At 64.3% G+C, this 115,343-nt stretch carries 86 protein-coding genes, 2 tRNA genes, 3 rRNA genes and 1 pseudogene (2 of these 92 only partly in view); 53 read left to right on the forward strand and 39 right to left on the reverse strand.

The window, feature by feature from the left end; all coding sequences use genetic code 11:
* Nucleotides 1–761, reverse strand: partial view of an efflux transporter outer membrane subunit gene (locus ACZ5BO_RS24550; RefSeq protein WP_464696791.1) — the 5' portion only. It extends 718 nt beyond the left edge of the window; 761 of the gene's 1,479 nt are visible here — the first part of the coding sequence; it begins with the start codon at nucleotides 759–761; its stop codon lies off the left edge, out of view.
* A gap of 238 nt (nucleotides 762–999) precedes the next feature.
* Here ACZ5BO_RS24550 and ACZ5BO_RS24555 point away from each other — a divergent pair, with 238 nt between their 5' ends.
* The 3 genes from ACZ5BO_RS24555 to ACZ5BO_RS24565 all read left to right on the forward strand — a co-directional run bounded on the left by ACZ5BO_RS24555 (nucleotide 1,000) and on the right by ACZ5BO_RS24565 (nucleotide 3,635).
* Complete coding sequence (locus tag ACZ5BO_RS24555; protein ID WP_464696792.1) at nucleotides 1,000–1,578, forward strand: DUF4337 domain-containing protein; 579 nt, start codon at nucleotides 1,000–1,002, stop codon at nucleotides 1,576–1,578.
* Nucleotides 1,579–1,781: 203 nt separating this feature from the next.
* Entirely contained in the window at nucleotides 1,782–3,272 is a 1,491-nt protein-coding gene (locus ACZ5BO_RS24560; protein WP_464696794.1) for an aldehyde dehydrogenase family protein, read from the forward strand.
* Nucleotides 3,273–3,311: 39 nt separating this feature from the next.
* Nucleotides 3,312–3,635, forward strand: a complete 324-nt coding sequence (locus tag ACZ5BO_RS24565) for a hypothetical protein (protein WP_464696795.1) — start codon at nucleotides 3,312–3,314, stop codon at nucleotides 3,633–3,635.
* Between the two features lie 178 nt (nucleotides 3,636–3,813).
* On the opposite strand, the gene qhpG is transcribed toward ACZ5BO_RS24565, so the two are convergent.
* The 7 genes from qhpG to ACZ5BO_RS24600 form a co-directional block, all read right to left on the reverse strand.
* Entirely contained in the window at nucleotides 3,814–5,157 is a 1,344-nt protein-coding gene (gene qhpG / locus ACZ5BO_RS24570) for a flavin-dependent monooxygenase QhpG (RefSeq protein WP_464696796.1), read from the reverse strand.
* Nucleotides 5,154–5,825, reverse strand: a complete 672-nt coding sequence (gene qhpE / locus ACZ5BO_RS24575; protein ID WP_464696797.1) for a subtilisin-like serine protease QhpE — start codon at nucleotides 5,823–5,825, stop codon at nucleotides 5,154–5,156. Before qhpE ends, qhpG begins: the two co-directional genes overlap by 4 nt.
* Nucleotides 5,815–7,533, reverse strand: a complete 1,719-nt coding sequence (locus ACZ5BO_RS24580; RefSeq protein ID WP_464696798.1) for an ABC transporter ATP-binding protein — start codon at nucleotides 7,531–7,533, stop codon at nucleotides 5,815–5,817. The genes qhpE and ACZ5BO_RS24580 overlap by 11 nt, the downstream gene beginning before the upstream one ends.
* Complete coding sequence (locus ACZ5BO_RS24585) at nucleotides 7,533–9,437, reverse strand: sigma-54-dependent Fis family transcriptional regulator (protein WP_464696799.1); 1,905 nt, start codon at nucleotides 9,435–9,437, stop codon at nucleotides 7,533–7,535. Before ACZ5BO_RS24585 ends, ACZ5BO_RS24580 begins: the two co-directional genes overlap by 1 nt.
* Nucleotides 9,438–10,017: 580 nt before the next feature.
* On the reverse strand, nucleotides 10,018–11,043 hold the full coding sequence (locus ACZ5BO_RS24590; protein ID WP_464696800.1) for a histone deacetylase family protein: 1,026 nt from the start codon (nucleotides 11,041–11,043) through the stop codon (nucleotides 10,018–10,020).
* Nucleotides 11,044–11,053: 10 nt separating this feature from the next.
* The gene (locus ACZ5BO_RS24595; RefSeq protein WP_464696802.1) at nucleotides 11,054–12,283 is read right to left on the reverse strand and encodes a Zn-dependent hydrolase; all 1,230 of its coding nucleotides are present in this window, start codon (nucleotides 12,281–12,283) and stop codon (nucleotides 11,054–11,056) included.
* A gap of 18 nt (nucleotides 12,284–12,301) precedes the next feature.
* A complete protein-coding gene (locus tag ACZ5BO_RS24600) occupies nucleotides 12,302–13,615 on the reverse strand; it encodes an MFS transporter (protein ID WP_464696803.1) in 1,314 nt (437 codons plus the stop codon).
* 178 nt (nucleotides 13,616–13,793) lie between these two features.
* Here ACZ5BO_RS24600 and ACZ5BO_RS24605 point away from each other — a divergent pair, with 178 nt between their 5' ends.
* The gene (locus ACZ5BO_RS24605; protein WP_464696804.1) at nucleotides 13,794–14,729 is read left to right on the forward strand and encodes a LysR family transcriptional regulator; all 936 of its coding nucleotides are present in this window, start codon (nucleotides 13,794–13,796) and stop codon (nucleotides 14,727–14,729) included.
* Here the strand turns inward: ACZ5BO_RS24605 and ACZ5BO_RS24610 are convergent.
* The 3 genes and pseudogenes from ACZ5BO_RS24610 to ACZ5BO_RS24620 form a co-directional block, all read right to left on the reverse strand.
* Nucleotides 14,723–15,653, reverse strand: a pseudogene (locus ACZ5BO_RS24610) (2-hydroxyacid dehydrogenase). The gene ACZ5BO_RS24605 and the pseudogene ACZ5BO_RS24610 sit on opposite strands and share 7 nt — an antisense overlap.
* A complete protein-coding gene (locus ACZ5BO_RS24615; protein ID WP_025126277.1) occupies nucleotides 15,650–16,405 on the reverse strand; it encodes a class II aldolase/adducin family protein in 756 nt (251 codons plus the stop codon). Before ACZ5BO_RS24615 ends, ACZ5BO_RS24610 begins: the two are co-directional and overlap by 4 nt.
* Nucleotides 16,402–17,703 (reverse strand): MFS transporter, encoded by a 1,302-nt coding sequence (locus ACZ5BO_RS24620; protein ID WP_464696805.1) that lies wholly within the window; start codon nucleotides 17,701–17,703, stop codon nucleotides 16,402–16,404. The genes ACZ5BO_RS24615 and ACZ5BO_RS24620 overlap by 4 nt, the downstream gene beginning before the upstream one ends.
* A gap of 156 nt (nucleotides 17,704–17,859) precedes the next feature.
* On the opposite strand from ACZ5BO_RS24620, the gene ACZ5BO_RS24625 reads away from it, so the two are divergent.
* Nucleotides 17,860–18,846 carry a LysR family transcriptional regulator gene (locus tag ACZ5BO_RS24625; RefSeq protein WP_464696806.1) on the forward strand — a complete coding sequence of 329 codons (987 nt, stop codon included), beginning with the start codon at nucleotides 17,860–17,862 and terminating at the stop codon, nucleotides 18,844–18,846.
* Between the two features lies 1 nt (nucleotide 18,847).
* Here ACZ5BO_RS24625 and mrdA read toward each other — a convergent pair whose 3' ends face one another.
* The 6 genes from mrdA to ACZ5BO_RS24655 form a co-directional block, all read right to left on the reverse strand.
* The gene (gene mrdA, locus ACZ5BO_RS24630) at nucleotides 18,848–20,740 is read right to left on the reverse strand and encodes a penicillin-binding protein 2 (RefSeq protein ID WP_025126275.1); all 1,893 of its coding nucleotides are present in this window, start codon (nucleotides 20,738–20,740) and stop codon (nucleotides 18,848–18,850) included.
* 748 nt (nucleotides 20,741–21,488) lie between these two features.
* Nucleotides 21,489–21,604 (reverse strand): 5S ribosomal RNA (rrf, locus tag ACZ5BO_RS24635).
* 135 nt (nucleotides 21,605–21,739) lie between these two features.
* Nucleotides 21,740–24,631 (reverse strand): 23S ribosomal RNA (locus tag ACZ5BO_RS24640).
* A gap of 233 nt (nucleotides 24,632–24,864) precedes the next feature.
* Nucleotides 24,865–24,940 (reverse strand) — tRNA-Ala (locus ACZ5BO_RS24645).
* Between the two features lie 10 nt (nucleotides 24,941–24,950).
* Nucleotides 24,951–25,027 (reverse strand) — tRNA-Ile (locus ACZ5BO_RS24650).
* 123 nt (nucleotides 25,028–25,150) lie between these two features.
* Nucleotides 25,151–26,689: ribosomal RNA gene (locus ACZ5BO_RS24655) — 16S ribosomal RNA — on the reverse strand.
* Together the 16S, 23S and 5S rRNA genes with 2 tRNA genes alongside form the textbook arrangement of a ribosomal RNA operon.
* 711 nt (nucleotides 26,690–27,400) lie before the next feature.
* Between ACZ5BO_RS24655 and rhtA the strand changes: the two genes are divergently transcribed.
* On the forward strand, nucleotides 27,401–28,288 hold the full coding sequence (rhtA, locus tag ACZ5BO_RS24660) for a threonine/homoserine exporter RhtA (RefSeq protein WP_464696807.1): 888 nt from the start codon (nucleotides 27,401–27,403) through the stop codon (nucleotides 28,286–28,288).
* Nucleotides 28,289–28,446: 158 nt separating this feature from the next.
* Nucleotides 28,447–28,728, forward strand: a complete 282-nt coding sequence (locus ACZ5BO_RS24665; protein ID WP_025127301.1) for a hypothetical protein — start codon at nucleotides 28,447–28,449, stop codon at nucleotides 28,726–28,728.
* A gap of 9 nt (nucleotides 28,729–28,737) precedes the next feature.
* Here the strand turns inward: ACZ5BO_RS24665 and ACZ5BO_RS24670 are convergent, their stop codons facing one another.
* Nucleotides 28,738–29,307, reverse strand: a complete 570-nt coding sequence (locus ACZ5BO_RS24670; RefSeq protein ID WP_025127300.1) for a TetR/AcrR family transcriptional regulator — start codon at nucleotides 29,305–29,307, stop codon at nucleotides 28,738–28,740.
* A gap of 93 nt (nucleotides 29,308–29,400) precedes the next feature.
* Here ACZ5BO_RS24670 and ACZ5BO_RS24675 point away from each other — a divergent pair, with 93 nt between their 5' ends.
* Together ACZ5BO_RS24675 and ACZ5BO_RS24680 are read left to right on the forward strand one after the other, a co-directional pair.
* Nucleotides 29,401–30,141, forward strand: coding sequence for an SDR family oxidoreductase (locus ACZ5BO_RS24675; protein ID WP_464696808.1), 741 nt, complete (start codon nucleotides 29,401–29,403; stop codon nucleotides 30,139–30,141).
* Nucleotides 30,142–30,175: 34 nt separating this feature from the next.
* Entirely contained in the window at nucleotides 30,176–30,772 is a 597-nt protein-coding gene (locus ACZ5BO_RS24680; protein WP_464696809.1) for a 2-hydroxychromene-2-carboxylate isomerase, read from the forward strand.
* A gap of 78 nt (nucleotides 30,773–30,850) precedes the next feature.
* On the opposite strand, the gene ACZ5BO_RS24685 is transcribed toward ACZ5BO_RS24680, so the two are convergent.
* From ACZ5BO_RS24685 to ACZ5BO_RS24700, 4 genes are all read right to left on the reverse strand, one after another.
* Nucleotides 30,851–32,659 (reverse strand): aminopeptidase P family protein, encoded by a 1,809-nt coding sequence (locus ACZ5BO_RS24685; RefSeq protein WP_464696810.1) that lies wholly within the window; start codon nucleotides 32,657–32,659, stop codon nucleotides 30,851–30,853.
* Between the two features lie 55 nt (nucleotides 32,660–32,714).
* Complete coding sequence (locus ACZ5BO_RS24690) at nucleotides 32,715–33,884, reverse strand: aminotransferase class V-fold PLP-dependent enzyme (protein ID WP_464696811.1); 1,170 nt, start codon at nucleotides 33,882–33,884, stop codon at nucleotides 32,715–32,717.
* A 209-nt stretch (nucleotides 33,885–34,093) separates the two neighbouring features.
* Nucleotides 34,094–34,708, reverse strand: a complete 615-nt coding sequence (locus tag ACZ5BO_RS24695; protein ID WP_464696812.1) for a LysE family translocator — start codon at nucleotides 34,706–34,708, stop codon at nucleotides 34,094–34,096.
* 103 nt (nucleotides 34,709–34,811) lie between these two features.
* Nucleotides 34,812–35,072 (reverse strand): hypothetical protein, encoded by a 261-nt coding sequence (locus ACZ5BO_RS24700; protein WP_025127295.1) that lies wholly within the window; start codon nucleotides 35,070–35,072, stop codon nucleotides 34,812–34,814.
* A 395-nt stretch (nucleotides 35,073–35,467) separates the two neighbouring features.
* On the opposite strand from ACZ5BO_RS24700, the gene msuE reads away from it, so the two are divergent.
* The 4 genes from msuE (at nucleotide 35,468) to ACZ5BO_RS24720 (ending at nucleotide 39,574) form a co-directional block, all read left to right on the forward strand.
* Entirely contained in the window at nucleotides 35,468–36,031 is a 564-nt protein-coding gene (msuE, locus tag ACZ5BO_RS24705) for an FMN reductase (protein ID WP_025127294.1), read from the forward strand.
* 9 nt (nucleotides 36,032–36,040) lie between these two features.
* Nucleotides 36,041–37,186, forward strand: a complete 1,146-nt coding sequence (ssuD, locus tag ACZ5BO_RS24710) for an FMNH2-dependent alkanesulfonate monooxygenase (RefSeq protein WP_025127293.1) — start codon at nucleotides 36,041–36,043, stop codon at nucleotides 37,184–37,186.
* A gap of 80 nt (nucleotides 37,187–37,266) precedes the next feature.
* Nucleotides 37,267–38,454, forward strand: coding sequence for an acyl-CoA dehydrogenase family protein (locus tag ACZ5BO_RS24715; protein WP_025127292.1), 1,188 nt, complete (start codon nucleotides 37,267–37,269; stop codon nucleotides 38,452–38,454).
* A 22-nt stretch (nucleotides 38,455–38,476) separates the two neighbouring features.
* Nucleotides 38,477–39,574 carry a sigma-54 interaction domain-containing protein gene (locus tag ACZ5BO_RS24720; RefSeq protein WP_464696813.1) on the forward strand — a complete coding sequence of 366 codons (1,098 nt, stop codon included), beginning with the start codon at nucleotides 38,477–38,479 and terminating at the stop codon, nucleotides 39,572–39,574.
* On the opposite strand, the gene ACZ5BO_RS24725 is transcribed toward ACZ5BO_RS24720, so the two are convergent.
* Nucleotides 39,571–39,936, reverse strand: a complete 366-nt coding sequence (locus ACZ5BO_RS24725; RefSeq protein WP_025127290.1) for an antibiotic biosynthesis monooxygenase — start codon at nucleotides 39,934–39,936, stop codon at nucleotides 39,571–39,573. The genes ACZ5BO_RS24720 and ACZ5BO_RS24725 overlap by 4 nt on opposite strands.
* A 109-nt stretch (nucleotides 39,937–40,045) precedes the next feature.
* On the opposite strand from ACZ5BO_RS24725, the gene soxR reads away from it, so the two are divergent.
* The 15 genes from soxR (at nucleotide 40,046) to ACZ5BO_RS24800 (ending at nucleotide 59,265) form a co-directional block, all read left to right on the forward strand.
* Nucleotides 40,046–40,525, forward strand: coding sequence for a redox-sensitive transcriptional activator SoxR (gene soxR / locus ACZ5BO_RS24730; protein WP_025127289.1), 480 nt, complete (start codon nucleotides 40,046–40,048; stop codon nucleotides 40,523–40,525).
* Nucleotides 40,526–40,671: 146 nt separating this feature from the next.
* Nucleotides 40,672–42,510, forward strand: a complete 1,839-nt coding sequence (locus ACZ5BO_RS24735; protein WP_464696814.1) for an AAA family ATPase — start codon at nucleotides 40,672–40,674, stop codon at nucleotides 42,508–42,510.
* Nucleotides 42,507–43,151 (forward strand): 4Fe-4S single cluster domain-containing protein, encoded by a 645-nt coding sequence (locus ACZ5BO_RS24740; RefSeq protein ID WP_464696815.1) that lies wholly within the window; start codon nucleotides 42,507–42,509, stop codon nucleotides 43,149–43,151. The genes ACZ5BO_RS24735 and ACZ5BO_RS24740 overlap by 4 nt, the downstream gene beginning before the upstream one ends.
* A 15-nt stretch (nucleotides 43,152–43,166) precedes the next feature.
* Entirely contained in the window at nucleotides 43,167–49,505 is a 6,339-nt protein-coding gene (locus ACZ5BO_RS24745) for an AAA domain-containing protein (RefSeq protein WP_464696816.1), read from the forward strand.
* Entirely contained in the window at nucleotides 49,502–50,836 is a 1,335-nt protein-coding gene (locus ACZ5BO_RS24750) for a coiled-coil domain-containing protein (RefSeq protein ID WP_464696817.1), read from the forward strand. Before ACZ5BO_RS24745 ends, ACZ5BO_RS24750 begins: the two co-directional genes overlap by 4 nt.
* Before the next feature lie 428 nt (nucleotides 50,837–51,264).
* Nucleotides 51,265–51,732, forward strand: coding sequence for a VOC family protein (locus tag ACZ5BO_RS24755; protein WP_025127284.1), 468 nt, complete (start codon nucleotides 51,265–51,267; stop codon nucleotides 51,730–51,732).
* A gap of 297 nt (nucleotides 51,733–52,029) precedes the next feature.
* Entirely contained in the window at nucleotides 52,030–53,253 is a 1,224-nt protein-coding gene (locus ACZ5BO_RS24760) for a PepSY-associated TM helix domain-containing protein (RefSeq protein ID WP_464696818.1), read from the forward strand.
* On the forward strand, nucleotides 53,250–53,789 hold the full coding sequence (locus tag ACZ5BO_RS24765) for a hypothetical protein (protein WP_025127282.1): 540 nt from the start codon (nucleotides 53,250–53,252) through the stop codon (nucleotides 53,787–53,789). Before ACZ5BO_RS24760 ends, ACZ5BO_RS24765 begins: the two co-directional genes overlap by 4 nt.
* Nucleotides 53,789–54,136 carry a hypothetical protein gene (locus ACZ5BO_RS24770; RefSeq protein ID WP_025127281.1) on the forward strand — a complete coding sequence of 116 codons (348 nt, stop codon included), beginning with the start codon at nucleotides 53,789–53,791 and terminating at the stop codon, nucleotides 54,134–54,136. The genes ACZ5BO_RS24765 and ACZ5BO_RS24770 overlap by 1 nt, the downstream gene beginning before the upstream one ends.
* The gene (locus ACZ5BO_RS24775; protein ID WP_464696820.1) at nucleotides 54,133–54,705 is read left to right on the forward strand and encodes a DUF6162 family protein; all 573 of its coding nucleotides are present in this window, start codon (nucleotides 54,133–54,135) and stop codon (nucleotides 54,703–54,705) included. The genes ACZ5BO_RS24770 and ACZ5BO_RS24775 overlap by 4 nt, the downstream gene beginning before the upstream one ends.
* Nucleotides 54,706–54,740: 35 nt before the next feature.
* Nucleotides 54,741–55,670: a metal ABC transporter substrate-binding protein gene (locus ACZ5BO_RS24780; RefSeq protein WP_464696821.1), complete on the forward strand. Its 930-nt coding sequence runs from the start codon at nucleotides 54,741–54,743 to the stop codon at nucleotides 55,668–55,670.
* Nucleotides 55,667–56,422 (forward strand): metal ABC transporter ATP-binding protein, encoded by a 756-nt coding sequence (locus tag ACZ5BO_RS24785; protein WP_464696822.1) that lies wholly within the window; start codon nucleotides 55,667–55,669, stop codon nucleotides 56,420–56,422. Before ACZ5BO_RS24780 ends, ACZ5BO_RS24785 begins: the two co-directional genes overlap by 4 nt.
* Nucleotides 56,422–57,321, forward strand: a complete 900-nt coding sequence (locus tag ACZ5BO_RS24790) for a metal ABC transporter permease (RefSeq protein WP_233319983.1) — start codon at nucleotides 56,422–56,424, stop codon at nucleotides 57,319–57,321. Before ACZ5BO_RS24785 ends, ACZ5BO_RS24790 begins: the two co-directional genes overlap by 1 nt.
* Nucleotides 57,322–58,311, forward strand: coding sequence for a metal ABC transporter solute-binding protein, Zn/Mn family (locus ACZ5BO_RS24795; protein WP_464696823.1), 990 nt, complete (start codon nucleotides 57,322–57,324; stop codon nucleotides 58,309–58,311). It begins immediately after the preceding gene.
* A gap of 126 nt (nucleotides 58,312–58,437) precedes the next feature.
* Complete coding sequence (locus ACZ5BO_RS24800; RefSeq protein ID WP_464696824.1) at nucleotides 58,438–59,265, forward strand: class I SAM-dependent methyltransferase; 828 nt, start codon at nucleotides 58,438–58,440, stop codon at nucleotides 59,263–59,265.
* A gap of 68 nt (nucleotides 59,266–59,333) precedes the next feature.
* Here ACZ5BO_RS24800 and ACZ5BO_RS24805 read toward each other — a convergent pair whose 3' ends face one another.
* The 4 genes from ACZ5BO_RS24805 to ACZ5BO_RS24820 all read right to left on the reverse strand — a co-directional run bounded on the left by ACZ5BO_RS24805 (nucleotide 59,334) and on the right by ACZ5BO_RS24820 (nucleotide 63,292).
* Nucleotides 59,334–59,558, reverse strand: a complete 225-nt coding sequence (locus ACZ5BO_RS24805) for an MbtH family protein (protein ID WP_025127274.1) — start codon at nucleotides 59,556–59,558, stop codon at nucleotides 59,334–59,336.
* An 82-nt stretch (nucleotides 59,559–59,640) separates the two neighbouring features.
* On the reverse strand, nucleotides 59,641–61,053 hold the full coding sequence (locus tag ACZ5BO_RS24810) for an aspartate aminotransferase family protein (RefSeq protein WP_025127273.1): 1,413 nt from the start codon (nucleotides 61,051–61,053) through the stop codon (nucleotides 59,641–59,643).
* Nucleotides 61,054–61,288: 235 nt separating this feature from the next.
* Nucleotides 61,289–62,587 carry a sensor histidine kinase gene (locus ACZ5BO_RS24815; RefSeq protein WP_029978155.1) on the reverse strand — a complete coding sequence of 433 codons (1,299 nt, stop codon included), beginning with the start codon at nucleotides 62,585–62,587 and terminating at the stop codon, nucleotides 61,289–61,291.
* Between the two features lie 27 nt (nucleotides 62,588–62,614).
* Nucleotides 62,615–63,292, reverse strand: coding sequence for a response regulator (locus tag ACZ5BO_RS24820; protein WP_025127271.1), 678 nt, complete (start codon nucleotides 63,290–63,292; stop codon nucleotides 62,615–62,617).
* 154 nt (nucleotides 63,293–63,446) lie between these two features.
* On the opposite strand from ACZ5BO_RS24820, the gene dsbD reads away from it, so the two are divergent.
* From dsbD to dsbG, 3 genes are read left to right on the forward strand one after another with little or no spacing between them, the layout of a single operon-like run.
* Nucleotides 63,447–65,207, forward strand: coding sequence for a protein-disulfide reductase DsbD (gene dsbD / locus ACZ5BO_RS24825; protein WP_464696826.1), 1,761 nt, complete (start codon nucleotides 63,447–63,449; stop codon nucleotides 65,205–65,207).
* Complete coding sequence (locus ACZ5BO_RS24830; RefSeq protein ID WP_025127269.1) at nucleotides 65,207–66,070, forward strand: TlpA disulfide reductase family protein; 864 nt, start codon at nucleotides 65,207–65,209, stop codon at nucleotides 66,068–66,070. The genes dsbD and ACZ5BO_RS24830 overlap by 1 nt, the downstream gene beginning before the upstream one ends.
* On the forward strand, nucleotides 66,046–66,813 hold the full coding sequence (gene dsbG, locus ACZ5BO_RS24835; protein WP_464696827.1) for a thiol:disulfide interchange protein DsbG: 768 nt from the start codon (nucleotides 66,046–66,048) through the stop codon (nucleotides 66,811–66,813). Before ACZ5BO_RS24830 ends, dsbG begins: the two co-directional genes overlap by 25 nt.
* Nucleotides 66,814–67,065: 252 nt before the next feature.
* On the opposite strand, the gene ACZ5BO_RS24840 is transcribed toward dsbG, so the two are convergent.
* Nucleotides 67,066–67,878 (reverse strand): alpha/beta fold hydrolase, encoded by an 813-nt coding sequence (locus tag ACZ5BO_RS24840; protein ID WP_464696828.1) that lies wholly within the window; start codon nucleotides 67,876–67,878, stop codon nucleotides 67,066–67,068.
* Between the two features lie 480 nt (nucleotides 67,879–68,358).
* On the opposite strand from ACZ5BO_RS24840, the gene ACZ5BO_RS24845 reads away from it, so the two are divergent.
* The 5 genes from ACZ5BO_RS24845 (at nucleotide 68,359) to ACZ5BO_RS24865 (ending at nucleotide 74,576) form a co-directional block, all read left to right on the forward strand.
* A complete protein-coding gene (locus ACZ5BO_RS24845; protein WP_464696829.1) occupies nucleotides 68,359–68,889 on the forward strand; it encodes a fimbrial protein in 531 nt (176 codons plus the stop codon).
* Between the two features lie 298 nt (nucleotides 68,890–69,187).
* Nucleotides 69,188–69,871: a fimbrial biogenesis chaperone gene (locus ACZ5BO_RS24850; protein WP_464696830.1), complete on the forward strand. Its 684-nt coding sequence runs from the start codon at nucleotides 69,188–69,190 to the stop codon at nucleotides 69,869–69,871.
* Between the two features lies 1 nt (nucleotide 69,872).
* Nucleotides 69,873–72,479, forward strand: coding sequence for a fimbria/pilus outer membrane usher protein (locus ACZ5BO_RS24855; protein ID WP_464696831.1), 2,607 nt, complete (start codon nucleotides 69,873–69,875; stop codon nucleotides 72,477–72,479).
* A 14-nt stretch (nucleotides 72,480–72,493) separates the two neighbouring features.
* Nucleotides 72,494–73,840, forward strand: a complete 1,347-nt coding sequence (locus tag ACZ5BO_RS24860; protein ID WP_464696832.1) for a fimbrial protein — start codon at nucleotides 72,494–72,496, stop codon at nucleotides 73,838–73,840.
* Entirely contained in the window at nucleotides 73,830–74,576 is a 747-nt protein-coding gene (locus tag ACZ5BO_RS24865) for a fimbrial biogenesis chaperone (protein ID WP_464696833.1), read from the forward strand. Before ACZ5BO_RS24860 ends, ACZ5BO_RS24865 begins: the two co-directional genes overlap by 11 nt.
* A 128-nt stretch (nucleotides 74,577–74,704) precedes the next feature.
* Here ACZ5BO_RS24865 and ACZ5BO_RS24870 read toward each other — a convergent pair whose 3' ends face one another.
* From ACZ5BO_RS24870 to ACZ5BO_RS24890, 5 genes are all read right to left on the reverse strand, one after another.
* Nucleotides 74,705–75,070, reverse strand: coding sequence for a DUF6124 family protein (locus tag ACZ5BO_RS24870; RefSeq protein ID WP_464696834.1), 366 nt, complete (start codon nucleotides 75,068–75,070; stop codon nucleotides 74,705–74,707).
* Nucleotides 75,071–75,633: 563 nt separating this feature from the next.
* Nucleotides 75,634–76,683, reverse strand: a complete 1,050-nt coding sequence (locus ACZ5BO_RS24875; protein ID WP_464696836.1) for a hypothetical protein — start codon at nucleotides 76,681–76,683, stop codon at nucleotides 75,634–75,636.
* Nucleotides 76,684–76,831: 148 nt separating this feature from the next.
* Complete coding sequence (locus tag ACZ5BO_RS24880; protein WP_464696837.1) at nucleotides 76,832–77,869, reverse strand: ParB/Srx family N-terminal domain-containing protein; 1,038 nt, start codon at nucleotides 77,867–77,869, stop codon at nucleotides 76,832–76,834.
* 90 nt (nucleotides 77,870–77,959) lie between these two features.
* On the reverse strand, nucleotides 77,960–78,298 hold the full coding sequence (locus tag ACZ5BO_RS24885; RefSeq protein ID WP_464696838.1) for a hypothetical protein: 339 nt from the start codon (nucleotides 78,296–78,298) through the stop codon (nucleotides 77,960–77,962).
* A 211-nt stretch (nucleotides 78,299–78,509) separates the two neighbouring features.
* Complete coding sequence (locus ACZ5BO_RS24890) at nucleotides 78,510–91,529, reverse strand: non-ribosomal peptide synthetase (protein ID WP_464696839.1); 13,020 nt, start codon at nucleotides 91,527–91,529, stop codon at nucleotides 78,510–78,512.
* Between the two features lie 373 nt (nucleotides 91,530–91,902).
* Between ACZ5BO_RS24890 and ACZ5BO_RS24895 the strand changes: the two genes are divergently transcribed.
* Complete coding sequence (locus ACZ5BO_RS24895) at nucleotides 91,903–92,451, forward strand: RNA polymerase factor sigma-70 (protein ID WP_025127259.1); 549 nt, start codon at nucleotides 91,903–91,905, stop codon at nucleotides 92,449–92,451.
* A 36-nt stretch (nucleotides 92,452–92,487) separates the two neighbouring features.
* Here ACZ5BO_RS24895 and ACZ5BO_RS24900 read toward each other — a convergent pair whose 3' ends face one another.
* From ACZ5BO_RS24900 to ACZ5BO_RS24910, 3 genes are all read right to left on the reverse strand, one after another.
* Nucleotides 92,488–92,844, reverse strand: coding sequence for a hypothetical protein (locus ACZ5BO_RS24900; protein WP_025127258.1), 357 nt, complete (start codon nucleotides 92,842–92,844; stop codon nucleotides 92,488–92,490).
* 94 nt (nucleotides 92,845–92,938) lie between these two features.
* On the reverse strand, nucleotides 92,939–93,733 hold the full coding sequence (locus ACZ5BO_RS24905; RefSeq protein WP_025127257.1) for a substrate-binding periplasmic protein: 795 nt from the start codon (nucleotides 93,731–93,733) through the stop codon (nucleotides 92,939–92,941).
* Between the two features lie 96 nt (nucleotides 93,734–93,829).
* Complete coding sequence (locus ACZ5BO_RS24910) at nucleotides 93,830–94,453, reverse strand: TetR/AcrR family transcriptional regulator (RefSeq protein ID WP_025127256.1); 624 nt, start codon at nucleotides 94,451–94,453, stop codon at nucleotides 93,830–93,832.
* A 186-nt stretch (nucleotides 94,454–94,639) separates the two neighbouring features.
* Between ACZ5BO_RS24910 and ACZ5BO_RS24915 the strand changes: the two genes are divergently transcribed.
* The 9 genes from ACZ5BO_RS24915 (at nucleotide 94,640) to ppnP (ending at nucleotide 105,134) form a co-directional block, all read left to right on the forward strand.
* Nucleotides 94,640–96,430, forward strand: a complete 1,791-nt coding sequence (locus ACZ5BO_RS24915; protein WP_464696840.1) for an acyclic terpene utilization AtuA family protein — start codon at nucleotides 94,640–94,642, stop codon at nucleotides 96,428–96,430.
* 10 nt (nucleotides 96,431–96,440) lie between these two features.
* Nucleotides 96,441–97,310, forward strand: a complete 870-nt coding sequence (locus ACZ5BO_RS24920; RefSeq protein WP_025127254.1) for an SDR family oxidoreductase — start codon at nucleotides 96,441–96,443, stop codon at nucleotides 97,308–97,310.
* Between the two features lie 3 nt (nucleotides 97,311–97,313).
* The gene (gene atuC, locus ACZ5BO_RS24925; protein ID WP_464696841.1) at nucleotides 97,314–98,930 is read left to right on the forward strand and encodes a geranyl-CoA carboxylase subunit beta; all 1,617 of its coding nucleotides are present in this window, start codon (nucleotides 97,314–97,316) and stop codon (nucleotides 98,928–98,930) included.
* 41 nt (nucleotides 98,931–98,971) lie between these two features.
* Nucleotides 98,972–100,129: a citronellyl-CoA dehydrogenase gene (gene atuD / locus ACZ5BO_RS24930; protein ID WP_464696842.1), complete on the forward strand. Its 1,158-nt coding sequence runs from the start codon at nucleotides 98,972–98,974 to the stop codon at nucleotides 100,127–100,129.
* Nucleotides 100,129–100,923 carry an enoyl-CoA hydratase/isomerase family protein gene (locus ACZ5BO_RS24935; RefSeq protein WP_464701366.1) on the forward strand — a complete coding sequence of 265 codons (795 nt, stop codon included), beginning with the start codon at nucleotides 100,129–100,131 and terminating at the stop codon, nucleotides 100,921–100,923. Before atuD ends, ACZ5BO_RS24935 begins: the two co-directional genes overlap by 1 nt.
* Before the next feature lie 56 nt (nucleotides 100,924–100,979).
* Nucleotides 100,980–102,935: an acetyl/propionyl/methylcrotonyl-CoA carboxylase subunit alpha gene (locus ACZ5BO_RS24940; RefSeq protein ID WP_464696844.1), complete on the forward strand. Its 1,956-nt coding sequence runs from the start codon at nucleotides 100,980–100,982 to the stop codon at nucleotides 102,933–102,935.
* 106 nt (nucleotides 102,936–103,041) lie between these two features.
* Nucleotides 103,042–104,016: an Ldh family oxidoreductase gene (locus ACZ5BO_RS24945; RefSeq protein WP_025127249.1), complete on the forward strand. Its 975-nt coding sequence runs from the start codon at nucleotides 103,042–103,044 to the stop codon at nucleotides 104,014–104,016.
* A 209-nt stretch (nucleotides 104,017–104,225) separates the two neighbouring features.
* Nucleotides 104,226–104,768, forward strand: coding sequence for a 3'-5' exonuclease (locus ACZ5BO_RS24950; protein ID WP_025127248.1), 543 nt, complete (start codon nucleotides 104,226–104,228; stop codon nucleotides 104,766–104,768).
* Between the two features lie 81 nt (nucleotides 104,769–104,849).
* Nucleotides 104,850–105,134, forward strand: a complete 285-nt coding sequence (gene ppnP, locus ACZ5BO_RS24955; RefSeq protein WP_025127247.1) for a pyrimidine/purine nucleoside phosphorylase — start codon at nucleotides 104,850–104,852, stop codon at nucleotides 105,132–105,134.
* A 74-nt stretch (nucleotides 105,135–105,208) separates the two neighbouring features.
* Here the strand turns inward: ppnP and ACZ5BO_RS24960 are convergent, their stop codons facing one another.
* Together ACZ5BO_RS24960 and ACZ5BO_RS24965 are read right to left on the reverse strand one after the other, a co-directional pair.
* On the reverse strand, nucleotides 105,209–106,012 hold the full coding sequence (locus tag ACZ5BO_RS24960) for an MOSC domain-containing protein (protein ID WP_464696845.1): 804 nt from the start codon (nucleotides 106,010–106,012) through the stop codon (nucleotides 105,209–105,211).
* Between the two features lie 90 nt (nucleotides 106,013–106,102).
* On the reverse strand, nucleotides 106,103–107,038 hold the full coding sequence (locus ACZ5BO_RS24965) for a chemotaxis protein CheV (RefSeq protein ID WP_025127245.1): 936 nt from the start codon (nucleotides 107,036–107,038) through the stop codon (nucleotides 106,103–106,105).
* Nucleotides 107,039–107,600: 562 nt separating this feature from the next.
* On the opposite strand from ACZ5BO_RS24965, the gene ACZ5BO_RS24970 reads away from it, so the two are divergent.
* The 3 genes from ACZ5BO_RS24970 to ACZ5BO_RS24980 all read left to right on the forward strand — a co-directional run bounded on the left by ACZ5BO_RS24970 (nucleotide 107,601) and on the right by ACZ5BO_RS24980 (nucleotide 110,116).
* Complete coding sequence (locus ACZ5BO_RS24970; protein WP_025127244.1) at nucleotides 107,601–108,038, forward strand: hypothetical protein; 438 nt, start codon at nucleotides 107,601–107,603, stop codon at nucleotides 108,036–108,038.
* A 528-nt stretch (nucleotides 108,039–108,566) separates the two neighbouring features.
* The gene (locus ACZ5BO_RS24975) at nucleotides 108,567–109,460 is read left to right on the forward strand and encodes a sensor histidine kinase (protein WP_464701368.1); all 894 of its coding nucleotides are present in this window, start codon (nucleotides 108,567–108,569) and stop codon (nucleotides 109,458–109,460) included.
* Nucleotides 109,457–110,116: a response regulator transcription factor gene (locus ACZ5BO_RS24980; protein ID WP_025127242.1), complete on the forward strand. Its 660-nt coding sequence runs from the start codon at nucleotides 109,457–109,459 to the stop codon at nucleotides 110,114–110,116. The genes ACZ5BO_RS24975 and ACZ5BO_RS24980 overlap by 4 nt, the downstream gene beginning before the upstream one ends.
* Before the next feature lies 1 nt (nucleotide 110,117).
* On the opposite strand, the gene yegS is transcribed toward ACZ5BO_RS24980, so the two are convergent.
* Nucleotides 110,118–111,017, reverse strand: coding sequence for a lipid kinase YegS (gene yegS / locus ACZ5BO_RS24985; protein ID WP_025127241.1), 900 nt, complete (start codon nucleotides 111,015–111,017; stop codon nucleotides 110,118–110,120).
* Nucleotides 111,018–111,450: 433 nt separating this feature from the next.
* On the opposite strand from yegS, the gene ACZ5BO_RS24990 reads away from it, so the two are divergent.
* From ACZ5BO_RS24990 to ACZ5BO_RS25005, 4 genes are all read left to right on the forward strand, one after another.
* On the forward strand, nucleotides 111,451–112,884 hold the full coding sequence (locus ACZ5BO_RS24990; RefSeq protein ID WP_025127240.1) for an undecaprenyl-phosphate glucose phosphotransferase: 1,434 nt from the start codon (nucleotides 111,451–111,453) through the stop codon (nucleotides 112,882–112,884).
* Entirely contained in the window at nucleotides 112,885–114,342 is a 1,458-nt protein-coding gene (locus ACZ5BO_RS24995) for a mannose-1-phosphate guanylyltransferase/mannose-6-phosphate isomerase (RefSeq protein WP_025127239.1), read from the forward strand.
* Nucleotides 114,343–114,410: 68 nt separating this feature from the next.
* A complete protein-coding gene (locus ACZ5BO_RS25000) occupies nucleotides 114,411–115,187 on the forward strand; it encodes a polysaccharide biosynthesis/export family protein (RefSeq protein WP_025127238.1) in 777 nt (258 codons plus the stop codon).
* Between the two features lie 17 nt (nucleotides 115,188–115,204).
* Nucleotides 115,205–115,343 carry the 5' end (the start) of a lipopolysaccharide biosynthesis protein gene (locus ACZ5BO_RS25005; RefSeq protein WP_464696847.1) on the forward strand. Its footprint extends 1,856 nt past the window's final position, so 139 of the gene's 1,995 nt are visible here — the first part of the coding sequence; it begins with the start codon at nucleotides 115,205–115,207; the stop codon falls past the right edge of the window.

Here is a 115,343-nt window from a genome sequence, read left to right on the forward strand (position 1 = left end):
GGGGGCCGCCCGAGCAAGACTGCCAGTTCGGCCAGGGCCCGCTGCCGCCCGGCCTGCAGCGGCGGCAGGCTGGCCTGCACCTGGCCCACCAGGCCTTCGGCGCGCACCACATCCAGGGTCACCGCGGCGCCGGCCTGATACAGCCGGGCGCTCAGGGCCCGGCCCTGTTCCACCAGCGCCAGGGACTCGCCGGCCACCTGCAGGCGCCGGCCGTAGCTGCAGGCCTGCAACCAGGCGCGGGTGGTTTCCGCAGCCACCACCACCCGCAGGCCATCTTCGGCAGCCCGGGCCGCCTCGGCATCGGCCCGGGCGGCATCGGCCAGGCCATGCAGGCGGCCGAACAGGTCGGCCTCCCACTGCACATCCAGGCCGAGCCCATAACGGCTGCCGGTGCGGATGCGCTGACTGTCCTGCAAAGCAGCTTCCAACTGGTCGTCGGCGCTACTGCCGTAGCCGGCCCGGGCCGTCACCTGGGTGGAAGGCTGGCGCAGGGTATCGGTTTCGCGCAGCAGTGCCCGGGCCTGCAGCAGGTTGGCCGCGGCCATCCGCAGGTCGCGGTTCTGGCTCAGGGCTTCCTGGACCGCGGCATTCAGCCCAGGGTCACGGTAGAGCTGCCACCACTGGTCGAGCCCCTGCTCGGTGGCTGCATCCAGGTGACTCACGGGCAGGGGCACAGTGCTGCCGGGTGGCCGTTCCGGCCCCAGGGTGCAACCGGCCAACAGGGCGCACAGGGCCCATGCAGGCCTTGGGTAAATGGGCATGGGAAGTACTCGCGGATTCGAAGCGCCTACTGTAGAAAGGCCAGCTGGCGACCGTCTAACGAGGATTTCTTTTCGATTATCGCAAAATGGTCAAATTTCATCCCAAGCCCCCTCCTTCAGGCTTGTGCCCGCGGCCTCAGGCTGTCGGCCAGCTGAACGAACTCGCACTGGCTCTACGGCGCTCCAGCACCGTGGATACAATTTGAAACTTCTCCCCCCACTCCGCCGATCGATCGCCATGACCGAAGACTTCGAAGTGCCCAGCCCCCACGAAAAGCACGTGGAACACCTGGCCGAACACGCTCACGCCCGCAGTGACAATTTCGCCAGCAAGATCGCGGTGATGACGGCGATCATGGCCACCCTGGGAGCACTCTTGAGCTACCAGGCCGGTTCCTCGGAAAGCCTCGCGGCCATGGACAAGAACAACGCCGCGATGAAAAAGACCGAAGCCGCCAACCAGTGGAGCTACTACCAGGCCAAGTCCAGCCGGCAGAACCTGGCGGAGCTGGCGACTCACATTCCCGGAGTCGACGCCGCGCACTACGGCATCGAGGCCCAGCGCTACCAGAAGGAAAAGGACGCCGTGCGCCTCAAGGCCGAGGCCCTGGAAGCCGAGGCCCGGGACTGGGACGAGCAATCGGAAGCTGCGCTGCACCAGCACCACCGTTGGGCCCAGGCGATGATGGCGATCCAGATCGCAATTTCGATGGCGGCCATCACCCTGCTGACCCGCAAGGAATGGCTGAAGAAGCTCGCCTATGGCGCGGCCGGGGGCAGCGTGCTGCTGGGCTCCCTGGCCTGGCTGCACCTCTAGAAAACCCAGTGGGGTAGCGCCCGGGCCCGCGGGCCGGTGCGTCTCTTGAATCTCATCGGGCTGTCGCAGTTTGCGAAAAGCCATCGCCGCACCCGCCTCGGCAATGCGCCCAAGCCCCCGCAATACCGAGGCCACGTGGCCTCGGCGAAACTGGCATAGCCATTGCGAAAGCCCCGGCCTCACCTACAACAAGAGGCTTCGTCATGGCTATTGCTCCCCTGCTTGCCGCCACCACGGCATTTATCCAGCGCGCCCCGCGCATGTTGATCGGCGCCCACTGGGTCGAGGCCAGCGATGGCCAGACCATGCCCCTGCGCAACCCCGCCACCGGCGAACAACTGTGCCTGGTGCCCCGGGCCACGGTGGACGACGTGAACCGCGCGGTATTGGCCGCCCGCCAGGCCTTCGACGACTCGCCCTGGACCCGCACCCGGCCACGGGAGCGGCAGAACCTGCTGTGGAAACTCGCCGACCTGATGCAGCGCGACGCCGAGCTGCTGGCCCAGCTGGAATGCCTGAACAACGGCAAGAGCGCCGCCGTGGCCCAGGCCATGGACGTGCAACTGTCCATCGACTTCCTGCGCTACATGGCCGGCTGGGCCACCAAGATCGAAGGGGCCAGCGTCGAGGTTTCGCTGCCGCTGATGCCGGATGATCAGTTCCACAGTTTCATTCGCCGCGAGGCAGTGGGCGTCGTGGGGGCCATCGTCGCCTGGAACTTCCCCTTGCTGCTGGCCTGCTGGAAGCTCGGCCCGGCCCTGGCCACCGGCTGCACGGTGGTGCTCAAACCCGCCGATGAGACCCCGCTCAGCGCCTTGAAGCTGGCGGAACTGGTGCAGGAGGCCGGCTACCCCGAAGGCGTGTTCAACGTGGTCACCGGCACCGGCATCACCGCCGGCTCAGCCCTGACCCACAACCCCCTGGTGGACAAGCTGACCTTCACCGGCTCCACTGCGGTGGGCAAGGAAATCGGCAAGATCGCCATGGATTCCATGACCCGTGTGACCCTGGAGCTGGGCGGCAAGTCACCGACCATCGTCATGGCCGACGCCGACCTCGGCAGCGCCGCGGCCGGTGCCGCCAGCGCGATCTTTTTCAACCAGGGCCAGGTGTGCTGCGCCGGCTCCCGGCTCTATGTGCAGCGCAAGCATTTCGACAATGTGGTGGCCGATATCGCCGGCATCGCCAATGCCATGAAACTCGGCAACGGCCTGGACGCCAGCGTCGAGATGGGCCCGCTGATCTCCGCCCGCCAGCAGGAGCGGGTCTGGCGCTACATCGAGATGGGCCGGGAAAGCGGCGCCACCATCGCCTGTGGCGGCGAACAGTTCGGCCCGGGCTACTTCGTCAAGCCGACGGTGATCGTCGATGTCGATCAGCAGCATTCCCTGGTCCAGGAAGAGATTTTCGGCCCGGTGCTGGTGGCCATCCCCTTCGACGACGAGGCCGATGCCCTGCGCATGGCCAACGACAGCCCCTACGGGCTGGGGGCGAGCATCTGGTCCAACGACCTGGCGGCGGTGCACCGAATGATCCCGCGAATCAAGTCCGGCTCGGTCTGGGTCAACTGCCACAGCGCCCTGGATCCGGCGCTGCCGTTCGGCGGCTACAAGATGTCCGGTGTCGGCCGGGAGATGGGCCATGCGGCGATCGAACACTACACCGAACTGAAATCGGTGCTGATCAAGCTCTGACCCGAACAGCCCGAAGGCCCGTGTTCACGGGCCCTTCGAGTGCCATCCAGCACTGACCAGCCACGCCTGCCAGGGGCGCCGGAGCATGACCGGCGCTCCCCGACCAATGCCCGCTTCAGTGGCGAAACGGCTGCTGCCCTCAGCCCGAGCCGCCCCGCCAGCCGGCACCGCAGCTCGAAGCTGGTGCTCAACGCCTGCTTCCTGACTCACCCCAGGAACCTGCAGGAGCAGAACTTCGCCGGCTGCGTGATCCTCGAGCAGGACTCGCTGGACGAAAAGGTCCCGGCCACCCGCATCAGAGACATCAAGGTCTGCGAAACCTGGAAAGGCGCAAACCGGGTATCCCTCAAAGCCACTGGCTGACCGCAGGCAATCACCACCCGGGGCTCTGCATCAGCTCCGGGTGGCCGCCCCAGGCGAGGATGATCGGCGCGGGAGGCCACTACGTGGACCGCGAGCCCGCTCGCTGTCACAGAGAGTGACGGCGCTGATTCAGATACGGATCAACACTCGGTTGTCCACATCGCTGCAGCCACGGCCTTCATGGTCGATACCCCTGTCCCAGCAACCAGCTGCGCACCGCCCTGCCCTGTTCTTCGTCAAGACCGGACAAGGCTTCGCGGGGCGTTTGCTGCTGCAGCCGGCGCAACAGCGGCGCCAGCTCGACACCCTGCACATGCCAGACACCCAAGGGCTGGTCCGGGGTGATCACCACCTCGGCTTCATCCACCAGGCCATCACGCAATACCGGCGCGCGCTCGATGCGCAAAGCCGAGAAATCCTGCGTACGATGCGCCGGCTGCCGGTCCGGCCATTGCCGCCGCGCCTGCCAGAATGGCTGTTCGGGCCAGCGCTGTTCGTCGGCATAGAAGTCCCGGCCAATGCGCGCAAAACGCAGGAACAACTGCTCCACCCGCTGCCGGTGGAAACGCTGCGCCAGCGCGGCACGTTGCGGCTGCTGCAACAGGGTGTTGATCACCGCCGGCGCCTGCAGGGCGCAGGACAGCGACTGGAAAATGCCATTGCCCGATAACGGGTCCACTGCCATGGCTGCGTCGCCGACCCGTAGCCAGTGATCGCCACACACTTGGGGGCTGAGGATCGCCGTGCTGCTGCGGGCGTGCAGTTGCAGGTCGTGCTCTGGTGCGTCGGAAAAAAAATTCCGGGCCATGGCCGAAGCCCGGCGGCGCTGGCGACAGTACTCCAGCAACTGCGCCTTGCCCGGCAGCCCGGCACTGGCCACGTCCAGCGTGAGCTGCCAGTAGCACTGGCCGTCCGCGCGCCGGGCCATCCAGGCCCAGCCATCTTCCAGGCTGTGCACCGCACTGGCGGCCTGGCCGATCGGGCCTTGCCAGCGATTGAGCAGGCTCAGGGTTTCCGGGCCGCGCAGGCCCTTGTCCGGCCCCTGGTTCAACTCATCGTCCGAGGTCTTGCGCAGGCCCTTGGCCAGTGCCGGAGCCTGGCGCCCGCGGGCCTCCACCAGGAACTCGCCAGCCAGCTCATCCTGGCCCTCGACCTGCACCCGATGCCCGGCCGCCGTGGACTGCACCTGCAGCACCCGGCCCTCGATCAACCGCACCCCGGCCAGGCGCAAGGCGTGCCGCAGGCCCTGGTCGAAGCTCGGGCGATCCAGCAGGTATTCGATGTTCTGCGCGTGCTCGGCACCGTTCCAGGCCACCTGCCGCTGGGAAGGTTGCAGGGCCTGGGCCAGTGCCTGCTCCAGGCCGGCGCTGCGCAACGCCTCCAGGACTCTTACCGACACCCCTTCCAGCGCCGCAAAGCGGCGCCAGTCGCTGACCAGGGTTACCGGATAACCGAGGCGACGCAGGCCCAGGGCCACCGTCGCCCCGGCGGGACCGGCGCCGAGAATCAGGATGCGGCTCATGCCGGCCGCCGCCGCTCGGGGCCGTGGAAATCGGCATGCTCGCGCAGCCACTGGGCGACCTGCGCCTTGCTCGCGTCGGGGTGCCGAGCCAGGTAGGCACCGATGTGCCCGCTCAGGGCCGCACACCCCAGGCTGGCACCGGACTGCCCGGAGCCTGCGCCCTGCACACAGGCGGCAAAATCGGCCTGCGCGCTGCCCAGCCAGGCCCATTGTTGAGCACTGCATCGAGCATCACCCGTCGCCCGCAGCACCCCGGGGTAACGAGCCGGATATACCGGCTCGCCCTGGGCCGGGCTCGAAGCGCAGAGCAGTACGCCACGCGCTTCGGCCTCGGCACAGGCCTGGCGCAACGACGGGCGATCCTGGCGCAGGCCAAGGCTGAGGTTGATCAGGCGCACCTCCTGCTCCAGCAGCCAATACAGCGCAGCGCTCACCTGGGCGGCGCTGGTGACCCCACGCTGATCGAACACCTGGGCCACATACAGCTGCGCATCAGGGGCGCGCTGCTGGATGGCCTCGACGATCGCGCTGCCATGGCCCAGCGTATCGGGCTGCAATCGGCCCTCGCCGATGCCTTCGGGCTGCAGAAAGAACCGCCGCCCCTGCACGACCCGTTGCTCGGCAGCGTGACCACTGTCGATCACGCCAATGCGCACCTCAGGCTTCATGGGCCACCTCCACGCTGCGCAGCACACCGCCCTGCAACTCGAACCGCAGGTCGGCATGGGCCAGGGTCGAGGGCCGGTGGCTGATGAGGATCCGCGTGCGCCCGGCGAACAGGCGATCGATGGCTTCGATCACCTCGCGCTCGGTGGCCTCATCCACCGCCGAGGTGGCTTCGTCCAGCACCAGGATCATCGGGTTCTGGAGCAGTGCCCGGGCAATGGCGATGCGTTGTTTCTGGCCGCCGGAAAGCTGCTGCCCGCGCTCTCCAAGCGGGCTGTCCAGGCCCTCGGGCAAGGACTCGATCAGGCCCTGCAACTGCGCCAGCCGCGCCACTTCGGCCACCGCCTCGCGGCTGGCATCGGGCACGCTGTAGGCCAGGTTGTCCGCCAGGCTGCCGCGAAACAGCACGATGTCCTGGCTGACCACCGCCACCTGCCGGCGCAATTGCGTCAGGTCCAGCCGCCGCAGGTCCACGCCCCCCAGCAGCACCTGCCCGGACTGCGGATCGTGGTGACGCTGCAGCAGGTCGATCAGGGTGCTCTTGCCCGCCCCCGAAGCACCGCTCAGGGCCACCTTGAGGCCATAGGCAATCCGCGCGTCGATACCGCAGAGGATCAGGCCCCGGCCGGGATGGCTGAAGTGCACGCCATCGAAGTGCAACTCGCCGTTGTCCGGCAGCGGCAGCGGATCTGGCGGGGCGCTGATGCCCGGCTCCTCGCCCCGCAGTTCCATGACCCGGCCCAGGCTCACGGTCATGCGCTGGATCGCCACATACAGCCCCAGCAGGCTCTGCACCGGTCCCACCGCCATGCCCAGATAGGTGGAGAAGGCAATCAGCGCCCCCAATTGCCAGGTGCCCTGCACCACCCAATAGCCGCCGATCAGAAAGGCGCAGGCCCGGGACAGCGACGTCAGGGTGCCGGGCACCGCCTGGGTGAAGAACTCGGTGACCTGCAGCTTCAGCAACTGGTTCATGTAGCCCTGGCCGAGCCGGTCCAGGCGCTGGGCTTCGCGCTGCTGCTGACCGGCGCTCTGGATGAACTTCATCACCGGCAGGGTTTCCACCATGAACGAGGACATGTCCGCCGAACGCTCGCGCAACTGCCGCACATCGCGCTCCACCTTGCGCCGCATCCAGCGCAGCCAGAGCACGTCCAGGGGGATCAGCAGCAGGGCCAGCAGCGACAGTTGCCAGGACAGGGTCAGGAGCATGGCCAGCGCCACCACCAGGCCGATCACGCTGGACACTGCGGAGAACAATGAGTCCACGGCAAAGCGCTGGATCTCCGCCACATCGCCATCCAGGCGCGACATCAGGTCGCCGATCCGCCGCTGGCCGTAGAAGCTTGGCGACAGCCGCTGCAGGTGGCGATAGAGGTCATCGCGCAAGGCAAACAGGATCCGTCCCGACAGCCGTGTGTGCAGGTAGCGGTTGATCCCGGACAGCAGCGTGCCCAGCAGGCCGGCAAGGATCATCAGCCCGGCGACCAGCACCAGCGTGGGGAAATCCCGGGCCAGCAGGCCATCGTCGATCAGCAGCTTGGTCAGCCAGGGTTGCACCAGCACCAGCAACGAGGCGCACACCGACAGTGCCAACAGGCCGCCGATGGCCAGCCGGTGGGGCCGCACAAAACTGTAGAGCCAACCCAGGGCGGCGCCCAGCGCTCGGGAATCGCGGCTGTCCACCAGCCGAGTGAGCAGGCGCAGCATCAACTGCGCAACTGTTTGAGCTTGCGGTACAGGGTCGCGCGGCTGATACCCAGGGCATCGGCGGCGGCCGAGACATTGCCCTGATGGCTGTCCAGGGCATTGCGGATCAACTCCAGTTCGTTCTCGCGAATGCTGCCCCCCAGAGGCCGGGCACTGGCATTGAGGTCGTCGAGCATGCTGTCCGGCAAGTGCTCCAGGCCGATGTGGCTTTCACCCTCCTCGCGCAGGGCCAGGGCGGTGCGCAAGACCATCTCCAGCTGGCGGATGTTGCCCGGCCAGTGGTAGTCCGCCAGCAGCCGGCGCAGGTCCTCGGCGATGCTCACCTCGGCGCCACCGAGTTTGTGCAACAGCCTGTCCACCAGGGCCGTCAGGTCCTCGCGTTCGCGCAGGGCCGGCAGCAGCACGCTGATGCCATTGACCCGGTAGAACAGGTCTTCGCGAAACGCCTGGTCCTGCACTTGCTGCTTGAGGTCGCGGTGGGTGGCGCAGATCAGCGCGATGTCGATGTCCTGTTCCTCGCCGGCGCCCAGGGGTGCGACCTTGCGATCCTGCAGCACCCGCAGCAGGCGCGCCTGCAGGGCCAGGGGCATGTCGCCGATCTCATCGAGGAACAAGGTGCCGCCGTGGGCCTGCTGCAAGCGCCCGACCATCCCGCCACGGCGCGAACCGGTGAATGCGCCCTCGCGGTAGCCAAACAGCTCGGACTCGATCAGGCCCTCGGGAATCGCCGCGCAGTTGACCGCGACAAAGGGTTTCTCGGCACGGCTGCCGGCCTGGTGTAGGGCCCGGGCCAGGACTTCCTTGCCCGTGCCGGTCTCGCCCAGGAGCAGCACCGGCAAACCATTGGCCAGGCCCTGGCGAGCCATGCGCAAGGTGCGCGCGTAACGGCTGTTGCCGCCGGCCAGGGCTTCCAGGTCTTGGGGCATGGGCGGGCTTTTCGGCGCAGTCCGCGGTGCCCGGTGCAGCGTCAGCGAAGGCTGCGGCGCCCGCAGGGCCTTGTAGAACAGCTCGCCCTTCGCCGTCTGCAAACTGCCCACCGCACCTTGCTGCAGGCGCGCCAGCAATTGCAGGCCGTCGACCCCGAGAAACTCCTCACAGCGCCGCCCCAGCAAGGCCCTGCGGGAGGTGTTGAGCAACTGGCAGGCCTGGCCGCTGACCGCAAGTATCTGGCCTCCCAGGCTCAGGGCCAGCAGCCCCTGCCACGGCGACTCCAGGTATTGCCGGCGGCTGTGGAAGGCCAGGACGATCTGTTCCGGATAAGAGGCCTGGAACACCCGCGCCTCGATCTGGCTGACCGCCATGGACAGCAGCGCGGTGCTGTCCTGGGCACGCCCCAGGGGACCTTCGCGGGTCAGGTCGAGAACCCCGAGGATGTCGCCCTGGGGGCATTGAATCGGCACCGAGGTGCAGGAGAAATGGCTGAGGCGATCCAGGTAGTGTTCGCCGCAGTCGATCAGGGTCGGCCGGGCTTCCACCAGTGCCGTGCCCAGGGCGTTGGTGCCCCGGGTGGCCTCGCTCCAGCAGGCGCCGAGGGTGATGTCCTGCACGCCGCTGTGCTTGAGTCGGTCGGCACGGCCTTCGATGGCCAGGATGGTGGCGTCGGCATTGGCCAGGATGATCAGGCCGTCCTGGCCCTGGTGCTGGGTCAGGTAGTCGATGGCCGGGATCGCCGCGTCCAGCAGCAAGCGGTTACTGGCCAGCAGCACCTCGAGGCTGGCGCTGGATTCCAGGGTCAATTGGTGTGGGCTGGCAACGTGCACGCCATGGCTGAGGCTGCGTCGCCATGAGGCATCGATTTCCGCACGCAGGACCCCGTCGGGGATCTCGCCTTCCTGGTGCAACCGTTCCCGGGCCAACCGGGCTTCCTGCTGCCACTCACCCTTTATTGTTTTTATAAGAGTCATCAAGCGCTCCGAATCAGTCCGCCGGCGGCTTCCCGCTCCAGTCCCTTGAATTGCGCGAAGCACGCAAGCCGTGGTCGATGTCTACACCGGGTACAGAGGGCAGTAAAGGGGTTTGCCCGGAATCGGACACCCTGCACCTGCGCCTGTTGAAAGCAAAGCAAAAGCTGCGCCAGCCTGGCCGGCGCTCGAGCATCTTGACGTTAACGTAAAGCAAATGGCAAGTGCCGCATGCCCCCTCGCGGAATCTCCCGTTGGCGTTGGCTTGCCAGCGCCGAGAGCCTTGAGACGAGTACAAGACTTGAGACCCCTTCGCCGGCAAGCCGGCTCCTACGGCGAATGCATGCCAGCTTGTGCAGGAGCTGGCTTGCCAGCGAGCGAGGGCCTTTAGTCGGGTGCAAGACGTGAGGGCCCTTTCGCCGGCAAGCCGGCTCCTACGGCGAATGCATGCCAGCTTGTGCAGGAGCTGGCTTGCCAGCGATCGAGGGCCTTTAGTCGGGTGCAAGACGTGAGGCCCTTTCGCCGGCAAGCCGGCTCCTACGGCGAATGCATGCCAGCTTATGCAGGAGCGGGACTGTGGTGCCTACAGGGCCCAGGCGGCGGAATCGGCGAAGAACGCCCGGGCGTTGTCTTCCAGGCTTTCCAGGTGATACCCCCCTTCCTGGACGATCAGGCACGGCAGGCCCAGGCTGCGGATACGCTGGCCCAGGGTGGCGAAACCGTCGCGGGTCACCGCCACCTTGCTTTGCGGATCCAGCTCGTAGATATCGAAGCCCAGGGACAGCACCAGCACCTGGGCAGCAAAATCCTGCACCGCGCTCAGGGCCTGCTCCAGCCGTTCAAGAAAGTCCCCTTCGCTGGATCCGTGGGCCATGGGCAGGTTGAGGTTGTAGCCCGCGCCCGCGCCGCTGCCGCGTTCTTCGGCAAACCCCGCGACGCCCGGATAGAAGTTGGTCGGGTCGCCGTGCACCGAGACGTAGAGCACGTCGTCGCGGTCGTAGAAGATTTCCTGGATGCCCTGGCCGTGGTGCATGTCGGTGTCGAGCACCGCCACCCGGCTGAACCTGTCCCGCAGTACCTGGGCGGCAATCGCCGCGTTGTTCAGGTAGCAGAAGCCGCCTGCGGCTTCGGCCCGGGCATGGTGCCCCGGTGGTCGGCACAGGGCGTAGGCCGCTGGCTCGCCGTCGAGCAGGGCCCGGGCCCCGGCGATGGCGCTCTGGGCCGACCAATAGGCCGAGCGCCAGGTCTGCTCGCCCACCGGGCAGCTGCCGTCCGCCAGGTAGCGCGCGGCCTGGGCCAGGATTCCCCGCAGGGCATTGGGCTCGCGCACGAAGATGTTGGACATGACCTCGTCACCCCAGTCCTCGGGGATTTCCTTCCAGCGCTGATGGGCCTCCTCAAGAAAGCTCAAGTACACCGCGCCATGCACCGCCAGCAGCGGTTGCAGGCCGGCGTCCTCGGGCTGCAGCAGGTCGAAGCCCAGAGAGTGGACGGCCTGTACCAGGCGGCTGGCGCGTTCGGGGACTTCCTGGGGGGTACGCATCTGGCCCCGGGAGTAGTAGCTGCGGGGATGATGAAGCAGCTGTTCAGGGTGGAAGAAACTGCGCATGACTCTCTCCTCAGGCAACTTGGCCGGCGCGGGCCAGCACGGCATTGAGCAATACATCGGCGCCCTGGCACACGTCCTCGGGCAACACGTCTTCGGCCTCGTTGTGACTCAGGCCACCGACACAGGGGATGAACACCATCGCGGTCGGACAGTAGCGCGCCAGCAGGATGGCATCGTGCCCCGCGCCGCTGACGATGGACTGCTGCGCATAGCCCAGGGCGTCCACCGCCTGCTGCACCGCAGCCACGCAGTCGGCATCGAACGGGGTGGCCGGGCTGACCCAATGACGGTTGATACTGACCTTGAGACCACGCTGGGCGGCAATGGCCTGCAGGCGCTCCTGGACCTGCTGCTCCATGGCGGCAATCTGCTCATCCTGGTGATGGCGCAGGTCGACGGTAAAGTCCACCACCCCGGGAATGGTGTTGCGCGACGACTTGGCAATGCTCAACTCGCCCACGGTGGTCAGGCCCTGGGGCGCGAAGTCCGCCGCCAGTTGTTCCACCGCGAGGATCATCTGCCCGGCGCCGTAGAGGGCGTCCTGACGCAGCGGCATCGGCGTGGTGCCGGCGTGGGCGGCCATGCCTTGCACCTGCACGTCGAGCCAGCGGATCGCCTGGCCGCCGCTGACCACGCCGATGCTCTTGGCGTTGTCTTCAAGGATCGGCCCCTGTTCGATGTGGGCCTCGAAATAGGCATCCACCTGCCCGCCCAGGGGCCGGCTGCCGGCATACCCGGTACGCTCCAGCGCCTCGGCCACGCTGATGCCCGCGGCATCGCGCACCGCCAGGGCCGATGCCAGGGTCATGACCCCGGTGAACACCGCCGAACCGAACATCGCCGGGGTGAAGCGTGCGCCCTCCTCGTTGGTCCACACCGCCACTTCCAGGGGCTTGCGGGTCTGGATGCCCAGGTCATTGAGGCGGCGCAGCACTTCCAGGCCGGCGAGCACGCCGTACACACCGTCGAAGCGCCCGCCTTCGGGCTGGGTGTCGAGGTGGCTGCCCATCATCACCGGTGCCGCGTCCGGATCGAGGCCAGGGCGCCGGGCAAACAGGTTGCCGATGGGGTCGACACTCAGGGTCAACCCGGCCTCGCGGCACCAGCGGGCGAACAGTTCGCGGCCGGCTTGGTCTTCATCGCTCAAGGCCAGCCGGCAACTGCCGCCACGGGCGGTGGCGCCGATCTCGGCCATGGCCATCAGGCTCGCCCACAGGCGTTGACCATTGATTTTCAACATGCAGGATTCTCCAAGCATTCAGGCGCCGTGCGCCATTTCCAGACGGTGGGCGGTGGCGTGCCGACGGGCCAGGGCCAGCACGCAGATCAGCGAGACCGCGGCGATCAGGCTGTAGAACACTGCCATCGGCCACCACTGGCCGATGAATCGATGGGCCAGCCAGGTGCCGACCAGCGGCGTCAAGCCTCCGGCCAGGGCACCGCAGACCTGATAGGCCAGGGAGATCGCGGTGTAGCGCACCCGGGTCTCGAACATGCCGCTGACATAGCCGGCGATCACCGCGTAGAAGGACGCCATGCACACCACCGCCAGGGCGATGCCGAGGATCATCAAGGGTGCCTGGCCAGAGCTCACCAGCACGAACATCGGGTACGGCGAGGCCATGGCCAGCAGCGACACCAGGCATAGAAAACGCGTGGCACCGATCTTCTCGGCGGTCCAGGCGGCCAGGGGCTGGACGCAGAACTGGATGATCGCCACCACGAACAGGCATTCCAGGATCAGCGACCGGGGGATCTCCAGCTGCTGGGTGGTGTAGGCGATCATGAAGGTGTTGGTGAAATACACCCCGGCAATTCCCAGGGTGTTGGCGCCGATGCACAGCAGCAAGGGACGCCAGGCACTGCGCAGCACTTCCATCACCGGGGTCTGCTCCTTGCGCTGGGCCTTGACCGCCTGCTCGCGGCTGGCAAGAAACTCTGGCGACTCGTTGACTCCCAGGCGAATCGCCAGGCCCACCAGCAGCAACAGGGCACTGGCGAGGAACGGCAGGCGCCAGCCCCAGCTCATCAGCGCCTCTTCCGGCAGGCGAGTGACCGCGCTGAAAGCCAGCAGCGAGAGAATCAGCCCGGCGGGGCTGCCCAATTGGGCGAAGGAGGCGAAGAAGTTGCGCCGGCCCTTGGGCGCATGTTCGCCGGCCATCAACACTGCACCGCCCCACTCGCCGCCCACGGCAATGCCCTGGACGATACGCAGCAGGATCAGCAGCACCGGTGCCAGGGCGCCGATCTGTGCATAAGTCGGCAGCAGGCCGATGCACACCGTGACCACGCCCATCATCAGCAAGGTGATGACCAGGGATTTCTTGCGGCCGATGCGGTCGCCGATATGGCCGAAGATGATCCCGCCCAGGGGCCGGGCGAAGAAGCCCACGGCGAAGGTGCCGAACGCGGCCATGGTGCTGAAGAGCTTGTCGTCGGAGGGGAAGAACAAGGCCCCGAACACCAGCGCCGCGGCGGTGGCGTAGATGTAGAAGTCGTACCATTCGATCATGGTGCCGATAAAGGCGGCGGCCGCGGCCCGGCGTGGCTGCGGCGAAGCGGAAGGCTTCATGGGTCAGGCTCCCTTGGTTATTTTTTTGGCAGGAGTGAGGGTCAAGCGCAGGGGCTTCTGCTGGCGCCTGTCTGGGGAGGATTTATCCGTTGCGAGGGATAATTAGTCAATTTTCTATTGTTTATCTCGATTATTATCCCTGCTTATTATTCGTCGATTGCTTGATCCAGAGCCTCCCATGTCCGACCGTGAGCCCCATCGCCTGCTCAATGACCGCCTCGACTGGAACCTGCTGCGCACCTTCCGGGTGATCGGCCAGGAGCTGAGCATCAGCCGTGCCGCGGCGCGCCTGCACCTGACCCAGCCGGCGGTGAGCCAGGCCCTCAAGCGCCTGGAGGAACAACTGGGGCGGCAACTGATCGCCCGCCGCGGGCCACGCTTTGCCCTGACCGAAGTCGGCGAACAGGTCTTTGCCCTGGCCGGGGAGATCTACGGCCAGATGTCCCAGGTCAGCAGCCTGCTGGAGCAGCCCGCCGACGAGGTCAGCGGCAGGGTCCGGCTGCTGATCATCAGTCGCATCTTCAGTGAGCGCTTCGATGCTTTTCTGGCCGACTTCCATCGTCAACATCCCCGGGTCGATTTGGAGGTGGAGGTGATGCGCAGCTCGGACATCGTCAGCGCCCTGCTGGAAAAGACTGCGACCCTGGGCCTGAGCCTCAACCGACGGCCGCAGCCGCGCCTGGAGCAGCGGCTGTTCCTGCGCCAGCGCTACGGTTTCTTCTGCGGCAAGCATCATCCTCTGTTCGGCCGCGAAGACGTCGCCGAGGGCGACCTGCAGCGGGAGAACTTCGTCAGTTTCACCAGCGACCAGATTGGCGGCATGCTTTCGCCACTGACCATTTTTCGCGACCAGCAGGGCTTCAGCGGGCGTATTGTCGCGTCGTCGCCGAGCCTTGAGGAGGTTCGGCGCCTGGTGATCGCCGGCTTCGGCATCGGCTGCCTGCCGGTGCACGTGGTGGCCGCCGATGTCGACGCCGGGCTGCTATGGCGCCTGCCCCCTCACGAAGGCATTGCCGATGTCGACATCCACCTGCTGTGGAATCGCGAGCAGCGCATGAGCCGCGCCGAGACGATCTTCCTCGAACGCCTGCAGGGCTGCCTCGAAGCTCAGTAGCCGCGCGCCCGGTCCACCAGGTTCAGCGGCGGCTCCCCGGCGTGCAGGCGGCGCAGGTTCTCCGCCACTTGCATGGCGATGCAGTCGTGGGACGCGGCCGAAGCCATGTGTGGGGTGATGGTCACCCCGGGCAGGCTCCACAGGCGCTGATCCGGCGGCAGCGGTTCCTCCTCGAAGACATCCAGCAAGGCGCCCCGCAACTGCCCACTGGCCAGGGCTTGCTGCAAGTCCTCGAGCCGCAGGTGCGCGCCCCGCCCGCAATTGACCACCGCCGCTCCCGGCGCCAGTCGGGCGAAGGTTGCCTGACCGAGAATGCCGCGGGTCTCGGTGGTCAGCGGCAGCAAGTTGATCAACAGTTCCAGGCCATCGAGAAAGGCTCCCATAGCCTGGGGGCCGGCGAAGGTCTGCACCGCCGCCAGTTGCTTGCCGCTGCGGGCCCAGCCCCGGACTTGATAGCCGGCGGCAGCCAGGTCTTCGGCAATGGCCGCGCCGAGGGAACCCAGGCCCATGACCCCGACCTTGAATTCGGCGGCCGGACGCTGCCGGGGGCGCTGCCAGACTTTGCCAGCCTGCTGTTGCAGCACCTGGTCGAAACCCCGGTGATAGTGGATGGCGGCCCAGCGCACATACTCGGTCATGCCCTGGCGATGTCCGGGGTCCACGACCCGGCATACCGGCAACGGCGGGCAGGACGGATCGTGCTGCAGATGATCGATCCCCGCGGCCACCGAATGAATCAGCCGCAGGCCGGGCAAGGCCCCGAGGCTGCCGGCGGGGGGGGAACCAGCAGGCGGCCACCTGTGCCTCCCCGGCCAGCGGATCATCCGCCAGCACCGCATCGAGCTGCGGCGCACTGCGGGCAAAGGCCTGCTGCAACTGCTGCAGGAGCGTCGTATCACGGGACAACAGCACCACCGGACTCATGACCGGTAGGACTCGCGCTGAGACTCGATCAGGGTCAGGGCCGCTTCCCAGGCCAGTTGGATGATGTTGTCGGCATCATCGCGCTCGAACTGCTCGGCGGTGTGGGCACAGACCTCGGGTGACGGATAATTCAACTCCGAGCCTCCGGCCAGGGCCTGTACCTGGGCCTGGCAGGCACGCTCGAGGAAGTGGATCTCCTGGAAGGCATGGGCCACGCTCAGCCCGCCCACCAACAGCCCATGGTTGCGCAGGATCATTGCCCGGTGCGGCCCCAGGTCGGCGATCAGCCGCTCGCGCTCGTCCAGGGACAGGGCAATGCCCTCATAGGTGTGATAGGCCAACTTGCCGTAGAACTTCAACGCGTGCTGGCTGATCGGCAGCAGCCCCTGCTTCTGCGCTGCTACCGCCATGCCGGCGGCGGTGTGGGTGTGGATCACGCAGTTGAGATCGGGGCGCGCCATGTGGATCGCCGAATGGATGACGAACCCCGCGGCATTGACCCGCTGCTGGCTGGAATCCGGGTCGACGATGCGCCCCTGCTGGTCAATGCGCACCAGGTCGCTGGCGCGCATGCGATCGAAGATCACCCCATAGCGGTTGATCAAGAAGTGATGCTCGGGCCCGGGAATGCGCAGGGTGATGTGGGTGTCGATCAGGTCGGTCATGCGAAAGTGCGCCACCAGGCGGTACAGCGCCGCCAGTTCGCAACGGGCCTGCCATTCAACGGCACTCATGTGTTCAGGTTTGCTCACGAATACACCTCTTGGGGAGTTGTGTGGGTGGCTGGGCTGGCGCGCATCCGCGCCAGCCCGCAGACACCGATCAAGGACAGGGCCGACAGCAGGCTGAAGAACAGCGCCAAGGGCAGCCATTGCCCGGAAAACTGGCTGGCCAGCAGCGTGCCGATCAGCGGCGTGGTGCCACCGGCCAGGGCGCAGCTGAGCTGGTAGGCGATGGAAATGCCGGAATAGCGCAGGTGCACCGGAAAGGCCTGGGTCATGTAGCCGGCGATCACCGCGTACAGCGCCGAGAGGATCACCACCGCCAGGGCGATGCCGAGGGTCATCAGCAGGATGTTCTGGGTGCCCACCAGGAGGAACATCGGGTACGGCGTGACCATGCACAACAGGGCCACCAGGGTCAGGAAACGGCCCTCGCCGAAGCGTTCGGCAAGCAGCGCCGAGATCGGTTGGGACAGCAGCTGGATCACCGTCACCAGGAACAGGCAGTCGAGAATGGTCGACCGGGGAATGCCCTGGTACTGAGTGACATAGGTGATCATGAACGTGTTGGTGAAGAAGAACCCGGCCGAGCCGATAGTCACCGCCGCTGCGGCAAAGAGGATCTGCCGCCAGCAGTTGCGGATCACCTCCATCACTGGGTAGTCGGCGGTTTCGTGGTTGTCCCGGGCCTTGGCGAACTCTGGCGACTCATGCACCCCGGAGCGGATCATCAAGCCGACCATCATCAATACACCGCTGGCCAGGAACGGCAGGCGCCAGCCCCAGGCGAGGAAGTCCTCGGGCGCAAGGCTGGTGACCAGGCGAAAGGCAATCAGTGCCAGCAACAAGCCAGCGGGGCTGCCCAACTGGGCGAAGGAGGCGTAGAACGTCTTGCGCTTGGCCGGTGCATGTTCGCTGGCCATCAACACCGCCCCGCCCCACTCGCCCCCCACGGATATCCCCTGGATCAGGCGCAACACGATCAGGCTGATGGGCGCCCAGATACCGACGCTGGCGTAGCTGGGCAGCAGGCCGATGCCGGTAGTGGCCAGGCCCATCAGGGCCATGGTAACCAGGAGCATTTTCTTGCGACCGAGGCGATCTCCCAGGTGGCCGAAGACCATGCCCGCCATGGGCCGTGCAATGAAGCCCACGGCGAAGCTGCCGAACGCCGCCAGGGTGCTCATCACCGGATCGCTGCTGGGAAAGAACACCTGCCCCAGGACCAATGCCGCTGCAGTGGCGTAGATATAGAAGTCGTAGAACTCGATGGTGGTGCCGATGAAGGCCGCCGCCGCCGCGCGTCGCGGCTGAGAGGTGCTGTGCATGCAAGGACCCTGTGTATTTGTAGTTATGGGCAGGTGCTGAAGGCTCGGTCACGGGGCGCTCTGTGGCGCTTGCGGGCTTTATCGCCGCCATGCAAGGATTAGTCAATTTTCAAATTCTTAACCTTGGTATTAGCCAAACTACTAACAGAGGTGGGCATGGCCTCCCCCAGCGTTCCCGACACTGAATGGGTCGGCCGGCGTTTTCTCAACGACCGCCTGGACTGGAACCTGCTGCGCACCTATCTGGTGATCGGTCAGGAAGGCAGCATGAGCCGCGCCGCTGCGCGCCTGCACATCACCCAATCAGCCGTCAGCCAGGCATTGAAACGCCTTGAGGAGCAACTCGACTGTGTGTTGATCGTTCGGGGGGGCCGGCGCTTTGAATTGACTGAAACCGGCGAGGATGTGTTGCGTATCGCCGCGGATATCTACGGCGATATCTCACGCCTGGGCACGGTGGTGGAAAGCCGCCAGGACGACGTGGTGGGAAAGATCCGCATCCTTACCGTCAGTGGTGTGAAGGCGCAGCACTACGACGAGTTTCTCGCCGACTTCCATGCCGCGCACCCGAAGATCGAGCTGGAGGTGGAAGTGATGGGCAGCTCGAATATCATCAGTTCGTTGCTGCAGAAGACCGCCACCTTGGGAGTCGGCCTGTGCCGTCTGCCGCAGCCGCGACTGGAGCAGCGGGTGCTGTTTCGCGAGCGCTATGCCTACTTCTGCGGTCAGCGTCATCACTTGTTCGGGCAACAGGGCCTGAGCCTGGAACAGCTGGCGGCGGAACACTTTGTCAGCTTCACCAGCGACCAGTTGGGGGGCAACCTTTCGCCCTTGACGCTGTTTCGCGATCAGCAGGGCTTTACCGGCAAGATCGTCGCTTCATCCACCAGTTTCGAGGAAATTCATCGACTGATCTGTGCCGGATTCGGCATCGGCTGCCTGCCGATCCACCTGGTGCGTCGGGATGTCGAGCAGGGCTTGCTGTGGCGCTTGCCACCGGAAGAGGGAGTGGTGGATTTCGATATCCAGCTGCTGTGGAATCGCGAACAGAAGATGAGCCAGGCCGAGAGTCTGTTTCTGCAGAGCATCCAGCACATGCTCAGTATCCGTGAGCAGGTGCCGGGGAGCCTGATGCTCAAGTGACTCACACGTGGGGGTCGCCCGGGGCCTTGGCTGGGGCGGCGTACTGCGGCTTGAGGTGGCCATCCTGGTCCAGCAGCCAGGCGTCCATGATCTGCCGCACCACAGGACCGGCGACCCGGCCACCGGCCTCGCCGTTCTCGATCATCACCGAGATCACGATCTGCGGATGCTCGGCCGGGGCGAAGCCGACGAACAAGGCATTATCGCGGTTGCGCTCACGGGTCTTCAGGCGGTCATAGCGCTCGCCTTGCTTGATCGCCACCACCTGGGCGGTGCCGCTCTTGCCGGCTATGCGGTATTGCGCTCCGGCAGCCGCAGCGCGAGCGATGCCCCGCGGATCGTGCATGACCATCTGCATGCCGTGGTTGACCTGGTCCCACTCCCGCGGGTCCTTGAGGAGGATGTTGGGCATCGGGTGCTCGTCCACCGGGGCCACGCCGTCGATGCTCTTGGCCAGGTGCGGACGGTTCCATACGCCCTTGTTGGCGATCAGCGCGGTGGCCTGGGCCAGTTGCAGCGGCGTGACCTGCATGTAGCCCTGGCCAATGCCGAGGATCACCGTCTCGCCCGGGAACCACGGCTGGCGTCGGGTAGCGCGCTTCCAGGCCTGGGATGGCATCAGGCCGGCAGACTCCTCGAACATGTCCAGGGAAACCTTTTCACCCAGCCCGAACATCGCCATGTAGTCGTGCAAGCGGTCGATGCCAAGCTTGTGGGCCAGGTCGTAGAAGTAGGTGTCGTTGGAGCGCATGATCGCTGCGTCCATGTCGACCCAGCCGTCGCCGCTGTGGTTCCAGTTGCGGTACTTGTGATCGAAGTCCGGCAACTGGTAGTAGCCCGGATCGAAGACCCGGGTCGACGCCGTGACAACGCCGGTGTCGAGGCCGGCGATCGCCACTTCCGGCTTGATGGTCGAGCCCGGCGCGTAGAGGCCGCGCAATACCCGGTTGAACAGCGGCCGGTCGATGGAGTCGTGCAGCGCCGCATACTCCTTGAAGCTGATGCCGGTGACGAACAGGTTGGGGTCGAAGCTTGGCTTGCTGACCATGGCCAGGACTTCGCCGGTAGCCGGATCCAGGGCGACCACTGAACCGCGGCGGTCACCCAGGGCGTCTTCGGCGGCTTGCTGGAGCTTCGCATCGAGGCTCAGGACGATGCTCTTCCCGGGGATTGGGTCAGTGTGCTTGAGCACCCGCATCACGCGGCCCTGGGCATTGGTTTCCACTTCTTCATAGCCGACGTGACCGTGCAGCTCGGATTCGTAGAACTTCTCGATACCGGTCTTGCCGATGGACTGGGTGCCGCGGTACTCCACAGAGTCCAGGCTCTTGGCCTCCTTCTCGTTGATCCGCCCGACATAGCCGATGGAGTGGGCGAAATGCGCGCCCATTGGGTAGTGGCGGACGAACTGGGCCTCCACGTCCAGGCCCGGCAGACGGTATTCGTTGACCGCCAGTACGGCGATCTGCTCTTCGGTGAGCTCGTAGAACAGGGTCACTGGAACAAAGGGATGACGCGCCTGCTTCATTTCCTTGTCGAACAGCGTGCGGTCTTCCGGAGGCAAGTGCAGCAGATTGACCACGGTGTCCAGTTCACCCTTGAGATCCGTGGCGCGTTCGCGGGTGATGGTGAGGTTGAAACTGGGGCGGTTGTCGGCCAGGACCACGCCATTGCGGTCATAGATCAGCCCGCGGGTCGGGGTGATCGGCAGGACGTGCACGCGGTTGTTTTCCGAGACGGTGGAGTGATAGTCAAACTCCACCACCTGGAGGAAATACATGCGGGCCACCAGGGCGCAGGTCACCGCTACTACCAGTACCGCGCAGGCCAGTAGCCGCTTGTTGACCAGGCGGGTTTCTTTCTCGTGGTCCTTGATTGGAATCGCTTCGGGCATTGCTACAGCTTCTCTTTGAATAGAGGTCGACGCTGATCCGTGCGGGTGAACTCAAGTCCCTTAAAAAGAGCTGCACCATACCAAAAACCATCGACGGACCTTGAGCGGATTTCCAACACGACTGATCAGTGGTGCCAGTGCAACAGGGCATTCGCGAATTTCAATCAACAGCCCTGTTTCGACTCATGGTTTTCAGTGGAGGCGCGCTTGGAATGTTCAACGTTGTCATTCCTGCAACTGCTGGCGCGGAAGCGCTGGGCATAGCGTTCTAGGCCGATTACGGCAACCATTTCAACAGCACAGGGTTGAGCGGCTCCCCTGATTACGCAGCCTGCGGCTGGACCTCAGGAGGGGTGGCTACGCCATGTGGAATAGCGCTTGGCGAAAAAGCCTTGATAGCTGCATGGCGCATGTCGCCGCGCGGATAGAGGGGTAGCCCAGGTCACCCTGCTCTTCGTAGGCTGAAGGAGCCTGAGCGCCCCAGTACATGAGTGGCCTGGGGGAACAAGGGACGGCCCAGGGTTTGAAGACTGAAGGGTCCCGCCCAGCCTTAGGCCGCTGCCTGCACCTCATGCTCGAAGCATGAGGACGCTTGCCAGAGAAGCTTTTGCAGAAAACCCAACCCTTGGCAGTGTCACCGGATGCTGGCAGCCGGACAGTGTCACCCGAGGCATCCATCTCCTGCGGCTTTTATCTCGCGCAAAAACAAAACCCCAACTGCTTTCGCAATTGGGGTTTCGGAATTTAATCTTGACGATGACCTACTCTCACATGGGGAAACCCCACACTACCATCGGCGATGCATCGTTTCACTTCTGAGTTCGGGATGGGATCAGGTGGTTCCAACGCTCTATGGTCGTCAAGAAATTCGGGTACTGAGCCGTCTTTCGACGTATCAGCAAATTGGGTATGTAATAGCTTTGTGTGTTCGCAAACTTTCGGTTTGTTTCGTCTTCACACACCGCAACTCGCTTCTTAAGCAAATTGCTTGGGTGTTATATGGTCAAGCCTCACGGGCAATTAGTATTGGTTAGCTCAACGCCTCACAGCGCTTACACACCCAACCTATCAACGTCGTAGTCTTCGACGGCCCTTTAGGGGATTCAAGATCCCAGTGAGATCTCATCTTGAGGCAAGTTTCCCGCTTAGATGCTTTCAGCGGTTATCTTTTCCGAACATAGCTACCCGGCAATGCCACTGGCGTGACAACCGGAACACCAGAGGTTCGTCCACTCCGGTCCTCTCGTACTAGGAGCAGCCCCTCTCAAATCTCAAACGTCCACGGCAGATAGGGACCGAACTGTCTCACGACGTTCTAAACCCAGCTCGCGTACCACTTTAAATGGCGAACAGCCATACCCTTGGGACCGGCTTCAGCCCCAGGATGTGATGAGCCGACATCGAGGTGCCAAACACCGCCGTCGATATGAACTCTTGGGCGGTATCAGCCTGTTATCCCCGGAGTACCTTTTATCCGTTGAGCGATGGCCCTTCCATACAGAACCACCGGATCACTAAGACCTACTTTCGTACCTGCTCGACGTGTCTGTCTCGCAGTCAAGCGCGCTTTTGCCTTTATACTCTACGACCGATTTCCGACCGGTCTGAGCGCACCTTCGTACTCCTCCGTTACTCTTTAGGAGGAGACCGCCCCAGTCAAACTACCCACCATACACTGTCCTCGATCCGGATAACGGACCTGAGTTAGAACCTCAAAGTTGCCAGGGTGGTATTTCAAGGATGGCTCCACGCAAACTGGCGTTCACGCTTCAAAGCCTCCCACCTATCCTACACAAGCAAATTCAAAGTCCAGTGCAAAGCTATAGTAAAGGTTCACGGGGTCTTTCCGTCTAGCCGCGGATACACTGCATCTTCACAGCGATTTCAATTTCACTGAGTCTCGGGTGGAGACAGCGCCGCCATCGTTACGCCATTCGTGCAGGTCGGAACTTACCCGACAAGGAATTTCGCTACCTTAGGACCGTTATAGTTACGGCCGCCGTTTACCGGGGCTTCGATCAAGAGCTTCGCGTTAGCTAACCCCATCAATTAACCTTCCGGCACCGGGCAGGCGTCACACCCTATACGTCCACTTTCGTGTTTGCAGAGTGCTGTGTTTTTAATAAACAGTCGCAGCGGCCTGGTATCTTCGACCGGCATGAGCTTACGGAGCAAGTCCTTCACCCTCACCGGCGCACCTTCTCCCGAAGTTACGGTGCCATTTTGCCTAGTTCCTTCACCCGAGTTCTCTCAAGCGCCTTGGTATTCTCTACCCAACCACCTGTGTCGGTTTGGGGTACGGTTCCTAGTTATCTGAAGCTTAGAAGCTTTTCTTGGAAGCATGGCATCAACCACTTCGTCACCTAAAAGGTAACTCGTCATCAGCTCTCGGCCTTAGAACCCCGGATTTACCTAAGATTCCAGCCTACCACCTTAAACTTGGACAACCAACGCCAAGCTGGCCTAGCCTTCTCCGTCCCTCCATCGCAATAACTAGAAGTACAGGAATATTAACCTGTTTTCCATCGACTACGCTTTTCAGCCTCGCCTTAGGGACCGACTAACCCTGCGTCGATTAACGTTGCGCAGGAAACCTTGGTCTTTCGGCGTGGGTGTTTTTCACACCCATTGTCGTTACTCATGTCAGCATTCGCACTTCTGATACCTCCAGCAAGCTTCTCAACTCACCTTCACAGGCTTACAGAACGCTCCTCTACCGCATCACTTACGTGATACCCGTAGCTTCGGTGTATGGTTTGAGCCCCGTTACATCTTCCGCGCAGGCCGACTCGACTAGTGAGCTATTACGCTTTCTTTAAAGGGTGGCTGCTTCTAAGCCAACCTCCTAGCTGTCTAAGCCTTCCCACATCGTTTCCCACTTAACCATAACTTTGGGACCTTAGCTGACGGTCTGGGTTGTTTCCCTTTTCACGACGGACGTTAGCACCCGCCGTGTGTCTCCCATGCTCGGCACTTGTAGGTATTCGGAGTTTGCATCGGTTTGGTAAGTCGGGATGACCCCCTAGCCGAAACAGTGCTCTACCCCCTACAGTGATACATGAGGCGCTACCTAAATAGCTTTCGAGGAGAACCAGCTATCTCCGAGCTTGATTAGCCTTTCACTCCGATCCACAGGTCATCCGCTAACTTTTCAACGGTAGTCGGTTCGGTCCTCCAGTCAGTGTTACCTAACCTTCAACCTGCCCATGGATAGATCGCCCGGTTTCGGGTCTATTCCCAGCGACTAGACGCCCTATTAAGACTCGCTTTCGCTACGCCTCCCCTATTCGGTTAAGCTCGCCACTGAAAATAAGTCGCTGACCCATTATACAAAAGGTACGCAGTCACAGAACAAAGTCTGCTCCCACTGCTTGTACGCATACGGTTTCAGGATCTATTTCACTCCCCTCTCCGGGGTTCTTTTCGCCTTTCCCTCACGGTACTAGTTCACTATCGGTCAGTCAGTAGTATTTAGCCTTGGAGGATGGTCCCCCCATATTCAGACAAGGTTTCTCGTGCCCCGTCCTACTCGATTTCATGACTAAGAGATTTTCGCGTACAGGGCTATCACCCACTATGGCCGCACTTTCCAGAGCGTTCCGCTAATCTCAAAGCCACTTAAGGGCTAGTCCCCGTTCGCTCGCCACTACTAAGGGAATCTCGGTTGATTTCTTTTCCTCAGGGTACTTAGATGTTTCAGTTCCCCTGGTTCGCCTCTTGCACCTATGTATTCAGTACAAGATAACCATCTTATGATGGCTGGGTTCCCCCATTCAGACATCTCCGGATCAAAGTCTGTTTGCCGACTCCCCGAAGCTTTTCGCAGGCTACCACGTCTTTCATCGCCTCTGACTGCCAAGGCATCCACCGTATGCGCTTCTTCACTTGACCATATAACCCCAAGCAATCTGGTTATACTATGAAGACGACATTCGCCGAAAATTTGCATTCTTAATTAAAAGAGAACTCACAAATTTTACCTTAGCCTGATCCGTTACCAGTGAAAGTAACGTTCAGTCTATCTTTCTATCACATACCCAAATTTTTAAAGAACGATCTAATCAAAAGACTAGAAATCAACATTCAAAGTGAATGCTCATTTCTAAGCTTTCAGAAGCAGTTTATGGTGGAGCCAAGCGGGATCGAACCGCTGACCTCCTGCGTGCAAGGCAGGCGCTCTCCCAGCTGAGCTATGGCCCCATAACAAAATTGGTGGGTCTGGGCAGATTCGAACTGCCGACCTCACCCTTATCAGGGGTGCGCTCTAACCAACTGAGCTACAGACCCAATTTCGAGCTTGTAACTGTTAGCTTGGAGCTATCAGCTTGGAGCTTAAAGCTGCTTCTATCGTCTTCTTCAATGAATCAAGCAATTCGTGTGGGAACTTATGGAGCAGCTGATGTCGTCGATTAAGGAGGTGATCCAGCCGCAGGTTCCCCTACGGCTACCTTGTTACGACTTCACCCCAGTCATGAATCACACCGTGGTAACCGTCCTCCCGAAGGTTAGACTAGCTACTTCTGGTGCAACCCACTCCCATGGTGTGACGGGCGGTGTGTACAAGGCCCGGGAACGTATTCACCGCGACATTCTGATTCGCGATTACTAGCGATTCCGACTTCACGCAGTCGAGTTGCAGACTGCGATCCGGACTACGATCGGTTTTATGGGATTAGCTCCACCTCGCGGCTTGGCAACCCTTTGTACCGACCATTGTAGCACGTGTGTAGCCCAGGCCGTAAGGGCCATGATGACTTGACGTCATCCCCACCTTCCTCCGGTTTGTCACCGGCAGTCTCCTTAGAGTGCCCACCATAACGTGCTGGTAACTAAGGACAAGGGTTGCGCTCGTTACGGGACTTAACCCAACATCTCACGACACGAGCTGACGACAGCCATGCAGCACCTGTCTCAATGTTCCCGAAGGCACCAATCTATCTCTAGAAAGTTCATTGGATGTCAAGGCCTGGTAAGGTTCTTCGCGTTGCTTCGAATTAAACCACATGCTCCACCGCTTGTGCGGGCCCCCGTCAATTCATTTGAGTTTTAACCTTGCGGCCGTACTCCCCAGGCGGTCAACTTAATGCGTTAGCTGCGCCACTAAGAGCTCAAGGCTCCCAACGGCTAGTTGACATCGTTTACGGCGTGGACTACCAGGGTATCTAATCCTGTTTGCTCCCCACGCTTTCGCACCTCAGTGTCAGTATCAGTCCAGGTGGTCGCCTTCGCCACTGGTGTTCCTTCCTATATCTACGCATTTCACCGCTACACAGGAAATTCCACCACCCTCTACCATACTCTAGCTTGCCAGTTTTGGATGCAGTTCCCAGGTTGAGCCCGGGGCTTTCACATCCAACTTAACAAACCACCTACGCGCGCTTTACGCCCAGTAATTCCGATTAACGCTTGCACCCTCTGTATTACCGCGGCTGCTGGCACAGAGTTAGCCGGTGCTTATTCTGTCGGTAACGTCAAAACAATCACGTATTAGGTAACTGCCCTTCCTCCCAACTTAAAGTGCTTTACAATCCGAAGACCTTCTTCACACACGCGGCATGGCTGGATCAGGCTTTCGCCCATTGTCCAATATTCCCCACTGCTGCCTCCCGTAGGAGTCTGGACCGTGTCTCAGTTCCAGTGTGACTGATCATCCTCTCAGACCAGTTACGGATCGTAGCCTTGGTGAGCCATTACCTCACCAACTAGCTAATCCGACCTAGGCTCATCTAATAGCGTGAGGTCCGAAGATCCCCCACTTTCTCCCGTAGGACGTATGCGGTATTAGCGCCCGTTTCCGGACGTTATCCCCCACTACTAGGCAGATTCCTAGGCATTACTCACCCGTCCGCCGCTCGCCACCAGGTACAAGTACCCGTGCTGCCGCTCGACTTGCATGTGTTAGGCCTGCCGCCAGCGTTCAATCTGAGCCATGATCAAACTCTTCAGTTCAAACATCTTTGGGTTTTGAGAAAACCCTAAACTTGGCTCAGCAATCGTTGGTTACATCTTTGATTTCTCGCGGAGTAACTTGTGATGCTGATAATCTTTTTGACTATCAGTCTGACTCCACAAGCACCCACACGAATTGCTTGATTCAGTTGTTAAAGAGCGGTTGGTTAAGATCTTTCGTCTCAACCGAGGCGCGCATTCTACAGCAGCCTCATTTACTGTCAAGTGATTTTTTAAGAAGCTTTCAAAGTTTCGCTTGGAAATCCTTAACAACTTCAACCACTTGCGCTTCCGATATCTCGTTAGCGGGAGGCGAATTCTACAGCGTTACACGCTGCTGTCAACACCTCTTTTTCACCGCTTTCGACCGAGAGGATCGAATCGTTAATAGGGCGAAAACACACTGCCTTATTAACTGCTTCTGGCTTCGATGAACTGAAGCGTAACCGCTGTCGAAAACTGCGTAACTCGTTGAATCTCAAGGAGTTTTCCGTTTCGACTGCGCCGGAAGTGGGGCGAATTATAGACCTGTAGAATCTGCCGTCAACCCTTAATTTGATTTTTCTATGACTCAACGCAAAACAGCCTCACCAGCACTTCTATATAGAAGCGCAAAAAAGACTATGCGCACTATATTGCTCATCCCTCATTAGTTGAGCATCATGGTCAGGGCCCCGCCTCCTCTTTCCCAACACTCTGGATGAACCCTGCATGAACGACCAACCGCGCAGTCTTGCCTCGACCTTGTTCCCGGTAGGCCTGCTGCTTATTGCCATGGCCTCGATTCAATCAGGAGCTTCGCTGGCCAAGAGCATGTTCCCTGTGGTTGGCGCACAAGGCACAACCACCCTGCGGCTGATTTTCGCCAGCATCATCATGCTACTTCTCTTGAGGCCTTGGCGCGCCAAGTTCACCAGCAAGACCCTGCGCACCGTGATCGTCTATGGGATGGCCCTGGGCGGCATGAACTTCCTCTTCTATATGTCACTGAGAACCGTGCCCCTGGGAATTGCCGTAGCCCTGGAGTTCACCGGCCCTCTTGCTGTCGCTATCTACGCCTCGCGCAAGGCCATCGACTTTCTGTGGATCGCATTGGCCATCGTTGGCCTGCTATTGCTGATTCCCACCGGCGCCACCGAAACCCCCATCGATCTGGTGGGCGCAGGCTATGCACTGGGCGCGGGTATCTGCTGGGCACTGTACATTCTGTTCGGACAAAAGGCTGGCGCCGAGAACGGCATCCAAACCGCAGCACTCGGGGTGATGATTGCAGCACTCTTCGTCGCCCCCATCGGCATCGTTCATGCCGGCGCTGCATTGCTGACCCCCTCATTGATCCCCGTCGCGCTGGCGGTCGCCATTTTGTCCACCGCCCTTCCCTACAGCCTGGAAATGATTGCCCTCACACGGATGCCCGCTCGTACCTTTGGCACCCTGATGAGCATCGAACCCGCCTTCGGCGCACTGTCCGGCCTGCTGTTTTTGCACGAATACCTGTCCCTGGCCCAATGGATGGCAATCGCCTGCATTATCCTGGCCTCTGTGGGAGCAACCCTGACCATGCGCCGCGAATCCAAACCTTTAGTTGCAGTTGATTGATGTTCAACTCTGGTAATTAGCGCTCATTTAGGCCATGTTTAGCCGGCTACTCAACGTCGGCCATGGAGTTGTCAGACAGGGATATCGCAAACGCAAAAGACGACAGGTAATGCAGTCACACTCGGGCATCAGATCCGAGGCTAGCGATAAGGACGGGGATGAAACGATTTTTGATACTGTTGGCCGTACTTGCCATTGCAGGCTGTGCTGCGACCGCTAAAACCGAAGTCAAACGGGGTAAGAAAGGACTCCACATCAACTGCTCGGGCCTGTCCTCTTCCTGGGACAAGTGCTACACCAAAGCAGCCGAATCCTGCGGCCCCAAAGGCTACAAGGTGATCGCCAAGTCCGGTGACGGCGTGGAAGATCCAGGGGATTACCCCTTTGGCCTCAACCCTGCCGGCTATACCAGCCGCAGCATGATCGTCATCTGCAAATAGCAGTAAGAGTCAATCGGCAGACAACCGCTCCAGTTGCCCAATGATCTGTTCATGACTCGACGCCAAGACCTGGCGCTGAATGTTCGGATTCACCAGCATTCGCGCCACCACCAGCGCACCAACGCATTGCGAGAGGATCGACCAGGCCAGGCTCTCACTGCCCAAGGTCTGTGCCCAGGCCTGCTGCAGACGGCAGATCCAGCCTTCAGCCTCCTGGCGTACCTCAAGGCTTCCCCGGGCAATCTCCGCTCCCAACGCTGGAATCGCGCACCCGGCCCCCGGCTGCTGCAGATGCGCCACACTCAGGTACTGCTTCAGGCAACGCCGCAGTTTTTCCTGATTCTGCTGCCGCTCGCCGCCCAGACGCTCCAGGCTCTGGCTCAGCTCGCGCTCGACGATCGAGCCGAATAGCTCATCCTTGGATGCAAAGTGACTGTAGAAAGCCCCTCCACTGAGGCCGATGGCCTTCATCAAGGCATCGACCCCTACCGTGGAGAAACCTTCGTTCTTGGCCTGCACCGCACTGCTTTGCAACAAGCGCTCGCGGGTTTCCTGTTTGTGACTGGCTGAATAACGCATCCCCTGGCGAGCTCCCGAGTTCTCTTGACGATCGAAAAATCATAGCATAACGTTCGTTTAGTTAACGATCGTTTACCAAAGAGCGAGCAACCCATGACTGCAAACTTGAACAAGAAGAAAGTCGTCCTGGTGGTCGGTGCCGGTGATGCCACCGGCGGGGCCATTGCCAAGCGTTTTGCCGCAGAAGGTTTTGTGGCCTGCATGACACGACGCAGTGCAGACAAGCTGCAACCACTAGTGGAGGCCATCCAGCAAACCGGCGCCGAAGCTCATGGTTTTGCCTGCGATGCGCGCAAAGAAGAGGAAGTGATTGCGCTGATCGAGCAGATCGAAACCCAGGTCGGCCCGATTGAAGCCTTCGTTTTCAACATCGGCGCCAACGTGCCCTGCAGCATCCTCGAGGAAACCGCCCGCAAGTATTTCAAGATCTGGGAAATGGCCTGTTTCTCGGGTTTTCTCAATGCTCGCGAGGTGGCCAAGCGCATGGTCACGCGCCAACGCGGCACCATCCTCTTTACCGGAGCCACCGCCGGGGTTCGCGGCGCCGCCGGTTTCGCCGCCTTCGCCGGAGCCAAGCACGGTATTCGTGCCTTGGCCCAGAGCATGGCCCGGGAACTGGGCCCCCTGAACATTCATGTTGGCCATGTCATCGTCGACGGCGCTATCGATACCGACTTCATCCGCACCAGCTTCCCCGAGAAATACGCCCTCAAGGATCAGGACGGCATCCTCAATCCCGAGCACATTGCCGAGAACTACTGGTACCTGCACAGCCAGCCTCGGGACGCCTGGACCTTCGAACTGGACCTTCGCCCCTGGAACGAACGCTGGTAATCCCTTTCATAACAACAATCAGGGAGTCTGAACCATGAGTAAAACCGTCGAGTTCTTTTTCGACCTGGGCAGCCCGACCGCCTACCTGGCCAACAGCCAACTGCCAAAGATCTGCGCCCAGACCGACAGCCAACTGATCTACCAGCCCATGCTCTTGGGCGGCGTCTTCAAGAGCACCGGCAATGCCTCCCCCATCAGCGTCCCCGCCAAAGGACGTTACATGCTGCACGACCTGGCGCGCTTCGCTCGGCGCTATGAGGTGGAGCTCAATTTCAACCCGCACTTTCCCATCAATACCCTGCTGCTGATGCGAGCGGTAACCGGGGTGCAGATGCACCTGCCAGAACGCTTCGTCGAGTTCATCGACTGCCTGTTCCGCGCACTCTGGGTCGACAAGCGCAACCTCAACGATGCCGTCACCGTGACCCAGGTCCTGGAACAAGGCAGCTTCGATCCGCAACAGATCCTCGACTTCAGCAATGACGAAGAGGTCAAGGCGCGGCTCAAGGAGAAGACCGATCAAGCACTGAAACGTGGAGTATTCGGCGCCCCCAGCATGTTCGTGGGTGACGAGCTGTTCTTTGGCCAGGACCGCCTGGACTTCGTTCGTGAGGCCTTGGGCCGGCAATAGTCGCCAGCCTCCCTGGCGACTGCGGCTCGCCAGGGAAACTCACCGACATCACCCGCATTGCGCGGCTGATGCGCTCTTTCAAATAGCTGCGGTCCGCGCCTGCAACCACTCCAGTGCCGCCCCTTTGAGCAACGGCTCCAGACGCCGATGCACCTCGGCATGGTAGGCGTTGAACCACTCACGCTCATCCTCGGTGAGCAATGACGGTTCCAGGCACCGGGTATCGATCGGACACAGGGTCAGGGTTTCAAAACGCAGGAACTCGCCAAACTCGGTACTGCCCGCCTCACGATTCAACACCAGGTTCTCGATCCGCACACCCCAGCGCCCGGGGCGGTAGGTGCCTGGCTCGATGGAGGTGATCATTCCCGGCTGCATGGCGGTTTGCGGTGCCGGCGCCGCCTGGTAGGCAATCACCTGCGGGCCTTCGTGCACATTGAGGAAGTAGCCGACGCCGTGCCCCGTGCCATGACCGTAATCCACCCCTTCGGCCCAGATCGGCGCGCGGGCGATGGCATCCAGCAAGGGCGAAAGAATGCCCCGTGGGAACTGTGCCCGGGACAAGGCGATCACGCCCTTGAGCACCCGGGTGCAATCGAGCTTCTGCTCAACCGTCGGGGTCCCGACCGGCACCATGCGCGTGATGTCGGTCGTGCCGCCCAGGTACTGGCCACCGGAGTCGATCAGCAGCAGGCCGTCGCCCTCGATCACTGCGTGCTCTTGAGGCGTTGCGTGGTAATGCGGCATCGCGCCATTGGCGTTGAACGCGGCAATGGTATTGAAGCTCAGCGAAACATAGCCCGGACGCCGTTCACGGGCCGCGGTCAGGTGTTCATCGATGGTCAGCTCGGTAACACGCTCGCGCCCCAGGGCGCTTTCCAGCCAGGCGAAAAACTCGCAGAGGGCCGCCCCGTCCTGCTCCATGGCCTGTCGAATGTGCTCGGCATCGGCCAGGCTCTTGCGCGACTTGGCCAGGGTGGTGGGGTTGAGCCCTTCCAGCAGTTTCACGTCGGGGTTGAGATTCTCCAGCAAACCGGCCGTGACCCGCGCCGGATCGATCTGCAAGGTCGCGCCAGCGGGAACCCCACGCAGCGCCGCGGCCACTTCCGAGTAGTCGCGCAGGCTGACGCCATCGGCCTCGAGCACCGCGCGCAAAGGCGCATCGACCTTGCTCAGGGCCACGAACAAGGTGGCCTGCTGCTGGCTGATCAGTGCGAAGGAGACAAACACGGGGTTGAAGGAAACATCGGCGCCACGCAGGTTGAACAACCAGGCAATGTCATCGAGGGTGGCGATGAAATGCCAGTCCGCGCCGCGCTCCTGCAGGGTTTCCCGAAGTTTGCCGAGTTTTTCCACCCGGCTCGACGTGGCCTGCGGCGGCAGGTGTTGATAGACCGGCTGATCAGGCAGCGCCGGCCGATCCGCCCAGGCGTCCTGGAGCAGGTCGATGTCGGTGCGCAGGCGAGCCCCGCGCTCTTGCAGCTTGCCGCCCAGGGTCCGGGCCGAAGCCACGGCCATGACCGCACCATCCACTGCGACCACCGCGCCTGACGGGGTCTGCTCGGCCAGCCAGTCCAATGGACCGGGCTGGCCCGGCTGCAATTTCACCAGTTCGATACCGCTGCCCTTGAGCTCCTTGCCGGCCTGCTCCCAGTAACGGCTGTCTGCCCAGACCCCGGCGAAATCCGCGGTCACGATCAAGGTGCCCACCGAGCCATGAAAGCCCGACAGCCACTGGCGCCCCTGCCAGTAGCCCGGCAGGTATTCCGACAGGTGCGGGTCCGCCGAGGGCACCAGCAAGGCATGAATGCCCTCGCGGCTCATCAACTGGCGAATGTGCGCAAGGCGCTGGGGGACCACTCCATTGGTCGTAGGCTGCGTACTCATTGTGTCTCCTTAACCGGCTTATTCATTGTTATGGAAGGTTGCAATCACGCAACCCTCAAGACGGGGCTCCGGCCCAGAATGCCGGAGCTATGGCGGTTGACGCCTTGATCAATTGTGCAGCCCGATCCACATCCTGCTCGGTGGTGAAACGCCCGAGGCTCAGGCGGATGGTCCTGCCCGCCAGGCGCGCATCATGCCCCAGGGCCAGCAATACATGGGAAGGCGAGTTACTTGCCGAATTGCATGCTGAGGTCGCGGAAAATGCCAGGGATGCACTCAATGCCGCCGAGTCGAATTCACCCTCGCTGAAGGTCAGGCTCAAAGTGTGGGGAATGCGTTGGCTGGCACTGCCATTCAAGCTCAGGCCGGCGATGCCCGCCAGTTGCTCCAGCAGGCGCTGGCGCAGGCGGATGATGGTCGCGGTTTCTTCCTCGAACAACGCTTGGGCCAAGGCAAAGGCCGCGCCCATGGCGGCAATCTGATGAGTGGCCAGGGTGCCGGAGCGCAGACCGCCCTCGTGGCCGCCGCCATGGATCTGCGCCAGCAGCCGCTGCTGCGCCCGGGGCCCGACGTACAAGGCACCGATCCCCTTGGGGCCATACAGCTTGTGGGCGGAAAACGACATCAGGTCCACCGGCCATTGCGCCAGGTCGATGGCCACCTTGCCCGCGCCCTGGGCCGCATCCACGTGCAGCAGCGCACCATGCTCCCGCACTGCCTGGCCAATCGCCTGGACGTCGTTGAGGGTGCCCAGCTCGTTGTTGACCAGCATCAGGGACACCAGGAAGGTGTCATCGCGCAAGGCTTCGCTGACCGCCCGGGCACTGATCAGGCCCTCGCCATCCGGCACCAGGTAGGTCACCGCTACACCGGCGTCCTGCAACTGCCGGGCGGTATCAAGTACCGCCTTGTGTTCAATCTGACTGGTAATGATGTGCCCGCCGCTCACGCCCCGGGCCTGCATCACGCCCTTGAGCGCCAGGTTGTTGGATTCGGTGGCGCCAGAGGTCCAGACGATCTGCTCGGGCTGCGCGCCCACCAACTGCGCCACCTGCTGCCGGGCAAGTTCGACACTGCGCCGGGCCTCCTGGCCGAAGGCATGGGAACTGGAGGCCGGGTTGCCGAAATTGGCATCGAACCCCAGGCACCCCAGCATCACCTGGATGACCCGCTCATCCACCGGCGTGGTGGCGGCATAGTCGAAATAAAGAGGACGCTTGTTCATGACAGAAGACCCGCAGAGCTTGTTCCAGGATCGGGGGGGTCGCCAGAGGCAGTGCAGAAACGCGCCGTCCACAGAGGCCGCGTCAACAGCCAGCACTCAAGCAATATCCGATCGGATGCCGTTAAAGAAGGACAACTTCGTTTAAAAGTGCGTAGGAACGCTCCTGGCACGCAGCTTAACAGGCTCGGGGCAAAGCATTGAAGCACCGCTCAACTCAGGCGTTCAAAGAGTAACGGCGCCAGGGAAAGCACCAGCAGCATGGCCATCCCCAGATTGAACAGGCGCAGCCAGCGCGGGTTGCGCAACACATTGCGCAACAGGCTGCCACAGGCCGCCCAGAGGCTGACCGTAGGTGCGTTGATCAAGGCGAACACCGCGGCGATCACCAGCACATTGCTGAAGTAGCCCTGCAACGGGGTGTAGGTGCTGATGGCTCCCACCGCCATCACCCAGGCCTTGGGGTTGACCCACTGGAACGCCGCCGCGCTCCAGTAGCCCATGGGTTGCCCCCGGCTCTGTTGGTCATCGGCCAGAGGGCCGGAACGGGCGATCTTCCACGCCAGGTACAGCAGGTACGCCGCGCCGACATAACGCAGCACCCGGTACAGCACTGGATAAGTCTCGAACACCGCCCCCAGGCCCAGGCCGACGGCCAGTACCAGCACGAAGAAACCGCAGCTGATGCCGAGGATATGCGGGATCGAACGGTTGAAACCGAAGTTCACCCCCGAGGCCCGCAACAGGGTGTTGTTGGGGCCGGGGGTAATGGAAGTGACCAGGGCAAACAGGGCGAATGCCAACAGCAGGTCGAGAGAAAGGGTCATGGCTGCACGGTCCTGGGCAAGGTCGATCTGGCCTCGACCCTACGCCTGCACCTGCCTGAAACCCACGGACAGTTGCACAAAACTTCAGCCGGTACAGTTGCGCTCAACTGGCCGGATGCGGGCGACTGACATTGCGCTGGGCGCTCATTTCACCCTGGCCATCGAACACTGCAGGGCGGTCAAGCAGCTCGGCCTTCTTCTGCTGGTACTCCTCGAATGACAGGCCGCGACGGTTCAAGGCTTCCATCGCCAGTTCCCGGGTTTCCTGCGCTGTGTAAGGACGCAGTTCGGGAGCACCGGGGCTGGCACAGCCGGCCAGCACACTTAAAACCAACATCAGCAGAACAACCGAATAAGCCTTCATGGCGAGCACCTGGAGCGGGTTGCGAACAATGAACACAGGCTACTCGCCGGCCAGCGGGGGCAAAAATCATCCCGCTCGATAGTCGCTATCGACTGTTCAACAGGCCCGGGCCCGCACTTCATATTCGATAAAAACCTATAAATATCTAAAAAAGCTCTTTTGAGGAATAACGACAAGCCTTTATAACAGCCATGGCGTGACCCAACTGTTGCCTGGGCAACTGTTGGCCAGGCAACAGCCAATCAACAAAACCAGGTTCCGGCAACAGCGATCGGCCACCGCCGATAGCGCCAAAAGCCCCGGACTACAAGGCCTGGACAGATTGGTACAGCTCTTGCTCCTGAGCCTGGTACAGGCCATGGCTCGCCGAGCCACTGTTAAAAAAGGAACCGATCATGTCCCGCCCCTTGAACGTCGTTGCCCTCTCCGGTGGAACCTGGCGTCCGTCCCGGACCCTGGTGCTGACCCAGGCCCTGCTGGCCGAACTGTCCGGGCACCTGCCCATCGCCAGCCACCTGATCGAACTGGGCGAGATTGCCCGTCCGCTGGGCGCAGCCCTGTCGCGCCAGGAACTGCCGGCCGAAGTCGAGGCAGAGCTACAGGCCATCGAAAACGCCGACCTGTTGATCGTCGCCGCCCCGGTGTATCGCGGTTCCTACCCGGGCCTGCTCAAGCACCTGTTCGACCTGATCGACCTCAACGCCCTGATCAACACCCCAGTGCTGCTGGCCGCCACCGGTGGCAGCGAGCGCCATGCCCTGGTCCTGGATCACCAACTGCGCCCACTATTCAGTTTCTTCCAGGCCCTGACCCTGCCGATTGGCGTGTACGCCACCGAAGCCGATTTCAGCAATTACCAGATCACCAGTGAGCTATTGAAGGCACGCATCCAACTGGCCACCGAGCGGGCCGCGCCGCTGTTCGGCGCCCACCCCAAACACCTGCTGAAAAGCGCCTGAGGAGCTTGCATGGACGTGTTCTGGTTTCTACCGACCCACGGCGACGGCCATTACCTGGGCACCACCCAGGGCGCCCGCCCGGTCACCCTCAACTACCTCAAGCAGGTGGCCCAGGCCGCCGACAGCCTGGGTTACCACGGCGTGCTGATTCCCACCGGGCGCTCCTGCGAGGACTCCTGGGTCATCGCCTCGGCCCTGGTGCCGCTGACCGAGCGCCTGCGCTACCTGGTGGCGATCCGCCCGGGGATCATCTCGCCCACCGTCTCCGCACGCATGGCGGCAACCCTGGACCGGCTGTCCAACGGCCGCTTGCTGATCAACGTGGTCACCGGCGGCGACCCGGACGAGAACCGTGGCGACGGCAGCTTCCTCAGCCACAGCGAACGCTACGAAGTCACCGACGAATTCCTGAGCATCTGGCGCCGCGTGCTGCAAGGCGAGTCAGTGGACTTCCACGGCAAGCACCTGCACGTGCAGAACGCCAAGGCGCTGTATCCACCGGTGCAGAAACCCTACCCGCCACTGTATTTCGGCGGTTCCTCCGAGGCCGCCCATGAACTGGCCGCCGACCAGGTGGATGTCTACCTGACCTGGGGCGAGCCTCCGGCTGCGGTGGCCGAAAAACTCGCCGACGTGCGCCAGCGTGCGGCACGCAAGGGGCGCCAGGTGAAGTTCGGCATTCGCCTGCATGTGATCGTGCGCGAGACCGAGGAGCAAGCCTGGGCGGCCGCCGACCAACTGATCGAACACATCAGCGACGAGACCATCGCCGCCGCCCAGCAGTCCTTCTCGCGCTTCGACTCCGAGGGCCAGCGGCGCATGGCGGCGCTGCATGACGGGCGCCGCGACAACCTGCGGATCGCGCCCAACCTCTGGGCCGGTGTCGGCCTGGTGCGGGGCGGCGCCGGCACCGCCCTGGTGGGCAACCCGCAGCAAGTGGCGCAGCGCATCAAGGAATACGCCGACCTGGGCATCGAGAGTTTCATCTTCTCCGGCTACCCCCATCTGGAAGAGGCCTATCGCTTTGCCGAACTGGTGTTCCCGCTGCTGCCGCAACCCTACGCCAGCCTCGCCGGCCGTGGCGTCACCAACCTGACCGGGCCGTTCGGCGAAATGATCGCCAACGATGTGCTGCCCGCCCACGCCAAGGCCTGATCGATGCCGCTGGCCGTCCGCAAGCCCTTGCGCACCGCCGTAGGCCGGCCTCCCCTGCCCCTACCGATGAGGAACACCGCGTGACTGCCAAACCGCAAAGCGCCCTGTTATCCCCCTTGCACACCGCCCGCCAACTGGCCGCCGAGTTTGCCCTGACCGCCGTCGAACGCGACGAGCGCGGTGGCACCCCCAAGGCCGAGCGCGATGCCCTGCGCCACAGCGGCCTGCTGGCCCTGAGCATCCCCACCCAGTTCGGCGGCCTGGGCGCCCCCTGGAGCGAGACCCTGAACATCGTTCGCGAGTTCGCCCGGGTCGACAGCTCCATCGCCCACGTCTTCGGCTTCCACCATCTGATGCTGGCCACCGTGCGCCTGTTCGCCCGGCCCGAGCAATGGCAACCCTGGTTCGAGCAGACCGCGCGCAAGAACTGGTTCTGGGGCAACGCCCTCAACCCACTGGACACCCGCACCGTCGTGAAGAACCTCGGCGGCTGGCGCGAGTTTTCCGGCAAGAAGAGCTTTTGTTCCGGCGCCACCGACTCGGAAATGCTCATCGCCTCGGCGGTGGATGAAAGCAACGGCGGCAAGCTGCTGATCGCCGCGATTCCCAGTGGCCGCAGCGGCATCACCCTGCACAACGACTGGAACAACATGGGCCAGCGCCAGACCGACAGCGGCAGCGCCAGCTTCGAACGGGTGCGGGTGGAAGAGTCGGAACTGCTGCTGGACCCAGGCCCCCTGAGCACGCCGTTCGCCTGCCTGCGGCCCCTGATCGCCCAGTTGACCTTCACCCATATGTTCCTCGGCATCGCCGAAGGCGCCTTTGCGGAAGCCCGGCACTACACCCTCAGCGAAACCCGGGCCTGGCATAAATCCAGCGCCCAGGAGGTGCATCAGGATCCTTATATCCTCAGCCACTACGGGGATTTCTGGGTCGCCCTGGAAGGCATCCGCCTGCTGGTGGAACGGGCCGCCGCGCAGTTGGACCAGGCCTGGGCCAAGGGCCCGGCCCTGAGTGCCGAGGAACGCGGGCACCTGGCCACGGCCATCGCCACCGCCAAGGTCGCCGCCAGCCGCCAGGGCCTGGAACTGTGCAGCCGGCTGTTCGAAGTCACCGGCGCCCGCTCGACCCACGCCTCCCTGCGCCTGGACCGCCACTGGCGCAACCTGCGCACCCAGACCCTGCACGACCCGCTGGACTACAAGCTTCACGAACTGGGCGATTGGGCGCTGAACCAGGCCCTGCCGACGCCGACCTTCTATTCCTAGCCTTCTGCCCCGGAGAGTGCCGATGCGGCTTCTGACCCTACCCCCCTCCCCCGCCCTGGCGACCTCGATCCGCGCCACGGCGCAAGTGTTCGAAGACCCCAAGTCCCAGGCCCTGCTGGCGCACCTGCAGCAGGTGGCGCCGAGCGAAGCCAGCGTGCTGATCATCGGCGAGACCGGGACCGGCAAAGAGCTGGTGGCCCGCCATATTCACAACCTCAGCGCCCGGCGCAACCGCCCCTTCGTCGCGGTGAATTGCGGCGCCTTTTCCGAATCCCTGGTGGAGGCGGAACTGTTCGGCCATGAAAAAGGCGCCTTCACCGGCGCCCTCAGCGCCAAGGCCGGCTGGTTCGAGGAGGCCGACGGCGGCACCCTGTTCCTCGACGAGATCGGCGACCTGCCCATGGCCATCCAGGTCAAGCTGCTGCGGGTGTTGCAGGAGCGCGAAGTGGTGCGCCTGGGCTCGCGCAAGAGCATTCCCATCGACGTACGGGTGTTGGCGGCGACCAACGTGCAGCTGGAAAAGGCCATCAACGCCGGTCACTTTCGCGAAGACCTGTACTACCGCCTGGACGTGGTCAGCCTGGAGCTGAGCCCCTTGCGCGAGCGCCCCGGCGACATCCTGCCGCTGACCCGGCATTTCATCGAGGCCTACAGCCAGCGCCTGGGCTACGGCCGTATCAGCATCAGCCAGGAGGCCGAGCACAAGCTCAGAGGCTACAGCTGGCCGGGCAACATCCGCGAGCTGGAAAACGTCATCCACCACACCCTGCTGATTTGCCGCAACGGCGTCATCGAACACAGCGACCTGCGCCTGTCGAACATGCGCATCGAACGCGCCGACGACCACCCGAGCCACGACGACTCCGCCGAGGCCCTGCTAGAGCGCGCTTTTCAGAAACTCTTTGCGGAACAGGCCGGGGCCCTGCACGAAAAGGTCGAGGACGCCCTGCTGCGCGCGGCCTACCGCTTCAGCCACTACAACCAGGTACACACCGCCAACCTGCTGGGCCTGAGCCGCAATGTCACCCGCACCCGACTGATCAAGATCGGCGAACTGGCGGTGAACAAGCGCCGCTCCGTACAGCAGCCCAACGAGCGCACCCTGCAACTGTCGATCTAGCCCAGCAGGTGGCAGTGCAAGGCATTGTCAGGGCTGCGGGCGATACTGCTCAGCACCTGGAACGAGCCGAAGGTCACGGTCTTGGCCTGGTGGGCGAGGATCAGTTGCCAAAAATCCAGCTCGCCACTCTCGATGCGCTGGAAGGCCGCCTCACCGGCCTCCCGGGACTGCCACTGCAGGTAGTTGAGCACCCGCCGGCCGTCGTCGCTGGCCTGCACACTGGCACTCAAAAAGCCGCCATAACCCTGGGCCAGGCGCTCGCTCTGCTCGGCCAGGGCCGACACCAGGGCCTGCTGCTGGTGAGGCTCGATCTCGAATTCGATCAATTGGGTGAAGCTGCGGTTTCTCTCAAACGATGCCATGGACGACTCCCCACTGCGCTGATAGCGAATCTTGTGATTGAATGCGCTGCAGGGTAAAACCTCTAGTTAAGTCAAGGTCAAGCCCCTTTTTTCACACCGGTAGCTTCTGATGATCGAACACGATGCCGTGCACAAGGAACTCAGCGTCGGCCAACTCGCCGCTCGCAGCGGCGTGGCGGTGACTGCGCTGCACTTCTATGAAACCAAGGGCCTGATCAGCAGCAACCGCAACCCGGGCAACCAGCGGCGCTACCCGCGCTCGATGCTGCGCCGGGTGGCCCTGATCAAAGTGGCGCAACGCTTGGGAATTCCCCTGGCGGAGATCGGCCGGGCCCTGGCGACCCTGCCTGTCGACCGCTCCCCCAGCGCCGCAGACTGGCGACGTTTGTCGGAACAATGGAGCCGCGAGCTGGACGAGCGCATCCACCAGCTGAACCAGCTGCGCGAACGCCTGAACCTGTGCATCGGCTGCGGCTGCCTGTCGATGGAGGGCTGCCCGCTGCGCAATCAGGATGATTACCTGGGAGAAGACGGCGCCGGCGCCCGCTTGCTCGAGCCCGGTGCTCCAGCGGATGCCCCAGGGCAGTAGCCTGCGCCGCATGCCCCAGCCTGCTGCCCTAGGCCGCCGGTTCCCACGCACAAGCAGAGTCATGTAAGAAGACACCCGAAGCATCGTAAGTAAAAACTTCCCTATGCTAATGTCGCCTCCTGCTTCCTACGACGAGCCTCGCTTCCATGCCAAGGACTGCCCCTTACGAAAAGCCGCGCTGGCTGCGCGACCTGTTGCGCTTCCTGCCCCTGAAAAGTCAGTTCGTGCTGTCCGGCAATGTCCGCGACCTGCAGGCCAGTGAAGTCGCTCCCGGCACTATCACCCCACAACCCTTCAACCTCAACCTGCGGGACGAACTGCTGGCCGCCGGCTACAGCCAGGTGCTCAGCTGGGACCCGCTGAAGGGGCTATCGGTGTTGCTGCCACCGGGCAGCGACCCGGCCCAGGCCGACACCCTGTTGCGCGAGTTGGGCCTGACCCCGGTGGAGGGCGCCGCCCCCGCGGGCCTGGATCTGCTGGCGGCGACCTTGCCGCGCCTGGTGGCGCGCCAGGGCGAGCCCTTGGCCCTGATCGTCGACTTCGCCTCCCGGCTGGTGGTGCGCAACGACGCCCTGAGCGCCGCCGAACATCAACTGTTCACCCTGGCCCTGGTGCTGTCCCACCAGGCCCGTAGCCGGCCGGCCGGAGAGCAGCGCACACCGTTTTTCAACAGCATCATCTGGGTGGTGGAAAAGGAAGGCGACCTGCCCGACTGGATGCTTATCGACAACCCGCGGCTACGGCAGATCCCCGTGTCCAAACCGGATCAGCAAGCCCGCCAGGCCCTGGCACCGGCGCTGCTGCGTGGTTTGCCCGGGGCCCAGGAGGCCAGTGACGAAAGCCGCGACCAGGCACTGCGCGCCTTTGTCGAAAACACCGAAGGCCTGCTGCTGCTCGACCTCAATGCCATCGTGCAACTGGCCCGGGTCGAAGGCCTGCCCCTGGAACGCATTGCCGACGCCGTGCGCCGCTACAAGGTCGGAGTCACCGAAGACCCCTGGCTGAAGATCGACCGCCAGCGCATCCGCCAGGCCGACGACTTCATCCGCCAGCGGGTCAAGGGCCAGGGCCACGCCGTGACCCACATGCTGGATATCGTCAAGCGCGCCATGACCGGGGTCGGCGCCAGCCGCAAGGGCAATCGGCCCCGGGGCGTGGCGTTTCTGGCCGGGCCCACCGGGGTCGGCAAGACCGAGCTGGCGAAAACCATCACCAGCCTGCTGTTCGGCGATGAAAGTGCCTACATCCGTTTCGATATGTCGGAATTCAGTGCCGAACATGCCGACCAGCGCCTGGTGGGCGCCCCACCCGGCTACGTCGGTTACGACGTGGGCGGTGAGCTGACCAACGCGATCCGCGAGAAGCCGTTCAGCGTGGTGCTGTTCGACGAAATCGAAAAGGCCCATCCGCGCATCCTCGACAAGTTCCTGCAGATCCTCGATGACGGCGTACTGACCTCCGGCCGGGGCGACCGGGTGTACTTTTCCGAGGCGCTGATCGTCTTCACCTCCAACCTGGGCATCTACCGCCAGGGCGACAACGGCGAGCGGGTGGCCAACGTGCAACCCGGCGAAGCCTTCGAAGCGGTCCAGGGCAAGGTCCAGGGGGAAATCGAACGCTACTTCAAACTGGTGCTCAACCGCCCGGAGATCCTCAACCGGATCGGCGAGAACATCATCGTCTTCGACTTCATCCGACCGGACATCGCCGAGCAGATCTTCCAGCAGATGGTCGGCAATATCCTTGCCGACCTGGCGGCCCAGTCCCTGCACGTCCAGCTCGATGACAGCTCCCTGCAGCAACTTCGCCAGCTGTGCCTGGGGGACCTGTCCAACGGTGGCCGGGGCATTCGCAACCAGCTCGAAGCGCACCTGCTCAACCCCCTGGCCCGCGCCCTGTTCGACCAGGACGCCCAGCCGGGCCAGCACTTCGAAGTCCGCCAGTTGCAACAGGGCGGCCTGTCGCTGTTAAGCCGCGAGCCGTGAACATCAGCCTGTCGCGGGTCCATTTCCCGGTCACCACCCTGGGGCCGGGGCAACGCCTGGGCCTGTGGTTCCAGGGCTGCAGCATCCGCTGCCCGGGGTGCATTTCCGCGGACACCTGGGGCCCGGGCAAGCAGCCGCTGCCCTTGCAACAACTGCTGCACGACCTGCAACCCTGGCTGGCCCAGGCCGAGGGCATCACCCTGTCCGGCGGCGAACCCTTCGACCAGCCCGACGCCCTGCTGGCCCTGCTTCAAGGGCTGCGCCAGCGCACGCCGGTGGACATCCTGGCCTACAGCGGCCATCCCCTGGAACGCCTGCAGCCGCTCCTGCACCAAGCCGACGGCCTGCTGGATGCGCTGATCTGCGACCCGTTCGAGCAACAACAGGCGCAAACGCTGGTCCTACGGGGCAGCGACAATCAGCGCCTAGTCCTGTTGACCCAGCTGGGCCGCCAGCGCCTGTCTGCCTACCAGCGCCCCCTGCAAGCCGAAGACCGGGCCCTGGACCTGATGTTCGACGACGATGGCAGCATCTGGATGGCCGGAATCCCGCGCCGGGACGATGTACTGCGCCTGCGCGACCTGCTCCACAACCAGGGCCATCAACTGCAGATCAGTGCCCACACCTCACGCCGCCGTTAACCGGAACCGTTACCGATGATACGTTTTTGCCCCAATTGCCAGACCGAACGCTCCCTGGCCGAAATCTTCTGCGAAGGCCGCGTGGACAACCGAACCTGCGGCTGGGAACTGTCCACGGTGGCGATTCACCCGCAGGGCTGGCGGCCGCAGCCGGTGGTCACCCAAGAAGTGCTCGAACAGCAGCCTGCTGCCGTGCAGGACAGCGAACCGGCATTGCTCTGTGCCAACGGTCACGCCATGGCCGCGGGCGACCTGATGTGCCTGGAGTGTGGCGCCGATCCGGCGGCCCCCGGTGAGCAGCCACCCGTACCGGCGGTTGCCCAAGCACCGACCAGCGACAGCGACAGCGACAGCGAGACAGTGATCGAAGGCTGGCGCCTGCTGCGCCAGATCAGCGGCACCGCCGTGCGCGAACGCTTTCTCGCCGAGCAGCGGGAGAGCGGGCACCAGGCGGTCCTGACCCTCTATCAGGCCGGCGCCGAGCCCGACCCCTCGGTGTACGAGGCCCTCAAGCGCCTGCCCCGGGAACATGTACCGCAAATCATCCTCACCGGGCGCTGGGACGAGCGCGCCTTTGAAGTCGCCGAGGAACTCACCGGCGGCACCCTGGCGGACCTGGGCAACGTCCTGCATGACACGGCCGCGGTGCAGCACATCGTCCGTGAACTGGGTCAGGCCCTGCATGCCTTCAGCGAGGCCGGATTGCGCCACCGCGACCTGCGCCCGGCCACCCTGCTGGTGCGCAGCCGCGACCCCCTGGACCTGGTGATCAGCGGCTTTGGCTCGGCGCGCCTGTCGGAGTTCGACCTGGACATCGTCTCGCCGCTGGAAACCAGCCGCTACATGGCCCCGGAAGCCATCGCCGGCGGGGTGGCCGCAGCTTCCGACTGGTGGAGCCTGGGGATGATCCTGCTGGAGCAGTTGACCCAGGGCGCCTGCTTTGCCGGGATCAACGCCAACGCCTACCTGATTCACGTCCTGGCCAACGGCGTGCTGCTGCCGGATGACCTCGACCCGCGCCAGGAACTCTTGCTGCGCGGCTTGCTGGCCCGTGACCGGCACCAGCGCTGGCAATGGCCCCAAGTCCAGGCCTGGCTGCAGGGCGAAAGCCCCAGCGCGCCGAGTTCGGCCACCAGCGAGGAGGACGCCGACCAAGGCGCGACCATCGCCCTGGGCAATCGGCGCCTGCGCCGGCCAAGCCTGTTCGCCCTGGCGGCGGCCGAGGCCGAACACTGGCCCCAGGCCCTGGATCATCTGCTGCGGGGAGTGATCGTCACCTGGGCCGAACAGGCCGGGGCCTCTGCACGGCAACTGGCGGGTCTGCGCCAGGTGGCCCAGCACGAAGGGCTGGAGGACGACACCCGGCTGATGCTGGCGCTGAAGCTGCTGAACCCGGAAATGCCGCTGATCCTGCGCGGCGAAATCGTCACCCCCGGCTGGTTGCTGGAACATCCCCTGGAAGGCTACCGGTTGATCAGCGGTCCGGCGCCGGACCTGCTCGAACGCCTGGAAACCGAACACTGGCTGTCCCGGCTCAAGCTGCGGGAGCAGCAGGTGCGCCAGCGGGCCCAGCACCAGGGCATCGAGCTGGATGAAGACCAGCTGCGCATCTACCTGCTGTCCAGCTCCCGCGCGCGCCTGGCCGCCCGGTGGCAAGAGCACCAGCGCCTGCTGCCCGACAGCGAGCACAACGGCATCTTGTCCCTGTCCGACCGCCGCGCCATCAGCGAAGAAGACCTGATCGTGCTGCTCAGCGCCGCCATTGGCCAGTTCCGCTCGGTGGACGCGATCCTCGAAGAGGCCGCGACCCTGGCCCGGGAAGCCGTGGTCCTGAGCTTCGATCCCGTGGCGGCCCGCAACCTCCTGAGCCTGCCGCGCCCGGCCCTGTACCGGGAAGTGGATGAGCGCATCAGCGGTTTCGCCCGCTGCGGCGTGCCCGCTGTCGATGACTGGGCCGAGCAGTTCCGCCTGGAGCGGCGCATGCCCCTGGCCAAGGCCCTGGTGCTGCTGGCGATTGGCACCGAGCAATGGCTGGAGCCGCAGAAGCAGCACTATGTTTCGCAGATTCTCGATTTCTTCGAGAAAAAGGTCGCCAGCGTGGTGCTGCGCGGGCCCCTGGTGCGCATGAGCATCGGCAAGACCACCGCCCGGGTCGATCTCCACGAACTGCACAGTGAGCGCAGCCCGGCTCCGGCACTGCTGGACCACCTGGTCGCACGCAACGCCCAGCCCATCAGCCTCGACCCTGCGTGCTTCGGCGAAAACCCGCAGCTGGAACTGCGGCTCAACAGCCTGTACCGGCAGAGCTCGCTGTACAAGCGCGACACCGGCATCGACGGCCTGTACCTGGGGTTTCCCTTCCTCCTGACCCGGGACCCGCGGGGCACCACCCGCACGCGGATCGCCCCGCTGCTGCTGTGGCCGATCAAGCTGGTGCTGGAGGTCGGCAGCCGGGGCAAGGTGGCCCTGGTGTTCGACAGCGAGCGCGAGGAAGTGCGCCTCAACCCGGGGCTCGACACCCTGCTGGGAATAGACGCCGCCAAGGTCTGGCGCAAGGCCGCCGATGAAGTGCTGGGACGTTCGGCCCTCAAGGCCGCCGATGTCATGGATGCCTTCGGCATGCTGGCGACACCGCGTTCCCGGGTACTGGCCAACCTGCCCGCGGCGTCCACCGAAGTGCAGCCCTACCAGGATCAACTGGCCTGTGCCGGGGTGCTGTTTCATGTTGCCTTCATGGGCCAGGCCATCGGCGAGGACCTGCGCCAGCTCAAGGCCCTGCCCCCTGGCGGCACCGGGCTGGAGACCGCCCTGCGCCTGCAGGCCGGCAGCGACAGCGCCGGTGTCGACGCGCCGCACGCGGTGCCGGAACTGCAGCGCTTCTTCACCGTTGCCAGCGACCCGTCCCAGGAGGCTGCGGTGCTGCAGGCCCGCCAGGCGCCCGGGCTGCTGGTGGAGGGGCCTCCGGGCACCGGCAAGAGTCAGACCATCGTCAACATGGTGGCCGACGCCATCGGCCGCCAACGCAGCCTGCTGATCGTCTGCCAGAAGCACGCGGCCCTGGAAGTGGTGCACAAGCGCCTAGTGGCCGAGGGCCTGGGCAACCGGGTGGTGATGCTCAACGACATCAACCGCGACCGCGAGCCGGTGATCCGCAGCGTCCGTGAGCAACTCGAAGCCCTGTTCAAGGAAGAGGCCCCCGAGCAGCCCTGGTTGCGTCAGCGTGAGCGCCTGGCGGCGCGGATCGAGGCCCTGGAGGGTGAACTGGACCGCTTCCACCAGAGCCTGCATCGGGTCGATGAGCACAGCGGCCTGAGCTATCGCCAGTTGATCGGCGAACTGATCGGCCTGGAACAGGGCCTGCCGGCCCTGGATGTCCCGGTCTTGCGCGAGCATCTGGCCGGTCTCGACATCGCCGACCTGACCCGCCTGGAAGAGGCCTGCGCGCCGCTGATCCGCCTGTGGCTGCCGGCCCGCTACGAGCACAGCGCCCTGGCCAGGCTCCAGGCCTTTCCCACCGACCCGGCGACCCTGCAAGCCTTCAGCGAAGGCTTGCAGCGCCTGCTGGACTGTGAAACCCGACGCCTGCAAACCCTGCAGGCGCACCCCGCCAGCTTTGAAGTCGACGACCCCGCGCCTTATCGCGCCTGGCTCGAACGCCATGTGCACAACCTGCTGGGCCTGGACGACCAGCGCCGCCAGCGGCTGGCGCGCTGGCTGCCGCTGTTTCGTCAGCAGCCCGGCCAAGCGGCTGAAGGCAACGGGCTGATCCAGGCCCTGCAAGCGCTCCAGCAGCAACTGGAAGCATGCGATACGACGGTTCATCAACAGGCCCTGGCCCCTGGCCTGAGCCGTTTGAGCGCTTCCCAGTTGCGCACCCTGCAGCAGCGGGCCCGCAAGGTGATCCAGGCCCGCTCCTGGCTGGCTCGCCTCAACCCCTTGCGGCTGCTGCGCCAGCGCCAGTTGCTGGGTTTTCTCGCCGAACAGGGCCAGGCCGCCGAGCCATCGGGCCTGCCCGCACTGCTCGCGGCGGCCCTGCTGGAAAGCCAATGGCGGCCATTGCGCAGCCAGTTGCAACAGCTGCATCAGCCATTGGCCCTGGAGGCCGTGGCCGATGACTGCGGCCCCGGGCTGCTGCCCCAGGTACGCCAGGACCTTGGCCAACTGGAGGAGATCCGCGCCCTGGCCCTGGCCCTGGCCGAAGCGCCCCGGGTCGAACAGGTGGACGCCGTGGCGCTGAGCGGCGAACGCCAGTCCCTGGACAGCCTGCTGGCCGGTTACGACGCGGCCTTTATCCGCCACAGCGTGCGCCAGGACAGCCGCAACGCCCTGCAACGCCTGAGCCCATGGCTGCAGCCGGACCTGCTGGACCAACTGCAGCAACGGGTGGACCTCAACCAGGGCAATCAGCCGACCCTCGAGCCACTGCGCGAGGCCTTGCCGAGCCTGCCGGCCTACCAGGCCTTCCGCGCGCGCGCCAGCCAGTTGTCGGCCGCAGACCTGGAACTGCTGGCGGTGCTGCGGGACTACCAGAACACCCTGGATACGATCCCTGCCGAGCAGCTGGAAGGGACGGTCCGGCGCATGCTCAACCGCGAAGCGCGCCTGGGCTGGAAACGCCAGATGGAGCAGCAGCGCCCGGAACTGATGCTGGAACAGAACGAAACCGCGGCGAAGATCAGCAGCCTGGCACAGGCCGACACCCAGATGCGCGCCCTCAACCGTCAACTGCTCAGCGAAGGCATCGACCTGGCGCGCCTGGGCACCCGCAAGCAGTGGGAAGACGTCACCCGCCTGACCGGGCGCCGTTCGCGAAGGCTGCGGGAATTCATGGAGATGGGCGCGGGCCTGGGGCTGATGAGCCTGCGGCCGGTGTGGCTGATGAACCCGGACGTGGCCAGCCGGGTGTTGCCGCTCAAGCCCGGGTTGTTCGACATCGTGATCTACGACGAGGCCTCGCAGATGCCGGTGGAGTTCGCCTTGCCCACCCTGTACCGGGGCCGGATCACCGTGGTCAGCGGCGACGAGAAGCAAATGCCGCCCACGGCGTTTTTCTCCAGCCGGGTGGAAAGCGACGAGGCCGAGCTGTTCGACGGTGAACAGCCGGATGCCGAGGCCGACGAGGAACAGCGCGAAGCCTTCGAAGACACCTGGAACCGCCGGGAAATCAAGGACTGCCCGGACCTGTTGCAACTGGCCCGCAGCGCCTTGCCCGCCACCACCTTGCAGATCCACTACCGCTCGGCCTACCGCGAGCTGATCGGTTTTTCCAACGCTTCGTTCTATGGCAACCGCCTGAGCATTCCGGTGCGTCATCCCCAGGCCAATATCCTCGCCATCAAGCCCCTGGAGCTGATCCGCGTGGACGGCGTCTACCAGCAACAGATCAACCCCGACGAGGCCGAACGGGTGGTGGACTACCTGGCCGGGCTCTGGCAGACGCCGTACGCCGAGCGACCGTCAGTGGGGGTGGTGACCTTCAACCGCAAGCAGGCCGACCTGATCGAGGAACGCCTGGAACTGCGTGCCGAGCAGGACCCTGTGTTCCGCGCCGCCTACAGCCAGGAGCGCGAGCGCAGCGAGGATGGCGAAGACATGTCGGTGTTCGTCAAGAACGTCGAGAACGTCCAGGGCGACGAGCGCGACATCATCGTGTTTTCCTCGACCTTCGGCCGCAACAGCCAGGGCAGCTTCCGGCGCAACTTCGGGGTGCTGGGGCAAACCGGTGGCGAGCGCCGGCTCAACGTGGCGGTGACCCGCGCCCGGCGCAAGGTGGTGATGATCACCTCGATGCCGATCGCCGACATCTCCGACATGCTCACCACCCAACGCCCGCCCGCCAGCCCGCGGGACTACCTGCAAGGCTACCTGGAGTACGCCCGTGCCCTGTCCGCCGGAGAGTTCGGCAGCGGCCAGCAACTGCTCGGGCGACTGGTCACCGAGCGCCAGGACCTGCGTGCCCAGCACACCGCCCACAGCGATGGCTTCACCGAGGCGGTGGCGGCCTTTATCCGCTCCCTGGGCTGGAACCCGGTCAGCGCCAACGAAGGCGATGCCTTCGGCCTGGATTTTGCCATCGAGCACCCCGACACCGGGCTCTATGCCCTGGGCATCGAATGCGACACCCCGCGCCACGGCCTGCTGGCCCGCGCCCGCTCCCGGGAAATCTGGCGGCCGTCGGTGCTGGGCCGGGCCATCCCGCACCTGCACCGGGTCTCATCCCAGGGTTGGTACCAGGACGGCGAAGCCGAGCGCAGCCGCCTGCAAGCGGTCATCGAGCGAGCCCTGAGCCCGGCTACCAGTGCCGAGCCGGCGACTCAACCCCAAGCACTGCTGGACACGGAGAACACCCCATGAGCGGCCCGAAAGTGGTGCGTATCGTTACCCGCGAAGAAATCCTCGAGATCTGCGCCGGCCATCTGCGGCGCCTGGAACAGGCGATTGCCCGCTGGGAACAACAGGGCCAGCGCCTGGGGCAACTGAGCGCAGAGGAACAGGCGGCGACCCAGGCTCGCTTCGAGCAATTGCGCAGCCTGATCGACGCCGATCGCCTGCAGGAGTTGCAGCGCCAGGTGCCGATCGAAATCGAGTTTCTCAAGGACGACCTGCAGCAGCGGGAAACCCGGGCAGTCCAACAGGCCACGCAACAGCGGCAACTGGCCCGGCGCCAGCGGGAAAATGCCACGACCCTGCTGGGCGCCCTGGAGGCTAGGCCGATCAGCCCCCAGCTGCGGCAGCAGTTGCAGGAAATCGCCGACGGCCAATCCACTGAGGCGGTCGAGTCAATCCTCGCCCAGGGTTTCGCCAGCCTCAGCGCCGCCGCCGAACAACCGGGCCTGAGCCAGGCCCAGCAGCAACTGGCCCGGCGCCTGCAGGAAGATCCCGCGCCCCAGTCCCTGGCGCAATGGCGGGCAGCCCATGAACAGGCCGAACCGCGGCTGGAGCGCATCGAGCAGCACATTGCCCAGTTGCTGACCCTGGACCAGCAGGCCAGCGCCGAACCCTACCTGGTCAAGTTGCGCCAGATCGATGCCGAGACTCGCACCCAGCAGCGCAACCTGCTGCTGGACAGCCTGGTGCTGGAGTTGGCCCAGGCCACCCGTGACAGCCAGCAACGCCGCGCTCGCCTGGCCCGCCTCCAGGAACTGGCGAGCGAAGCCGCGACCTTGCTCGGGGATACCGCCGCTCAATCGCTGGCCGAGGCCGAGCACTGCAACCTGGCCAACATGGCACCCGTGGAGCCGTTGATCACCCGCTTCAGCGCGATGATCGAGAGCGAGCTGCAACAGCGAGCGGCCCTGGCCCGCCGCCAGGCAGTGCTCGAAGGCTTGAGCAGCCTGGGCTATGAAGTCCGCGAAGGCATGGCCACCGCCTGGGCCCGGGACGGCCGAGTGGTACTGCGCAAGAGCGCCACCCCGGGCTATGGCGTGGAAGTCGGAGGCAACGCCGACAACGGTCGCCTGCAAGTGCGCGCCGTGGCCCTCAGCGCCCAGCGCGATCAGGGACGCGACCAGGACATCGAGACCATTTGGTGCGGCGAATTCCAGCGCCTGCAGAAGTTGCTGGCCGCCCAGGGAGACGACCTGAGTATCGAAAAGGTCCTGGCCGTGGGCGCCGTGCCCCTCAAGGAAGTGCAACTGGAAGACCACCGCGAGGTTCAGCGGCAGCCCCTGCAACAACGCCATTGAACCGATCCTCCGCCCGCGACGCCCAGCCCATAAGCCAAGGGCGTCGTCGGGGCTGACGTGCCTCAATGACCCGAGGCTATCTGCCCTGTGCAGCGGGTCAGGAGGAACGCCCCCACGGCGTCCGAATCCCGCGTCTTGGCCAGCCAGGGGCTCCACGAACCGTCGCGGTTGCCCGGGCGCGCCACCTGCCATGCGATGTGCAGGTCCTGGCGCTTTCCACGATCAACGCGCTGTCGGTATCGATCCCGGCTTTAAGGGCGAGGTTGGCGAAGACCCAGGCCAGGTCCAGCTGGCTCACCGAAGGGGCCCGCAACAGGCCGCTGTTGCCTGGACGACACCTCGTCGGCCCGCTCAAGCGCCCCCGGATCCCGGGTATAGAGTGAAACCTGCTCGATCCCCGCCCAACAACAAGAGCAAGGAGAACCCCGATGAGCGTCAACCCCATTCCCGAAGGCTTCAGCGGCGTCACCCCCTACCTGGGCATCCAGCGCGCCGCCGAGGCCATCGAGTTCTACAAGAAGGCTTTCGACGCGGTGCAGATCATGCGCCTGGACATGCCCGACGGCAGCGTCGGCCACGCCGAACTGCGCATCGGCGGCTCGGCCATCATGCTCGGCAGCCCGTGCGAACAAACCCCGATGGGCAGCCCGGAAGCCCACAAGACTTCAGTCGGGCTGCACCTGTATGTGGAAGATGTCGACAGCCGCTTTGCCCAGGCGATTGCCGCGGGCGGCACCGAGGTGTCGGCGGTCAAGGACCAGTTCTACGGCGACCGCAGCGGCAGCCTGCGAGATCCTTTCGGGCATGTGTGGTTCCTGGCCAGCCGCAAGGAAGAACTGAGCACCGAGGAAATCAGCCGACGAGCCCGGGAGATGTTTCAGCAACAGGCCGGCTGAGCCTTGCGCTTAGCTCCTGTAGGAGCCGGCTTGTCGGCGAAGGCGGGGTTGCCGGCCTCTTCGCTGGCAAGCCAGCTCCTGCGGGGCCAGAACATGCCTCGAGAAACCCGGTTTTATCCAGCTTTTACAGCTTGGAAACATTTACTTTCATATCGCCTTTCGGGATTTACGATTCTCATTCGTCTTAATTAGATGCAGCAGGCCGCGTTGGCCAAGCCTATGCCCGGGCGTTTTTAGCCCGGGCATAGGTCTGAGGTTCCAGTGCCGCTCCACCCCTCGAATCAAGACGCTCATTCAATGTCGAAGAAGTCCCGTTCAAAAATCTGGTTTCTGGTGCACAGCTGGCTGGCATTGCCCATCTGGTTCTTTGTGCTGATCGTCTGCGTGACGGGCACCCTGGCGGTGGTCAGCCAGGAAATCGTGTGGCTGGCCAACCCGGATATCCGCGCCAGCAAACCCTCGGATGATGCCCAGCCGCTGAACTACGACCAGGTCGTCCAGGCCATCCAGCGCGCCGAACCCCTGACCCGGGTGGACACCATCGTCACCCCGGACGAAAGCCACTTCGCCCTGAGCGTCAGCGTCAGCCGCCCCGACGGCCGCTCTCCGACGCTGTACGTCAACCCCTACACCGGGGCGATCCAGGGCACCAGCCCGGACTTCAACTTCCAGGCCTTCACCCGTGCCCTGCACGGCTGGTGGCTGGTGCCCTTCACCAACGGCTACAGCTGGGGCTGGTACCTGGTGGCCATCCTCGGGCTGCCGATGCTGGCCTCGCTGGTCACCGGGCTGGTGGTCTACAAGAAGTTCTGGAAAGGCTTCCTCAAGCCGACCCTGCGGCTGCGTCATGGCGCGCGGATCTTCTGGGGCGACTTTCACCGCCTCAGCGGCATCTGGTCGATCTGGTTCATCGCGGTGATTTCCATCACCGGCACCTGGTTCCTGATCCAGGCGATCCTCGCCGACAACCACATCAGCATCTCCAGCGAGCCCATAGTCCCGGTGATTGCCCGGGAACAGGTACCGACCACCGCCGACGGCAGCCCGGCGCCGATGATCGCCCTGAACCAGGCCATCGACATCGCCACGCAGAAGATCCCCGGCTTCGACATCAGCTTCGTCAGCCTGCCCAGCAACGCCTACAGCCACCTCTATGTCGGTGGCCGCGGCTGGTATCCATTGATGTACCAGACCGCCAACATCAACCCCTATACCGGCTCCCTGGACACCTCGCACCTGCTCAGCGACCGCACTCCCCTGGAGTTCGTCACCGAATCCATGCGCCCGCTGCACACCGGTGACTTTGGCGGCATCTGGGTCAAGCTGATCTGGTTCTGCTTCGGCCTGATTCTCAGCATGATGGTCCTCAGCGGCCTGCTGATCTGGACCAAGCGCACTGCCCTGGCCACCGCCAACGCCCTGAAGCGCGAGGAAAAGGCTACCCGCCAGCGCCCCGTCGGCAAACCTGCAACGGCGCCCGCGCCGGCCATGAACATCGAAACCTCGGAGAGTCATTCGTGAGCCAGACCAGCACCGCAACCCCGACCTCGGGCCTGAGCCGGCTCTGGCACAAATGGCGCTTCCACCTGAACATCCTGCTGTTGCTGATCCCCCTGGGGTTCATGCCCAAGTACTTTGCCGACACCGCGCTGTTTCGCGGCGACAGCGGCCTTGGCGAACGGGAGATCGGTGAAGTCCAGGTCGGCCCCTGGAGCCTGCGCCTGGCGGAAATGCGCAACGAAGCACCGCGCCGCGACGGTCCCGCCGGCTACATGAAAAGCTTCAACGCCGCCCTGTGCCAGGCCTGCGCCGACCCGGTCAAGGCCACCTACCTGCGCATCGGCAAGCCGCGCAGCCTGCGGGCCGCCGGGGTGATCTTCTTCGGCAGCCCGTACCGCATGGGCGCCAGCCTGCCGATCCCGGAAAAGACCCGGGCCGACGCCGAACTGTGGATCACCATGGAAGGCTGGGACGGCAGCCTGCACCAGGCCGCCATTCCCCTGAGCCAGGCCTCTCCGGCCACCGTGGCCTGGCTCGAAAAACAAGGAGGCAAATGATGATCCGCGCAGTATCCACGCTTCGCCTGCGGCACCTGGGTGCCAGTGTCCTGCTGGTGCTGGGGGCCGGTCTGAGCACCAGTGCCCTGGCCCACAACCCGATGTGCGAATGCAAGGCCATCGACGCCGAGCAGATCCGCTGCACCGGCGGTTTCTCCGATGGCAGCGGCGCGCCGGGGGTAACCCTGGACGTGATCGGCTATGACGAAACCATCCTGGTGCCGGGCAAGCTCGGCGACGACTCGACCCTGACCTTCAAGAAGCCCTCCGCCGAGTTCTACGTGCTGTTCGACGCCGGCCCCGGCCACGTGGTGGAAATCGACCAAGCGGATATCGAGGCCCCATGAAAGCAGCCACCACCCAGGTCGTGCGCCCCGCCGGTGCCGGCCACGAAACCCTCTATGTGCTGCTGTTGTGCGCGCTGATTCTGAGTGTGGCCGCCACTGTGGTGCTGTGGCGCGGCGAAAAAACCGAGACCGGCAGCATCGCCAGCCACCAGTTGGACGCCCGCCGCGACCTCAGCGCCGGCGAGCAAGGGATCTATGCCGACCTGCGGGTTACCCTCGACGAAATCCTCCTGCTGCGCGCCGAAAGCCAGAGCCTGCCAACGCCCGAGGCGCTGGCCGCAGAAGGCTTCGCCCCCTTCGCCCAGGACGCCAGTTCGGTGAGCCGTGGCGGCCATGTCTGGCAATTGCAGGACCAGGCCTACCTGGGCCTGAGCCAGAACCCGCAGGTGGCCGGTTCCTTTCTGATGCGCATCGACGCCAAGGATGACTCCCAGGCCAACATCTGGCTCAACCGCACCCCCTCCGCATCCCTGCCCGCCGACCTGAGCGACGCGCCACTGATCGCCGCCGGCTGGCAGCAGGTGGTGGCGCAATTCGATGCCGGAGTCACCCGCCAGCATCGCCACTGATCATTCGCATTCACCCGAGAGAAGACCGCTTGCCCATGCCTATTTCATCTCAACGCCGCCCCTTCCTGCGGGTGCTGCTGGTCAGCCTGCTGGCCCTGATGCTCAGCCCCCTGGCCAGCGCCGACCCGGCCAAGCGCCTGCGCATCGGCATCACCCTGCACCCCTACTACAGCTACGTGGCGAATATCGTCGGTGACAAGGCCGAGGTGGTGCCGCTGATTCCGGCCGGCTTCAACCCCCACGCCTACGAGCCCCGGGCCGAAGACATCAAGCGCATCGGCAGCCTGGACGTGATCGTACTCAACGGCGTGGGCCACGATGACTTCGCCGACCGCATGATCGCCGCCAGCGAGCGCCCGGACATCCCGGTGATCGAAGCCAACCAGAACGTACCGCTGCTGGCCGCCACCGGCGTCGCCGCTCGCGGTGCCGGCAAGGTGGTCAACCCGCACACCTTCCTGTCCATCAGCGCCTCCATCGCCCAGGTCAACAACATCGCCCGGGAACTGGGCAAGATGGACCCGGCCAACGCCAAGACCTACACCCAGAACGCCCGCGCCTACGGCAAGCGCCTGCGGCAGATGCGCGCCGACGCCCTGGCCAAGCTGACCCAGGCACCCAACGCCGACCTGCGAGTGGCCACGGTGCACGCTGCCTACGACTACCTGCTGCGCGAATTCGGCCTGCAAGTGACCGCGGTGGTGGAACCGGCCCACGGCATCGAACCCAGCCCCAGCCAGCTGAAGAAGACCATCGACCAGCTGCGTGAGCTGGACGTCAAGGTGATCTTCTCCGAGATGGACTTCCCCTCCACCTACGTCGAGACCATCCAGCGCGAGTCTGGGGTCAAGCTCTACCCGCTGTCGCACATCTCCTACGGCGACTACAGCGCCGACAAGTACGAGAAGGAAATGAAAGGCAACCTCGACACCGTGGTCCGGGCCATCCAGGAGTCCGGGGCATGACCGCTCTTGAAACCCTGCTGCGGGGCCCGGCGATCGAGTTCGACCAGGTCAGCCTGACCCTGGGCCGCACCACCATTCTCGACCGGGTGCAGTTCCAGGTGCAGCCCGGCAGCGTGCACGCCCTGGTGGGCCCCAACGGTGGCGGCAAGAGCTCGCTGATCAAGACCCTGCTGGGGCAGATGCCGCACCAGGGCCAGTTGCGCCTGCAATGGCCGGACACCCCGGGCACTATCGGCTACGTGCCCCAGGCCCTGGAGTTCGACCGCGGCCTGCCCATGACCGTGGACGACTTCATGGCCGCCATGTGCCAGCGCCGCCCGGCCTTCCTCGGCCTCAGCCGGCACTACGCCAAGGCCATTGGCGAGGCCCTGGAGCGGGTCGGCATGCAGGACAAGCGCAAGCGGCGCATGGGCGCCCTGTCCGGTGGTGAACGCCAGCGGGTGCTGCTGGCCCAGGGCCTGATCCCGGCCCCGCAGTTGCTGGTGCTCGACGAGCCGATGTCGGCCCTCGACGAGGCCGGGATCCAGGTCTTCGAGCGCCTGCTCCACGACTGGCGCCAGAGCGGCATCACCCTGCTGTGGATCGAGCACGACCTGGAGGCCGTGGGCCGCCTGGCCGACCGGGTCACCGGGCTCAACCGCCGGGTGCTGTTCGACGGCCCCGCGGCGCAGACCCTGACCCCGGAACGCCTGCTGAGCCTGTTCTCCACCCACCCGCGCGCCGCCGCCCCAGCCAGCGGGAGTGCTGCCTGATGAGTTATGAAGCTTTTCGCCTGATGGTCCAGGGCTGGGCCTCTTCCGGCTACCTGCCCGAAGCCCTGGCCTACGGGTTCGTGGTCAATGCCCTGCTGGCCGGCCTGTTGATCGGCCCGGTGCTGGGCGGCCTGGGCACCCTGGTGGTGGTCAAGCGCTTCGCCTTCTTCTCCGAGGCGGTGGGCCACGCGGCGCTGACCGGAGTAGCCATCGGCATTCTCCTGGGGGAACCCTACACCGGCCCCTACGGCAGCCTGTTCGGCTACTGCCTGCTGTTCGGCATCCTCCTCAACTACCTGCGCAACCGTACCGGCCTGGCTCCGGACACCCTGATCGGGGTGTTCCTCTCAGTGTCCCTGGCCCTGGGCGCCAGCCTGCTGCTGATCCTCGCCGGCAAGATCAACGTGCACATCCTGGAGAACGTGCTGTTCGGTTCGGTGCTCACGGTCAACGGCAACGACCTCCTGGTGCTGCTGATCGTCGGCGCCCTGGTGCTGGGCCTGAGCCTGCCGCTGTACAACCGCATCATGCTGGCCAGCTTCAACCCGCAACTGGCGGCAGTGCGCGGGGTGGCGGTGAAGTCCCTGGACTACCTGTTCGTGATCCTGGTGACCCTGATCACCGTGGCCGCGGTCAAGGTCATCGGCGCCATCCTGGTGGGCGCCCTGCTGGTGATCCCGGCAGCAGCGGCGCGCCTGCTGAGCCAGTCGCTCAAGGGCTTTTTCTGGATCTCGGTGAGCATTGCCACCGTCAGCACCCTGTGCGGCATCTTGCTGCCCATCGTCTTCGACCTGCCGGTGCCCTCCGGCGCCGCGATCATCCTGGTAGCCGGCGTGGCCTTCGCCCTGGCCGCCATCGCCCGTGGCACGGTCCCCAGCCTGAAAGGGAATATCGGATAAATGCACAGTTCATTGCCTCACCTGTCACTGCGTCGCCTGACCCTGGCCCTGGCCCTCGGCGGCCTGATCAGCACTCCGGCACTGGCCGAACGCGACCACTTCGAACCGATGCGCGTGGTCGCCAACCACGGCATGGGCAATACCGCGCTGCACAGCGCCACCTCTAGCAAACCACTGACGGTGCTGGCTTCGTTGCCGGTGACCTTCGGCCTGGGGCAGATCCTGCTGCAGGGCACCGACGTCAAGCTGGAACGGGCAGCCCCGGCCAACCTGCCGGGCTCGCGACAGACCGCCTACTTCACCGGGCGCGGTGCCCCGGCCCTGAGCAAGCTGGCGCTGAATGCCGACGCAGTGATCGGCCTGCGCTCGATCTGGCCGGACGACCCGCTGTACCCCAACGCCCGGCGCAGCAATATCCGCATCGTCGAGATCGACGCCGCGCGCCCGGTGGACGGCGCCCTGGCCGGGGTGGCCCTGCAACCGGGCAAGAGCGACGGGCTGAATGCCCAGCCCTGGCTGTCCAGCAACAACCTGGGGCGCATGGCCGACGTGCTGGCCGCGGACCTTGCGCGCCTGGCCCCCGAAGCCAAGCCACAGATCGAGAGCAACCTGGCGGGGCTCAAACAACGCTTGCTGAAACTCAACGCCGACAGCGAGGCGCGCCTGGCCGAGGCTGACAACCTCAGCGTGCTGAGCCTCTCCGAGCACTTTGGCTACCTGGTCAGCGGCTTGAACCTGGAGCTGGTGGAAGTCGACGCCCGCGCCGACAACCAATGGACGCCCGAAGCACTGCAGAAACTGCAAGCCCAACTCAAGGACAATGACGTGGCCATTGTCCTGCACCATCGCCAGCCGTCCGATGCCCTGAAAGCCGCGGTCAGCGCCGGCGGCAGCCAATTGCTGGTACTGCAAACCGACAGTGCCGACCCGCTGAGTGAACTGGAAGGCAACCTGCAGAAAATCACCCAGGCCCTGGCCCCGAAAAGCTGAGCCCGCCCCCTGTCGCCGCTGCCGCCCGTTCGGTGGCGGCAGCGCTTACATATTCCCTCAAGATTGTGCGCATTTCCCGGTGCTAGTCTGCGCTTCGCAAACATGCCCAGACAGGAAATCCACGCCATGAGCGACTACCTGAAACTCAACAAGACCAACTGGGACGAACGCGCGCCCCTGCACGCTGCCTCGGCGGATTATGCGGTGCAACGCTTTGTCGACGACGGCGACTATCTTTCCGATGTGGTGCAGTTCGACCGTCCCCTGCTGGGGGATATCCGCGGCCTGCGCGGGGTGCATCTGCAATGCCATATCGGCACCGACACCCTGTCCCTGGCTCGCCTCGGCGCGCAGATGAGCGGCGTGGACTTCTCCCCGGCGTCCCTGGCCGAGGCCCGGGCCCTGGCTCAACGCTGCAAGACGCCTATCGACTACCACGAGTCCGACGTGTTCCTGGCCGCCGAGGTCCTGCCCCAGGGCAGCTTCGATCTGGTCTACACCGGCATCGGTGCCCTGTGCTGGCTGCCGAGCATCGAGCGCTGGGCACGCACCGTCGGCGCCCTGCTCAAGCCCGGCGGCCGACTGTTCATCCGCGAGGGGCACCCGATGCTCTGGGCCCTCAATGAAGATCACCAGGACTCGCTGCGGGTCGAGTATCCCTACTTCGAACACAGCGAGCCCCTGGTCTGGGATGACGAAAACACCTACGTGGACACCGACAGCCCCCTCAAGGCCACGGTGACCCACGAATGGAACCACGGCCTGGGTGAAATCATCAGCGCCCTGCTGGCCCAGGGCCTGGAGATCACCGGGCTGGTGGAGCACCAGAGCCTGCCCTGGGAGGCCCTGCCCGGGCAGATGGAAATGGATGAACACGGCGAATGGCGGCTCAAGGAAGCGCCGTGGCGCCTGCCGCTGAGCTACACCCTGCAGGCCGTCAAGCGCAGGACCTAGGCACGAGGCATGAAAAAGCCCGCTGAACACCAGGGTTCAGCGGGCTTTTGTGTGCCCGGGATCGAGGATCAGCCGGCCACTGCCTGCGAGTCCATCTTCTGGCGCAGGCTCAGCGGACGCATGTCGGTCCAGACTTCTTCGATATAGGCCAAGCAGTCCTTCTTGAAACCGCTCTTGCCCACGGTGCGCCAGCCTTGGGGCACGGCCTTGTAGTCGGGCCAGATCGAGTATTGCTCTTCATGGTTGACCACCACCTGGAACAGGATGTCCTCGCGGTCGAATACTGAAGTCATTGCTTGTCTCCATCGCTGATAAGGGACGCCGCGCCCCAGGCGCGGCGGTTGTGTAGAAGGAACGAAGCAGGGCCGCGAAAAATTACAGGCCGGCCACCGCCGCCGCGACCGCCTTGCTGAAGATCTCCGCCACCTGATCGATCTGCGCGGCCGTGATCACCAGCGGCGGCAGGAAACGCACCACGCTGCCGTGGCGCCCGCCCAGTTCGAGGATCAGCCCGCGCTTGAGGCATTCGCGCTGCACCAACGGCGCCAGGCGCGCATGCTGCGGTGGGTGGCCCTGGGCATCCGGCGCGCCGGCCGGGTCCACCAGTTCCACGCCGAGCATCAGGCCGCGGCCACGGACATCCCCCAGTTGCGGGAAGTCGCGCTGCAGGATCAGCAGGTGTTCGCGCAAGCGCTCGCCCATGGCCAACGCGTGCTCGGGCAGCCGGTGCTCCTTGAGGTAGCGCATCACCGCAGAACCGGTGGCCATGGCCATCTGATTGCCGCGGAAGGTGCCGGCGTGGGCCCCCGGCTGCCAGGTGTCGAGCCAGTCGCGATAGACCATCACCGCCAGTGGCAGGCTGCCGCCAATGGCCTTGGACATCACCACCACATCGGGAATGATCCCGGCGTGCTCGAAGGCGAACATCTTGCCGGTACGACCAAAACCGCTCTGGATCTCATCGACGATCAGCGCCACACCGGCTTTTTCAGTGATGCGCCGCAGCCCTTGCAGCCACTCCAGGTCCGCCGGAATCACTCCGCCCTCGCCCTGCACCGCCTCGACGATCACCGCCGCCGGCAGGGCCACCCCGGCTTCCGGGTCGTTGAGCAAGTTTTCCAGGTAGTGCAGGTTGACCTTGACCCCTTCGGCACCGCCGAGCCCGAACGGGCAGCGGTAGTCGTAGGGAAAGGGCAGGAACTGCACGCCATTGTTGAGCAGCCCGGCCAGGGCGCGCTTGGGCCCCAGGCTGCCCATCAGGCTCAAGGCGCCTTGGCTCATGCCGTGGTAACCGCCTTGGAACGACAGCACGGTGCTGCGCCCGGTGGCGGTGCGCACCAGCTTCAGCGCCGCTTCCACGGCGTCGGTGCCGGTGGGGCCGCAGAACTGGATCTTGGCCTCGGCGGCCAGGGCCTCGGGCAACAGGCCGAACAGGTCCTGGACGAACTGGTCCTTGACCGGGGTGGTCAGGTCCAGGGTCAGCAGTGGCAACTCATCGGCCAGCACCTGCTGGATCGCGGCGATCACCACCGGGTGGTTGTGGCCCAGGGCCAGGGTCCCGGCGCCGGCCAGGCAATCGATGAAGCGCCGGCCCTCGACGTCCTCGACGTGGATGCCGCTGGCCCGTTTCAGGGCCAGGGGAATACGTCGCGGGTAGCTGCGGGCATTGGATTCCTGGCGGCTCTGACGGGCCAGCAGGGGCGACTCGTCGAACTGGTAAAGGGGCTCCGCCGATGCAGGGGCCACCCCCACCGGCTGATCTTCCATAAGGCTGGTAACGGCTGACATGTCTCGAACCCTCACGCTGCAATTTAAGCAAAACGGCCACCGGCCGGATGCGCAGCCGAAGCAAGGTGCGCACTGACAGGTTTTCCTGTTCTGGAAACGCACCAGCGCGGTCGGGATTTACACCCAGGGTCAGGGAAATTGCACATATCGCCCCTGTAGGAGCCAGCTTGCTGGCGAAGGCGATCGTTCAGGCCCCTTCGCTGGCAAGCCAGCTCCTACAGGGGCCGGTGATGGGTCAGGCGCGCTGGGCAGGCAGGGTCAACTCGACGCGCAGGCCGTCGGGGCGGCTGTCGAAATGCAGGTCGCAGCCGCAACGCTGGACGATGGCCTGGACAATCGCCAGGCCCAGGCCGCAGCCGCTGCTCTGGCTGTCACGCCAGAAGCGCTGGGTCAGGTGTTGCAGGTCTTCGGCGGCAATCCCCGTGCCGTGGTCACGCACCTGGAAGCGCACGCGGCCACCGACCCTCTCCAGGTTCAACTCCACCGGGCATTCGTCCGGGGTATGCCGCAGGGCGTTGTCCAGCAGGTTGCGCAAGGCAGCAATGGCCAGGGTCGAGGGCATTTCCACCGGGGCTTCGCCGGCCTTGCCCTCCAGGTGCAGCCTGACCCGGGCCCGTGCCCCCACGGCAGCGTCCTGAATCGCCAGGCGCGCCACCTGCTCGGCGTTGCAATGCACACCGTCATCGAACGACAGGCTACCCTCGACCCGGGCCAGCAGCAGCAACTGCTCCAGGGTCCGGTGCATGCGGTCGGCGCCCTCTTCGGCCCGGGCCAGGGCCTGGTCCCGGGCCGCACCTTCGGTCATGCGCGCCACTTGCAGGTGGGTCTTGATCGCGGTCAGCGGGCTGCGCAGTTCGTGGGCGGCATCGCCGGTCAAGCGCCGTTCGCGCTCGATGGTCTTGGCGATGCGCTGGAACAGCTGGTTCTGGGTTTCCAGCAGCGGCCGCAACTCGCTGGGCATCGGCTGGACCTGCAGCGGTTCCAGGGAGTCGGCGCTACGGCGCATCAGCGCATCGCGAATGCGATTGAGCGGCGCCAGGCTCTGGCCTATGCCCAGCCACAGCAGCCACAGGCAACCGAGCAGGGCCACGCCCACCGGCACCGAAGCGGCGAGCAGCACCGACATGTTCAGGGCCTCGCGCTCCACCTGACGGTCGGCGGTGGTGATGCGCAAGTCACCGCGCACCAAAGTGAAGGTGCGCCAGGGTGCGCCATCGATCATCTGGTCGTGAAAGCCCAGTTTCTCGGCTTCCAGGGTGTGTTCCGGGGTGCTGTGGCTGCGGGCCAGGATCTGCCCGCGCAAGGAGCTGACCTGGCAGGCCATGCCCCCGGGAATGGTCAGGGCCGCGCTATTGATCTGATTGCCCGGGGCGTGGGACGGCAGCGTCGGCATCTGTTCCAGCAGGCCGGCCACCATGCGCGCCGAAGCCACCAGGCGCTGGTCCAGGGAAAACATCATCTGGTTGCGCAGATCACTGAGCATCCAGGCCGCAGCCAGGGCCCAGATCAGAATGAAGGCGGCGCCGAGGGTCATGCTCAGGCGCAGGCGCAGGCTCCTCACTTACGGGGTCTCCTCGCCATCCGCCGGGCCCAGGCGATAGCCCAGGCCGCGCACGGTTTCGACGATGCCGTTGCCGAGTTTGCGCCGCAGGTGGTGGATGTGCACATTCAGCGCGTTGCTCTCCAGCTCATCGTTGAAACCGTAGACGCTGTCCTTCAGCTGCTCGCTGGACAGCACCCGGCCACGGTTGTGCAGCAGGGCCTGGAGCAGGGATTGCTCGCGCCGGGACAGATCCACCGGCTGGCCGCCGAGCAGGGTTTCCCGGGTGCTCGGGTCGTAGGTCAGGCGCCCGTGCTCGATCAGGTTGACGCTGCGCCCGGCGACCCGACGCAACAGCGTGTGCAACCGCGCCGCCAGTTCCCGCAGGTCGAAGGGCTTGAGCAGGTAATCGTCGGCACCGGCCTGCAGGCCGTCGACCCGGTCGGTCACCGAGTCGCGGGCGGTGAGGATCAGCACCGGAATCTCCAGCCCCTGCTGGCGCTGCTGCTTGAGCAGTTTCAAACCGTCTTCATCCGGCAGGCCAAGATCCAGTACCATCACGTCGAAATCGGCCACGCCGAGCATGGCCCGCGCCGCCGAAGCGGTGGCCACGTGCTCGACCGTCAGGCCCTGGGCCGTGAGGCCGGCGACTATCCCGCTGGCAATCAGCTCATCATCTTCACAGACAAGTACGTGCATGGTCGGTCCTGTAACAAAGGCGTTGATTAAGCCGGCAGCGGATTAAGCGGACATTATGCCTGCCGCTCACTGGCCACAAGCCAAGTAGGGTTAATCATCGGTTAATCAGGACCCGCCATTGTGCTCGCCACTTGCACCGGTTTAAGGCTTGGCCATGCGTCGATTGTTCATTGTTCTGTTCATGCTGTTCACCACCCTGGCGCACGCCGGCAACAACCCGTTCGAGGTCAAGCCCGACTTCCTGCCGGTGGGCAAGGCCTTTGCCTTCACCTCCGAGCGCCTGCCTTCGGGGGAAACCCAGCTGTTCTGGCAGATCGCCGACGGCTATTACCTGTACCAGAAGCGCCTGAAGTTCGATGGCGTGCCCCCCGAACTGCAACCCACCCTGCCGGCCGGTGAAGACCACAGCGACGAGTTCTTCGGCCAGCAGACGGTGTATCGCCAGGGCCTGGAAGTGAAGCTGCCGGCGGCCGCCAGCGGCAAGATCAAGCTCGGCTGGCAGGGCTGCGCCGACGCCGGCCTGTGCTACCCGCCGCAAACCCTGGAAGTGGACCTGGGCGGCGCGCCGGCAATCGCGGCCAGCGCCGCCGGCAATGCCGCAGCCACCAGCACGGGCTCGGCCCAGGACCAGTTGCTGGCCAATGACCTGCAACAGAAATCCTGGGGCCTGGGCCTGCTGGCCTTCTTCGGCTTCGGCCTGCTGCTGGCCTTCGCCCCCTGCTCCCTGCCCATGCTGCCGATCCTCGCCGGCATGGTGGTGGGCAGCGGCGCCGGCCCGCGCCGTGGTTTCGCCCTGGCCTCAAGCTATGTGCTGTGCATGGCCCTGGTGTATGCCGGCATGGGGGTAATCGCCGCCCTGCTGGGCAGCAACCTGCAGGCCTGGCTGCAACAGCCCTGGGTGCTGGGCAGCTTCGCCGCGCTGTTCGTGCTGCTGTCGCTGCCGATGTTCGGCTTCTTCGAACTGCAGATGCCGGCCCTGCTGCGCGACCGCCTGGAAGGCGCCAGCCGCCAGCGCCAGGGCGGCAGCCTGATTGGCTGCGGGGCCCTCGGCGCCCTGTCCGCCTTGCTGGTGGGCCCGTGCATGACCGCGCCCCTGGCCGGCGGCCTGCTGTACATCGCCCAAACCGGCAATGCCCTGTTCGGCGGCCTGGCGCTGTTCGCCCTGGGCCTGGGTATCGGCCTGCCGCTGCTGTTGCTGGTGACGGTGGGCAACCGCTTCCTGCCCAAGCCCGGGCCGTGGATGAACCTGCTCAAGGGGGTGTTCGGCTTCCTGTTCCTCGGCACCGCCATCTACATGCTGCGCCCGGTACTGAGCGCCGGCCAGTGGATGGGTTTGTGGGGTGCCCTGACCCTGGCGCTGGCCTACTGCACCTGGCAACAACGGGTAATTACCGGCCGCTTCCTGCACCTGTTCGGTGCCAGCGCACTGCTGTTCGGCGTCTGGGGCAGCATGCTGCTGCTGGGCGCTGCCGGGGGCAGCGACGACCCTTGGCGACCACTCAAGGTCTACACGGGTGGCGCAGTGGCCAGTAACGTCACGGCCCATGATGCCTTTACCACCGTGAAGTCCCCCGCCGACCTGCAAAGCGCCCTGGACAGCGCCCAGGCCCAGGGCCAGTGGGTGCTGCTGGACTACTACGCCGACTGGTGCGTGTCCTGCAAGATCATGGAGAAAACCGTGTTCGGCCAGCCCCAGGTCCTGGAGGCCCTGCAGAATGTGCGCCTGCTGCGCCTGGATGTAACCCTGGACAACGCCGACGGCCGCGAGCTCCTGAGCCGCTACCAAGTGCCGGGGCCACCGAGCATGCTGTGGATCGGCCCCGACGGCAGCGAGCGCCGTAGCCAGCGCATCACCGGCGAAGTGGATGCCAACGTCTTCCTGCAACGCTGGAACCAGACCCGGGAAGCCCGTTGATGCTGACCTTTACCATCGGCACCTTTGCCATCGCCCTCAACCACCTGTTGCTGATCAGTGCCCTGGCCCTGGCCACCCTGGTGGGTTGGCGGGTGGCCAAGCGCGGCGGTGACAACCCCGAGTCGGTGCTGTTCATGCTGTTCCTGCTGGGCATGCTCGCCGCCCGGGTCAGCTTCGTCCTCGCCTACTGGAAGCACTACCAGCACGACCCATGGATGATCATCGACCTGCGCGACGGCGGCTTCCTGGCCTGGCCGGGGGTGATCCTGATGCTCCTGGCAGCCCTGGCCTGGGGCTGGAAGCGCCCGTCCCTGCGCCGCCCGCTGGGCGCCGGGGTGGCCAGCGGCCTGGCCTTCTGGCTGCTGGCGACCCTGTCCCTGACCCTCTACGACCAGGGCACCCGTCTGCCGGAAGTGGCCCTGCGCAACGCCGCCGGTGACACCGTGCAACTCACCGACTACCAGGGCGGCCCCCTGGTGATCAACCTCTGGGCCACCTGGTGCCCACCGTGCCGGCGCGAAATGCCGGTGCTGGAAAGAGCCCAGCAACAGCGCCCGGACCTGACCTTCCTGTTCGTCAACCAAGCCGAAAGCATGCAGAGCGTCAGCACCTTTCTGGCCACCCAGGACCTGAACCTGAACAACGTGCTGTTCGACGGCAGTGGCCGCCTGGGCAAGGCCGTGGGCTCCATGGCCCTGCCGACTACGCTGTTCTACAGCGCCGACGGCCGCCTGCTGGGCAGCCATCTCGGCGAATTGTCCGAGGCCAGCCTGGCCCGAGCCCTGGAAAGTTTCGACGGCATCCACCCGACTCCGGTCGCCCCCTCAAGGAAACCGCCATGCCCTTCATCCGCCATCTGCTGAGCCTGTCCCTGGGCGCGGCGTTACTCAACGCCCCGCTGCTGCAGGCCGAGGAACTGCCCGTGCCGATCCGCAAGATCGAAGAGAAAGGCGCCAAGATCATCGGCAGCTTCGACGCCCCCGACGGCCTCAAGGGCTACGCCGCGCAGTACCAGAACCGCGGCATGACCCTGTACCTGACGCCAGACGGCAAGCACGTGCTGCTGGGCAACCTGTACGACGCAGACGGCAAGGACCTGAGCGCCGAACCGCTGCAGAAGCTGGTGTACGCGCCCATGGCCAAGGAAGTCTGGGGCAACCTGGACAAGAGCAACTGGATCGCCGACGGCAAGGCCGATGCACCGCGCATCGTCTACCTGTTCAGCGACCCCAACTGCCCCTACTGCAATATGTTCTGGGAACAGGCACGGCCCTGGGTCAAGGCCGGCAAAGTGCAGCTGCGGCATATCATGGTGGGCATCATCCGCGAAGACAGCCCGGGCAAATCCGCCGCCCTGCTGGCCGCCAAGGACCCGCAGAAAGCCCTGGAAGATCATGAAAAGGCCGGCAAGGGCAGCGCCTTGAAGCCCCTCGCCAGCATTCCCGCGGCGGTGCAGGCCAAGCTCGATGCCAACATGAAATTGATGGAAGAGCTGGAGCTGTCGGCGACCCCGGCGATCTTCTACCTCGACGACAAGGGCGAGTTGCAACAGCAGCAAGGCGCCCCGGCCCCGGGCAAACTGACCCAGATCCTCGGCCCGAAATAAATCCCCGCCCCTGTAGGAGCCGGCTTGCCGGCGAAGGCGTTCTTGCGACGAGCACCTGGCTTACGGGCTCCTTCGCTGGCAAGCCAGCTCCTACGACAGCAGGTGAACACCTCGCCATTGTGCAGCCTCTGTAGGAGCCGGCTTGCCGGCGAAAGCGTTCTTGCGACGAGCACCTGGCTTACGGGCCCCTTCGCTGGCAAGCCAGCTCCTACCAAGCCAGCCTCTACAACGCCGGTTCATGCGGTGCAGGCATCAGCCATTGCGCTGTAAAAACCCCAACAAGGCCCGGGTCACGAATTCCGGGTTCTCCAAGCTGGAAATATGCCCAGCCTCGGGAACCAGCTGGTAAGGGCAGCCGATGCGTTCGGCCATCTCGATGGTTTCCGCCGGCGGCCGCGGCTGGTCCTGGTCGCCGCACAGCAGCAAGGTGTTGCGCGCATCCAAATGCGCCAACTGATCCAGCACATCCGCCCGGCTGAAGGTAATGCGCCCCATGGGAATAACGCTCTGGCGCAGGCACTCGGCGGGCAGCGCCGCGAGGCTGGCGCGAAAATCCTGGAACAGCGCCGACTGCCGATCGATACCCGGGCGGAAGAAGATCGGCACCACGATATCCAGCAGCGCTTCGGCGATCAGGCCGCTGTCCTCGATCTGCTGGAACAGGGAAAAGTAATACTGCCGAGTCGGCGCAGGCTCCATGCCCAGGTAGGTATCCATCAGCACCAGGCCATCGATGCGTTGCGGCGCCGCCAGGGCCAGACGCGCGCCCCACATACCGCCCACCGACAAGCCCACCAGGGTCACCCGCTCGATCTGCAAATGATCGAGCAAGGCCAGCATCTGCCGCGCCACGTCGTCCAGCGACGCGGTGCCTGCCGGCAACGGTCCGGACTGGCCATGGCCCCACAGGTCCACGGCAATCACCCGGTACTGTGCCGACAACGACTCGATCTGCGGCGCCCACATGCTCGTGTCCCACAAATAACTGCCGGCCAGGAACACCACCGGCCCCTGGCCCTGGTCAAGGTAGTGCAACGGTTGTCCATCGAGGGTGGCGAAAGGCATGGGGTAGCTCCTGTATGGGCCAACGAAAAAGGTCCGCCAGACTGTTCCGCGCGAACAAGCCCGTCAATCGACGCAAACCGGCAAAATCGGTCAAAACGTGTCCGCCGCCCCTTCCCGCAAACCCACGCAACGCCACGCACTACCCGCTGGCAACGCGGCTCTTGAGAATTGTTCAAGACAAGTCGTCTATAGGGCCGGCCTTATTTTTTTTAACTTTAGGAATATTCTTAAACCGCCATTAGCGACGGCTTGTTAAGATCCAACTTCAAGATGTAACCAACTTCACAGTGGCCATGTAACAGAACCACCCGCTAATCGCGCCGATATAACTCTGCGAATTGCCAGCACCAAAATAACTTCGCAGAAACATGAAAAATCAAATCATGAACTTATAAAGCGCGGGCATTGATTCGCCGGGAATTCGCTTACAAAACCACGCCATTAACCCAGCCTACTCTTTCTCAGGGAATAGACCGTCAAATGAACTTCAAGAGCGTTTTACTTGCCCTCGGCATTATCAGTGCGCCTGGCCTGGCCATGGCTTCCAACACCATCAAGTTCCAGGGGCGCGTCGACACCTCGACCTGCTCGGTCACCGTCAACAACAGCGCAACCGCGCTGGTCATGCTGCCCAGCGTGGCTGCCTCGAAACTGGCCACACTCGGCGCTACCGCTGGAGAAACCAACTTTACCATCGGTGTTTCAGACTGCCCCAGTGATACCAGCGCCAAGGAATTGAAAGTCGGTTTTGTTGGCAACAATGTCAATGCCGCGGGCCACCTCATCAACTCCGGCACCGCTGGCAACGTTGAATTGGTGGTTTCAAGCTTGTCTAACGGCACCATCTTGGACCTCAACAACTGGACCTCTCAAGTCGCCGCCGACGGTATTACCTTGCCTGCCAACAGCACCACGGCAGAACGTGACTACTTCGTTCGCTACTACGCCACCGGGCTTGCCAGTGTGGGTAGCGTGGCCGGTTCCTTACAGTACTCGATCAGCTACCCATAATCGGGAAAAGCAACTTCCCCGTAACTACCACCAGCACCCAAAGTGCAAATGCCATCAATCAGAGCCCACCTCTTATTGATGGCAACAGCAAACTAAAAAGCCCCATCGAACAAACCCAGCCAGCCCCCCGACCGCCAATACTTCGCCAGGCCCGCGTTCAATAAAACACCTGTCCCGAGCCCGCTCGCATTGCTGTCGACACTTGAATCAGGCCAACGTCATGACGGCAGCAACGCGTTCTCTCAATAACCTCGCAAAGCGACTCCTACAAGGCTCGGTGCTCAGTCTGTGCGCCTTGATGCTGCCTGCATCGGCCAGTGTGATCGTGCAGGCAACGCGCCTTGTTTATCCGGCCGAGGCCCGAGAAATCAGCCTGCAACTGAGCAACGCCGATGCCCATCCCAACCTGATCCAGGTCTGGGCGGACATCGATAACCCCCAGTCCGATCCGGAAAACGCCGACGCACCCTTCATCATCACGCCGCCGATCTTCCGTATGGAGCCCCGATCCGGGCAGACCGTGCGCATCATGCTGACCGCTGACAACCTGCCACAGGATCGCGAGTCGGTGTTTTACCTGAACACCCTGCAGATACCGCCCAAAGCCAAGGATTACGACGAGCAGAACCGCCTGCAGTTGACCCTGCGCAACCGCCTGAAGCTGTTCTACCGCCCCAACCGGATAGCCGGAGCGCCTGGCGACATCGCCGCGCAACTGAGTTTCCAGATCACTCAGCAAGGCCAGGATTGGCTGATCACCGCACGCAACCCCAGCGGCTACTTCGCCACGCTGGTGGCAGGGCAGGTACTGGCGGGAAAACAGGCGCTCGGCTTCAAAACCGAAATGCTCGCGCCGTTCAGCACAAGCCAATGGCGCATGCTCAAGGCTGGCCCCCTGCCCAGCGGCCCGCTGCGCATCAGCGCGGCGCTGGTGAACGACTTTGGCGGACAGGACCTGCGTGAGTATGAGGCCACGCGTTGAGATGAACGCTCCGGTCCCGCGCGGGCGCCTCAAGCGCACCTGCCTGGCGGCGCTGCTGGCGGCTTGCTGCCTGCCCGCCACGGCATGGCCCGACGCACCACAGCCGGCAGCGGACTACCGCTTCGATGACGCGCTGACCATCGGCACTCGGGCAACCGCCAGCCTGTCGCGCTTCAACCGGGCCAACGCCATCGAACCGGGCCTCTACCAGGTCGACATCTACCTGAACAACACCTTCGTGACGCGCGCCATGGTCGACTTTCAATCGGTCGACGCCGCCGATGTCTCGCCGTGCCTGAGCGACCAGTTCCTCCTCGACGCCGGGCTCAAGCCCAGCAGCCTCAATCGCCAGGCTGGCGTGGACGGCTCCCCGGCAACCGAGGCGAACTGCGCACCGCTCTCGCAACGCCTGGACGGCATCGCCAGCAGCCGCTTCGACCTGTCACGCCTGCGCCTGGACCTGTCGATCGCCCAGAGCCTGATGACCCAGGTGCCGCGCAACCACGTCGCCCCCAGCGACTGGGACGCCGGCACTCGCATGGCGTTCTTCAACTACAACACCCACTACTACCATTCCGCCCACTCCGGCGGTCGCGGCAGCAACACCGACAACGCCTACCTGGGCCTCAACTCCGGGATCAACCTCGGGCTGTGGCGTCTGCGGCAACAGTCCAGCGCGCGTTACAGCAGCAGCGGCGCGCCGCGAACGGACTGGAGCAACGTACGCACCTATGCGCAACGGGCCCTGCCGGCCCTCGACAGCGAAATGACCCTGGGCGAAAGCTTCACCGCCGGCGACCTGTTCGCCAGCATGGCGTTTCGCGGCATGCAGTTGGGCACCGACGAGCGCATGCAAGCCGAATCCCTGCGTGGCTACGCGCCCCAGGTCCGCGGCATCGCCGAAACCCACGCGCGGGTGCAGGTCAAGCAGAGTGGCCGCACGATCTACGAAACCAGCGTCGCGCCGGGCGCGTTTATCATCGACGACCTCTACGGCACCAGTTACCAGGGCGACCTGGAAGTCGAAGTGCTCGAGGCCGACGGTCGCCTCTGGACCTTTACCGTGCCCTTCACGGCCGTGCCGGATTCCATGCGCCCCGGCATCTCGCGTTACAACGCGACCCTGGGACAGGCGCGCTACGTCGGCGACAACGACCTGTTTGCCGACTTCACCTATCAGCGTGGCCTGGACAACAACCTGACATTGAACAGCGGCGTGCGCGTGGCGGACGACTACCTGGCGCTGCTGGGCGGTGGCGTGCTGGCCACTGCCTACGGTGCCTTCGGCCTCAACAGCACCTTTTCCAGCGCCCGCACCGAACACCAGCAGCGCAACACCGGCTGGCGCCTGCAAAGCACCTACAGCAAAACCTTCCTGCCCACCTCGACCACCGTCTCGCTGGCCGGCTACCGCTACTCGACCCAGGGCTATCGTGACCTCAGCGATGTCCTCGGGGTGCGCGAAAGCGCCAGGAACAACACCACCTGGCGCTCGGGAAGCTACCAACAGCGCACCCAACTGACGGCCAACATCAGCCAGTCACTGGGGGACTTCGGCCAGTTCTACCTGGCCGCCTCCACCAGCGACTACTACAGCGACAGCAGCCGGGACACCCAACTGCAACTCGGTTATTCCCACCACTGGCAACAACTCAGCTACAGCCTTTCGGTCAGCCGCCAGGAATCCCGGCGCACCCCACTGCTCAACGACGACCAGCAGTTGCAGTACGTCTACAACCGCAGCACCAGCAACCGCAGCAACATGGTGATGCTCAGCCTGTCCATGCCGCTGGGTTCAAGCCCGAATTCGCCCTACCTGTTCAGCTCGGTCACCCATAACTCCACGGGGGGCAACACCTATCAATCCAGCCTTAGCGGCACCCTCGACGAGGCGCAGAACCTCAGCTACGGCGTGGATGCCTCGCACAACGATCAAGACAAGGTCACCGCCTGGGGCGGCAGCCTGCAGCAACGGCGCCCGCTGGCGACCCTGGGCGGCAACTTCGCCCAAGGCCAGAACTACTGGCAGGCCAGCGCCAACGCCCGGGGCGCGGCGGTGCTGCACAGCGACGGCCTGACCCTGGGCCCGTACCTGAGCGACACCTTCGGCCTGATCGAAGCCAAGGGCGCCAGTGGCGCCGAAGTGCGCAACGGCCAGGGCGCGAAGATCAACCCGGACGGCTATGCACTGATTCCGTCATTGAGCGCCTACCGCTACAACGACGTCGGCCTGAACTCCACCGGCCTCAACCGCAACGCCGAACTGCAGGACAACCAGCGCCGCGTGGCGCCTTATGCCGGAGCGGCGGTCAAGGTGCAGTTCCGCACCCTGGTCGGCCATGCGCTGCTGATCAAGGCCCGCCACGCCAACGGCGAACCACTGCCACTGGGCGCCAACGTCACCGACGAGCAGGGCACCATCATCGGCATGGTCGGCCAGGCCAGCCAGATCTATGCCCGGGTGGCAAACCGCCAGGGCGCGCTGCGCGTCACGTGGGGCGATGCCCCGGACCAGGGCTGCGACCTGCGTTATGCGCTCACCGACAGCGCCGCCGAACAAACCTTGAACCGCCTCAACGCCACCTGCCAGCAAGGCCCAGCCCCATGAAAGGTACGACTGTCATGCCCCCTGTCTGCACACGCCGAGCCCGTCGGCATGCCCTGGCCTGGATACTCTGCTCGGTGCTCATGCTGGCGCTGAGCGAAACCGCCCGGGCGCAATGTTACTGGGTGACCCGAGTGGGCACCGCCAACACCACCAACCTCTATGAGATTCGCCCGGGCGAAGGCTCGGCACGACGGATGTACAGCTGTGACACCTGCAATGGCTCGCTGGGCCTGCCCAACGTGATCAACGTCACCAACCCCGAATTCCAGCCACCCGGCACCCTGCTGGCCTCGGGAATCGCCACGTTCATGGAGTATGGAAACAACGTCGAGGACAACCCGAACACGGTGTTCTACCGCTGCGCCCCCGGAGACGCCGGCAAACTCTTCGAGATGTACTCGACCAATGGCGACAACGCCTACAGCGGCCACCAGAACTACGAATACGGCACCAGCATCGGCGTATCCGGCGGTTTTGCCACGGCCTGGAAAGACGTGGTCAGCCGCCTCACCAACCTGGAAACCGGCGAGGTGTTCACCAACATCTGGAAAGCCCGCAGCCTCACCGGCCTGGATGTCGACTCGCGCGGCTTCCTGCTGGTCAAAGCGAAGAACCTGAGCCGGATACGCACCGAGCTGTATCGCGTCGCCGTGCCCAACGGCATCGGCAACACCATCCTGGGGGTCTACGGCTACACCCAACCCAACGCCTACATCGCCTTCACCGGCCCCGGCATCAGTGGTCCGGTCGCCGGCACCAACCACCTCAACAGCTGGCCGGGCTGGCCCTCCTACTGGCCTGGCACCATCGGCCTCTACGGCAAAGTCAGCATTCGCCGCTCCGCCACCTGTGCGGTGAACAACGTCACCCCGGTGGTGACCTTTCCCACGATCTCGATCCCCGAACTGAACGCCGGGGGCACCCGCCAGTTGCCCTTCGACATCGAATTCAAGTGCCAAGCGGCGGCCGTCTCCGGCGTGACCAGCAACGCCACGGCCATGGGCATCCTGATCTCGGCCGGGAGCCTGGCCGCGGCCAACCAGCTTGGGCTGGTGAGCAAAGGTGGCGCTTCCCACCTGCTCTCCGACCAGTACGGCAGTCCCGGCATTGCCTCGGGCGTGGGCATCCGCATCCAGCGCAACCATCAGGCCATACGACTGCTGACCCACCTGAACACCGGCAGCAACAACGCCGGTGGCTGGTACCCCGCCCAAGGGCCGGCCTCGGTGCTGCTCGATACCCAGGGCGGGATCAAGCGCTACCGCGAAACCTTCAGCGCCATCCTGGAAAAACTCGCGGGCCAGACCGTCACGCCCGGACAGATAGACGCCACCGCCCAGGTGATCATCCGTGTCCAGTAACCCCCGGCGTGCACGACTACTCCTTGGCCTGTGCCTGCTGTTGGCCATGGCCGATACCCGCGCCGGGGTCACGGCGGAAAAGACCCGGGTGGTGTTTTCCCTCCCTGCCAGTGAAAGCGCCCTACAGGTGATGAACCAGAACCCCTACCCGGTGGTGGTACAAACCTGGGTCGATGACGGTGAGCCCGGTTCGACACCGGACATGGCCCAGGCCCCGATCCTCCCGCTGCCGGCCATTTTCCGCATGGAGCCGGGCGAGCAGCGCAACCTGCGGTTGATCTACACCGGCGAAGCACTGCCCAGGGACCGCGAGTCGCTGTTCTGGCTCAACCTCTACGAAATCCCCCCACGCACCAGCGCAGCGCAACCACCGGACAGCACCCGACTGACCGTGACCCTGCGTACGCAGATGAAAGTACTGATGCGCCCTGAGCGCCTGCCCGGCAGCCCGGACAGCCTCAACCAACAGTTGCGCTTCCGCCTGGACAACAGCCCGAGCGGGCCCCTGCTGCGCATCGAAAACCCGACGCCCTACTTCGCCACCCTCAGTGAAATCCAACTGAAACAGGGCGCCACCCGCCAGGCCGTGCCAGGCACCATGATTGCGCCCTTTGCCGAACTAGCCCTGCCGCTCACGCAACCTGAGCGCTTCGCCCGCGACGGTGCCGTGGTCGAATTCACCCGAGTCGACGACGATGGCAACCTGCGCCCCGGCAGCGCCCGACTCAGACCCTGAGCGCCTCAAGCCCGGGGTCGACCGCAGCACTCAGACGCCCATCGAGCCAGACCGCGAACCCGGCGGTGTCGAAAGCCGGCGAACTACACGGGTACGCCCTTCGGCGAACTCGCGTAGCTCGCTGGCGGTTAGCAGTCGCGCGGCACGCGCGGGTTGTCGAGCAAGGCCTCCACCACCGCGCGAGCCATCTCCACCGAATGCACCATGGACCAGATCAGCCCGCGCTCCAGGCCGCTGCCCTGCTGGGTGATTTCATCGCAGACCTCTTCGGCGCATTTGAGCAACAACGCCACGTGCACCAAGGCCTCTTCGGCGCTAACGCCTTCGCGCACGCTGAACAGCGAGTCGGGGGAAACGGGTTTGGCTTGGGTCGTGAGCTGGAACAACGCGGAGTCCAGCGGTTGCCGGGCCAGGGCCACGCGCAGGGTGGCGTTGGCGGCCTTGAGGGCGGGATCGCGATAGGACGTGGGGGGATCGGGGACGAGCTTTTTCATGGTGTAACTCCGATATGAACTCAAAGGAGCCGTCACCGTTCGCTTGCACACGAATAGGGTGGCAGCCGTACGCAGGTGTGCAAGACCGGGCATATCGGAACCCGGCAGACTCGAAAGTCTCCCACGCACGGCCGCCATAACGCAGAAACAACGGGCAAGAAAGCCCCGAACTGCTTTTGACAACGATGCGCCGACATGACCGGACTTGCACATCCGAACCATCGATTTGGCGATGGCTTAGGAACCCTAGCCCGCCCACCTGGCGCATTCAAGCGGCCCGCAGTTTCTCGGAAATGCCTTACAAAAGAAAGCGACTAAACGCCATCCCAGCGACCTTTCAACCGGCTTGCCGGCGAAGGCGTCCGTCAGTTTGGCGCATGGCTTGTGGGCCTCTTCGCTGGCAAGCCAGCTCCTACAACACGTATCCCCACCCATCACACGTATCTACACCCGTAGGAGCCGGCTTGCCGGCGAAGGCGTCCTTCAGGCTGGCGTATGGATTACGGGCCTGTTCGCTGGCAAGCCAGCTCCTACAGAGGGCGTGTCCGCCTTAGGGCTGGGCCTCAGCGGTATTCTTCCGGCGCTTCGCGTTCGAGGATTTCTTCGAGATCGCTCAGGTCACCGCGCGCCTTGAGGATGCCGCTGACCTGGTCGATCCACTCCTGCTCTGAAGCAATCCCCGCCCACGACTGGCTGCCGAAGCCGTGATACGGCCGATCATCGAAGGTGCTGATCAGCAACTGGTTGAAGCGCCTGGTGTCCAGGTTGTTGCGCTGGACCTGCACTTGCAGCGCCCCCAGCACTTTCTGCTGCTCTTGCGGGTTGGGGCGATAGTGGTAGAGCCGCGGCGTGCTGAGCACCAGGAACTCCGGTGGCAGGTTTTCATCGATGGCCGCCTGCAGGCGGTAATGACCATCGAGAATCAGGTGGCAGTTCAGGCCGCTGACATACCACAGCAGGATCGGCGGCAAGCTGCCTTCGCGGGCTTTTTTGCGCCACCATTTCAAGCGCCCGGAATGGGGGTCCACGGCATGCAGGCCGACCACCGCCCCGCCGCCCTCGTACAACTCGACCCAGCGCGCCGAGCCGGGCTGCTGATTGTCGAGGATGTTGCGGCCGTAGATCGCCCACTGCGGCATATGGCTCTGGGCATCTTCACCGCCCTTGAAGTACCAGGCTTCGGTGCCGCTGAGCAGCGGCCGCAGGGGTTTCTGGGACTGCGGGCGCAGGGCCCGCACCAGCCAGTAGCCGGGGTAGAGGAAGTCCGGCTGGTGCTGCATCAGTTGCTCGACGAAGAAGCGGCTCCAGGCCTTGAGGCGCTGGGCCGGGTCGAGGCGCGCCTGTTGTTCAACCTGAGGCGAGTCGATGGGTCCCACCAGGGTTTGCGGCAGTTGCTCCTGCAGGTGATTGCGCACCAGCCACACGCCGTAGAGGCAGCGGGACATGGTGCCCCAGAGCAGGGTCTGGTCCCCCAGCACCAACTGCATGCGGCGGTTGTTGCCGCTGAGCAGGCACAGGTTGGGCTTGCTGTTGGCCGAGCATTTGACGTCCACGCCGAGGCCGTTCCAGTGGCCGGCCAAATCCTCGATGTCACGCCAGAAAATCTGTTCCACGATTGTCCATAATCCTTAATCAATGACCGGCCCTGCGGCGGACGGGCGCGAATATAGCAGAGTGTTTGGGGACCTGTTCGCCGGCAAGCCGGCTCCTACAAGCAGCCCCCCTGTAGGAGCTGGCTTGCCAGCGAACACGGCCAGCGCCCTACCCACGTCGGGCAATCACCGCCTCCATCTGGTCCTCCAGCCCCTGCCCGTTCAGGCACTGGCGCACCTCGTCGCACCACTGCGATTCCGCCTCGTTGCCGGCCCAGGCCGGGGTAGCGCTGCGGTATTGCGGCCGGTCATCGAACGCCTGGATCAGCACCCGGTTGAGGTGCTCGGTGCTCAGGGCCAGGTTGCGCGGCACCGCGTCGCCGCGCTTGCGCAGTGAATCCATGACCCGCTGCTGATGCTCCAGGCTCGGCGTGAAGTCGCGCTCGCGGGTGGCGCTGAGGACGATGAATGATGGCGCGAGGTTTTCCGCGATGGCCGCCTGCAAGCGGTAATGCCCATCGATGACCACATAGGAGGCCAGCCCGCCGACGTACCACAGCAGAATTGGCGGCAGGCTGCCTTCCCGGGCCTTCTTGCGCCACCATTTCAAGCGCCCGGCTTGGGGATCGACCCGGTGCAGGCCAATGAGCTTGCCGCCGCCGTGCCACCAGTCGATCCACTCCAGGGTCTGGGGTTGCTGGTTGTCGAGAAAATCCTCGCCGTACAGGTGCCAGCTGGGCACGTGGGTCAAAGGATCGATCACCGAGGTGAAGCGCCAGTGGTCCAGGCCGTTCGCGGTGCTGGAGGGCTCCGGCAGCAGGCTCTGGGCCAGCCAGAAACCGGGGGTGAGGAAGTGCCGAGCGCTTTCGCTGAGGCGGCTGACGAAATAGCGGCTCCAGGCCTTGATCCGTAGCTCAGGCGCCAGGGCTGCGTACTGTTGGACTGTGGGTGAGTCGATGGGGGCCAGCATTCGGCATTCGGCGCCTTCCGCCAGCGGGTTGCGCACCAGCCAGACGCCGCCGTGATCCCAGGCGAAGGTGGCCCAGAACAGTGGCGTGTCGTGGTGCATCAGCTTAATCCGGGCATTGTTGCCGGTGCGCAGGTGCAGCGGCGGCCTGTCCGTGGCGCCCGCTTCGACTTCAACACCGAGGCCACTCCAGTTGCCCAGGGAGTCTTCGATGTCGTGCCAGTAAAGCTGTTCTGCCATGGTTCCGCTCCTTGAACTGTCTGAAACGACAAAGCCCGACAGGGCTGCTGTCGGGCAATGCGCGGCGGACTATTTCAAACTGAAGGTTATTTAGCCATTGGCCCCATTCATGGTTGCAGCAATGGCAGCAGCCCATGCGTCACGGCCAAATAGTACAAATCGAGACTCTATACCCTGCTTTGTAAAAACAGATAAAGAGTTGGGGAAAATGGGGATAAGACCTAAAAATCTAGTCCATGCCGGTTGCAATGACTGGATGTTTGAAATTTCAATCTCGTTAGGAGCGCTTTGGAAGTTAATTTTATGCGCGACAAATAGCAGACGCTGGTTCGTCAGAAAAAGCCTTCCGCCCACCGTCTCAATATTTCTTTGAAGGTTTGCCGGCCCTTCTTTGATGATTTTTTCGCCGCCTCGCAACTCTGCTTTCATTCGATGCATCCTTGTTATTTTTTCTTCATGCTCAGTCCAATCGATAAGGGCAAACAAAAACCCTTAGCTTAATACTGCCTTTGTATTTCCCCCCCTGTATAGGCTTCCTGTAGAGACCGCTCGGTTATGCAGCGGCCGTAAAGCCTGAATGCGCGACCTTCCTGAAGGAGTGAGGCGCAGCCTTTGGGGTGGCTGCGCCCGCCGTAAAAGCTTACAAGCCCTCCAGCTCGGCCATCAGGTCACTCAGGCGGTCGACCTTCTCCTCGCTGATTTCATTGGCACCCAAACCGTCGATGTACGCGGCCAACTCCTGCACCGTGCTGCATTCGAACATGGCCCGCAGCGGTACGTTGCGTTGCAGGGTCTTCTGCACCCGCGAGGCGATCTGCGTGGCCAGCAGGGAATGCCCGCCCAACTCGAAGAAGTTGTCACGCACGCCCACCCGCTCGACCTTGAGCACTTCGGCCCAGATGTCCGCCAGGGTCTGCTCCAGCTCGCTGCTCGGGGCCAGGTAGTCCTCGCTCTGCAACTGGCCGATCTCCAGGGCCGGCAGGGCCTTGCGATCGAGCTTGCCGTTGGCGTTGAGCGGCAGGCGCTCCAGCCACAGCCAGTGCAGCGGCGCCATGTATTCCGGCAACTCGGCGCGCAGGCGCGGCTTGATTCGCTCCAGACGCTCGCTCGGGCTCAGGCTTGAGTCACTGGCGACCAGATAGCCCACCAGGTGCTTGCCGTTGACCCCTTCCTGCACACCTACGGCGGCATCGCGGATTTCCGGCTGTTCGTGCAGGCGCGCTTCGATCTCGCCCAGTTCGATGCGGTAGCCGCGGATCTTCACCTGATGGTCGATGCGGCCGACGTATTCCAGCACGCCGTCGCTGCGCCGACGTGCCAGGTCGCCGGTGCGGTACAGGCGTTCGCCCGCAGCACCGAACGGATGGGGCACGAAGGCAAGCGCAGTGCGCAACGGGTCGCTGACATAGCCACGGCCGACCCCGGTGCCGGCCACGCACAACTCGCCCACCGCGCCCAGGGGCACCAGCTCCAGGGCGTCGTCCATCAGGTACAGCAGGTTGTTGTCGGTGGGCGTGCCGATGGGCAGGTAGGCGCCACGGGTCGAGGCCATATCGACACGGAAGAAGGCCACGTCATCGGAGCATTCCGCCGGGCCGTAGGCATTCACCAGGCCGATCTGTGGATAACGCAGCAGCCACTGGTGCGCCAGCTCGGGGGGCATGGCCTCGCCGGTGGGCAGCATCCAGCGCAGGCCATCCAGGGCAATGGCGTCCTGGGCGAGCATGCCCTGGATCAACGACGGCACGCTTTCCAGCACGCTGATGCCCTGCTCCTCGACGTGGGCCAGGAGGCCCTGGGGATCGTGAGCAATGGTGTTGGGCACGATGTCCACTCGGGCGCCGAACAGCGGCGCGGCGAGGAACTGCCAGACCGAAATGTCGAAGCTCTGGGAGGCGGTCTGGGCGATCACGTCGGCCTCGCTCAGTTGCAGGTACGGCACCTTGCTCAGCTGGTTGTTGAGCATGCCGCGCTGCTCCACCATCACGCCCTTGGGCATGCCGGTGGAACCTGAGGTGTAGATCACATACGCGAGGTTGTCCGGTGCGCTGTAGCATCCCGGGTTGCTCTCGGCGTGCCCGGCGGCTTGCAGCTCTTCCCAGACCAGCAGCCGCGGACGGCCGGCGCAGCCGAATTCATCCAGCAGGGCCTGGGCCTGGTCGCGACAGGCCGCGGTGCACACCAGCAGCGGCGTGCGGCTGAGCTCGATGATGCGGCCCAGGCGCTGGCTCGGCAGGCCCGGGTCCAGGGGCAGGTAGCCGGCCCCGGCCTTGAAGCTGCCGATGATCATGCCCAGCAGTTCCAGGCCGCGCTCGGCCAGCAAGGCCACCGGTTGATCAAAGCCCACGCCGTTGGCGATCAAGGCATGCCCGAGGCGGTTGCTGCAGCGGTTCAATTCGGCATAGCTGTAGCGCTGATCCAGGCAACTGGCGGCAATACGTTGCGGATGGGCCGCCACCTGGGCCTCGAACAGCTCCACGTAGCTGCGCTCCAGCGGGTACTCATGGGCGCTCTGGTTGCAGCCGGCCAGCAGGAAGTCCTGCTCCTCTGCGCCCAGCAGCGGCAGCTCGGCCATGTCGCCATGGAAGCCCTGCATCAGGGCCAGCAGCAGGCGCTTGAACTCGCCGAGCATGCGCTCGATGGTCGCCTGTTCGAAGTAGCGCTGGTCATAGGACAGGTGCAGGCCCAGGTCATCCCCCGGGTAGCACACCGCGGTAATCGGGAAGTTGGTGTGGGTACGGCCGGAATCCGAACTGGCGTTCAGGCTCTGGGCACGGTCCAGCACCGAGACTTCCACCGGCGCGTTCTCGAACACGAACAGGCTGTCGAACAGCGGCTGGCCCTTGGGCAGCTCGCTGGTTTCCTGGATCGCCACCAGCGGCAGGTACTCGTATTCACGCAGTTGCATGTTGCTGTCGAGCAAGCCGCTGAGCCACTGGCGCACGCTGCAACGCTCACCGTCCCGGGGCAGCTTGACCCGCAGGGCGATGCTGTTGATGAACAGGCCGACGGTGCGTTGCATCTCCGGCATTTCCACTGGGCGCCCGGCCACGGTGACCCCGAACAATACGTCGCGATCGCCGCTCATGCGCCGCAGCACCAGGGCCCAGGCCGCCTGGGCGAAAGTGTTGATGGTCAGCTGATGCTGCTGCGCCAGCTCGCGCAGTTGCGCACCGTCCCGGGCATCGAGGCGGGTGTAGCAGTCGCCGACGACCATGCCGCCGCTGTCACCGGCGTGTTCGCGCAGGAACGGCCGGTCGCTGGGGATCGGCGTGGTGCGTTCAAAACCTTGAAGGTTCTGCCGCCACCACTGCCGCGCCTCCGACAGGCTCTGGTGCTGCAGCCAGCCGATGTAGTCGCGGTAGCGCGGCGGCACCGACAGCTGCGCCTCGCGGCCTTCACCCAGGGCGGTGTAGATCTCGAAGAAGTCGTTCATCAGCAAGGAGCGGCACCAGGCATCGATGAGGATGTGGTGGTTGCTCATCATGAACCAGTAGCGCGCGGCGCCGACGCGGATCAGCCGCAGGTGGAACGGCGCCTGGCTGAGCAGATCGAAACCGGCTTCGCGTTCCTCTTTGTGCAAGGCTTGCAGCTTGGGTTCCTGCTCGGCCTCGGGTACAGCGCTCCAGTCGAGGAACTCGACAGGGGTGCTGCCTGGCTTGTGGATAACTTGCAGCATGTCTTCGCCGACGTTCCAGCAGAAGGACGCGCGCAGGGCCTCGTGACGCGCCACCACTGCCTGCCAGGCCAGGGCGAAACGCTGCGGGTCCAGCTCGCTGTTGATGCGGTAGCGGTCCTGCATGTAGTAGAGGCCGGTGCCCGGCTCCAGCAGGGTGTGCAACAGCATGCCCTCCTGCATCGGGGTCAGCGGGTAGACGTCCTCGATCTGCGCCGCCGGCACCGGCAGGGCATCGAGCTGGGCCTGGGTCAGGCGCGCCAGGGGGAAGTCCGACGGCGTCAGGCCACCGGCATCGTCCTTCAGGCAATGGGCGATCAGGCTTTGCAACTCGCCGAGGTAGGCGCTGGCTAGTTCGCCGATCAGCTCGGCATCGAAACGTTGGCTGCTGTAGGTCCAGCGCAGCACCAGTTCGCCGCCATAGACCTGGCTGTCGATGCTCAACTCGTTGGGCAACGGCGCTTCAGGTGCGTGGGCCGGGCCGACGGATTCATCCAGCGGGCGCAGCAACGCATCGGCGCCAAAACTCTGATCGAACTGCCCCAGGTAGTTGAAGGTCACCGGTGCCAGCGGCAACGCCGCCAGGGCCTCGCGGCAGCTTTCATCCGCCAGGTAGCGCAGCACGCCATAACCCAGGCCCTTGTGCGGCACGCCGCGCAGTTGTTCCTTGATGGCCTTGATCGAGGCGCCCTGCCCGGCGGCTTCTTCCACCTGCAACGGGGTCAGGCGCAGCGGATAGGCGCTGGTGAACCAGCCCACGGTGCGGGTCAGGTCGATCTCGTCGAACAGCGCTTCGCGGCCGTGGCCTTCCAGTTGCACCAGGGCCGAAGGCTGCCCGCTCCAGCGGCACAGCACCCGGGCCAGGGCGGTCAGCAGCAGGTCGTTGACCTGGGTGCGGTAGGCCGCCGGGGCCTGTTGCAGCAGCTGGCGGGTGCGCTCGGCATCCAGGGTCACGCTGTGGCTGCGGGCCTGCTGATGCTGCTGGCTGCCGGCGGCATTCAGGCCCGGCAGTTGTGCGGCCGGGCCGGCCAGTTGCTGCTGCCACCAGCCGAGTTCTTCACGCAGGGATTCGCTGCCGGCATACGCCTGCAGGCGGCTCGACCAGTCCCGCAGGGCGCTGGTCTTGGCCGGCAGGTTCAGGGCCTGCCCGGCTTGCAGTTGGCGATAGGTGTTCTGCAGGTCTTCCAGCAGCACCCGCCAGGACACGCCGTCCACCACCAGGTGATGGATGGCCAGCAACAAGCGTTGCTCGCCTTCCGGGCCGTCCACCAGCACGGCCCGCAGCAGCGGCCCGTGTTCCAGGTCGAGGCTGCGCTGGGCGTCGGCGAACAGCGCCTCGCAGGTGGCCATGGACGGCACCCGCACTTGCCACAACAACGGGGCGTCGGACAGCGGCAGGTACTCGGCGCGCCACTGGCCGCCGACCTGGTTGAAGCGCAGGCGCAGGGCGTCGTGCTGCTCCACTACCGCCAGCAGCGCCTGCTCCAGCAGTGGGGCATCCAGGGTACTCAGCGGCTCCAGCAACAAGGCTTGGTTCCAGTGCTGGGGCTGGGGAATGGCGCTGTCGAAGAACCAGTGCTGGATCGGCGTCAGCGGCGCTTCGCCACTGAGCTGGCCCTGCTCGGCGCTGATGCGCTGGCTGTGGCTGGCGACCCGCGCCAGGGTCTGCACGGTCTGGTGCTGGAACAGATCACGCGGGGTGAAATGGATTCCCAGCTGGCGAGCGCGGCTAACCACCTGGATCGACAGGATCGAGTCGCCCCCCAGTTCGAAGAAGTTGTCGTTGAGGCCCACTTGCTGCACGTTCAGCACCTCGCCCCAGACCCCGGCCAGGGTCTGCTCCAGGGCGTTGCTCGGCGCCACGTACTGCTGGCGGTTGAGCTCCGGGTCCGGCAATGGCAGGGCCCGACGGTCGAGCTTGCCGTTGGCGGTCAGCGGCATGCTGGCCAGCAGGATCAGGTGGGTCGGCACCATGTAGTCCGGCAGCTGGGTTTTCAACTGCTGCTTGAGGGCTTCACGCAGGTTGGCCTGCTGCACCTCGTTGTGCTCGGCAACCTCGCTGACCAGATAGCCGGCCAGCTGTTTGCCGGCCGGGGTGTCCAGGGCCAGGACCACCGCCTCGCGCACCGCTGGATGATCCAGCAGGCGGGTTTCGATTTCCCCCAGCTCGATGCGGAAGCCGCGAATCTTCACTTGATGGTCGACCCGGCCGATGTACTCCACCTGGCCGTCGGCGCACTGGCGCACCAGGTCGCCGGTGCGGTACAGACGTCCGCCATCAGTGGTGAACGGGTCGGCGACAAAACGCTCGGCGCTCATTCCCGGACGCTGGTGGTAACCCTGGGCCAGGCCGGCGCCGCCGACATACAGCTCGCCCGTGGCGCCTTGCGGCACCAGGGCCAGATCGGCATCGAGGATATAGGCCACCCGGGCCCCGACGATGCTGCCGATGGGCACGCTGGCCACGCCTTCGGCCAACTGCTGCGGCGCCAGGCTGGCCAGGGGCATGACTACGGTTTCGGTGGGGCCGTAGGCGTTGAAGAACAGGCTCGGCTGGAAGGCCGCGCGGATGCGCTGCAGGTGCTCGCCGGTCAGGGCCTCGCCGCCGGTGATGCACATGCGCACCGGCAGGGTCTGCTGCTGGGTCGCCAGATGCTGGGCCAACTGGCTGCCGTAGCTCGGGGTGAAGCCAAGGATGCTGATGTGGTGCTGACGGATCAGCTGGCAGATTTCCTCGGCGTCCCACTGGCCCTGGGCCCGCAGCACCACCTGGGCGCCGCTGAGCAGCGGCACCAGCAGACGCTCGGTGGCGGCGTCGAAGTTGATGGAATAAAAGTGCAGCTCGCAATCGTCCGGGCGCATGCCGAAACGGCGGATCACCGCCTGGCAATGCATGGCGATTTCCCCGTGGGACACCACCACGCCCTTGGGCTGGCCGGTGGAACCGGAGGTGTAGATCAGGTACGCCTGGTGCTGGGGCAGGCTGATGAACGGCAGCTCGCTGGCCGGGTAGTCGGCCAGCAGCGCGCCGTCCTCCTCGAGGCACCAACGACCGACACCCGCCGGCAACTCGCCCAGGGCGGCAAACATCCGCGCATCGCTGAGCAGCAGGCCGATGCCGCTGTCCTCGATCATGTAGTGCAGGCGGTCCAGGGGGTATTCCGGGTCCAGGGGCACGTAGGCGCCACCGGCCTTGAGGATCGCCAGCAGGCCGACGACCATGTCCAGGGAACGCTCCAGGGCCAGGCCGACCCGCACCTGCGGGCCCACACCGCGCTCGCGGAGCATCCAGGCCAGGCGGTTGGCGCGGCTGTCCAGCTCGCTGTAGCTCAGGGTCTGCCCGGCGAAGGTCAGGGCCGGGGCGTCCTTGCGGGCCAGGGCCTGCTCGCTGAACAGATGGTGGATGCACTGGTCCAGGCGTTGCTCGCCGGGCTCCACACTCAAGCTGTCGAGCAGTTGTTGCTGTTCCTCGGCTTGCAGCAACGGCAACTCGCACAGGCGCTGTTGCGGATCATTGAGCAAGGCTTCCAGCAGGTTGCGCCAATGGTCGGCCATGCGTGCAATGCGCGGCTCGTCGAACAGGTCGGTGCTGTAGGTCAGGCAGCAACCCAGGCGCTGATCGAGGTCGGTGACTTCCAGGTTGAGGTCGAACTTGGTGGCCCGGGCATCGTTGACCAGGTACTCGACGGTCATCCCGGCCAGTTGCCGGCTCTGCTGGAACTCCCAGCGCTGGACGTTGCACATCACCTGGAACAGCGGGTTGTAGGCGGTGCTGCGGGGCGGTTGCAGCGCTTCCACCAGATGGTCGAACGGCAGGTCCTGGTGCGACTGGCCCTCGATCACGGTGTGGCGTACCTGCTCCAGCAACTGGCCGACGCTCATCTGCCCGTCAAGCTGGCAACGCAGTACCTGGGTGTTGAGGAAGGCACCGATCAGCCCTTCGCTTTCCGGGCGGATGCGGTTGGCCACCGGTGCGCCGATGCGCAGGTCGGTCTGGCCGCTGTAGCGGTACAGCAGCAGCGACAGCGCCGCGGTCATGGTCATGAACAGGGTCAGGCCGTGCTCGGCATTGAAGGCCCGCACCCGGGCCGCCAGCTGGTCGCTCAAGTCGAAGCGGTACAGCTCGCCCTGGTGGCTTTGCACCGCCGGCCGCGGCCGGTCGCTGGGCAGTTCCAGCAGCGGGTGTTCGCGGCCCAGTTGCCCGGTCCAGTAGTCCAGCTGACGCTGGCGCTCACCGGATTCCAGCCACTGGCGCTGCCACACGCTGTAGTCCAGGTACTGCACCGGCAAGGGTTCCAGGGGCGACTCGCGGTCGTCGAGGAAGGCTTCGTACAGCGCGCCCAATTCGCGGGCGAAGATGTCCATGGCCCAGCCTTCGGTGACGATGTGGTGCAGGGTCAGGACGAAGTAGTGCTCCTGCTCGCCGGCCTTGACCAGGCAGGCGCGCAGCAGCGGACCGGTCTCCAGGTCGAAGGGCTGGTGCGCCTCGCTGTCGGCCAGTTGCTGCAGGCGGCTCTGGCGGGCATCGGCGGCCAGGGCCGAGAAATCCTTCCAGGCCATGCGCAGGCCGGTGTCGGCATGCACCCGTTGCTGGGCCACGCCGTTGACACTGGGAAAGGTGGTGCGCAGGGTTTCATGGCGCAAGATCAGCGCCTGCAGCGCCGCCTCGAAGCGGCCCACGTCCAGCACGCCAGAAAGGCGCGCCATGCCACCGACGTTGTAGGCCGGGCTGTCCGGCTCCATCTGCCAGAGGAACCACATGCGCTGCTGGGAATAGGACAGCGGCACCGGCTGGCTGCGGTCGACCCGGGCAATCGGCGGTTGCTGGTTGCGCGCGCCGGACTCCTGGATCAGCAGCACCTGTTCGGCAAAGGCCCCCAGTTCACTGGCTTCGAACAATGCCCGCAGCGGCAGCTCGACATCGCAGGCCTGGCGGGTGCGGGAAATGATCTGGGTGGCCAGCAGGGAATGCCCGCCCAGGGCGAAGAAGTCGTCCTTGAGGCCGATGCGCGGCTGGCCCAGCACTTCACGCCAGATGGCGGCGATCTGCTGCTCCAGCTCGGTGCTCGGTTCGACGTGCTCGCGCACTTGCCATTGCGGCTCCGGCAGGGCCCGGCGATCCAGCTTGCCACTGGGGCTCAGGGGCATGACGTCCAGGCGCACCAGTTGCGCCGGCACCATGTATTCCGGCAGCTCGGCGGCCAGGGCGGCTTTCAGTCGCTGGTTCTGCGCCTCGGCTTCCTCGTCGTCGGCACTGGCGGTGTAGTAGCCGATCAGTTGCGCGCCGGCCACGGTCTGCCGTACCTGGACCGCAGCCTGGGCCACACCCTCTTGGGCCAACAGGCGGGCTTCGATTTCCTGTGGCTCGACGCGAAAGCCCCGCAGCTTGACCTGCTGGTCGAGGCGCCCGAGGTATTCCAGGGCCCCGTCGGCACACCAGCGCACACGGTCGCCGGTGCGGTACAGGCGCGCGCCCTGCGTGCTCAGCGGATCAAGCACAAAGCGTTCGGCAGTCATGGCCGGGCGGCCCAGGTAACCCCGGGCCAGGCCCAGGCCGCTGATGCACAACTCGCCAGGCACGCCGACCGGCAGCGTGTTGAGCTCGGCATCGAGCACCCGGCACACCACGTTGCCCAGAGGGCGGCCGATGGGCGAACGCTCGCCATCATGGGTGGAGCAGTGCCAGTGGGTGACGTTGATCGCGGTTTCAGTCGGGCCGTAGCGGTTGTGCAGCTGGATGTTGGGCAGTTGCTCCAGCACCCGGTTGCGCAGTTCGGCAGGCAGCGCCTCGCCACCGGAGAACACTCGGCGCAGGCTGTGGCAATCGGCGCTCAACGGCTCCTCGACGAACAGTTGCAACAGCGGCGGCACGAAATGCAGGGTGGTCACCCCGTGCTCCTGCACCAGCTGGGCAATGCGATGAGGGTCGCGGTGCTCGCCAGGGGCGGCGATCAGCAAGCGGCAGCCGGTGATCAGCGGCCAGAAGCACTCCCACACCGACACATCGAAACTGATCGGAGCCTTCTGCATCAGCACGTCATCGGCTTGCAGCTGGTAGCTGTCCTGCATCCACTGCAAACGCTCCACCAGGGCGCTGTGGGTGTTGCCCACGCCCTTGGGCTGGCCGGTGGAGCCGGAGGTGTAGATCACGTACGCCAGGTTGTCGCCATGCAGGTGCAGGCCCGGCGCGTGGCTCGGCCAGCTGTCGAGCTTGAGGCTGTCCATGGCGATGGCGCTGACCCCTTCGGCCTCGGGCAGTTGGGCCAGCAGCTGGGTCTGGGTCAGCAGCAGTTGCACGCCGCTGTCACTGAGCATGTAGGCCAGGCGTTCGGCCGGGTAGTCCGGGTCCAGGGGCACGTAGGCGCCGCCGGCCTTGATGATCGCCAGCAGGCCGATCAGCAGTTGCGGCGAGCGTTCGGCGGCGATGGCCACGCACACGTCCGGGCCCACGCCCTTGTCCCGCAGGTAATGGGCCAGGCGGTTGGCCTGGGCATGCAGTTCGGCAAAGCTCAGCTGACCGCCCTCCCAGACCAGCGCGGTGCGCTCCGGGGTCTGGCGCAGCTGTTCGTGGAGCAGGTACGGCAGCCAGTGTTCGGCAACCGCGCCAGGCGCCACGCCCCACTCCTGCAGCTGTGCCGTTTCGCTCTTGGCCAGCAGCGGCAGATCCCCCAGGGCGCTGTCCGGCTGTTGGCAGGCGTGTTCCAGCAAGCTGACAAAGTGCTGGGCCAAACGCTCGATGGTGCTGGCGTCGAACAGCTCGTCGGCGTAGTCGAAGGCCAGGCTCAGGCGGCCATTGCGATCTTCCTCGCTGTGCAGTTGCAGGTCGAACTTGGCCTCGCGGCTGTGCCACGGCAGCTCTTCGGCCAGCAGGCCGGGCAAGCGGCGCAGGGCGCTGAGGTCACGCTGCTGGTGGTTGAACATGACCTGGAACAGGCCTTGCTCGCGCGCTTCGGGGAAGGCTTCCAGCAACTGTTCGAACGGCAGGTCCTGGTGAGCCTGGGCTCCCAGGGCGGCGGTGCGGGTCTGTTGCAGCCGTTCGGCGAAGGACTGGCGCGAGTCCAGTTGGCCGCGCAGCACCTGGGTGTTGATGAAGAAGCCCAGCAGGCCCTGGGTTTCCAGGCGCGGGCGGTTGGCATTGGGCACGCCGATGCGGATATCGGTGAGCCCGCTGTAGCGGTGCAGCAAGGTCTGGAACGCCGCCAGCAACAGCATGAAGGGCGTGGCCTGCTGGGCCTGGGCGCTCTGGCGCACGGCTTCGCTGAGGCTCGCGCTCAGGCGCAGGCTGTGGCGCGCCGCGCTGTGCTTGAGTTGCGCGGAGCGCGGATGGTCGGTGGCCAGGCTGAGGACCGGTGCCTCATCGGCCAGTTGCTGCTTCCAGTAATCCAACTGGCGCTGGCCCTCGCCCTGGGCCAGCCACTGGCGCTGCCAGCTGCCGTAGTCGGCGTATTGCAGGCTCAGCGGCGCCAGCTCCAGGGCCTGGCCCTGGGCGGCTGCGGCGTAGAGCCGGGAGAATTCGTCGATCAGCACATTCAGCGACCAGCCGTCAGCGATGATGTGATGCAAGGTCAGCAGCAACTGGTGCTCGTCGTCATCCAGGCGCACCAGGGTCGCCCAGTACAGCGGGCCTTGCTCCAGGTCGAACTGGGTGTGGGCTTCATCCTCGCGAATCTGCCGGGCCCGGGCTTCGCGCTCGGTGGCGGGCAGGTCGCTGAGGTCGATGACTTGCAGGTTGAATTCAGCAGCCGGATCCACCTGCTGCAGGGCCTGGCCATCGCGCTCGAAGAAACGCGTGCGCAGGGCTTCATGGCGCTGGAGCAGGTGCTGGAAGCTGGCGCGCAGAGCGTCTTCGTCTAGTTCGCCGCGCAGGCGCAGGCCGCCGGGTATGTTGTAGGCGCTGCTGTGTGGGTCCAGTTGCCAGGTAATCCACAGGCGGTTCTGTGCCAAAGATTGCGGCAGGGCCTGCTGGCGCGACAGCGCATTGATGCTGCCCTGGGCCACGCCGCCGTCCTGCTGCTGACGGGCCACTGCGGCGGTGAAGGCTGCCAGGGTCGGGGCTTCGAACAACAGGCGCAGGCCCAGCTCCAGGCCCAGCGCTTCACGCAGGCGGGCCATCACCTGCGTGGCGGCGATGGAGTTGCCGCCCAGCAGGAAGAAATGATCGTCTCCGGACACCGAGGCGCATTGCAGTTGCTCCTGCCAGATGCCGGCGATCAGGCTTTGCAGTTCGTCGCCAGCAGCCTGATCGGTGCCGGACGGCTCACGGGTGGATGCATCCGGGAACAGCGCGTAGTAATCCAGGCTGCCATCGGCCAGGCGAGTGCGGCAGGCAGAACGCTGCAGCTTGCCGCTGGAGGTCTTCGGCAGCGCGCCGGGGTTGAGCAGCACCACCACACTGGGGGCTTCCTGGCAGGCTTCGGCCACGGCCTGGCGGATGGCCTTGATCAGCGCCTCCGGGGGCAGGATCTTCTGCACGCTGCGGCTGATCTCCGCGGCGATGCCGATGCCTTCCTGGCCCTGGTCGGTGACCGCGAAGGCCGCCACCCGCCCCTTGCGCACCACTTCCACTTCGCGCTCGATGGTCTTTTCGATGTCCTGGGGATACAGGTTGTGCCCGCGCACGATCAGCAGGTCCTTGAGGCGCCCGGTGATGTACAGCTGGCCGTCGCGCATGAAGCCCAGGTCGCCGGTACGCAGCCAGGTACGACCGGCGTGCGGAACGAAAGACTTGGCCGTGGCCTCGGGGTTGCGCCAGTAACCATGGGCAATGCTTGGACCAGCAGCCCAGACTTCGCCGATGCGGTTGTCAGGCAATTCGCTCAGTTGCTGCGGATCCATCACCAGCACCGCGTGCTCCGGCTGACTGAAGCCGCAGCTCATCATCGCGCTACCCGACCCTGGCTCGGCGCGGTTCTGCGCCAGGGCCTGGTCATCCAGGTGCAGCGCCGGGATGCCCTGGCCGCGCACGCCACCGGCGACGAACAAGGTGGCTTCGGCCAGGCCATAGGAGGCCAGGAAGTTGTCCGCGGTAAAACCGCAGGTGTCGAACTTCTCGGCGAAGCGTTCCAGGGTGTCGAGGCGGATCGGCTCGGAACCGGAATAGGCCACGCGCCAGCGGCTCAGGTCGAGGCGTTCCAGGGCTGACTCGCTGACCCGTTCGCTGCACAGGCGATAGGCGAAATCCGGGCCGCCGCTGATGGTGCCGCCGTATTGGCTGATCGCTTCCAGCCAGCGCAGTGGCCGGGCAAGGAAATAGGCCGGCGACATCAGCACGCAGGGCACGCCACTGAAGATCGGCTGCAGCAGGCCGCCGATCAGGCCCATGTCGTGGTACAGCGGCAGCCAGCTGACGATCACGTCATCGGGGTTGATGTCGATACCGAAGCCGCGACGGATTAGCAGTTCGTTGGCCACCAGGTTGCCGTGGCTGACCTGCACGCCCTTGGGCAAGGCGGTGGAACCGGAGGTGTATTGCAGGAAGGCGATGTCGTCGTCCTGCAGGTCCACGGCGCGCCACTGCGCGGCCAGACCGGCGTCCAGGCTGTCCACGTACAACAGCTGCGGCGCGCCCTCGGCCTTGAGCTCGTCCATCTGCAACAGGGAATCGCCGAGCCCGCTGCTGGTCAGCAGCAGGCGCGGCTCGGCGTCGGCGATGATCGAGATCAGGCGCTCCTGGTGATGACGGCGGGTGGACTCCGGTGGATAGGCCGGCACAGCGATCACGCCCGCGTACAGGCAGGCAAAAAACGCCGCGACATAATCCGGGCCACTGGGAAACAACAGCACGGCGCGATCACCCAATGCAGCATTGGCCTGCAAGGCGGCGGCAATGCTACGCGCGCGAAGATCCAGGTCCCGGTAACTCAGGACCACGCTCTGATCCTGCTCTTCGGCAAGAAAGCGCAAGGCCACTTTATCGGGGGTCTGCACCGCCCGGCGTTGCAGGGCTTGGGCCAGGGTGCTGGGGAGTTCGAACGCGTCCGTCATGGGGTTTCCTGCCAGGAGAGTGCATGCAATGGAGATCGGGCCCTGCTCTGCCATAACGTCACTAACTATAGATAAATCAAATAGTTATAAGAACGTCACAGGCATCCGGAGGGCGCCGTGGCCGGGCCTGCTGCCCGGAATCTTTCTCCAATGAGAACGGATGACGTCTTGAAATAATTAGTCCTCATCCTGGCCCTGAAGCCCTGATCCGGCCCATGAACGAGCAGCCGCTCTCAATCTGCACTAACGGAGAGCATTAGTTCTTTTTCTCAATTGACAATCATTATCATTCAGCCTAATTTGTCGCTCGATGTGTAGGACGGATCTGAATTTTCTGTCGTCCCACTTACCTCTTTGCAACAAGGTGATTTCCATGACGGAACAAGTATCCACAAGCAGGTGCGATTCACCGTTACTCCAGGCCTTTGTCGACAACCGCCTGATCCTGGTCAAGATCGCGGCCCGAATTACCGGCTGCCGATCCCGGGCTGAAGATGTGGTTCAGGATGCCTTTTTCCGTCTGCAGTCAGCGCCGCAGATCACCTCCTCGTTCAAGGCTCAGCTCAGCTACCTGTTCCAGATCGTGCGCAACCTGGCCATCGACCACTACCGCAAGCAGGCACTGGAACAGAAGTATTCAGGCACTGAAGAGGAAGGCTTGAATGTGGTCATTCACGGCGCCTCACCTGAAACCTCCCACATGAATTTCTCGACCCTGGAAAACATCGCCGATGCGCTGACCGAGCTGCCCAGCCGCACGCGTTATGCCTTCGAGATGTACCGCCTGCACGGCGTGCCGCAAAAGGACATCGCCAAGGAACTCGGGGTCTCGCCGACCCTGGTGAACTTCATGATCCGCGATGCCCTGGTGCATTGCCGCAAAGTTTCGGGCAACCGTCCCGACACCTTCGCCCGCCGCTGATCAGCGACACCCTGCAACAACCGGCTTGAACGCTGTTCACAGCTCAAGCAGGCCACTCTGGCCAAGTACCCGCAACGCTGCGCGTTTGTGCGACAGATCGAATTCCTGCTGGCAGTACCGACAACGGTCATGAGCAGCACAGGCCGGCGTGTGGGTAAGTGCTTTTGGCCACTCGGTACCCGGCGGGTCCAGATACAGGGCGTGCACTTGCGCCGAGAGCCAGAAGGCCATCCGGTCCTGGTGCGCGGCTGCGACGGCCTGGGGGTCCATGGGCGCCGCTTGCCCCCTGACGCCCAACAGTTCGAACAGCACCTGGCGCGCCGCGCGCCCATCGGCACTGGCGGCCAGGCCGGCCGACAAGGCCTCGACACTCAGCGGATTCACAAGGGACATGGCAAGGCTCACCGTCGGCTAGGCATTCAACCAAGTGACGTGGGCCGGGACGGGAAATTTAGCCCGCTGCCGTGCGGGCAAGTTGAAACCGGCCTCAGGCGCGAGGCACGGCCATGACCACGATGCGGTAGGGGTCGAAGATCTTCAGCAATTGACCGTTGTCCCGCAGCTTTTGCAGGAGCCCGGCGAAGTCCCTGGCACTGATGGGCGACTTGGGGCGGATCAGGGTGAAGTGGTGGTAGACCTGATCGATCCGCTCGGAGATCAGCAACCGGTCGGCGCTCTCGGCATTGCGCGCCAGAAAGTCGCTGAGGTAGGAACGGGTCACCAGGGCGATGTCCGCCCTGCCCCGCAGCACCATCAGCAGGTTGCTGTCGTGGGAATAGGTCAGCGTGGCGTTGTAGGTGTCGGCCAGGTACTTGGGGTCGGCATTGAACTGGGCGAAGGCATAGTGATAGCCGCTGAACAGTGCCAGGCGCTTGCCGGAAAGGTCGCTGAAGTAGTCCTGCTGGCGGCTCGGCTGGCGCTGGGCAACGAAAATCTCTGCATCCTCCAGGCCCATGTCGACACTGGTGTGCTCGATGTTCTGCCAGCCCCAGGCCGGATTTTCAAAGATCGCCAGGTCTACCCGACCTTGTTCGAAATCGCGAAAACGCCGGGGGATCGAGGTCGGTACCAGGACGAACTGGTAGTCGTCCTGGGACTGGTTCAGGGCTTCCACCAGTTGCGGCAGCAAACCGGTATCGGCACCGGTTTCAGGACGCACGGTATAAGGCGGAAAATGCGCCGCGGCGACCCGCACCAGTTGCGCCGAAGAGGCCGGACAGAGCCAAAGTGTTGCCAGCGCCAGCAAGAGCATTCGCAAGGCTGACCGCAGCGGCAGGAACATCAAGGCAACACACCTCGGACAAATGAAAAGGAATGCCGTAAAGCTAGGCGCTTTCAGGCGCTTCGACAATGCAGCGGGTCATATTTACACAGCCGGTCAATGCTCCTTGAGCACCAGCAGCAAGGCCTCTTGTGCCAACTGCTCCAGTGTCAGGCTGCCCTGGGCGCGAAACCAGGTGGTGGTCCAGGACAGGGCGCCGGTCAGGAAGCGCCGGGTGATGAACACATCGCCCTTGATGAACCCGGCATCCTTGGCCTCTCCCAGCACCTGCAGCCAGATCTGCTCGTAGATGTCCCGCAGCGCCAGAACCGCCGCCTGGCCCTCTGGCGAAAGCGAGCGCCACTCGTAGACCAGCACCGCCATGGCTTCGCCACTGCCGCCCATGATCGACTGCAATTCGCAGCGAATCAGTGCCAGCACCCGCTCGCGCACGCTGCCGGCCTCGGCCAGTTCGGCACGCATCAGCGCGGTGTTGTAATGGATGGTCTCCTGCATCACGGCCCGCAGGATGTCGTCCTTGCTCTTGAAGTGATGAAAGATGCTGCCGGATTGAATGCCTACCGCGCCGGCCAGGTCACGCACCGTGGTGCGCTCGTAACCCTTGTTACGAAACAGGTGCGCGGCGGTCTGCAACAGCTTGCCCCGGGCACTCTCGGGGTCGGTCACTTGCCCGCTGGCGATCAGCTCGCGCACGACCTGCAAGGCTTTTTGCTCGTCCACCGGTGTTCTCCTACAGTCACATCGATCAATAGCTGAGCCTAACCCGCAATACCGGCTATGGCGCGCGCAATTTAAGCCCCTCACCGCCACCAAGCAAGCGCTTGGGCAGAAGAATCCATTGGCCCATTTACAAACCAAGCGCTTGCTTGGTAGCCTCCTCGCAGTTCTTTCCTCGAGAGCCCTGTCATGACCAAGACCGTAAGAATCGGCTGCGCCAGCGCCTTCTGGGGCGACACCAGCAGCGCCGCCGGGCAATTGGTAGAAGGCGGCCACCTGGATTACCTGGTGTTCGACTACCTGGCCGAGATCACCTTGTCGATCATGGCCGGGGCCCGCATGAAGGACCCGGCTCAGGGATATGCCACGGACTTCGTCGAGGTGCTCAGGCCCCTGCTGGCGTCGATCCATCAGCAGGGAGTGCGGGTCATCAGCAACGCCGGCGGGGTCAACCCACAGGCCTGTGCCCGCGCGCTACAGGCCGCCTGCGAGCAGGCCGGGGTGCCACTGAAGATCGCCGTGCTGCTGGGGGACGATCTGCAACCGCAGTTCAAGCAACTGAGCGACGGCGCAATCGAGGAGATGTTCAGCGGCGCACCGCTGCCGCCGATGTGCGTCTCGATCAACGCCTACCTCGGTGCCCCCGGCATCGTCGAGGCCCTGCGCCTGGGCGCGGATATCGTGATCACCGGGCGCGGCGTCGACAGCGCCGTGGTCAGCGCCGCCCTGGTGCATGAGTTCGCCTGGTCCTGGCAGGATTACGACCGCCTGGCCCAGGCCGCCCTCGCCGGGCACATCATCGAATGCGGTGCCCAGTGCAGCGGTGGCAACTTCACCGACTGGCGCGAGGTGCCGGACTACGAGCACATAGGTTTTCCCATTGTGGAAGTCGGCGCCGACGGCCACTTCGTCGTCAGCAAGGTCGCGGGAACCGGCGGGCTGATCAGCCCACTGACGGTGGGTGAACAACTGCTGTACGAAATCGGCAACCCACAGGCTTATCTGCTTCCTGATGTGGTGTGCGACTTTTCCCAGGTTGAACTGCATCAACAAGGCCCGAATGCCGTGGGCGTCCAGGGCGCCCGGGGCCTGCCCCCCAGCCACCAGTACAAGGTCAGCGCCACCTACCCGGACGGTTTCCGCTGCACTGCCAGTTGCCTGATGGCCGGCATCGACGCGGTGGCCAAGGCGCGCCGGGTCAGCCAGGCGATCATCGACAAGACCGGCGAAATGTTCACCCAGCGCGGTTGGGGTCCCTACAGCGAAGTGAACATCGAGTTGCTGGGCAGCGAGGCCACCTATGGCCCCCATGGCCGGCGCCAGGACAGCCGCGAAGTAGTGATCAAGCTCGCCGTGCGCCACCCGAACAAGGCCGCCCTGGTGCTGTTTTCCAGGGAGATCGCCCAGGCCGCCACTGGCATGGCCCCGGGGCTGACCGGGATCGTCGGCGGACGGCCGACGGTGTACCCGGTGATTCGCCTGTTCTCCTTCCTGCTGGCCAAGGACGCCTGCCGATTGGAGATCGATTTCGCCGGCCAGCGCCATCCCTGCCCGTTGCCCGCGGAGCACGAGGCGCAGGCCTGCGCCCTGCCCGCTGCGCACCCGCTGCCCACGCCCCAGGGCCGCCCGGATGCTAGCGTGCCCCTGGTGAAACTGGCGGTGGCGCGCTCCGGCGACAAGGGCAACCACAGCAACATCGGCGTGCTGGCGCGCCACCCCGACTACCTGCCCTGGATCGCCGAGGCGCTGACCCCCGAAGTGCTGGTGGACTGGATGGGGCATGTGCTCGACCCCATCCACGGCCGGGTGCAGCGCTGGTACCTGCCGGGCACCCACAGCCTCAACTTCCTGCTGGAAAACGCCCTCGGCGGTGGGGGGGTCGCCAGCCTGCGCATCGACCCGCAGGGCAAGGCCTTCGCCCAGCAGTTGCTGGAAATCCAGATCCCGGTGCCCCAGCGCATCGCCGACGCGGTCAACTAAAGGAGCTGCCGTGGTGTACGACTCGATCTTCAAAGCGCAACTGTTCGCCGGCCAGACCATCCTTGTCACCGGCGGCGGCAGTGGCATCGGCCGCTGCACCGCCCATGAGCTCGCCGCCCTGGGTGCCCAGGTGCTGCTGGTGGGACGCAAGGCGGAAAAACTGCAAAAGGTCGCCGGCGAGATTGCCGAGGACGGCGGCAAGGCCGACTGGCAAGCCTGCGACATTCGCGACGAGGAAGCGGTCAAGGCCCTGGTCGGCCAGTTGATCGAGCGCTTTGGTCCGATTCATGGCCTGGTGAACAACGCCGGCGGCCAATACCCCGCGCCCCTGGCCTCGATCAACCAGAAGGGTTTCGAGACCGTGCTGCGCACCAACCTGGTGGGCGGCTTCCTGATGGCCCGGGAAGTGTTCAACCAATCCATGAGCCGGCACGGCGGCAGCATCGTCAACATGCTCGCCGACATGTGGGGCGGCATGCCCGGCATGGGCCACTCCGGCGCCGCGCGCTCGGGGATGGACAACTTCACCAAGACCGCCGCCTACGAATGGGGCCATGCCGGGGTGCGGGTCAATGCCGTGGCGCCGGGCTGGATCGCTTCCAGCGGCATGGACACCTATGAAGGCGCGTTCAAGGCGGTGATCCCCACCCTGCGCGAGCATGTGCCGCTCAAGCGCATCGGCACCGAGTCGGAGGTCAGCGCGGCCATCGTCTTCCTGCTCAGCCCCGGCGCAGCCTTTATCAGCGGCAGCACCCTGCGCATCGACGGCGCCGCCAGCCTGGGCAGCCGCGCCTGGCCCCTGGGCAAGGCGCGCCACAGCGAGTCGTACAACGGCTTTCACCGCGCCTACCTGCCCGACGTACTCAAGGGCGAGGAATAACCCATGCCGGTGATCCAGTCCCAACTCGACCCCCACAGCCCACAGTTCGCCCAGAATCGCCAGGCCATGCTGGCGGGCCTGCAACAGTTGCAGCACCTGCAGCAGAACCTCCTGGACAAGGCTGCCGAGGCCAAGGCCAAGTTCGACCAGCGCGGGCAGTTGCTGCCCCGGGAACGCCTCAACCTGCTGCTCGATCCGGGCGCGCCCTTTCTCGAACTGGCGGGCCTGGCCGGCTACAAACTGCACGACGACAAGGACGGCAGCCAGGCCGGCGGCGGCCTGATCGCCGGCATCGGTTACGTGTGCGGGGTGCGCATGCTGGTGGTGGCCAACAACAGCGCGATCAAGGGCGGGACCATCTCCCCCAGCGGCCTGAAAAAATCCCTGCGCCTGCAGCAGATCGCCATGGAGAACAAGCTGCCAGCGGTGACCCTGGCGGAAAGCGGCGGGGCCAACCTCAACTACGCCGCGGAAATTTTCGTCGAGGGGGCACGCAGTTTCGCCAACCAGGCGCGGATGTCGGCCATGGGCCTGCCACAGATCACGGTGGTCCACGGTTCGGCCACCGCCGGCGGCGCCTATCAGCCCGGGCTCTCGGACTACGTGGTGGTGGTGCGTGGCAAGGCCAAGCTGTTCCTTGCCGGGCCGCCGCTGCTCAAGGCCGCCACCGGTGAGGTGGCCACCGATGAAGAACTGGGGGGCGCCGAAATGCACGCCCAGGTGGCCGGCACCGCCGAGTACCTGGCAGAGAACGACGCCGACGGCATCCGCATCGTCCGCGAGATCGTCAGCCTGTTGCCATGGAACGCGCAGCTGCCGGTGCAACCGCCGCGGTCCTGGAACGAACCGCTGTACCCCATCGACGAGTTGCTGGGACTGATTCCCGACGACCCGAAAAAACCCTACGACGCTCGGGAAATCGTCGCCCGCCTGGCGGACGGCTCGCAGTTCCTGGAGTTCAAGGGCGAGTTCGACGCGCAAACCCTCTGCGGTCACTTGCAGATCCAGGGCCGAGCCTGTGGCTTTATCGGCAACAACGGCCCGATCACTCCCCAGGGCGCAAGCAAGGCCGCGCAGTTCATCCAGCTGTGCGATCAGAGCCGCACCCCGCTGCTGTTCTTCCACAACACCACCGGGTTCATGGTGGGCACCGAATCGGAGCAGCAAGGGGTGATCAAGCACGGGGCGAAGCTGATCCAGGCGGTGGCCAATGCCCGGGTGCCGAAGCTGACCATCGTCGTCGGCGGCTCCTACGGGGCCGGCAACTACGCAATGTGCGGCCGAGGCCTGGACCCGCGCTTCATCTTCGCCTGGCCCAACAGCCGCACCGCAGTGATGGGCGGCGCCCAGGCTGGCAAGGTGCTGCGCATCGTCACCGAAGCCAAGCATGCGAAGAACGGCCAGGAGGCCGATCCGAAGATGCTCGACATGCTGGAGCAAGTCACCGCGCAGAAGCTCGACAGCCAGTCCACCGCCCTGTACGGCAGTGCCAACCTGTGGGACGACGGGCTGATCGATCCGCGGGACACCCGCACCCTGCTCGGTTACCTGCTGGACATCTGCCACGAGGCCGAGCAGCGCACCTTGCAGCCCAACAGTTTCGGCGTGGCGCGTTTTTGACAGGGATTTACGCGGTCTGACCCAACTTCAGGAGAACAATAATGATCTTCACCCAGGAACACGAAGAACTGCGGCGCACGGTGCGCAATTTTGTCGACCGCGAAATCAACCCCCACGTCGAAGAATGGGAGAAAGCCGGGCGCTTCCCGATTCACGAGATTTTCCGCAAGGCCGGCGACCTCGGGCTGCTGGGCATCTCCAAGCCGGAAAAATTCGGCGGCATGGGCCTGGACTACAGCTATTCCATCGTCGCCGCCGAGGAATTCGGCACCATCCATTGCGGTGGCATTCCGATGTCCATCGGCGTGCAGACCGACATGTGCACCCCGGCCCTGGCGCGCTTCGGCTCCGATGAGCTGCGCGACGAGTTCCTGCGCCCGGCCATCAGCGGCGAGCAGGTCGGCTGCATCGGCGTCTCCGAAGTCGGTGCCGGCTCCGACGTCGCCGGGCTCAAGACCCACGCCCGCAAGGACGGCGACGACTACGTGATCAACGGCAGCAAGATGTGGATCACCAACTCCCCCAGCGCCGACTTCATCTGCCTCCTGGCCAACACCTCGGACGACAAGCCCCACGTCAACAAGTCGCTGATCATGGTGCCGATGAACACCCCCGGCATCAGCCTCAGCTCGCACCTGGACAAGCTCGGCATGCGCAGCTCGGAAACTGCCCAGGTGTTTTTCGACAACGTGCGGGTGCCCCAGCGCAACCGCATCGGCCACGAAGGCGCCGGCTTCATGATGCAGATGCTGCAGTTCCAGGAGGAGCGGCTGTTCGGCGCGGCCAACATGATCAAGGGCCTGGAGTACTGCGTCGACAGCACCATCGAGTACTGCAAGGAGCGCCGGACCTTCGGCAACCCGCTGATCGACAACCAGGTGATCCACTTCCGCCTGGCTGAACTGTCCACCGAAATCGAGTGCCTGCGGGCCCTGGTGTACCAGGCCACCGAACAGTATGTGCGGGGCCAGGATGTGACCCGCCTGGCCTCGATGGCCAAGCTCAAGGCCGGGCGCCTGGGCCGCGAGGTCAGCGACAGCTGCCTGCAGTACTGGGGCGGCATGGGCTTCATGTGGGACAACCCGGTGGCCCGGGCCTACCGCGACGTGCGCCTGGTGTCCATCGGCGGCGGCGCCGACGAGATCATGCTGGGGATCATCTGCAAGCTCATGGGCATTCTGCCGGGGAAGAAAAAATGATCAGCCTGCCCTCCTGCGAAACCCTGCTGCTGGAAGCCGCCGATGGCGTCCTGCGCATTACCCTGAACCGGCCCGACAGCCGCAACGCCATGAGCCTGCAGATGGTCGGCGAGCTGCGGGCAGTATTCGCTGCCGTACGCGATCAGCGCCGCCTGCGGGCGGTGCTGATCAGCGGCAGCGGCGGGCACTTCTGCGCCGGTGGCGATATCAAGGACATGGCCGCCGCCCGGGCCCATGGCAGCAGTGCCCATCGCACGCTGAACCGGGCTTTCGGTACCTTGCTGGAAGAGGCGCAACGCTTGCCCCAGGTGCTGATCTGCGTGCTTCAGGGCGCGGTCCTGGGTGGCGGTTTCGGCCTGGCCTGCGTCAGCGATATCGCCATCAGTGACGCCCAGGCCCAATTCGGCCTGCCGGAAACCAGCCTTGGCCTGCTGCCCGCGCAGATCGCCCCGTTCGTGGTCCAGCGCATCGGCCTGACCCAGGCCCGGCGCCTGGCCCTGACCTCCGTGCGTTTCGATGGCCACGAAGCCGAGCGCCTGGGACTGGTGCACTTCGTCGAACACGGCGCGCCAGCCCTGGAGGAACGCCTGCAGCAGCAACTGGCCCAAGTGCTGCGCTGCGCACCCGGAGCCAACGCTGCCACCAAGGCCCTGCTCCTGGCCAGCGTCGAACAGCCCCTGGGGCCCTTGCTCGACCAGGCCGCCGAAGACTTCGCCAATGCGGTCACCGCAGAGGAAGGCATCGAGGGCACCCTGGCGTTCGTGCAAAAACGCAAGCCGGCCTGGGCCGGTTGACGCCTGCCAGCGGCCCATGCCCGCGTCGCCATCACACCGATTTCAGGGAGCCATCGATGCCCGCCTTCACCAAGATCCTGATTGCCAACCGTGGCGAAATCGCCTGCCGCATCCAGCGTACCGCCCAGGCCCTGGGCTATCGCACCGTGGCGGTGTTCAGCGACGCCGACGCCGATGCCCCGCATGTGCAGATGGCCGACGAAGCCGTGCACATCGGCCCCTCGGCAGTGCAACAGTCCTACCTCAACAGCGCGGCGCTCCTCGACGCAGCCCGGCGCAGCGGCGCCGATGCGATTCACCCGGGGTACGGCTTTCTTTCGGAAAACGCCGAGTTCGCCGCGGCCTGTGACAGCGCCGGCCTGGTGTTCATCGGCCCCAGCGCCGCGGCCATCGAATTGATGGGCAGCAAGCGTCGCTCCAAGCTCGCCATGCTCGAAGCCGGCGTGCCCTGCATCCAGGGCTACCAGGGCGAAGCGCAGGATGATCTCACCCTGCAGCGCGAGGCACAGCGCATCGGCTACCCGTTGATGATCAAGGCCAGCGCCGGGGGCGGTGGACGCGGTATGCGCCTGGTGCATCAACCGGAGCAACTGCTGGAGCACATCCGCACGGCACGCTCCGAAGCCCTGCATGCCTTCGGCAGTGATGAGCTGATCCTGGAACAGGCGCTGATCGAGCCGCGGCATGTGGAAATGCAAGTGTTCGGCGACCAGCATGGGCAACTGATCTACCTGGGTGAACGGGACTGCTCGATCCAGCGCCGACACCAGAAGGTCATCGAAGAGGCGCCCTGCCCGGTGATGACCGAGGCACTGCGCCAGGCCATGGGCGAGTCCGCCCTCAAGGCCGGACGCGCGGTGGATTATGTCGGCGCCGGCACCGTGGAGTTCCTGCTGGACGCCCGTGGGCAATTCTATTTCCTGGAGATGAACACTCGCCTGCAGGTGGAACACCCGGTCACCGAATTGATCACGGGCCTGGACCTGGTGGCCCTGCAACTGCAGGTGGCGGCCGGCGAACCCTTGCCGCTGTCCCAGGAGCAGGTCGTGCTCAGAGGCCACGCCATCGAGGTGCGCCTGTATGCCGAGGACCCGGCGCAGAACTTCCTGCCACAGACCGGCCAGGTGCTGCGCTGGGAGCCCGCGCCCGGCGTGCGTACCGACCACGGCCTGCAGGAGGGCCAGTGGATCAGCCCGTTCTACGACCCGATGCTGGGCAAGCTGATCGCCCACGGTGCCACCCGCGAAGAGGCACGACGCAAGCTGCTGCGCGGGGTCGAGGACTGTGTGCTGCTGGGCCTTGAGAGCAACCGCCGGCTCCTGGCCAACCTGCTCAGGCATCCGCTGTTCGCCAGCGGCCAATTCAGCACCGCCTTCATCGCCGAACATTTCGCCGATGATCCGAGCCTGCACCCCCGGGTCCCCAGTGCCGAGGAGCTGGCCATCGCCGCTGCGCTCTTCTATCACCATAGCGCCAGCGCTCACGGCTCGACCCTACGCGGCTGGCGCAACCCGGCCAGCGTGCCGCTGGATTACCGCCTCGGCCTGAATGAGCAGCTGTGGTCACTGCAACTGAGCACTCAGGCATCGGGCCGGTTGCGGGTGCAGCAGGCCGAACAAGGCTTCGATCTCAAGGTACTGGGGGCCGACGGTCGCCGGGCCACGCTGGAGATCAATGGGCTTCGCCGGCACTACGCCTATCAACTGAAGGCCAGAGAGTTGTGGCTGAACAGCGCCAACGGCAGCCTGCACCTAGAGGACCGCACCCATGCCCCGGTACTGGGGCAGCAGGGAGTTCACAGCGGCACCCTCAAGGCGCCCATGGACGGGGCGATTGTCGACGTGCTGGTGAGCGAGGGCATGCGCGTCAGCAAGGGCCAGCTGTTGCTGGTGCTGGAAGCGATGAAGATGGAACACCCGCTCAAGGCCGGGATCGATGGGGTGATCACCCGGGTCCAGGTCAACCTGGGCGACCAGGTGAAGAACCGACAGATACTCGTGGAAGTGGAATAACCCGGCGCCAGGGCCCGATCGAACGAGCGGTTCCCCGAAGGAGCAGCTATATAGAAGTGCGGTGAGCCGACCGTTCCGGCCGGCGCCTGGCAGCAGGAGTATGAAGATGCGCTACAGCCCGGAACAGGCCCATCGGTTGGCACAGCGCCTGGCCGTGCGGGCCGGAGCCAGCCTTGCAGTGGCCGACTCATTGGCCGCCGCCACGGTAGCCGCCGAGCTCGCGGGGCGGCCGGCGCTGGGCTTCTGTCATCTGCTGGACTACCTCGGGGCCTTGCGCTGTGGACGAATCGCCGCCACGGTCGAGCCGCGCCTGGAGTTCCCGGCGCCGGCCCTGATTCGCCTGGACGCCCTCGGCGGTATCGCCCAACTGGGGTTCGACCGGGCCTTCGATGAACTGTGCCATCGCGCCAACCACTACGGCATCAGCCTGCTGGCCCAGCACAACAGCTATACCGCAGGCGAGCTCGGCTACTACACCCGACGCCTGGCCAATGCCGGGCTGGTGTGTTTTGCCGCCACCAACGGTCCGGCCCTGATGGGCACCGGCCATTGCCGGGAGGCGGTGTACTGCACCAACCCGCTGTCCTTTGCCGCTCCGGTCAGCGGCGACTCTGCGCTGGTGATCGACCAGGCCTCCAGCGCCACGGCTTTCGTCAACCTGCGCCAGGCCGCCGAGGATGGCACGCCGATTCCTCCCGACTGGGCGCTGGACCGCCACGGCCGCCCGACCACCGATGCCCGTGAAGCGATCAATGGCCTGCTGCTGGCCTTCGGCGGCGCGCGCGGGGCAAATATCGCGCTGATGGTCGAAGTGCTGGCTGCCGGATTGACCGGTGCCCACTGGTCGCTGGACGCCCCCTCCTTCACCGATGGCAGCCAGAGCCCCGGCGCCGGGTTGTTGATCATCGCCCTGCAGCCGCAGTTGCTGGCGCAGGACTTCACCACACGCCTGGGCGAGCAGTTGCAGCGCCTGGCGGAAAAAGGCATTCATGTGCCCGGCCGGCAAGCTGGCAGCCCCGACATCGAGTTGGCCGACACCCTGCTCAATGAGCTGGAAAGCGCCTCCCATGACCCTGCCTGAGCCGTCCGCGCCATTCCATGCCTGGCGTGACGCCAGCTCGGTGGCCTCAGCCTTGCGCTCCCCTGGCCAACCTCGCTGACCGGGACCCGGCATTTTTCCGCGACCGGCGCCGAAGCAGGCCAGCCAACAAACCTCGACAGCCCCTAGGCGGATGCCTCGGCTTTGGCTACGCTCAAGCCTCATCAGGATGTCGAAGGCTGGAATTTGTGATGCCCCACTGGCTGGTAATAGATCTGGAAGCCACGACGGATGAAGGGGGCTGGCCGTTGAGCGAGATGGAAATCATTGAAATCGGCGCCACCCTGGTCAACCGCCAGGGCCGAGAACAAGACCACTTCCAGCGTTTCGTCCGACCCTTGCGCCGCCCCATGCTGACACCGTTCTGCCGCGAACTGACCCACATCACTCAGGCCAACATCGACAGCGCGGCTCCCCTGAGCGAGGTCTGGGCGCTGTTCGAACGCTGGCTGGGCCAGCATCAGCCACGCCTGGAAGGCTGGGCCAGCTGGGGTGACTACGACCGCCGGCAACTGCAACTGGAATGGCACAACCAGCAGTTGCACAGCCTGCTCAACGATGTCCCGCACATGAACCTCAAGCAGCGCTTCGCCAAGGCCCGGCGCCTGGAGCGGCCCCTGGGCCTGAACGCCGCGCTGCAACTGGCCGGCATGCAGTTCAATGGGCAACAGCATCGGGCCCTGGAGGATGCGCGCAATACGGCGCGCTTATTACCGTTGATTCTTCCCGGTTGATCTACGCCAGTAGCAGGTGACGGCCATTTGGGCCTTGTGCATACTGGCCGACCTTTTTGACCCTTTCTTGAGGAATCGCCCATGTTTAAAGTCAACGAGTACTTCGACGGCACCGTCAAGTCGATTGCCTTCGGCACGGCCGAAGGCCCGGCCACCATTGGCGTCATGGCCCCGGGCGAATACGAATTCGGTACGGCGCAGCGGGAAATCATGCACGTGGTCTCCGGCGCGCTGACCGTCAAGCTGCCCGACAGCGCCGACTGGGAAACCTTTCCTGCCGGCAGCCAGTTCAATGTGCCAGCCAACAGCAAGTTCCAGCTCAAGGTCGCCGTGGACACCGCCTACCTGTGCGAGTACCGCGGCTGATCGAGCCGCTGCCTGAGCATCAAAAAAAATGCCCGCCTCCAAGGAGACGGGCATTTTTCATGGTGGCATCAGGGTCATTCAAGGACCGTCACCGCCATCCCCACCTGCAAGCGGCCCGCCGTATCGTTGACCAGGTTCTGGCCGAACATCGCACCGTCCTCCCGGCCCCGGTATTTCTGCAGGGTCGCCAGGGGCTCGCGATCGGCACTGCGCTCGCCGGTCTGCGGGTCGATGGTGGTGAGGATACAGCGCGAGCATGACTTGACCAGGCGAAACTCGACCTCGCCGATGCGGATCCGCTTCCAGCCGTCCTCGGCAAAGGCCCCGCTGCCCTCGATCACCAGGTTGGGCCGAAAGCGCAGCATTTCCAGGGGCCGTCCGACCCGACTCGACAGGTCTTCAAGGGAGGCCTGGCCAATCAGCAGCAACGGAAAACCATCAGCGAACGCCACCTGGTCATCGTCCTTGCCGTAGCCAGCGGCGGTGGTCCGGGCCCGCTCCAGGGGCACATGCACCAGGCGGGTCGGCTTGCCGATGAAGCGGCTCACCCATTCTCCTGCCTCATCGCCGGCATCAGGCACCCGCAGGGTGTCTTGCCAGATGGTCACGCCACGCAAAGGGGCATCGCTAGCCGGTAGCGGCACATCAAGGGCATTGAAGCCGGAAGCCTCAAGAGTCAGGCCACCCTGGTCATTCCACAGGGCTGATAACTGGCTCATTCGCGCCACGGCGCGCTGGGTCAGAAAGCGCCCGCTGGCCTCATCCACCAGCATCCAGCGGCGATCCCCTTCCAGCCCGAGCTTGTCCAGGCTGATCTGTTGCAGGGTTTCGCCCCGGGCGGATTTCAACGGGTATCGATAAAGCGCGCTAAGACGCATGTCCAGCTCCCTGTGTGGGCAAAGCGCTCACCCTATACCAGGGCTCCGATGAAACAAAGGAGCACGATCGGCGTCGGGCATGCGCAGCACTCAGGCACCGACTTCATCGAGCATCAGGCGCTGGCGGACCACGTCCACCAGTTTGTCCGGCTGGAATTTGGAGAGGAAGTTGTCGCAACCGACTTTCTTCACCATGGATTCGTTGAAGCTGCCGGACAGCGACGTGTGCAGGACCACATAGAGCCCGCGCAGGCGTGGGTCGTTGCGGATCTCGGTGGTCAGGCGGTAGCCGTCCATTTCCGGCATTTCCGCGTCGGTGAACACCATCAGCAGCTTGTCGGTCATCTCGACCCCGGTATCGGCCCAGGCCTTGAGCATGTTCAGGGCCTTGAGGCCATCGCTGGCGATGTGCATCTTCACCCCCAACTGGCCCAGGGTGTCGCGCAATTGCGAGAGCGCCACGTTGGAGTCGTCCACCAGCAGCACCTCACGGCCGCGGGCACGCTCCAGGACCGGGTCCTCGAGTTTTTCCCGGGAGACCTTGGCGTTGTAGGGAACGATTTCCGCCAGCACCTTCTCCACGTCGATGATTTCCACCAACTGGTCATCGACCTTGCTGATCGCCGTCAAGTAATGCTGGCGCCCGGCGCTGGTGGGCGGCGGCATGATGGCTTCCCAGTTCATGTTGACGATGCGGTCCACGCCGCCGACCAGGAACGCCTGCACCGAGCGGTTGTACTCGGTGACGATGATGGTGCTGTTGGGCCCCGGAATCAGCGGGCGCATGCCGATGGCCTGGGACAGGTCGATGACCGGCAGGGTCTGGCCACGCAGGTTGACCACGCCACAGACGAACGGGTGGCGCTGGGGCATCAGGGTCAGTTTCGGCAGTTGCAGGACTTCCTGGACCTTGAACACGTTGATCGCGAACAACTGTCGACCGGCCAGGCGGAACATGAGGATTTCCAGGCGATTCTCACCCACCAGCTGGGTGCGTTGATCTACCGTGTCGAGAATGCCGGCCATTAATGACTCCTGGGCTTGTTCTGATGAATTCACTAAAGACTGATATCGGCCGGATGCGCCGTATCTTGACCCGCATGCAAATTGCCACACGATGCCATTGATGTCACATTAACATCATGGTTTACTGACGCGGTCAATTCAGCAGCACTACCCTGCGACGGCGAGACCTCTATCTCGGCGCTAAGTTCCTGCGCCTAGGGGATTCCCCTATCAACAATCAGGACCAGCCTGATATTCGCAATATCCAATAGCCATTAATGTGACGCCATTCTCATTGCATGAATGGAGTCAGGCTTTTGTTTTTGATCGCAGAAAGGTGGCCCAGCACCCTTTCAAGCCTAAACCCCCACGCCCCTCAAGCCCCGGCACATGCGCTTCGCCGTGCTGCAGCCGACACGTGGGCAGCGTTCGAAAACAATCCAAATCAGCTTTCGCGACAGCCTGCGGCCGCTGCAAAGAAAACAGATTTATCCTATATCCAATTGCAAAAATCGCGCTTTACCTTAAACCCGTTCAGCCAACGCCCTATCCCCCCATCGGACACGACGTCATGGAGATAAGCATGCTAGAGGACGGCCACAAGTGCGTTACCCCCCTGCCCGAGTTCTTGCTTGAAGCCCAGACGCTGCTCGCCAAATCAGAGGACTGCCTGAATCATCTGCATCTGATCAGGAATGACGAGGAAGCCATCAACTGCCTGCTCAACACCCTGCTACGCCTGGCTCAGGCCGCAGCCCACAGCGCTATCCAGCCGGTGTCCGAGTTCTCCCTGCGCATCCATGTCCTGCTCAAACGCCCTGAGCACCCGCTGGACCTCAACGACACCCTCCTCGATGCACTGAAAAGCTGCCTGACACTGATGGCCTGGCAACTGGAACTGATCGACCCGCAAAACGGACAGCTCAATCTGGATGACACCGAGCAGGTCATGCTGATCGAAGAGCTGGCAGGCCAGGTGGCACAGAACTGCACCTGCGCATACCCCTCCTGCAATCATTAGAAGTTGTAACTCCCCCTGCCAGGTGACAGATAACAACTCCGGTCAATCAGTGAAAAATCAATAAGCAACTGGGCCGGCGGGCAAGCCTTCGGTCGTTATTGAATATTTCATACCCAAGAGCGACATCACCGAGCAAAGCCCCCCTAACTTCGACCCTGCCCGGGACATGCAGTTACAAAACATGCAGCCCCGTGAAGCCCGGATTAATAGCGCTTTCCACGGCCATCCAGGGCTGGATAGAGCGCACAGGACTCATGTGTCGCGGGCCCATATTCCTGACTCTAAAGACATATATACCTGTGCGTATAAACGCGACCAACGGTATCTTCGGTGGTATTATGCCGCGCATAAACGGACACACTTAATGGCACATTGATTTCAATGTCGGCAATCACTACCCGCCACTACAAGATAGGCCGAGAGTATTGATTGAAACCGGGCATTCAAAATACAGCGTTACTCAAACAAGCCCCGTCATCCACGTTGGACCGGGCTCTTCGCAGCGAACATTCATTGGCTCCATCCGCTATGTACGCCAGCCTCAAGTCATTCTTCACTTGGCCTCCCTCCCGTGATCATCTTCGCTGGCTCAGCCTCTTGCTGTGCTCCTGCTCGGCATTGGCCACGGTGTGGGTCTATTGCCAGGGCCACCCCCTGCCCCTGGCACTGCTGGCCCTCAATGTAGCGGCCCTGGCCTGCATCTGGATGCAATACGGCTCTTCGCGCAAGTCCATCCGGTTTCTGCCCCAGGAGCTCGCCGAGCGTCTGCTGGAAGTCAAAGAAAATGAACGCCACCGCCTCAGTCGCGAACTTCACGATGACATCGGCCAGTTGCTGACCGCAGCCAAGCTGCAGACCGACTGGCTCAAGCGGCGCCTGCCGGATGACCTGCAGGAACACTGCACGGTGCTCGGCACCACCCTGGAAGAAACCCTGGCCAAGGTGCGTGACGTCTCCGCCATTCTTCATCCCCGGCAACTGGCCAGTCTCGGACTGGAAGCCAGCCTGCGCGCCCATCTGCTCAAGACTCTGGAGAACACCTCGGTGCACTGGAGCCTGGAATGCCGCCAGCGCCTGGCGGGAATCCCGGAGGAAATGGCCGTCGCCGCATTTCGCATCACCCAGGAAGCGGTGACCAACATGCTGCGCCACGCCCAGGCAAAGAACCTGCTGGTACGCGTACAACGCCTGCCGGAAGGGCTTTCCCTGTTCATCAGCGATGACGGCCTGGGATTTGCCCCGGCCAGCAACCCTGGCGCCCAGGGTCAGCGCGGCATGGCCGGCATGCAGGAACGTATCAGCCAGCTGGGGGGCACCCTCACGGTCACCAGCGAGGCCGACCACGGCACCCAGATCGAAGCACTCTTTCCCTGGGCCCCTCGCACCCTGGAGCGGGCCAGTACGAATAAGGTTTTACATTGACCTGTAATTTACTCTTGGTGGATGACCACTCGCTCATCCGGGCTGGCGTGCGCGCCCTGGTCATGGACATTCCCGGATACGCGGTGATCGGTGAGGCCGATGACGGTGCTCACCTACTGGACATGGTCGAGGAGCTGCAGCCGGACATCATCCTCCTGGACCTGTCGATGAAGCGCACCGGCGGCCTCGATGCCCTGCGTCAGCTCAAGGCGCTGCACCCGCAGAGCAAGGTGCTGATTCTCTCCATGCACACCGACCCGAACCTGATCATGCAGGCCCTGGAGTCTGGCGCCCACGGCTACCTGCTCAAGGACACCACTGCCACCGAACTCGAACACGCACTTGAAGCGCTGCGCAACAACGAGCGCTACCTGAGCCCGGCCATCGCTCACACGGTGATCAACCAGGCCCTGACCCGGGCCCAGAAAAGCCAGCCGCAGCCCGTGGAGAACCACAACCTGACCGGCCGCCAGCTGGAAATCCTGCGCCTGATCGTCCGCGGCAAATCCACCCGGGAGATCGCCCTGGGACTGGGCCTGAGCATCAAGACCGTGGAAACCCACCGCTCACAGATCATGAAGCGCCTGCAGATATTCGATGTGGCCGGGCTGGTGCTGTTCGCCGTGCGCGAGCGCATCATCAGCCTCGACGACTGACTCAGCGCCCCCCGCCGAGCAAGGGCGAATCCGCCGGCAGATGCACCTGCAAGGCCGCCGGGCGCGCACTGAAGCGCAGCCTGTCGCCCTGCAGCGGCTCGCCATCGAGGTTGATATCCAGCCCTCGCGATGCCTTGATCTCGACCCAGGGCAAACGCGCCCGGACAAACAGATTGTCGATCCCCAGCCCCCCCGCCAGCAGGTTTTTCAGGGTGCCCACCAGTTCCTGGGGCGCCGGCAGGATGCTGATATCGAGCAAGCCATCATCGGCCAGGGCCCCCGGGCACAACTCATGCCCTCCCCCGGCTTGTCGACCGTTGCCGATGCCCAAGGCCAGCAGTTCGCCTCGCCAGTGGAAGTCCGGCCCCTGCAACTCACCGTAGGCGGCACTCAGTTCCGCGAAACGCGACAGCCCGGTGAACAGATAGGCCGCGCCCCCCAGGACTTTCTTCAGGTCCTCCGAGGTATTGGCTGTGACCTGGCTGCCAAAACCGCCGGTGGCCATGTTGAGAAACATCTGCCCGTCGACCTCTCCAAGGTCGATTGCCCGCGCCGGTACATCCAGCAGGTCAAGGGCTGCAGCGGGCTCCAGGGGCACGCCGGCGGCCCGGGCAAAGTCATTGGCAGTGCCCAGCGGCAGCAGCACCAGGCTGGCCGGGGCCGCAGCATTGGCCAGGGCCTCGGCAATGTCACGCAATGTACCGTCGCCCCCTCCGGCAATCAGCTGGGTATGGCCGGCAGCCAGGGCTTCAGCCACCAGGCGCTGGGCGTCCCCTGCCTCCCAGGTCAGGCGTACCGCCAACTCCCAGCCGGCCGCACGCTTGGCCTCGACCGCGGCGCGCACCTCCTCGTTGAGGGCCTGTTTACCGTGCAGTATCAATAGCGCCTTGCGCTTACTCATCAGCCATGACTCCCCTGTGTGACTGCATCAAGGATGTTGACCTTGCAGGGTAGGGAAAAAGTCTGTGGTCACGCTTTATTTTTTTCCGAAGCCGGTCTGGCCCACCCTCCCGAGCAATTGCAGGGGGCTGCGGGGCACTGAAAATTTTCTTCTGTCGGTTGGCCAGCGTTCGATTAGCCAGCCGCTGTTTCATGAGCTTTACTCAGCCAAGTCGTTTGGATGAGGAAGTGCAGGCCAGCGCGCTGGCCGACGCAGGGGAGCCTCTTGAGTAGGCACAAGTCCCTGCTTTCCCAGTGAATGCCAGCCACGCCAGGGAAGGAGTCGACGTGGTTTTATTCGGTGTCGGGAACGGACAAAGTGAAGGAATGGTTACGAACTTCCTCGCGGTCTTTCCAGTCAACCGGTGTGCCTTGGATCGAGGGATTTTGATCTTATGCGGTTGCAACCTGTAGACAGCCTGTTACTGACCCGACCCAGCATGGTCGAGTACTTCCTCCTTGGCATCCGCCTGGTCCATGGAATGACCGCGATCCTTCCCGGATTGCTGCTGGTCCTGCTGTCGAACAACCACCTGGGGCAGTTGAAAAGCGACCTGCCTACCCTGTTGTTCTTCGGTGTCATCAGCGTCCTGATCTTCCAGGCCCTGGGGGTCTATGCCGAGTCGATATTCAGCAACAAGCTGCGCTTCCAGCTGACCCTGTTTGCCTGGGCATCGTCCTTCTGCGTATTGCTGTTCATGCATCACTCGATGCAGATATTCAGCGATATCAGCAATCCCGAGCTGCTGGCCTGGTTCATCGGCAGTTTCCTGCTGTTCGGCATCGAGCGCCTGATTCTCCTGACCCTGTTCCAGCAACTGATGCAACGCGGGGTGTTTCTGCAGAACGCCGTGATCCTCGGCGCCACGGAAAACGGCCAGCGCCTGGCCGAGTACCTGGCGCAGCACCAGGACATTCGTTCCGGGGTCATCGGCTTCATCGATGACCGCATCGGCCGCTTGCCCAAGACCCTGTGCAATCTGCCGCTGCTGGGCAACTCCAATGACCTGGAGCAGTTGATTCGCGGGGAAAAGGTCACCCAAGTCCTGGTGGCGCTGCCCTGGTCCGCGGAAAACCGCATGGCCTACGTGATTCGCGAGCTGCGCCGGCTGCCGGTGAACGTGCTGCTGGTACCTGACATGGTGGCATTCAGGCACGCCCACAACCGCATCACCGAAGTCGCCAACCTGCCGATGTTCAACGCCTCCGAAGTGCCTCTTCGAGGCTGGTCGCCATTTTTCAAGCGACTGGAAGACATGGTGCTGTCCAGCGTCGCCCTGATCCTGCTGTCGCCGGTGATGCTGGCGGTGGCCCTGGCGATCAAGCTCGACTCTTCCGGCCCGGTGCTGTTCAAGCAGAAGCGCTACGGCTACAACAACCGGCTGATCGAGGTCTACAAGTTCCGCTCGATGCACCAGCACCTGAGCGACGCCAACGCCGAGAAACAGACCACCCGCGGCGACCCGCGCATCACCCGGGTCGGACGCTTCATCCGCAAGACCAGCCTCGACGAACTGCCCCAATTGTTCAACGTCCTGGGCGGCAGCATGTCCATGGTCGGCCCGCGCCCCCATGCCACGGCAACCAAGGCCGCCGGCATCCTCTTCGAAGAGGCGGTCAAGGAATACACCTCGCGCCATCGGGTCAAGCCGGGCATCACGGGCCTGGCGCAGATCAACGGCTACCGGGGGGAAACCGACACCCTGGAAAAAATCGAGAAACGCGTCGAATTCGATCTGGAATACATCGAAAACTGGTCGGTCTGGTTTGACCTCTACATCCTGTTCCGCACGGTTCCATCCGTCATCATGACCCGCGAGGCCTTCTGAATGAGCACACTCATTCCCTGCATCATTGCTGGCGGCGCCGGCACCCGTCTGTGGCCGGTATCCCGCGAAGCGATGCCCAAACCCTTCATGCGCCTGCCGGACGGCGAGAGCCTGCTGCAGAAGACCTTTGTCCGCGCCACCGCCCTGAAAGACGTTGGGCGCCTGCTGACGGTGACCAATCGCGAGGTGTTCTTCCGCACCCTGGACGACTACCGCCAGTTGAACAAGGCACGCATCGAACTGGATTTCATCCTCGAGCCTTTTGGGCGCAACACCGCGCCGGCCATCGCCGCCGCAGCCCTGCACATCAGCCACTTGTATGGCGAGGATGCACAACTGCTGGTGCTGCCCGCCGACCACCTGATCAAGGATGTGCAGGCCTTTGCCGCCGCCGTGGACAGCGCCCGGCAACTGGCCGAACAAGGCTGGCTGGTGACCTTCGGCATCGTGCCGACCCATGCCGAGACCGGCTTTGGCTACATCGAGAAAGGCCAGGCCCTGAACACCGAGAGTTTCCAGGTCAGCCGCTTCGTCGAAAAACCCGACGCCGCCACCGCCAAGGCCTATGTCGATGGCGGCCAGCACCTGTGGAATGGCGGCATGTTCTGCATGCGCGCCGATGCCATCCTCCAGGAAATGCGCGAACTGGTACCCGATGTGGTGACCGCCGTCCAACAGTGCCTGCAACTGAGTCACCGCAAGGAAGGCAAGCATGAATTGCAGGTGGAACTGGACGGCGGCAGCTTCGCCCAGGCCCAGGACATCTCCATCGACTACGCGGTGATGGAGCGCTCGAACAAGGTCGCCGTGGTGCCCTGCAAGCTGGGCTGGAGCGATATCGGCTCATGGCAGGCCGTGCGCGAACTGACTCCCGCCGACGAGAACGGCAACCAGTGCAACGGTGAAACCGTGCTGCGCGACGTCACCAACTGCTACATCGATTCGCGCAAGCGCCTGGTGGGGGCGGTCGGCCTGGACAACCTGATCATCATCGACACTCCGGACGCCCTGCTGGTGGCTGACGGCACACGCAGCCAGGACGTCAAGCTGATCGCCCAGGAACTCAAGCGCATCGGCCACGACGCCTACAAGCTGCACCGCACCGTGACCCGCCCCTGGGGCACCTACACGGTGCTCGAGGAGGGGCCGCGCTTCAAGATCAAACGCATCATGGTCAAGCCCGCCGCTTCGCTGTCGCTGCAGATGCACCACCACCGCAGCGAGCACTGGATCGTCGTCAGCGGCATGGCCCTGGTCACCAATGGCGAGGACGAGTTCCTGCTCAACACCAACGAATCGACCTTCATCAAACCCGGCCGCACTCATCGGCTGGTCAATCCAGGGGTGATTGACCTGGTGATGATCGAAGTGCAGAGCGGGGAGTACCTCGGCGAAGACGACATCGTGCGCTTCAACGACATTTATGGACGGGTTCCTGCCGAGCCCAGCAAACCCTGAAACAACGCCTCATGCCTCAATCTGGCCCTACAGGGAGTTGTAACTATGCACGCCAGGAAGACCGTTCGATGAAAAAACTCCTGCTGATCTCCAGTATTTTCATGCTCTGTGCCTGTTCCATACCGGCGAAGGTGGAGTTGCCCCCCGGCCAGGATCTGAAGGCTGGGCACCAGGCTGGCGATGCCCTGGCCGGCAAGCCCTTGCCGCCCCAGCGGATCCGCCCTGGCGACACCCTGCGCATCGTGCGCAACACCGGCGAAGCCCCGTCGATCTCGGCCTTCACCGCCAACTCGATCTATGAGCTGACGCTGTTCACCGTGCTCAACGATGGCACCTTCGCCTATCCCTACGCCGGACAGATCAAGGCGGCAGGCTTGACCCCCGAGCAACTGACCCAGGTCCTGGAAAGCAAGCTGAAGAACATCTACCAGGATTCAGCGCTCACCGTGAACATCAACCAGGCTCCCGGCAACACCGTGTTCGTCGGCGGCTCGGTGCGCAATCCGGCCTCGCTCCCGGTGACCGTGACCACCACCCTGGAGCAGGCCATAGTCGGCGCCGGAGGGCTGCTGTCAGTAGGCGACAGCCGCAACATCGCCCTGCTGCGCGAAGGCGAGGATGGGCGCTACAAGACCTACTTCTTCGACTATCGGAAATTCATGATCGCCGGCAATGCCGGGGCCGCTCCAGTGCTGTTGCAACGCGGCGATGTGGTGTTCGTGCCCAAATCCAGCGTCGGCAACGGCATTGAATGGGTGGACGTGTACCTCAACCAGTTGATTCCGTTCACTAAATCGATCGGCATCGGGGCGAGTTACGAAATCAACCGCCAATCAGCCAACTGATCGCCAAGGACAGCCCTATGATCAATATCCGTTCTTTTCGCGATTTGCTGCGGTTGTTTTTCATCTTCAAGCGCGAGGTCAAGATCACGGTTCTGGTGACCTTCATCATCATCTTGCTGGGGGCCTTCCTGCTGCCCAACCGCTTCGAGTCCACGG

It is taken from the genome of Pseudomonas sp. FFPRI_1 (assembly GCF_055384485.1).

Bases quoted from the DNA above. Each gene is read 5' to 3' on its own strand.
- ACZ5BO_RS24555 (WP_464696792.1), top strand. From the start codon at position 1,000: ATGACCGAAGACTTCGAAGTGCCCAGCCCCCACGAAAAGCACGTGGAA.
- ACZ5BO_RS24560 (WP_464696794.1), top strand. From the start codon at position 1,782: ATGGCTATTGCTCCCCTGCTTGCCGCCACCACGGCATTTATCCAGCGC.
- qhpG (WP_464696796.1), bottom strand. From the start codon at position 5,157: ATGAGCCGCATCCTGATTCTCGGCGCCGGTCCCGCCGGGGCGACGGTG.
- qhpE (WP_464696797.1), bottom strand. From the start codon at position 5,825: ATGAAGCCTGAGGTGCGCATTGGCGTGATCGACAGTGGTCACGCTGCC.
- ACZ5BO_RS24580 (WP_464696798.1), bottom strand. From the start codon at position 7,533: ATGCTGCGCCTGCTCACTCGGCTGGTGGACAGCCGCGATTCCCGAGCG.
- ACZ5BO_RS24585 (WP_464696799.1), bottom strand. From the start codon at position 9,437: ATGACTCTTATAAAAACAATAAAGGGTGAGTGGCAGCAGGAAGCCCGG.
- ACZ5BO_RS24590 (WP_464696800.1), bottom strand. From the start codon at position 11,043: ATGCGCAGTTTCTTCCACCCTGAACAGCTGCTTCATCATCCCCGCAGC.
- ACZ5BO_RS24595 (WP_464696802.1), bottom strand. From the start codon at position 12,283: ATGTTGAAAATCAATGGTCAACGCCTGTGGGCGAGCCTGATGGCCATG.
- ACZ5BO_RS24600 (WP_464696803.1), bottom strand. From the start codon at position 13,615: ATGAAGCCTTCCGCTTCGCCGCAGCCACGCCGGGCCGCGGCCGCCGCC.
- ACZ5BO_RS24605 (WP_464696804.1), top strand. From the start codon at position 13,794: ATGTCCGACCGTGAGCCCCATCGCCTGCTCAATGACCGCCTCGACTGG.
- ACZ5BO_RS24620 (WP_464696805.1), bottom strand. From the start codon at position 17,703: ATGCACAGCACCTCTCAGCCGCGACGCGCGGCGGCGGCGGCCTTCATC.
- ACZ5BO_RS24625 (WP_464696806.1), top strand. From the start codon at position 17,860: ATGGCCTCCCCCAGCGTTCCCGACACTGAATGGGTCGGCCGGCGTTTT.
- mrdA (WP_025126275.1), bottom strand. From the start codon at position 20,740: ATGCCCGAAGCGATTCCAATCAAGGACCACGAGAAAGAAACCCGCCTG.
- rhtA (WP_464696807.1), top strand. From the start codon at position 27,401: ATGAACGACCAACCGCGCAGTCTTGCCTCGACCTTGTTCCCGGTAGGC.
- ACZ5BO_RS24665 (WP_025127301.1), top strand. From the start codon at position 28,447: ATGAAACGATTTTTGATACTGTTGGCCGTACTTGCCATTGCAGGCTGT.
- ACZ5BO_RS24670 (WP_025127300.1), bottom strand. From the start codon at position 29,307: ATGCGTTATTCAGCCAGTCACAAACAGGAAACCCGCGAGCGCTTGTTG.
- ACZ5BO_RS24675 (WP_464696808.1), top strand. From the start codon at position 29,401: ATGACTGCAAACTTGAACAAGAAGAAAGTCGTCCTGGTGGTCGGTGCC.
- ACZ5BO_RS24680 (WP_464696809.1), top strand. From the start codon at position 30,176: ATGAGTAAAACCGTCGAGTTCTTTTTCGACCTGGGCAGCCCGACCGCC.
- ACZ5BO_RS24685 (WP_464696810.1), bottom strand. From the start codon at position 32,659: ATGAGTACGCAGCCTACGACCAATGGAGTGGTCCCCCAGCGCCTTGCG.
- ACZ5BO_RS24690 (WP_464696811.1), bottom strand. From the start codon at position 33,884: ATGAACAAGCGTCCTCTTTATTTCGACTATGCCGCCACCACGCCGGTG.
- ACZ5BO_RS24695 (WP_464696812.1), bottom strand. From the start codon at position 34,708: ATGACCCTTTCTCTCGACCTGCTGTTGGCATTCGCCCTGTTTGCCCTG.
- ACZ5BO_RS24700 (WP_025127295.1), bottom strand. From the start codon at position 35,072: ATGAAGGCTTATTCGGTTGTTCTGCTGATGTTGGTTTTAAGTGTGCTG.
- msuE (WP_025127294.1), top strand. From the start codon at position 35,468: ATGTCCCGCCCCTTGAACGTCGTTGCCCTCTCCGGTGGAACCTGGCGT.
- ssuD (WP_025127293.1), top strand. From the start codon at position 36,041: ATGGACGTGTTCTGGTTTCTACCGACCCACGGCGACGGCCATTACCTG.
- ACZ5BO_RS24720 (WP_464696813.1), top strand. From the start codon at position 38,477: ATGCGGCTTCTGACCCTACCCCCCTCCCCCGCCCTGGCGACCTCGATC.
- ACZ5BO_RS24725 (WP_025127290.1), bottom strand. From the start codon at position 39,936: ATGGCATCGTTTGAGAGAAACCGCAGCTTCACCCAATTGATCGAATTC.
- soxR (WP_025127289.1), top strand. From the start codon at position 40,046: ATGATCGAACACGATGCCGTGCACAAGGAACTCAGCGTCGGCCAACTC.
- ACZ5BO_RS24735 (WP_464696814.1), top strand. From the start codon at position 40,672: ATGCCAAGGACTGCCCCTTACGAAAAGCCGCGCTGGCTGCGCGACCTG.
- ACZ5BO_RS24745 (WP_464696816.1), top strand. From the start codon at position 43,167: ATGATACGTTTTTGCCCCAATTGCCAGACCGAACGCTCCCTGGCCGAA.
- ACZ5BO_RS24750 (WP_464696817.1), top strand. From the start codon at position 49,502: ATGAGCGGCCCGAAAGTGGTGCGTATCGTTACCCGCGAAGAAATCCTC.
- ACZ5BO_RS24755 (WP_025127284.1), top strand. From the start codon at position 51,265: ATGAGCGTCAACCCCATTCCCGAAGGCTTCAGCGGCGTCACCCCCTAC.
- ACZ5BO_RS24760 (WP_464696818.1), top strand. From the start codon at position 52,030: ATGTCGAAGAAGTCCCGTTCAAAAATCTGGTTTCTGGTGCACAGCTGG.
- ACZ5BO_RS24770 (WP_025127281.1), top strand. From the start codon at position 53,789: ATGATCCGCGCAGTATCCACGCTTCGCCTGCGGCACCTGGGTGCCAGT.
- ACZ5BO_RS24775 (WP_464696820.1), top strand. From the start codon at position 54,133: ATGAAAGCAGCCACCACCCAGGTCGTGCGCCCCGCCGGTGCCGGCCAC.
- ACZ5BO_RS24780 (WP_464696821.1), top strand. From the start codon at position 54,741: ATGCCTATTTCATCTCAACGCCGCCCCTTCCTGCGGGTGCTGCTGGTC.
- ACZ5BO_RS24785 (WP_464696822.1), top strand. From the start codon at position 55,667: ATGACCGCTCTTGAAACCCTGCTGCGGGGCCCGGCGATCGAGTTCGAC.
- ACZ5BO_RS24790 (WP_233319983.1), top strand. From the start codon at position 56,422: ATGAGTTATGAAGCTTTTCGCCTGATGGTCCAGGGCTGGGCCTCTTCC.
- ACZ5BO_RS24795 (WP_464696823.1), top strand. From the start codon at position 57,322: ATGCACAGTTCATTGCCTCACCTGTCACTGCGTCGCCTGACCCTGGCC.
- ACZ5BO_RS24800 (WP_464696824.1), top strand. From the start codon at position 58,438: ATGAGCGACTACCTGAAACTCAACAAGACCAACTGGGACGAACGCGCG.
- ACZ5BO_RS24805 (WP_025127274.1), bottom strand. From the start codon at position 59,558: ATGACTTCAGTATTCGACCGCGAGGACATCCTGTTCCAGGTGGTGGTC.
- ACZ5BO_RS24810 (WP_025127273.1), bottom strand. From the start codon at position 61,053: ATGTCAGCCGTTACCAGCCTTATGGAAGATCAGCCGGTGGGGGTGGCC.
- ACZ5BO_RS24815 (WP_029978155.1), bottom strand. From the start codon at position 62,587: ATGACCCTCGGCGCCGCCTTCATTCTGATCTGGGCCCTGGCTGCGGCC.
- ACZ5BO_RS24820 (WP_025127271.1), bottom strand. From the start codon at position 63,292: ATGCACGTACTTGTCTGTGAAGATGATGAGCTGATTGCCAGCGGGATA.
- dsbD (WP_464696826.1), top strand. From the start codon at position 63,447: ATGCGTCGATTGTTCATTGTTCTGTTCATGCTGTTCACCACCCTGGCG.
- ACZ5BO_RS24830 (WP_025127269.1), top strand. From the start codon at position 65,207: ATGCTGACCTTTACCATCGGCACCTTTGCCATCGCCCTCAACCACCTG.
- dsbG (WP_464696827.1), top strand. From the start codon at position 66,046: ATGCCCTTCATCCGCCATCTGCTGAGCCTGTCCCTGGGCGCGGCGTTA.
- ACZ5BO_RS24840 (WP_464696828.1), bottom strand. From the start codon at position 67,878: ATGCCTTTCGCCACCCTCGATGGACAACCGTTGCACTACCTTGACCAG.
- ACZ5BO_RS24845 (WP_464696829.1), top strand. From the start codon at position 68,359: ATGAACTTCAAGAGCGTTTTACTTGCCCTCGGCATTATCAGTGCGCCT.
- ACZ5BO_RS24850 (WP_464696830.1), top strand. From the start codon at position 69,188: ATGCTGCCTGCATCGGCCAGTGTGATCGTGCAGGCAACGCGCCTTGTT.
- ACZ5BO_RS24855 (WP_464696831.1), top strand. From the start codon at position 69,873: ATGAACGCTCCGGTCCCGCGCGGGCGCCTCAAGCGCACCTGCCTGGCG.
- ACZ5BO_RS24860 (WP_464696832.1), top strand. From the start codon at position 72,494: ATGCCCCCTGTCTGCACACGCCGAGCCCGTCGGCATGCCCTGGCCTGG.
- ACZ5BO_RS24870 (WP_464696834.1), bottom strand. From the start codon at position 75,070: ATGAAAAAGCTCGTCCCCGATCCCCCCACGTCCTATCGCGATCCCGCC.
- ACZ5BO_RS24880 (WP_464696837.1), bottom strand. From the start codon at position 77,869: ATGGCAGAACAGCTTTACTGGCACGACATCGAAGACTCCCTGGGCAAC.
- ACZ5BO_RS24885 (WP_464696838.1), bottom strand. From the start codon at position 78,298: ATGAAAGCAGAGTTGCGAGGCGGCGAAAAAATCATCAAAGAAGGGCCG.
- ACZ5BO_RS24890 (WP_464696839.1), bottom strand. From the start codon at position 91,529: ATGACGGACGCGTTCGAACTCCCCAGCACCCTGGCCCAAGCCCTGCAA.
- ACZ5BO_RS24895 (WP_025127259.1), top strand. From the start codon at position 91,903: ATGACGGAACAAGTATCCACAAGCAGGTGCGATTCACCGTTACTCCAG.
- ACZ5BO_RS24900 (WP_025127258.1), bottom strand. From the start codon at position 92,844: ATGTCCCTTGTGAATCCGCTGAGTGTCGAGGCCTTGTCGGCCGGCCTG.
- ACZ5BO_RS24905 (WP_025127257.1), bottom strand. From the start codon at position 93,733: ATGTTCCTGCCGCTGCGGTCAGCCTTGCGAATGCTCTTGCTGGCGCTG.
- ACZ5BO_RS24915 (WP_464696840.1), top strand. From the start codon at position 94,640: ATGACCAAGACCGTAAGAATCGGCTGCGCCAGCGCCTTCTGGGGCGAC.
- atuC (WP_464696841.1), top strand. From the start codon at position 97,314: ATGCCGGTGATCCAGTCCCAACTCGACCCCCACAGCCCACAGTTCGCC.
- atuD (WP_464696842.1), top strand. From the start codon at position 98,972: ATGATCTTCACCCAGGAACACGAAGAACTGCGGCGCACGGTGCGCAAT.
- ACZ5BO_RS24940 (WP_464696844.1), top strand. From the start codon at position 100,980: ATGCCCGCCTTCACCAAGATCCTGATTGCCAACCGTGGCGAAATCGCC.
- ACZ5BO_RS24945 (WP_025127249.1), top strand. From the start codon at position 103,042: ATGCGCTACAGCCCGGAACAGGCCCATCGGTTGGCACAGCGCCTGGCC.
- ACZ5BO_RS24950 (WP_025127248.1), top strand. From the start codon at position 104,226: ATGCCCCACTGGCTGGTAATAGATCTGGAAGCCACGACGGATGAAGGG.
- ppnP (WP_025127247.1), top strand. From the start codon at position 104,850: ATGTTTAAAGTCAACGAGTACTTCGACGGCACCGTCAAGTCGATTGCC.
- ACZ5BO_RS24960 (WP_464696845.1), bottom strand. From the start codon at position 106,012: ATGCGTCTTAGCGCGCTTTATCGATACCCGTTGAAATCCGCCCGGGGC.
- ACZ5BO_RS24965 (WP_025127245.1), bottom strand. From the start codon at position 107,038: ATGGCCGGCATTCTCGACACGGTAGATCAACGCACCCAGCTGGTGGGT.
- ACZ5BO_RS24970 (WP_025127244.1), top strand. From the start codon at position 107,601: ATGCTAGAGGACGGCCACAAGTGCGTTACCCCCCTGCCCGAGTTCTTG.
- ACZ5BO_RS24975 (WP_464701368.1), top strand. From the start codon at position 108,567: ATGTACGCCAGCCTCAAGTCATTCTTCACTTGGCCTCCCTCCCGTGAT.
- yegS (WP_025127241.1), bottom strand. From the start codon at position 111,017: ATGAGTAAGCGCAAGGCGCTATTGATACTGCACGGTAAACAGGCCCTC.
- ACZ5BO_RS24990 (WP_025127240.1), top strand. From the start codon at position 111,451: ATGCGGTTGCAACCTGTAGACAGCCTGTTACTGACCCGACCCAGCATG.
- ACZ5BO_RS24995 (WP_025127239.1), top strand. From the start codon at position 112,885: ATGAGCACACTCATTCCCTGCATCATTGCTGGCGGCGCCGGCACCCGT.
- ACZ5BO_RS25000 (WP_025127238.1), top strand. From the start codon at position 114,411: ATGAAAAAACTCCTGCTGATCTCCAGTATTTTCATGCTCTGTGCCTGT.